The sequence below is a fragment of the Natronoarchaeum mannanilyticum genome (genome assembly GCF_039522665.1).
GTDB lineage: Archaea > Halobacteriota > Halobacteria > Halobacteriales > Natronoarchaeaceae > Natronoarchaeum > Natronoarchaeum mannanilyticum.
On sequence record NZ_BAAADV010000001.1, the window covers coordinates 1,381,232 to 1,491,243 of the forward strand.

General features: G+C 68.2%; 112 protein-coding genes and 1 pseudogene (1 of these 113 cut by a window edge). 45 read left to right on the plus strand and 68 right to left on the minus strand.

The genetic code is table 11. From position 1 onward, the window contains the following. Positions 1-249 precede the first annotated feature (249 nt). Positions 250-1,377 (minus strand): ORC1-type DNA replication protein, encoded by a 1,128-nt coding sequence (locus ABDZ81_RS07090; protein WP_343773215.1) that lies wholly within the window; start codon positions 1,375-1,377, stop codon positions 250-252. A 94-nt stretch (positions 1,378-1,471) separates the two neighbouring features. Next, positions 1,472-1,639: a hypothetical protein gene (locus ABDZ81_RS07095; protein WP_343773216.1), complete on the minus strand. Its 168-nt coding sequence runs from the start codon at positions 1,637-1,639 to the stop codon at positions 1,472-1,474. A gap of 153 nt (positions 1,640-1,792) precedes the next feature. Here ABDZ81_RS07095 and ABDZ81_RS07100 point away from each other — a divergent pair, with 153 nt between their 5' ends. Beyond that, positions 1,793-2,113, plus strand: coding sequence for a hypothetical protein (locus ABDZ81_RS07100; protein ID WP_343773217.1), 321 nt, complete (start codon positions 1,793-1,795; stop codon positions 2,111-2,113). Between the two features lie 14 nt (positions 2,114-2,127). Here the strand turns inward: ABDZ81_RS07100 and ABDZ81_RS07105 are convergent, their stop codons facing one another. Together ABDZ81_RS07105 and ABDZ81_RS07110 are read right to left on the minus strand one after the other, a co-directional pair. Then, on the minus strand, positions 2,128-2,289 hold the full coding sequence (locus ABDZ81_RS07105) for a hypothetical protein (protein WP_343773218.1): 162 nt from the start codon (positions 2,287-2,289) through the stop codon (positions 2,128-2,130). A 46-nt stretch (positions 2,290-2,335) separates the two neighbouring features. After that, a complete protein-coding gene (locus tag ABDZ81_RS07110) occupies positions 2,336-4,363 on the minus strand; it encodes a MutS-related protein (protein ID WP_343773219.1) in 2,028 nt (675 codons plus the stop codon). 224 nt (positions 4,364-4,587) lie between these two features. Here ABDZ81_RS07110 and ABDZ81_RS07115 point away from each other — a divergent pair, with 224 nt between their 5' ends. Beyond that, the gene (locus ABDZ81_RS07115; RefSeq protein ID WP_343773221.1) at positions 4,588-5,964 is read left to right on the plus strand and encodes an MEDS domain-containing protein; all 1,377 of its coding nucleotides are present in this window, start codon (positions 4,588-4,590) and stop codon (positions 5,962-5,964) included. 5 nt (positions 5,965-5,969) lie between these two features. Here the strand turns inward: ABDZ81_RS07115 and ABDZ81_RS07120 are convergent, their stop codons facing one another. Continuing rightward, the gene (locus ABDZ81_RS07120) at positions 5,970-6,179 is read right to left on the minus strand and encodes a pro-sigmaK processing inhibitor BofA family protein (RefSeq protein ID WP_343773222.1); all 210 of its coding nucleotides are present in this window, start codon (positions 6,177-6,179) and stop codon (positions 5,970-5,972) included. Between the two features lie 266 nt (positions 6,180-6,445). Here ABDZ81_RS07120 and ABDZ81_RS07125 point away from each other — a divergent pair, with 266 nt between their 5' ends. From ABDZ81_RS07125 to ABDZ81_RS07135, 3 genes are all read left to right on the plus strand, one after another. Next, a complete protein-coding gene (locus tag ABDZ81_RS07125) occupies positions 6,446-6,931 on the plus strand; it encodes a hypothetical protein (protein WP_343773223.1) in 486 nt (161 codons plus the stop codon). Positions 6,932-7,076: 145 nt separating this feature from the next. Next, positions 7,077-7,724 (plus strand): helix-turn-helix domain-containing protein, encoded by a 648-nt coding sequence (locus ABDZ81_RS07130; RefSeq protein ID WP_343773224.1) that lies wholly within the window; start codon positions 7,077-7,079, stop codon positions 7,722-7,724. Between the two features lie 168 nt (positions 7,725-7,892). Further along, positions 7,893-8,192 carry a HalOD1 output domain-containing protein gene (locus tag ABDZ81_RS07135; RefSeq protein ID WP_343773225.1) on the plus strand — a complete coding sequence of 100 codons (300 nt, stop codon included), beginning with the start codon at positions 7,893-7,895 and terminating at the stop codon, positions 8,190-8,192. Positions 8,193-8,207: 15 nt separating this feature from the next. On the opposite strand, the gene ABDZ81_RS07140 is transcribed toward ABDZ81_RS07135, so the two are convergent. From ABDZ81_RS07140 to ABDZ81_RS07160, 5 genes are all read right to left on the minus strand, one after another. Then, positions 8,208-8,567 carry a hypothetical protein gene (locus ABDZ81_RS07140; RefSeq protein ID WP_343773226.1) on the minus strand — a complete coding sequence of 120 codons (360 nt, stop codon included), beginning with the start codon at positions 8,565-8,567 and terminating at the stop codon, positions 8,208-8,210. 91 nt (positions 8,568-8,658) lie between these two features. Further along, on the minus strand, positions 8,659-9,030 hold the full coding sequence (locus ABDZ81_RS07145) for a hypothetical protein (RefSeq protein ID WP_343773227.1): 372 nt from the start codon (positions 9,028-9,030) through the stop codon (positions 8,659-8,661). Then, positions 9,031-9,930 carry a signal peptidase I gene (locus tag ABDZ81_RS07150; protein ID WP_343773228.1) on the minus strand — a complete coding sequence of 300 codons (900 nt, stop codon included), beginning with the start codon at positions 9,928-9,930 and terminating at the stop codon, positions 9,031-9,033. After that, entirely contained in the window at positions 9,923-10,978 is a 1,056-nt protein-coding gene (locus ABDZ81_RS07155) for a hypothetical protein (RefSeq protein ID WP_343773229.1), read from the minus strand. Before ABDZ81_RS07155 ends, ABDZ81_RS07150 begins: the two co-directional genes overlap by 8 nt. A 414-nt stretch (positions 10,979-11,392) precedes the next feature. Beyond that, entirely contained in the window at positions 11,393-12,550 is a 1,158-nt protein-coding gene (locus tag ABDZ81_RS07160; RefSeq protein WP_343773230.1) for a SipW-dependent-type signal peptide-containing protein, read from the minus strand. 385 nt (positions 12,551-12,935) lie between these two features. Between ABDZ81_RS07160 and ABDZ81_RS07165 the strand changes: the two genes are divergently transcribed. After that, entirely contained in the window at positions 12,936-13,466 is a 531-nt protein-coding gene (locus ABDZ81_RS07165; RefSeq protein WP_343773232.1) for a DUF7344 domain-containing protein, read from the plus strand. Between the two features lie 97 nt (positions 13,467-13,563). After that, positions 13,564-14,445, plus strand: a complete 882-nt coding sequence (larE, locus tag ABDZ81_RS07170; RefSeq protein WP_343773233.1) for an ATP-dependent sacrificial sulfur transferase LarE — start codon at positions 13,564-13,566, stop codon at positions 14,443-14,445. A 40-nt stretch (positions 14,446-14,485) separates the two neighbouring features. Here the strand turns inward: larE and ABDZ81_RS07175 are convergent, their stop codons facing one another. Continuing rightward, entirely contained in the window at positions 14,486-14,623 is a 138-nt protein-coding gene (locus ABDZ81_RS07175) for a hypothetical protein (RefSeq protein ID WP_343773234.1), read from the minus strand. Positions 14,624-14,798: 175 nt separating this feature from the next. Between ABDZ81_RS07175 and ABDZ81_RS07180 the strand changes: the two genes are divergently transcribed. Beyond that, entirely contained in the window at positions 14,799-15,056 is a 258-nt protein-coding gene (locus ABDZ81_RS07180) for a hypothetical protein (RefSeq protein ID WP_343773235.1), read from the plus strand. Here ABDZ81_RS07180 and ABDZ81_RS07185 read toward each other — a convergent pair. Then, entirely contained in the window at positions 15,053-15,739 is a 687-nt protein-coding gene (locus tag ABDZ81_RS07185) for a histidine phosphatase family protein (RefSeq protein WP_343773236.1), read from the minus strand. The genes ABDZ81_RS07180 and ABDZ81_RS07185 overlap by 4 nt on opposite strands. A 289-nt stretch (positions 15,740-16,028) precedes the next feature. Here ABDZ81_RS07185 and ABDZ81_RS07190 point away from each other — a divergent pair, with 289 nt between their 5' ends. Then, a complete protein-coding gene (locus tag ABDZ81_RS07190; RefSeq protein WP_343773237.1) occupies positions 16,029-16,418 on the plus strand; it encodes a hypothetical protein in 390 nt (129 codons plus the stop codon). Positions 16,419-16,422: 4 nt separating this feature from the next. On the opposite strand, the gene ABDZ81_RS07195 is transcribed toward ABDZ81_RS07190, so the two are convergent. Continuing rightward, positions 16,423-17,460, minus strand: a complete 1,038-nt coding sequence (locus tag ABDZ81_RS07195; protein WP_343773238.1) for a sodium:calcium antiporter — start codon at positions 17,458-17,460, stop codon at positions 16,423-16,425. A gap of 131 nt (positions 17,461-17,591) precedes the next feature. Next, positions 17,592-18,932 (minus strand): twin-arginine translocase subunit TatC, encoded by a 1,341-nt coding sequence (tatC, locus tag ABDZ81_RS07200; RefSeq protein ID WP_343773239.1) that lies wholly within the window; start codon positions 18,930-18,932, stop codon positions 17,592-17,594. A 107-nt stretch (positions 18,933-19,039) separates the two neighbouring features. Between tatC and ABDZ81_RS07205 the strand changes: the two genes are divergently transcribed. Continuing rightward, on the plus strand, positions 19,040-21,349 hold the full coding sequence (locus ABDZ81_RS07205) for a twin-arginine translocase subunit TatC (RefSeq protein ID WP_343773240.1): 2,310 nt from the start codon (positions 19,040-19,042) through the stop codon (positions 21,347-21,349). 220 nt (positions 21,350-21,569) lie between these two features. On the opposite strand, the gene dpsA is transcribed toward ABDZ81_RS07205, so the two are convergent. Then, entirely contained in the window at positions 21,570-22,103 is a 534-nt protein-coding gene (gene dpsA, locus ABDZ81_RS07210) for a DNA starvation/stationary phase protection protein DpsA (protein WP_343773241.1), read from the minus strand. Positions 22,104-22,363: 260 nt separating this feature from the next. Between dpsA and ABDZ81_RS07215 the strand changes: the two genes are divergently transcribed. The 3 genes from ABDZ81_RS07215 to ABDZ81_RS07225 all read left to right on the plus strand — a co-directional run bounded on the left by ABDZ81_RS07215 (position 22,364) and on the right by ABDZ81_RS07225 (position 24,732). Beyond that, positions 22,364-22,942 (plus strand): Rieske (2Fe-2S) protein, encoded by a 579-nt coding sequence (locus ABDZ81_RS07215; protein ID WP_343773242.1) that lies wholly within the window; start codon positions 22,364-22,366, stop codon positions 22,940-22,942. Between the two features lie 106 nt (positions 22,943-23,048). Further along, positions 23,049-24,281, plus strand: a complete 1,233-nt coding sequence (locus ABDZ81_RS07220) for an ABC transporter substrate-binding protein (protein ID WP_343773243.1) — start codon at positions 23,049-23,051, stop codon at positions 24,279-24,281. Positions 24,282-24,558: 277 nt separating this feature from the next. Beyond that, a complete protein-coding gene (locus ABDZ81_RS07225; protein WP_343773244.1) occupies positions 24,559-24,732 on the plus strand; it encodes a ribbon-helix-helix domain-containing protein in 174 nt (57 codons plus the stop codon). 36 nt (positions 24,733-24,768) lie between these two features. Here the strand turns inward: ABDZ81_RS07225 and ABDZ81_RS07230 are convergent, their stop codons facing one another. Together ABDZ81_RS07230 and ABDZ81_RS07235 are read right to left on the minus strand one after the other, a co-directional pair. Next, positions 24,769-25,536: an SAM-dependent methyltransferase gene (locus ABDZ81_RS07230; protein WP_343773245.1), complete on the minus strand. Its 768-nt coding sequence runs from the start codon at positions 25,534-25,536 to the stop codon at positions 24,769-24,771. A 76-nt stretch (positions 25,537-25,612) separates the two neighbouring features. Continuing rightward, complete coding sequence (locus tag ABDZ81_RS07235) at positions 25,613-25,816, minus strand: hypothetical protein (RefSeq protein WP_343773247.1); 204 nt, start codon at positions 25,814-25,816, stop codon at positions 25,613-25,615. Between the two features lie 125 nt (positions 25,817-25,941). On the opposite strand from ABDZ81_RS07235, the gene ABDZ81_RS07240 reads away from it, so the two are divergent. Together ABDZ81_RS07240 and ABDZ81_RS07245 are read left to right on the plus strand one after the other, a co-directional pair. Beyond that, on the plus strand, positions 25,942-26,685 hold the full coding sequence (locus tag ABDZ81_RS07240) for a DNA polymerase sliding clamp (RefSeq protein ID WP_343773249.1): 744 nt from the start codon (positions 25,942-25,944) through the stop codon (positions 26,683-26,685). Positions 26,686-26,850: 165 nt separating this feature from the next. Further along, entirely contained in the window at positions 26,851-27,810 is a 960-nt protein-coding gene (locus ABDZ81_RS07245) for a C-terminal binding protein (RefSeq protein ID WP_343773251.1), read from the plus strand. 54 nt (positions 27,811-27,864) lie between these two features. Here the strand turns inward: ABDZ81_RS07245 and ABDZ81_RS07250 are convergent, their stop codons facing one another. Next, on the minus strand, positions 27,865-28,452 hold the full coding sequence (locus ABDZ81_RS07250; RefSeq protein ID WP_343773252.1) for a DUF7474 family protein: 588 nt from the start codon (positions 28,450-28,452) through the stop codon (positions 27,865-27,867). Between the two features lie 136 nt (positions 28,453-28,588). Here ABDZ81_RS07250 and ABDZ81_RS07255 point away from each other — a divergent pair, with 136 nt between their 5' ends. After that, positions 28,589-29,641 (plus strand): DNA primase large subunit PriL, encoded by a 1,053-nt coding sequence (locus tag ABDZ81_RS07255; protein ID WP_343773253.1) that lies wholly within the window; start codon positions 28,589-28,591, stop codon positions 29,639-29,641. A gap of 2 nt (positions 29,642-29,643) precedes the next feature. Here the strand turns inward: ABDZ81_RS07255 and ABDZ81_RS07260 are convergent, their stop codons facing one another. Continuing rightward, a complete protein-coding gene (locus tag ABDZ81_RS07260; RefSeq protein WP_343773254.1) occupies positions 29,644-29,895 on the minus strand; it encodes a DUF7472 family protein in 252 nt (83 codons plus the stop codon). A gap of 193 nt (positions 29,896-30,088) precedes the next feature. Here ABDZ81_RS07260 and ABDZ81_RS07265 point away from each other — a divergent pair, with 193 nt between their 5' ends. Beyond that, complete coding sequence (locus tag ABDZ81_RS07265; RefSeq protein ID WP_343773255.1) at positions 30,089-30,844, plus strand: SWIM zinc finger family protein; 756 nt, start codon at positions 30,089-30,091, stop codon at positions 30,842-30,844. Between the two features lie 9 nt (positions 30,845-30,853). On the opposite strand, the gene ABDZ81_RS07270 is transcribed toward ABDZ81_RS07265, so the two are convergent. The 17 genes and pseudogenes from ABDZ81_RS07270 to ABDZ81_RS07350 all read right to left on the minus strand — a co-directional run bounded on the left by ABDZ81_RS07270 (position 30,854) and on the right by ABDZ81_RS07350 (position 49,673). Beyond that, positions 30,854-32,176 carry a cytochrome P450 gene (locus ABDZ81_RS07270; RefSeq protein WP_343773256.1) on the minus strand — a complete coding sequence of 441 codons (1,323 nt, stop codon included), beginning with the start codon at positions 32,174-32,176 and terminating at the stop codon, positions 30,854-30,856. Positions 32,177-32,265: 89 nt separating this feature from the next. Further along, positions 32,266-32,688 (minus strand): annotated as a pseudogene (hjc, locus tag ABDZ81_RS07275) (Holliday junction resolvase Hjc); the annotation flags it as partial. Between the two features lie 144 nt (positions 32,689-32,832). Then, on the minus strand, positions 32,833-32,979 hold the full coding sequence (locus ABDZ81_RS07280) for a hypothetical protein (protein ID WP_343773258.1): 147 nt from the start codon (positions 32,977-32,979) through the stop codon (positions 32,833-32,835). Positions 32,980-33,105: 126 nt separating this feature from the next. Continuing rightward, positions 33,106-34,068 (minus strand): ornithine carbamoyltransferase, encoded by a 963-nt coding sequence (gene argF / locus ABDZ81_RS07285; RefSeq protein ID WP_343773259.1) that lies wholly within the window; start codon positions 34,066-34,068, stop codon positions 33,106-33,108. Continuing rightward, entirely contained in the window at positions 34,065-35,153 is a 1,089-nt protein-coding gene (locus ABDZ81_RS07290) for a [LysW]-lysine hydrolase (protein ID WP_343773260.1), read from the minus strand. The genes argF and ABDZ81_RS07290 overlap by 4 nt, the downstream gene beginning before the upstream one ends. Next, the gene (locus ABDZ81_RS07295) at positions 35,150-36,286 is read right to left on the minus strand and encodes an aspartate aminotransferase family protein (RefSeq protein ID WP_343773261.1); all 1,137 of its coding nucleotides are present in this window, start codon (positions 36,284-36,286) and stop codon (positions 35,150-35,152) included. Before ABDZ81_RS07295 ends, ABDZ81_RS07290 begins: the two co-directional genes overlap by 4 nt. After that, positions 36,283-37,143: an acetylglutamate/acetylaminoadipate kinase gene (locus ABDZ81_RS07300; RefSeq protein WP_343773263.1), complete on the minus strand. Its 861-nt coding sequence runs from the start codon at positions 37,141-37,143 to the stop codon at positions 36,283-36,285. The genes ABDZ81_RS07295 and ABDZ81_RS07300 overlap by 4 nt, the downstream gene beginning before the upstream one ends. Positions 37,144-37,252: 109 nt before the next feature. Beyond that, a complete protein-coding gene (argC, locus tag ABDZ81_RS07305) occupies positions 37,253-38,323 on the minus strand; it encodes an N-acetyl-gamma-glutamyl-phosphate reductase (protein ID WP_343773264.1) in 1,071 nt (356 codons plus the stop codon). Further along, positions 38,324-39,217 carry a lysine biosynthesis protein LysX gene (gene lysX, locus ABDZ81_RS07310; protein WP_343773265.1) on the minus strand — a complete coding sequence of 298 codons (894 nt, stop codon included), beginning with the start codon at positions 39,215-39,217 and terminating at the stop codon, positions 38,324-38,326. A gap of 54 nt (positions 39,218-39,271) precedes the next feature. Next, on the minus strand, positions 39,272-39,436 hold the full coding sequence (gene lysW, locus ABDZ81_RS07315) for a lysine biosynthesis protein LysW (protein WP_097009450.1): 165 nt from the start codon (positions 39,434-39,436) through the stop codon (positions 39,272-39,274). Positions 39,437-39,661: 225 nt separating this feature from the next. Continuing rightward, a complete protein-coding gene (argH, locus tag ABDZ81_RS07320; protein WP_343773266.1) occupies positions 39,662-41,125 on the minus strand; it encodes an argininosuccinate lyase in 1,464 nt (487 codons plus the stop codon). Between the two features lie 4 nt (positions 41,126-41,129). Beyond that, entirely contained in the window at positions 41,130-42,335 is a 1,206-nt protein-coding gene (locus ABDZ81_RS07325; RefSeq protein WP_343773268.1) for an argininosuccinate synthase, read from the minus strand. Positions 42,336-42,833: 498 nt separating this feature from the next. Continuing rightward, positions 42,834-43,553: a DUF7345 domain-containing protein gene (locus tag ABDZ81_RS07330; protein ID WP_343773269.1), complete on the minus strand. Its 720-nt coding sequence runs from the start codon at positions 43,551-43,553 to the stop codon at positions 42,834-42,836. 27 nt (positions 43,554-43,580) lie between these two features. Beyond that, positions 43,581-44,441: a hypothetical protein gene (locus tag ABDZ81_RS07335; protein ID WP_343773270.1), complete on the minus strand. Its 861-nt coding sequence runs from the start codon at positions 44,439-44,441 to the stop codon at positions 43,581-43,583. 154 nt (positions 44,442-44,595) lie between these two features. Next, positions 44,596-45,918 (minus strand): DUF7345 domain-containing protein, encoded by a 1,323-nt coding sequence (locus ABDZ81_RS07340; protein WP_343773271.1) that lies wholly within the window; start codon positions 45,916-45,918, stop codon positions 44,596-44,598. A gap of 156 nt (positions 45,919-46,074) precedes the next feature. Next, entirely contained in the window at positions 46,075-47,151 is a 1,077-nt protein-coding gene (gene nirK, locus ABDZ81_RS07345) for a copper-containing nitrite reductase (protein WP_343773272.1), read from the minus strand. Between the two features lie 233 nt (positions 47,152-47,384). After that, complete coding sequence (locus tag ABDZ81_RS07350; protein ID WP_343773273.1) at positions 47,385-49,673, minus strand: nitric-oxide reductase large subunit; 2,289 nt, start codon at positions 49,671-49,673, stop codon at positions 47,385-47,387. Positions 49,674-49,855: 182 nt separating this feature from the next. On the opposite strand from ABDZ81_RS07350, the gene ABDZ81_RS07355 reads away from it, so the two are divergent. Together ABDZ81_RS07355 and ABDZ81_RS07360 are read left to right on the plus strand one after the other, a co-directional pair. Further along, a complete protein-coding gene (locus tag ABDZ81_RS07355) occupies positions 49,856-50,050 on the plus strand; it encodes a DUF7554 family protein (protein WP_343773275.1) in 195 nt (64 codons plus the stop codon). Between the two features lie 111 nt (positions 50,051-50,161). After that, the gene (locus tag ABDZ81_RS07360; RefSeq protein ID WP_343773276.1) at positions 50,162-50,671 is read left to right on the plus strand and encodes a 2'-5' RNA ligase family protein; all 510 of its coding nucleotides are present in this window, start codon (positions 50,162-50,164) and stop codon (positions 50,669-50,671) included. A gap of 54 nt (positions 50,672-50,725) precedes the next feature. On the opposite strand, the gene ABDZ81_RS07365 is transcribed toward ABDZ81_RS07360, so the two are convergent. Further along, positions 50,726-51,199, minus strand: coding sequence for a hypothetical protein (locus ABDZ81_RS07365; RefSeq protein ID WP_343773277.1), 474 nt, complete (start codon positions 51,197-51,199; stop codon positions 50,726-50,728). Positions 51,200-51,288: 89 nt separating this feature from the next. After that, positions 51,289-53,469, minus strand: coding sequence for an ATP-dependent DNA helicase (locus ABDZ81_RS07370; RefSeq protein ID WP_343773278.1), 2,181 nt, complete (start codon positions 53,467-53,469; stop codon positions 51,289-51,291). A 130-nt stretch (positions 53,470-53,599) separates the two neighbouring features. On the opposite strand from ABDZ81_RS07370, the gene ABDZ81_RS07375 reads away from it, so the two are divergent. The 3 genes from ABDZ81_RS07375 (at position 53,600) to ABDZ81_RS07385 (ending at position 56,046) form a co-directional block, all read left to right on the plus strand. Then, a complete protein-coding gene (locus ABDZ81_RS07375; protein ID WP_343773279.1) occupies positions 53,600-53,872 on the plus strand; it encodes a hypothetical protein in 273 nt (90 codons plus the stop codon). 30 nt (positions 53,873-53,902) lie between these two features. Further along, positions 53,903-55,456, plus strand: coding sequence for an HPP family protein (locus ABDZ81_RS07380; protein ID WP_343773280.1), 1,554 nt, complete (start codon positions 53,903-53,905; stop codon positions 55,454-55,456). A 113-nt stretch (positions 55,457-55,569) separates the two neighbouring features. Next, positions 55,570-56,046: a TspO/MBR family protein gene (locus ABDZ81_RS07385; protein WP_343773376.1), complete on the plus strand. Its 477-nt coding sequence runs from the start codon at positions 55,570-55,572 to the stop codon at positions 56,044-56,046. A gap of 50 nt (positions 56,047-56,096) precedes the next feature. Here the strand turns inward: ABDZ81_RS07385 and ABDZ81_RS07390 are convergent, their stop codons facing one another. The 3 genes from ABDZ81_RS07390 to ABDZ81_RS07400 form a co-directional block, all read right to left on the minus strand. Further along, positions 56,097-56,477, minus strand: coding sequence for a DUF7344 domain-containing protein (locus ABDZ81_RS07390; RefSeq protein ID WP_343773281.1), 381 nt, complete (start codon positions 56,475-56,477; stop codon positions 56,097-56,099). A 159-nt stretch (positions 56,478-56,636) separates the two neighbouring features. Next, positions 56,637-56,882, minus strand: coding sequence for a DUF7127 family protein (locus ABDZ81_RS07395; protein WP_343773282.1), 246 nt, complete (start codon positions 56,880-56,882; stop codon positions 56,637-56,639). Positions 56,883-57,008: 126 nt separating this feature from the next. Next, on the minus strand, positions 57,009-57,992 hold the full coding sequence (locus ABDZ81_RS07400; RefSeq protein ID WP_343773284.1) for a replication factor C small subunit: 984 nt from the start codon (positions 57,990-57,992) through the stop codon (positions 57,009-57,011). A gap of 141 nt (positions 57,993-58,133) precedes the next feature. Between ABDZ81_RS07400 and ABDZ81_RS07405 the strand changes: the two genes are divergently transcribed. The 3 genes from ABDZ81_RS07405 to ABDZ81_RS07415 all read left to right on the plus strand — a co-directional run bounded on the left by ABDZ81_RS07405 (position 58,134) and on the right by ABDZ81_RS07415 (position 60,602). Continuing rightward, positions 58,134-58,706 (plus strand): hypothetical protein, encoded by a 573-nt coding sequence (locus ABDZ81_RS07405; RefSeq protein WP_343773285.1) that lies wholly within the window; start codon positions 58,134-58,136, stop codon positions 58,704-58,706. A gap of 749 nt (positions 58,707-59,455) precedes the next feature. After that, complete coding sequence (gene samp2, locus ABDZ81_RS07410; RefSeq protein WP_343773286.1) at positions 59,456-59,653, plus strand: ubiquitin-like small modifier protein SAMP2; 198 nt, start codon at positions 59,456-59,458, stop codon at positions 59,651-59,653. 55 nt (positions 59,654-59,708) lie between these two features. Next, entirely contained in the window at positions 59,709-60,602 is an 894-nt protein-coding gene (locus ABDZ81_RS07415) for an alpha/beta fold hydrolase (RefSeq protein WP_343773287.1), read from the plus strand. Here the strand turns inward: ABDZ81_RS07415 and rio1 are convergent, their stop codons facing one another. From rio1 to eif1A, 3 genes are read right to left on the minus strand one after another with little or no spacing between them, the layout of a single operon-like run. Then, complete coding sequence (rio1, locus tag ABDZ81_RS07420) at positions 60,603-61,487, minus strand: serine/threonine-protein kinase Rio1 (RefSeq protein ID WP_343773288.1); 885 nt, start codon at positions 61,485-61,487, stop codon at positions 60,603-60,605. A gap of 55 nt (positions 61,488-61,542) precedes the next feature. Then, positions 61,543-61,740, minus strand: a complete 198-nt coding sequence (locus ABDZ81_RS07425) for a hypothetical protein (protein WP_343773289.1) — start codon at positions 61,738-61,740, stop codon at positions 61,543-61,545. Positions 61,741-61,742: 2 nt separating this feature from the next. Further along, the gene (eif1A, locus tag ABDZ81_RS07430; protein ID WP_343773290.1) at positions 61,743-62,021 is read right to left on the minus strand and encodes a translation initiation factor eIF-1A; all 279 of its coding nucleotides are present in this window, start codon (positions 62,019-62,021) and stop codon (positions 61,743-61,745) included. 110 nt (positions 62,022-62,131) lie between these two features. Here eif1A and ABDZ81_RS07435 point away from each other — a divergent pair, with 110 nt between their 5' ends. Next, a complete protein-coding gene (locus ABDZ81_RS07435; RefSeq protein WP_343773291.1) occupies positions 62,132-62,320 on the plus strand; it encodes a DUF7470 family protein in 189 nt (62 codons plus the stop codon). A 217-nt stretch (positions 62,321-62,537) separates the two neighbouring features. On the opposite strand, the gene ABDZ81_RS07440 is transcribed toward ABDZ81_RS07435, so the two are convergent. The 4 genes from ABDZ81_RS07440 to ABDZ81_RS07455 form a co-directional block, all read right to left on the minus strand. Continuing rightward, positions 62,538-66,482 carry a glucodextranase DOMON-like domain-containing protein gene (locus tag ABDZ81_RS07440; RefSeq protein ID WP_343773292.1) on the minus strand — a complete coding sequence of 1,315 codons (3,945 nt, stop codon included), beginning with the start codon at positions 66,480-66,482 and terminating at the stop codon, positions 62,538-62,540. Positions 66,483-66,874: 392 nt separating this feature from the next. Next, positions 66,875-67,408, minus strand: a complete 534-nt coding sequence (locus ABDZ81_RS07445) for a heme NO-binding domain-containing protein (protein ID WP_343773293.1) — start codon at positions 67,406-67,408, stop codon at positions 66,875-66,877. Between the two features lie 111 nt (positions 67,409-67,519). After that, a complete protein-coding gene (locus ABDZ81_RS07450) occupies positions 67,520-68,377 on the minus strand; it encodes a ribose-phosphate diphosphokinase (protein WP_343773294.1) in 858 nt (285 codons plus the stop codon). 98 nt (positions 68,378-68,475) lie between these two features. Continuing rightward, on the minus strand, positions 68,476-69,270 hold the full coding sequence (locus ABDZ81_RS07455; RefSeq protein ID WP_343773295.1) for an HVO_0234 family beta-propeller protein: 795 nt from the start codon (positions 69,268-69,270) through the stop codon (positions 68,476-68,478). 102 nt (positions 69,271-69,372) lie between these two features. On the opposite strand from ABDZ81_RS07455, the gene ABDZ81_RS07460 reads away from it, so the two are divergent. After that, entirely contained in the window at positions 69,373-69,654 is a 282-nt protein-coding gene (locus ABDZ81_RS07460) for a DUF8152 family protein (protein WP_343773296.1), read from the plus strand. Between the two features lie 183 nt (positions 69,655-69,837). Here ABDZ81_RS07460 and glmM read toward each other — a convergent pair whose 3' ends face one another. Then, positions 69,838-71,151, minus strand: a complete 1,314-nt coding sequence (gene glmM, locus ABDZ81_RS07465; protein ID WP_343773297.1) for a phosphoglucosamine mutase — start codon at positions 71,149-71,151, stop codon at positions 69,838-69,840. Between the two features lie 100 nt (positions 71,152-71,251). Here glmM and rpiA point away from each other — a divergent pair, with 100 nt between their 5' ends. Beyond that, entirely contained in the window at positions 71,252-71,938 is a 687-nt protein-coding gene (gene rpiA / locus ABDZ81_RS07470; RefSeq protein WP_343773298.1) for a ribose-5-phosphate isomerase RpiA, read from the plus strand. A gap of 146 nt (positions 71,939-72,084) precedes the next feature. Here rpiA and ABDZ81_RS07475 read toward each other — a convergent pair whose 3' ends face one another. Next, complete coding sequence (locus tag ABDZ81_RS07475) at positions 72,085-72,252, minus strand: DUF1931 family protein (RefSeq protein WP_004267503.1); 168 nt, start codon at positions 72,250-72,252, stop codon at positions 72,085-72,087. A gap of 216 nt (positions 72,253-72,468) precedes the next feature. On the opposite strand from ABDZ81_RS07475, the gene larB reads away from it, so the two are divergent. From larB to ABDZ81_RS07500, 5 genes are all read left to right on the plus strand, one after another. Beyond that, positions 72,469-73,230, plus strand: a complete 762-nt coding sequence (larB, locus tag ABDZ81_RS07480; RefSeq protein WP_343773299.1) for a nickel pincer cofactor biosynthesis protein LarB — start codon at positions 72,469-72,471, stop codon at positions 73,228-73,230. 224 nt (positions 73,231-73,454) lie between these two features. Then, positions 73,455-73,598, plus strand: coding sequence for a DUF7563 family protein (locus tag ABDZ81_RS07485; RefSeq protein WP_343773300.1), 144 nt, complete (start codon positions 73,455-73,457; stop codon positions 73,596-73,598). Positions 73,599-73,676: 78 nt separating this feature from the next. Beyond that, positions 73,677-73,925: a GIY-YIG nuclease family protein gene (locus ABDZ81_RS07490; RefSeq protein WP_343773301.1), complete on the plus strand. Its 249-nt coding sequence runs from the start codon at positions 73,677-73,679 to the stop codon at positions 73,923-73,925. Between the two features lie 88 nt (positions 73,926-74,013). Further along, the gene (locus ABDZ81_RS07495) at positions 74,014-74,559 is read left to right on the plus strand and encodes a universal stress protein (RefSeq protein ID WP_343773302.1); all 546 of its coding nucleotides are present in this window, start codon (positions 74,014-74,016) and stop codon (positions 74,557-74,559) included. Between the two features lie 51 nt (positions 74,560-74,610). Then, positions 74,611-75,990 carry a phosphoglucomutase/phosphomannomutase family protein gene (locus tag ABDZ81_RS07500; RefSeq protein ID WP_343773303.1) on the plus strand — a complete coding sequence of 460 codons (1,380 nt, stop codon included), beginning with the start codon at positions 74,611-74,613 and terminating at the stop codon, positions 75,988-75,990. A gap of 24 nt (positions 75,991-76,014) precedes the next feature. Here the strand turns inward: ABDZ81_RS07500 and ABDZ81_RS07505 are convergent, their stop codons facing one another. Further along, positions 76,015-76,416 (minus strand): GNAT family N-acetyltransferase, encoded by a 402-nt coding sequence (locus ABDZ81_RS07505; protein ID WP_343773304.1) that lies wholly within the window; start codon positions 76,414-76,416, stop codon positions 76,015-76,017. Between the two features lie 178 nt (positions 76,417-76,594). Between ABDZ81_RS07505 and ABDZ81_RS07510 the strand changes: the two genes are divergently transcribed. The 4 genes from ABDZ81_RS07510 to ABDZ81_RS07525 all read left to right on the plus strand — a co-directional run bounded on the left by ABDZ81_RS07510 (position 76,595) and on the right by ABDZ81_RS07525 (position 80,738). After that, complete coding sequence (locus ABDZ81_RS07510) at positions 76,595-77,143, plus strand: KH domain-containing protein (protein WP_343773305.1); 549 nt, start codon at positions 76,595-76,597, stop codon at positions 77,141-77,143. Positions 77,144-77,208: 65 nt separating this feature from the next. Then, positions 77,209-77,685: a hypothetical protein gene (locus ABDZ81_RS07515; protein WP_343773306.1), complete on the plus strand. Its 477-nt coding sequence runs from the start codon at positions 77,209-77,211 to the stop codon at positions 77,683-77,685. 187 nt (positions 77,686-77,872) lie between these two features. Next, complete coding sequence (gene thsA, locus ABDZ81_RS07520) at positions 77,873-79,552, plus strand: thermosome subunit alpha (RefSeq protein WP_343773377.1); 1,680 nt, start codon at positions 77,873-77,875, stop codon at positions 79,550-79,552. A 196-nt stretch (positions 79,553-79,748) separates the two neighbouring features. Next, entirely contained in the window at positions 79,749-80,738 is a 990-nt protein-coding gene (locus tag ABDZ81_RS07525; RefSeq protein WP_343773307.1) for an ornithine cyclodeaminase family protein, read from the plus strand. A gap of 20 nt (positions 80,739-80,758) precedes the next feature. On the opposite strand, the gene ABDZ81_RS07530 is transcribed toward ABDZ81_RS07525, so the two are convergent. Next, complete coding sequence (locus tag ABDZ81_RS07530; protein WP_343773308.1) at positions 80,759-80,962, minus strand: DUF7535 family protein; 204 nt, start codon at positions 80,960-80,962, stop codon at positions 80,759-80,761. A 55-nt stretch (positions 80,963-81,017) separates the two neighbouring features. After that, positions 81,018-82,526 (minus strand): sugar porter family MFS transporter, encoded by a 1,509-nt coding sequence (locus ABDZ81_RS07535; RefSeq protein WP_343773309.1) that lies wholly within the window; start codon positions 82,524-82,526, stop codon positions 81,018-81,020. A gap of 347 nt (positions 82,527-82,873) precedes the next feature. Here ABDZ81_RS07535 and leuS point away from each other — a divergent pair, with 347 nt between their 5' ends. Both leuS and ABDZ81_RS07545 read left to right on the plus strand, forming a co-directional pair. Further along, positions 82,874-85,543, plus strand: a complete 2,670-nt coding sequence (gene leuS, locus ABDZ81_RS07540) for a leucine--tRNA ligase (RefSeq protein WP_343773310.1) — start codon at positions 82,874-82,876, stop codon at positions 85,541-85,543. Between the two features lie 79 nt (positions 85,544-85,622). Next, the gene (locus tag ABDZ81_RS07545; RefSeq protein WP_343773311.1) at positions 85,623-86,210 is read left to right on the plus strand and encodes a hypothetical protein; all 588 of its coding nucleotides are present in this window, start codon (positions 85,623-85,625) and stop codon (positions 86,208-86,210) included. Positions 86,211-86,225: 15 nt separating this feature from the next. On the opposite strand, the gene ABDZ81_RS07550 is transcribed toward ABDZ81_RS07545, so the two are convergent. Continuing rightward, entirely contained in the window at positions 86,226-87,800 is a 1,575-nt protein-coding gene (locus ABDZ81_RS07550; RefSeq protein ID WP_343773312.1) for an FAD-dependent oxidoreductase, read from the minus strand. Positions 87,801-87,932: 132 nt separating this feature from the next. Between ABDZ81_RS07550 and ABDZ81_RS07555 the strand changes: the two genes are divergently transcribed. Then, positions 87,933-88,430 (plus strand): hypothetical protein, encoded by a 498-nt coding sequence (locus ABDZ81_RS07555; protein ID WP_343773313.1) that lies wholly within the window; start codon positions 87,933-87,935, stop codon positions 88,428-88,430. Positions 88,431-88,446: 16 nt separating this feature from the next. On the opposite strand, the gene ABDZ81_RS07560 is transcribed toward ABDZ81_RS07555, so the two are convergent. From ABDZ81_RS07560 to ABDZ81_RS07575, 4 genes are all read right to left on the minus strand, one after another. After that, a complete protein-coding gene (locus ABDZ81_RS07560; protein WP_343773314.1) occupies positions 88,447-88,869 on the minus strand; it encodes an Hsp20/alpha crystallin family protein in 423 nt (140 codons plus the stop codon). Positions 88,870-89,006: 137 nt separating this feature from the next. Beyond that, a complete protein-coding gene (gene pheA, locus ABDZ81_RS07565) occupies positions 89,007-89,810 on the minus strand; it encodes a prephenate dehydratase (RefSeq protein WP_343773315.1) in 804 nt (267 codons plus the stop codon). A gap of 97 nt (positions 89,811-89,907) precedes the next feature. Next, on the minus strand, positions 89,908-90,087 hold the full coding sequence (locus tag ABDZ81_RS07570) for a hypothetical protein (protein WP_343773316.1): 180 nt from the start codon (positions 90,085-90,087) through the stop codon (positions 89,908-89,910). Between the two features lie 57 nt (positions 90,088-90,144). Beyond that, on the minus strand, positions 90,145-90,357 hold the full coding sequence (locus tag ABDZ81_RS07575) for a hypothetical protein (RefSeq protein ID WP_343773317.1): 213 nt from the start codon (positions 90,355-90,357) through the stop codon (positions 90,145-90,147). 260 nt (positions 90,358-90,617) lie between these two features. Here ABDZ81_RS07575 and ABDZ81_RS07580 point away from each other — a divergent pair, with 260 nt between their 5' ends. Continuing rightward, positions 90,618-92,423 carry a double zinc ribbon domain-containing protein gene (locus ABDZ81_RS07580; protein ID WP_343773318.1) on the plus strand — a complete coding sequence of 602 codons (1,806 nt, stop codon included), beginning with the start codon at positions 90,618-90,620 and terminating at the stop codon, positions 92,421-92,423. Between the two features lie 44 nt (positions 92,424-92,467). Next, complete coding sequence (locus ABDZ81_RS07585) at positions 92,468-93,448, plus strand: zinc ribbon domain-containing protein (protein ID WP_343773319.1); 981 nt, start codon at positions 92,468-92,470, stop codon at positions 93,446-93,448. A gap of 47 nt (positions 93,449-93,495) precedes the next feature. Here the strand turns inward: ABDZ81_RS07585 and ABDZ81_RS07590 are convergent, their stop codons facing one another. After that, positions 93,496-96,180 carry a protein kinase domain-containing protein gene (locus ABDZ81_RS07590; RefSeq protein WP_343773320.1) on the minus strand — a complete coding sequence of 895 codons (2,685 nt, stop codon included), beginning with the start codon at positions 96,178-96,180 and terminating at the stop codon, positions 93,496-93,498. 159 nt (positions 96,181-96,339) lie between these two features. Next, positions 96,340-97,830, minus strand: coding sequence for a dihydrolipoyl dehydrogenase (gene lpdA / locus ABDZ81_RS07595; protein WP_343773321.1), 1,491 nt, complete (start codon positions 97,828-97,830; stop codon positions 96,340-96,342). Positions 97,831-98,023: 193 nt separating this feature from the next. Between lpdA and ABDZ81_RS07600 the strand changes: the two genes are divergently transcribed. Continuing rightward, positions 98,024-98,680 carry a lactate utilization protein gene (locus ABDZ81_RS07600; protein WP_343773378.1) on the plus strand — a complete coding sequence of 219 codons (657 nt, stop codon included), beginning with the start codon at positions 98,024-98,026 and terminating at the stop codon, positions 98,678-98,680. A gap of 15 nt (positions 98,681-98,695) precedes the next feature. Here ABDZ81_RS07600 and ABDZ81_RS07605 read toward each other — a convergent pair whose 3' ends face one another. From ABDZ81_RS07605 to ABDZ81_RS07635, 7 genes are all read right to left on the minus strand, one after another. After that, positions 98,696-100,399, minus strand: a complete 1,704-nt coding sequence (locus ABDZ81_RS07605; RefSeq protein ID WP_343773322.1) for a dihydrolipoamide acetyltransferase family protein — start codon at positions 100,397-100,399, stop codon at positions 98,696-98,698. Between the two features lie 3 nt (positions 100,400-100,402). Then, a complete protein-coding gene (locus tag ABDZ81_RS07610; RefSeq protein WP_343773323.1) occupies positions 100,403-101,428 on the minus strand; it encodes an alpha-ketoacid dehydrogenase subunit beta in 1,026 nt (341 codons plus the stop codon). A 2-nt stretch (positions 101,429-101,430) separates the two neighbouring features. After that, entirely contained in the window at positions 101,431-102,540 is a 1,110-nt protein-coding gene (gene pdhA, locus ABDZ81_RS07615) for a pyruvate dehydrogenase (acetyl-transferring) E1 component subunit alpha (RefSeq protein WP_343773324.1), read from the minus strand. A 251-nt stretch (positions 102,541-102,791) separates the two neighbouring features. Beyond that, entirely contained in the window at positions 102,792-103,739 is a 948-nt protein-coding gene (gene lipA, locus ABDZ81_RS07620; protein WP_343773325.1) for a lipoyl synthase, read from the minus strand. A gap of 79 nt (positions 103,740-103,818) precedes the next feature. Beyond that, positions 103,819-104,145 (minus strand): DUF7344 domain-containing protein, encoded by a 327-nt coding sequence (locus tag ABDZ81_RS07625; protein ID WP_343773326.1) that lies wholly within the window; start codon positions 104,143-104,145, stop codon positions 103,819-103,821. A gap of 115 nt (positions 104,146-104,260) precedes the next feature. Further along, complete coding sequence (locus ABDZ81_RS07630) at positions 104,261-104,926, minus strand: helix-turn-helix domain-containing protein (RefSeq protein WP_343773327.1); 666 nt, start codon at positions 104,924-104,926, stop codon at positions 104,261-104,263. A gap of 161 nt (positions 104,927-105,087) precedes the next feature. Next, positions 105,088-105,645 (minus strand): DoxX family protein, encoded by a 558-nt coding sequence (locus tag ABDZ81_RS07635; RefSeq protein ID WP_343773328.1) that lies wholly within the window; start codon positions 105,643-105,645, stop codon positions 105,088-105,090. 194 nt (positions 105,646-105,839) lie between these two features. Between ABDZ81_RS07635 and ABDZ81_RS07640 the strand changes: the two genes are divergently transcribed. Beyond that, a complete protein-coding gene (locus tag ABDZ81_RS07640; protein WP_343773329.1) occupies positions 105,840-108,212 on the plus strand; it encodes a DEAD/DEAH box helicase in 2,373 nt (790 codons plus the stop codon). Here ABDZ81_RS07640 and ABDZ81_RS07645 read toward each other — a convergent pair whose 3' ends face one another. Then, positions 108,213-108,869 carry an HAD family hydrolase gene (locus ABDZ81_RS07645; protein ID WP_343773330.1) on the minus strand — a complete coding sequence of 219 codons (657 nt, stop codon included), beginning with the start codon at positions 108,867-108,869 and terminating at the stop codon, positions 108,213-108,215. 756 nt (positions 108,870-109,625) lie between these two features. Here ABDZ81_RS07645 and ABDZ81_RS07650 point away from each other — a divergent pair. Beyond that, on the plus strand, positions 109,626-110,012 hold the 5' portion of the coding sequence (locus ABDZ81_RS07650) for a DUF91 domain-containing protein (protein WP_343773331.1). The gene runs 384 nt beyond the window's last position; only the first 387 of its 771 coding nucleotides appear in the window; the start codon lies at positions 109,626-109,628; the stop codon falls past the right edge of the window.

The following is a 110,012-nucleotide window of genomic DNA, read 5'->3' on the forward strand; positions in this document are numbered from 1 at the left end:
TGCGCTATCTCCCTTAATCCACTCATCCGATTACTCGGACGGAAATCCGGGGAAAGGTTTTTGTACGTGATCGGACCGCGGCGTCAGTGGATGATGGCTGCACAGCAATTTGGCGAACAGGCGGCATCGGCGGAGCCCGGAGCAGTGCGCCGCACAATCGCTATCCGCTCCGGGGCGGGTTCTCAGAGCACGTCGGCGCTGGTCGCTCGATCCGATAAAAATCTGTTCGGGCGTCGATCTCCCCCGGTCTTACTCCAGCCGATCCAGCACGGCTTCGGGGTCGTACTCCAGCGACAGCGCCCGCGAGCGTCCCCGGCCGTCGATCTCGGCGTACTCGGCGTCGATGATGCCGAGCTTCTCTAACTTGTTGACGATCTCGGAGTAGCGGGTGTAGCCCAGTTCGGTGCGCTCGTGGAACACCTCGTAGACGTCGCCGGCCTGATCGCCGTCGTGCTCGGCGATCACCTCGACGAGTTCCGTCTCGCTCTCCGAGAGGTTCTGGAGGTTCCGCGAGAGGTGGATGAACTTCGACTTCTCGAAGGCGTCCTCGACGTCCTGGACCGAGACGGTGCGGCTCGCGCGCATCTCGGCGTTCAGCCCCGCGCGGCGCAGCAGGTCGATGCCGACGCGGAGGTCGCCGCTCTCGGCGGTCAGTTTCGCGACTTCGTCCAGCACGTCGGTCGAGACGACGCCGTCGTGGAACCCGCGTTTCACGCGCTCGCCGAGGATGTCGGCGATCTCGCCCTCGCCGTAGCGGTTGAAGTACACCTCCTCGGGCCGGAACACGCTCTGGACGCGGCTGTCCAGCGAATCGATCACGTCGAGCTCGGGGTCCGAGGAGATGACGATCACGCCGATCTTCGCGCCGCTGTGTTCCTCGTGGGCGCGCAGCAGCGAATAGAGGGTGTCGCTGGCCTCGTTCTCGTAGAACAGGTAGTTCACGTCGTCGAGCGCCACGACGAGCACCTCGTCGTCCTCGACGAGCCGGTCGGTGATCTGGTTGAACAGCTTCTTGAACGAGATGCCGCTGGTCGGCGGCTCGTAGTCGAACACGCCCTCGAATAGTCGAGAGAACACCGAGTACCGCGTCGCGTTGACCTGGCAGTTCACCCGGATCGTCGCCACGTCCGTCTGGGCGGCCAGCTCGCCGAACAGTTTCTGGACCGAGGTGGTCTTGCCGGTGCCGGGCGGCCCGCGCACCATCGCGTTGAGCGGCCGCGACCCGCGCACCGCCGGGCGCAGCGCGTACTTGAGACTGCGCATCTGGCTCTCGCGGTGCTTGAACGTCTCGGGGACGTAGTCTATCTCGAAGACGTGCTCGTCCCGGAACACCGACTCGTCCCAGGACAGCATCCCCTCTTCGGGGTCGTCGGCCATTACTTTCACCACGCTCCCCAGACCACTTAGTCTTTCGGCAGCTAGACGTCTGACGACCGGGATGGTCGTCGGTAGGCACTCCCTATCTCCCGTATCACGTGCTCGACACGGACGCGACGTGCTCCTTGAGGTCCGACTCGTCGACGTCCTCGTCGTGTCGCTGTTCGAGGTGGCGCCGGGCCCGCGCGATCGCCTCGTCGTACTCGTCGGTTCGGGCGACGAATCCGCAGCCGTCCTCGGGACACTGGAACTGCTCGGGCATACAGTTGCAACTACCACGACGTCGAAGATAAGCGGCCGGGGCTACGGAGCGTGTCCCCTCGGCAGATTCAGGTTCTCCCCTCGTTCGCTTCAGTCCCGCTCGAAAACAATCGAATTCGTGATACTAAATACGAACGCTTGCGATCGCAGGCGTATGGCAACGGCGTCTATCGACGTGCTCCCGGCGTTCCTGCGGGAACGGTTCGACGAACTGGATCCGGCGGCGCTCCGCGCGGCCGCCGAGTACGCGGCCGGCGAGCGCGCGACCGTCCCCGACTCGGTCCCCGACGACGTCGCCGAATCGTTCGCGCTCCAGGACGACGAGACGCTCGCGACCGCTTCGGTGTACGCCCACGGTCTGGCGCGGGGGAAGGCGATCGCTGCGAGTACCGACGCGACGGGCGACGCGAGCGAGTCGGCCGCGGACGCCTCGGACGAGGAGAGCGACGACTGGTGGGAAGACAAGTTCTATTGAGCGACGACGCGCGCTCACTCGGTCCGGCTGATGTCCTCCTCGATGTCGTACTCGTCGGCGGGTACCTGATGTTCCGTTTCGACGTGCTCGCGGGCCCTCGTGGTGACCTGCTCCCGATCCTCGCCGCTGTGCAGGAACTCGCAGTCGCCCATGGCGCAGCTAAACTCGATCCCCATAGCGCTTCCTTCGTACGGTTTCCGGCGGGAAAAGCGTCAGTCTCGGCTACTCGAACTTTTCGAGCAACTCCTCGTAGAACTCGCTGTCGCGCTCTCCGGCGAGTTTCTCGACGATCAGCTCCGGCGTCGAGCGCGCGAGGTGATCCTTGACCGGCGAGCGGTTCACCTGCAGCTCGCCGTCGACCAGCCCCTCGGCCTCGATGCCGTCGACGGTCACCGCGAAGTCGGCGGTCTCGCGGATCTCGCCCGCGAGGTGGGAGACGAACACCGCCGTCGCGCCGTTCTCGTGGAGCGCTTCCAGAATACCTGCGATGATCTTCGCGCTCGCGCCGGGCTCGGTGATGCTCTCGAGTTCGTCCACGAGCACGAGGCTGCCAGCCCCGCCCGTCGCGAGGTCGGCGAACTCCCGGACCGTGCTCTCGAACGCGCCGGCATCTAAGGTTCCCTGGGTCTTGGCGTGGTAGTGCAGATCCTCGAACAGCGCGATTTCGGCGTCCTCGGCGGGCACGGGCAGCCCCATCTGCGCGAGGATCACCACGGTCGCGACCAGATCCAGCGTCGACGTCTTCCCGCCGCTGTTCACGCCCGACAGCAGCGCGACGCCGCCGACCTCGTAGTCGACGGGGTCGACCTCCTCGATCGGGACGTCGAGCAGCGGCGAGCGCCCGGCCTCGATGGCGACGCCGCCGGCGCGCTCGCGTGCTCGCTGAGTTGCGCTCGCACCACCATCGGTCGCTGCCGGCTCGACAATCTCGGGCATCGCGCAGTCGAAATCGGCGGCGAACCGCGCGACGGCGAGCTCGACGTCCAGTTCGAGCGCCGCCCGGACCAGTCGCTGGGCGGTCTCGCGCTCGTCGGCGAGATCGCGCGCGAGCTCCTTTTTGAGCCGGGTCGCGCGCCGGTCGCGGGCCGCCTGGAGCTCCTCGCGCAGCCGCGAGATGACGTCCTCGTCGCGCTCGACCGGAAACGTGGGGTCCTCGCCGAACGCGCGGCGGGCAATCTCGGCTTCGCCCGAGTCCAGGTCGAGCGCGTCGATCAGGTTCTCGCGGGCCGCTTCGACCGCGGCGGCGTACTCGTCGGCCAGCTCCCGCGAGAGCAGCGAGTCGACGCCGGCGCCCTGCTCGACGAGCGAGAGCAGGTCCGAGCCCTCGACGGTGACGTCCTGCTCGCGGATCGACTCGCGGAGCCGGTCGTTGGCGACCGACTCGGAGGTTCCCGCGGCGGCGTCGAGGTCGTCGACCGCCCGCTCCAGCCGTTCGAGCTCCTCGTCGCCGGCCGGCGTGCCGTCGGCGTCCAGCCGCTCCAGCGCACTCTCCAGCGCGTCGAGGTCGGCGTCGGGATCGAGATCCGACGCCCGGTGGACGTCGATCGCCGCCCGGATCCGGTCGCGATTCTCGGCGAAGAAGGCCAGCGCGCGCTCGGGGACGATCTCGGCGGGCTTCTCCAGGGCGTCCGGTTCGACGCGCACGTCGCCCTCGACGTCGACGCCGGCGAACGTCTCGTCGATCGCGATCACCGTCGCGTACCCCCGCGCCAGCTCCGCGAGCCCGCGGGCGTCCTCGACGACCTCGACGCTCAGCTCGGGCATCGCGTCGGTCGCCGCTCGATAGCGTTCGGCGTCGGTCGTCGCGAGACAGCGATCGCGCACCGTGACGTTACTGGGCTCGCTCAGCGGTTCGACGCCGTCCAGCGCGTCGATCGCGGCGTCGTCGGCCTCGCGCTCGATCGCCTCGCGGGCGAACTCGCGGACCTCCTCGATCCGCGAGCGGGCGCCGGAGGGGTAGAACGTCTCCAGGCGCGCCTCGGCGTAGCGCGTGACCGTCCGATCCTGCAGCAGCCCGAGCACTTCGCGGTACACCTCGCGCGCCCGGTCGGTCGCGAGGAAGTCGCCGTCGTCGTCGTGCTCGCGCCGGATCGCGCCGCGCGCGATGCGGGCGGCCCGCCCCTGCGTGACGCCCGGCGCCTCGGCCAGCGCGGCGACGTCGCCCGTCTCGAGGGCCCGCTCCGGGTCGTCGAGCTCGGCCAGCGCCGCGGCGGTCTTCGCTCCGACGCCCGGGATCGACTCGAACTCCATCTACTCGCCCCATTCGATCCGAGCGAGAAAAAGGTCCCGCCGTCGGGAAGCCCTGCTGCGCCGACGCTCCGAACGTCTCGTCCCGCTGCTTCGATAAATTGCTTCAGAGTTCGAAGCGAATCACTTTGAAATCCAAAGCATAGTAACTGCGCTCGCAAAAGTGGTACTGGAAACTGTTTCCTGCCGAAGCGTTAAGCCGCTCACGCACAACTACTCTACGAACCATGGATCAGTCCGTTCGAGACGGCGACTCGGAGTTCCCCGAGACGACTCGGACCGTCGCCGACTTCCGCGCCGATCTCGGGCGGACTGATCTCGCTCGTCACCTCGCGCTGTTCTACCGCTCGCAGGATACCCAGTTGCAGGTCGCCGCGGCGTTCGTCGACCACGGGCTCCAGACGGGCCACCGCTGTCTGTACCTGGCGGACGTCAACGACCTCGATCGGATCGAGACGGCGCTGCGGGCCGCCGGGGTCGATGTCGACGCCCGGGTCGCGGCGGGCGACCTCGTGCTCCGGGACGCCGCCGACGTGTACCTCGACACCGGGTTCGACCCGGAGGGGATGATCGAAACCCTGACCGAGGGCTGCGAGGGGTGCGTCGAGGACGGGTACGATGGTCTGTGGGTCGCGGGCGAGAACTCCTGGTGTTTCCACACGAACGTCTCGTTCGATCACATCCTCGACTTCGAGGCGACGTTCGACGCCGTCGCCCCCGAGCTCCCGGTGACGGCGCTGTGCCAGTACGACCTCTCGCAGTTCGGCGAGCGCTCGACCGCCAAGGCGCTGTGGACCCACCGTCAGATCGTCTATCGGAACGCGATCTGCGAGAACCCCTTCTACGTCCCGCCCGAGGAGTACCGGACGGAGGACGACCGGCACCGCAACGCCCGGCTCATGCTCGAGCAGGCGTACTCGCTGACCGAGGCGCGCCGAGAGGTCGATCGCCGCGAACAGCGTCTGAACGTCGTCAATCGCGTGCTGCGCCACAACATCCGCAACGACCTCAACGTCGTTCGGGGCGTCCTCGAAAATCTCCGCGGGAACGAGGCGATCGACGCCGCCGAGCGGGCGGAGCTCGACGCCGCGCTGGGGAGCGTCGACGCGGTCGTCGCGATGGCCGAGAAGGCCCGGTACGTCCAGCGGACGATCCGCGACACCGCGGTCGAGCGGACGCCGCTCGCGACGCTGATCGAGCGGGCGGTCGACGACGTCGCCGACGCGTACCCGGACGGCGAGGTGAGCGTGTCCGAGGTCCCCGACTGCTCGGTGCTGGCCGACCAGCGCCTCGACAGGGCGCTGTTCGAGGCGCTCGCGAACGCGATCGTCTATCAGCACGAGGAGCCGCCCGTCGTCGCGCTCGACGTCTCGACGCCTTCGGCCGATGTCGTCCGGATCGACGTTCGCGATCCGGGGCCGTCGATCCCGGTCGCCGAGCGCGAGGCGGTGCTCGGCGGCGAGGAGACGGCGCTCGAACACGGGAGCGGGCTGGGGCTCTGGCTCGTGAAGTGGTTCGTCGAAAACGCCCACGGGACGCTGTCGTTCCCCGACACGGGCCAGTCGGAGGGGCACCTCCGCATCGATCTCCAGCGGGTCGGATGAGGTTTTTACCCCGCCAGCACCGGGACGACGGTCGCGGCGAAGGCGACGTCGAACAGCGCGAGCAGCACCACGAGGATCGCCCCGGGAACGCCGACGATCGTACAGATCAGCAGCGTGGCGAGCGATATCTGAACGGCCAGTCCGGCGACGTTCGCCACGACCAGGATCACGAGGCCGACGATCGCGTTGATAAATAGCGGTTTCAGGGATGCCATGACTACCTTCTCGGGGGCGCCCCTCTTGTAAGGGGCCGCTTCGCTTCGCACGGACCGTGCTGGCCGTCGACGGTCTCCGGTCCGCGCGTGGCGGGCGGCGACCGCGCGAGGGCGCTCGACCGCCGCGGCGCGCAAGCCCGTGCCGGCGTCGCCCAGTTAATCCGAGTTAACTCGACGTAATCCGGGCTAAAACCCGCACCAAAACCGCGAATTCGGATTGACGGCTTCCCCCCTTCAAGTCCCTCGCCGGGCAACGAGCGACTGCGATGAACGCACGAACGATCGGCACGATCGCCCTCGCGGCGCTCGTGCTCGTCGGTGGCGTGGCCGCGGTCGGCGCCGCCACGCCAGCAGACGCACAGAGCACGAACGACGACGCCCCCGACAGCGCCGGACCGACCGGCGACGCCGGCCAGCCTGACGACGCCGGTCAGTCAGACGACGCCGCCGGCGACGCCGGACCGCCCGGCGAGCTCCCCGAACAGGTGCCCGACCACGTGAGCCAGATCCACGACAAGATCAACGCGTTCCTCGACGGCGAGATCGACAACCTCGGGGACGCCGTGAGCGACGTCACCCCGGACTCGGGTGACGACGCGGACGCCGACGAGTCGGACGCTGACGACGAGGCGGACGGCGACGCGGAAGACGCCGAGGACGACGAGACCGAGGCCGACGCTGACGCCGACGAAGATTCCGATGCGGGCGACGATGAGGAATCGGACGAGACCGACGGTGAGGACGCCGAATAGATCCCCGCCGCCTCGACGCTCCGTGAACGCGGCCCTCGACCCGACGCGATTTTCTCGACAGTGCGTACCCGCCGAGCGGTAGCTCTGCCCCGTCGGCGCGGCGTCGACCCCGGTCGTTCACTACCGTCGCCCGCCTACCGTCCGTATGGCGATCGAAGCGTCGTTTACGATCGACCAGTCCGAGTTTCCGTTGAGCGGCATTTTCGAGGAGTTGCCCGACGCGACCGTCGAACTGGACCGGGTCGTTCCGACTGACGAAGCCGTCATCCCCTACTTCTGGATCCACGCCGAGGGAATCGGCGGATTCGAGACCGATCTGGCCGACGACGCCGGGGTGCGCGACGTCGCGATCATCGACGAGGTCGAGGACCAGATCTTCCTCCGCATCGAGTGGGATCTCTCCCGCGAGAGCGTTCTGACCGCGATGGTCGACACGCCCGTCGCGCTCCTCTCGGGGATCGGCGACGAGCGCCGGTGGACGTTCGAGGTCCGGAGCGCCGACCAGGAGGGCGTCTCCGAGTTCCAGGCGTACTGCCGGAAGCGCGACATCTCGATCGAGCTCACCGAACTCCACGCCCTGTCGTCGCTCCGGTCGGACCGCGAGTACGACCTGACCGACGGCCAGCAGCGGGCGCTCGTGCTGGCGTACACTCGGGGCTACTTCGACTCGCCGCGCGAGGCCACGCAGCGCGACCTCGCGGACGAACTCGGAATCTCCCATCAGGCGGTCTCTTCGCGGTTACAGCGGGGCATCCGGCGGCTCGTGGCGAGCACGCTCGTCGCGAACGACTGAGGCGGTCGCGGTTGGTATAAAAGGGAGTTGCCCCGGCAAAAACCAGCGTCAACCGGTCGGCGCCCCTCCTTCGACCGTATGGCATCTACCGACGAGAACTGTCGGACCGTAAATGTCCGACTGCAGGCCGCCCGCGGCGTACGCCCTGCCGACGGACCGGGAGATTCGATGGGCGCCAGCCTGGTGGGGTCGATAGAGTCTATCGAGTTCTGCAATGACGAAGGTGTGTTCCGCGCGAGTTACGACGGCTCGCGCGATCGGGCCAGCATGGCCGTGCTCGCGGTGATCGCCGCCGCGGAGCGCTGCGATCCTCTCGACTTGCCGCCGCTGTACTCCGCGACGGACGTCGACGCTCTCGATCGGCTGTTCAGAGCCTCGGGCGGCGGCAGCGCGTCCTTCCACTACGACGAATTCGACGTGACTGTCTTCGACGATGGAACGATCGAGGTCGAACGGGACTACTCGTGACCGCGATGCGACGGCTCAGCCGCCGTCCTCGTCCGGGTCGGTGAAGTCCGCGTCCGGGAAATTTTCGTTGGCGAGGTCTGTGACGATCTCCTCGGCCTCTTCGGCGGTGTCGTCGTCGATGCCGTCGATCGCCGGGACGCCGTGGCCGCCGCTCTTTGCGGTCTGGAGCGCGTTACGATTCAGGTTCCCCTCGGGATCGACGACCGGAACGTCGAGGTCGGTGAAGTTCTCCGGCGGGAACCCCGACTCCGAGAGCACGAAGTTGTCGGCGATCTCGCCGAGGTCGTCGGTGTCGAAATCCTCCATCTGCGGGCGATTCCACTCCTCGTCGGTCGTGTCGTCGTACTCCGGTTCGTGGACGTCGTAGTCGGGCATGGTTCTCCCCCACGAGACCGTGCCACGGCGTCGCTGTTGAACGTTGGCGTCGAGCGGCGGTCGAAGCGCGTCTGCAGGCGATTTGCGCCCGCTACTGCGATCTTTCCGCGGCTTCGTTCCCGCTCTCGACGGTCCCATTCGGACTTACGCCGTCGTGGCTCGTCGCCGCATCCGAGTTTCCGACGCTCGCGTTCCCTGTGCTTGTGTTCCCTGCGCTCGCGTTTCCGTCCGCCGCGTCGACGCCGACGCTAGCGTTGCCCGCACTGACATTTCCGGTCGCGTTCTCCGATTCGTCGACCGCCTCGACCGTCGTCGTCCGATCGCCGTCCGCGTCGGCAGAGATGTTGCCCGTCGCGACGTGGGTGTCGCTAAGCAGTGCGACGGTCCCCGGCCCGCTCGCAACGACGGCGAGGATGATCGCCGAGCACGTAACGAGAATGGCGACCCGTCGCGTCGGCGCCATTCACTCCACCTCGCCGGCGCTGCCGCCGTCGGTTGCGGCGTCCGGCGGAGCGTCACCGACGGTGTCAGGAACTGCACCATCCCCTTCGACCGTGTCATCTCCGGCGTCCGCTTCGTCCCGCTCAGTTGGTTCCGAGGATTCCTCTGCCGGATAGCGCTCGACGAGTAGCAGTCCGCCCGCGGCGAGTCCCGTGAGCAATGATGCGAACGCCACGGCAAACGTCAGCGGCGTCTGCAGCCGAACGGCGACGTACGCCGCGTACGGCGCCACGAGCGCGAGCAGGATCGTCGTCGCTTTCAGGTCGGTCGGGTGTATCGTGAGCATCGTCGTATCGTCGGTCGAGTCGCCTTCGTTCGGTTCGGTCTCGGCGTCGGCGTGCGAGGCGTCGCTCCGCGCGGTCTCGTCCCGGCGTCGTTTGACGAGCAGCCACACCTCCGAGCCCGCGAGCGCGGCCAGCGGGAGTGCGACGAGCAGCACGAACCCCAGCGCGGTGTTCGCGAACTGGATCACGTACCCGATGTAGGGGATCGTGAACGCCACCGCCCCGATCACGTTCCCCGCGGGCACCTGCGTCGGATCCGGCTGTTCGTTCGCGTCGCCTTTCGTCTCGAAGGAGAGTTGCCCCCCGCTCTCGTCGACGCCGCTGACGCGGTGGGTCACCGGCGTTCCCTCGTCCGAGCGGACGAACGTGATAACGTCGCCCTCCTGGATCGACGCCGGATCGGTCTCCTCGACGATGATGGCGTCGCCGGACTCGATCTCCGGCGACATACTGTCCGACAGGACGACGAAGCTGTGATCGGCGCCGACCGCGCCCGGGACGGCGTACACCGCGAACGGGACGACGAGCGCCACCAGCACGAGCAGCGCCGCGATTTTCGCGACGCGACGCTTATCCATCGGCGCCCACCTCCTCGGAGCAGACGTAGACGGTCAGGTTGCTGATCGCCGGCCGTTTGCCGGAGGCGTTGTTGCCCTCGGGATCGGAACACACCTCGCCGCGCGTCCGCGTTGTCGGTGGATCGATGTCGTATGTCTCGGTCACGTCCCCGCCTTTGACGTCGACCTTACAGATCGGCGGCGCAGCCGACTCGCTCCCGTCTTTTAATACCCCGACGCTCGCACAGACCGTCTCCTGGTTGTTCCCTTCCTCCTCCTTGTTGGTCACCGTGAACACCTCGAGCTCGTACGCGTCGTCGCCCTCGAACTCGCCGTACTGCTCGTCGAAGTCGTAGGTTCTGATGCTGAGTTGATCGTCGCTCACCTCGAGTTTCCCTAGCTTGACGCAGTCGGGGCACTCGGCGGCCGGGCACTCCTCGTCGGGGAACGGGGACTCGACGTCGTTCTCGGAGACGTGTCGACACTGCTGAGCGTAGAAATCGAGGACCAGCCCCGTTTCGGCGCCGACGACGCCCGTCGCGTCCTCGGGAAGCCGATACTCGACGTCGAGACACAGCTGTTCGCCCGCGCCCAGGCAGGGGTCGTCCGGATCGTCGAGCCGGATTCCGCCGTGGAACTCCCGTCGCAGCTCCGAGAATGAAATCCACTCGTCGCCGAGCGGGTACCGCCGCTTCGCGTCGTCGCAGTTCGGACGGACGGCGACCCGCGCTTCGAGGGCTGCACCGAGGGGGTCCGGGACCGGCGGGCAGCCGGTTCGGAACCACAGCCGCACCGGGTTCGTCCCCTCGGGGACGGACAACTGGAGTGTCTTCGAGTTCGACTCCCCCGGCGAGATCGATCCGAGCCCCAGCTGCAGGCGACCGTCCTTGACATTGCAGCCGTCGCAGGTCACGTCGACGTTGACGCTCCCGGCCTGCAGGTCCCCGGAAACCCCCTCTTCGTCCGAGAGCGAGGCGAGCGTCTTCGCGCCGGCGGCGCCGAACGCGCCGACGCCTCCGATGCTCGCCAGGAGACTGCGTCGTGTCGGCAGGGAGGACTCGTCAGTCACGGCCGACCGCCTCCGAACTCCGCGGATCGACGCCATCGCTCCGGCGTCGCTCCGTCGATCGCTACCCCCGGTTCCGCTGTTTGTACAGTCATCTTCGATCGGGCATCTCCGATCGCCCCTGTCGGACGAGTCGATGCCATCGGTTCCGGACGAGAAACGTCTTGAAAGGAATTAATGTCATACTGAACAGTTTTGCCGACGTATAGGTCGGTAGTGACCGTATACCGGCTGTGAGTTGCGTCCCACCGAACTCCGTCTCGCTCACCCGAACGGGAGTCGATCGTCGCGGCGCTGGCGAGGTGCGTCCGTCGATCGAGTGCTGTGGTGGTTCTTAACATGGTCCCCTCTCCGGGAGACCCACCGGCGGAGTCGAACCGCCGTGCGCCGAGTGGGTCGATGCCGCTGAGTGCGGTGCTACTGTATACCCGTGCTCACGCACATACTGGTGACTTCGAGCCCGTCGATCACTTCACCGACGTTGACCTCGATGTTCTCAGTCACATCATTGACATCCAGCCCAAGGTACGAGACGTCCGCGTCATCGACATTCCCGAAGAGAATCTGTGCGGTTCCGTCGTCGTCGAAATCTAACTCGACGTATGCACCGTACCGGTTCTCTGGAGTCTCGTCGAACTCGCCGAGATGGTCTGTCACCCACACGAACTCATCGTTACCGTGGTCGGCAGCCGTGATCTCTCCCGTGAACGGATCGCCGTTCTCGTCCTCGACCTCGATCTCGAGCACGTACGGGTCCGGGAGAGTGATGTCTAGCAGCTGGTTGTACTGCTCCTCTAGGTCAAGCGAGAGCTCGGTACAGTAGGGGTTGTTCTCGCCGTCATTGTGCCGGCACTGCTCGGCGTAGAACTGGAGGTCGAACCCGACCGAGTCGGTCTGTATCTCATTGCCGACGTCCGTGGGAATCTCCCAGTCGATGCAGAGGCAGGTGTTGTCTCCCGAGGCGTCGAAACACGCTCGCTCGCCGCCTTCATCACCATCGCCGTCGAGCGGAAGTCCCATCTGGTTCTCGGTCAGGAAGTCGGCGAGCGACCCGGACCAGATTTCTGTCGAACTCTCGATGTCCTTGTTCGGCTTGAATTTATCACCGACCTCGTTGAGTTCGCAGTAACTGACGGTAACGTCGATACTCTGGGCAAGTTCGCCTTCGCCCGCGCCATCAGCATCGTCGACTTCCGCTTCGGGCTCGGTCAGACCGTTCCCGTGGTTTTCGGTGAGCTCACCACCGAGCCACAGGTACGCGGGATTGGAGTTGATTCGCGGGCAGAACGCCATGGTTCCGCTGTCGCCCGGCTTCACGTCCCCGAGTTCGAAACTGACGGCGTCTCCGTCGGCGGTTTCGGAAAGGCTTCCCTTGCCGGCCTTCCCCTGATCCCAGTAGGAGTAGTAGTCAACCATCAGGTTGAGCTTGCCCGCCGTGATGACGTTGTCGAACGATTCCTCGTCGTTGAAGTACGCGCTCGTGCCGAAGCCGGCGCCCGCGGAGGCGACGCCGATGGCGCCGAGACTCCCGAGCACCTTGCGGCGCGAGAGGTCGATGTGGTTGTCGTCGGTCATGGATTCTCCCGGACGGGCGCTCAGTGGCCCGACCGGCTGTTTCAGCCGAGAAGAGAGCTGTATATTGTTATTTGATGACAAGAACGATCGAACGAATCGATAGAGGGCTCGAACGAGTCGTTGCACCGCTTCGAACGGCTCGTTTGACGAGGGACGAACCCATCCAATCGGCGATTGGAACCCTTTCCACTCGGTGGCAATCCGAGTAAAGGGCCTCTGAACTAGTTCTATCGATTTCGAAACTCTCGGCGTTTCTAACTCCCATTTCCGTTAGCATCAGGCCGACGGAGACGGGACGTTCCACCTCGATGAAATCTAAGTATCCTTATACGGGATATACTAATATCTCCCCGGTATCTGATTCGGATTTGAAGATTCAATTGCGATGTTCAGAAAGAATTCGTTATCTGAGGGGGAGATCTACGAGGTGCTCGCCAATCGCCGTCGCCGCGAAACGATCAGAAATCTGTCCGTCGCGTCCGACGGCGGCTCGGTCTCGCTGCAGGAGCTTTCCGAACGGATCGCCGAGCGCGAGACCGGCGAAACGCCGCCGCCCCGAACCGTCAGGGAGAGCGTGTACAACTCGTTACACCAGTCCCACCTCCCGAAACTGGAAGCACTCGGCGTCGTCGTCTACGACCGCGACGAGCGCGAAGTCCGTCTCCACGACCGGGCTCGGGACGTCAACCGCTACATGGAGGTCCGAACCGACTACGGGTTCACGTGGAGCGAGATCTACCGGTCGATCGGGGTCGCCGGACTGACGGTCGTCGTCGCGGCGCTGGGCGGCGTCCCGCCGTTGGGCTGGGTTGATCCGATCCTGTGGGCTTCGGGATTCCTCCTCGCGTTCGTCGTCGCCACGTCCTACCAGCTGTGGACGAACCGGTGGTACGTCTGGCGGGCGCTCGGGCGGTGATCGCGGCGGGGCGGTTCTCCCGAACATCTTCGTCCGTCGCTCCCGCCCGCAGCGCCGTGTCAGTGTGCTTTTCCCGGTCGATCCCCAACGTGGGGCCATGGAAACCGTCGAGGAGAAGCTGGCGGCGATGCGCGAGGACCTGGCCGAGCGGTCGGGCGTGCTCGTCGCCTTCAGCGGCGGCGTCGACTCCGGCGTCGTCGCGGCGGTCGCGCAGGACGCGCTCGGCGAGGACGCCGTCGCCTGCACCGCCAAGAGCGAGACGCTGCCCGACGCGGAACTGGACGACGCCCGGCGCGTCGCCGAGGAGATCGGCGTCCGCCACGATATCGTGGAGTTCAGTGAACTGGACAGTCCGGAGTTCGTCGCGAACGACGGCGATCGCTGCTATCACTGCCGGACGATGCGCCTGGGCGAGATGTTCGGCCACGCGAAGGAGCTGGGCATCGAGACGGTCTGCGACGGGACGAATGCCAGCGACCCGGGCGAGGGCCACCGCCCCGGACTGCAGGCAGTCGAGGAACTGAACGCCTACTCGCCGCTGCTCGAACACGGCATCACCAAGGAGGAGGTCCGGGAGATCGCCGACCGCTACGATCTCTCGGTCGCCGACAAGCCCTCGATGGCCTGCCTGTCCTCGCGCATCCCGACGGGGCTGGAGGTCACCGAGGAGAAGCTCACGCGCGTCGAGAAGGCCGAGCGCATCCTGCGAGAGTGGGGGTTCTCGCAGTTCCGCGTCCGCGACCACGACGGGCTCGCACGGATCGAGGTCAGTCAGGACGAACTGGAGGTCGCGCTCGATCCGGACTTCGTCGAGACCGTCCGCGAGCACCTCTCGGATCTCGGCTTCGAGCACGTCACGCTCGACCTGCACGGCTACCAGACCGGGAGCGTCAGCCCTGCCGACGAGGCCGAGGAGGACGACGAACCGCTCGTCGAGAACGTCTTCGAGACCGACTACAGCGCGCTTCGCTCCGAGTGAAGCGGTCGTCGGCGTCCGTACCTCGGCGTCGACCCAGCTCTCAGCTCGCCCGCTCGACGAGGTAGTTCAGGCCGACCTCGTTGGTTCCTTCCTCGTCGGCCCACCGCTTGGCTTCCGCTCGGGAGTCGAACGGCCCGGCGACCCGGTCGCCGTTCAGGGTAACGTAGTACTCGCTCACGTCCCCCAGAGTACGTCCGGTCGGCATAGTTTTTCCGGCTCCCGCGGTCGCGTCGCGGCCTCGCCGCGGGCCGTCTCGGCGTCACCGCAGGCCGTCGCGGCGTCATCGCGGGGTGACGCCGCTCCTCGGCGCACGCGCCCCACGTTTTATTTCGATCGGCGTGCAACGAACGCACATGATCGGGTGGCTCCGCGACCGACTGCTCGGATCGAGCGAGCGCGGCGACGCCGAGTCCGGCGGACGCACAGGCGGTTCGGCGCCCGACGAGGGATCGTCGTCCGACGACGGCACGGTCTGGGATCTCACTCCAGACTGGCAGATCGGCGACTACCGTCTGCAGGGCGCCACCGTCCCGCGCGGCGAGCAACAGGACGCCGTTCGCGAGGTCCACGAGCGGGCCGCCGAGATGGAACGCGAGCTCGAGGACCGCTAAGATTCCGCGTCGGCGTCCAGAAACGACGCCGCGCACTCGCGCTGGAGCGTCGGCACGCCGTCCGCGTCGACGCCGACCTCCGTCAGCGCGCAGTTGCCGAGATCGATCTCGGCGATCGTCTCGACGACGTCGTACCCTTTGAGCAGCCCGATGACGACGTGGATCGGGCCGCCGTGGCTCACGACCAGCACCGTTTCATCACCCGCCCGACGAGGCGACGTCGAGTCGGGGTCCGAAGCGGTTCCCGCTTCGGCGACCTCGTCGACCAGCTCCGTCCACGCGTCGCGGACTCGCTCGTACACGTCCCGCCAGCTCTCGCCGCCCTCGGGACGGGCGACCGCGGCCGGATACCCGGACTTACGCACCGAGAACTCGGGGTACCCCTCGAACAGCTTCCGGTAGGACAGCCCCTGCAGGACGCCGAAGTCGCGCTCGCGCCAGGCCCGCGAGAACTCCACGTCGGCGTCGGACAGCGACCGCCGGAGCTCGCGGGTCGTCTCGGTCGTCCGCCGCAGGTCCGACGCGACGATCCGGTCGATGTCGTACCGCGCCGCGACGTGCTCGCCGAGCGCCCGGGCCTGCTCGCGGCCCGCGTCGTTCAGCGGCGCAGGCGCCCAGCCCTGGATCCGCCGGTCGGCGTTCCAGTCCGTCTCGCCGTGTCGCACCAGGACGACCGTTCCCATCGTCGATCTGTTGGGTTCCTGTGGCAAAGTAGCTTGGCGTGCGTCGGCACGTCCGGGTCGCTGTGATCGACGGCGACGTCGCGCTCGGCGCCGTAAGTTCGCCGAGTGACGCCGGAATCGCGCTCGTCTTGGCAAACGCTGCCGCGGCGCTCTCGACCACTGGACACTCGACCGGTTTTTGCGGGGTGAGTGGCATCGAATATCGGTGATCGTCGAGAACTGGTGCGATGGTGGGCGAATATTGGGCCATTCTATACGTTCGTTAGATAGGGAGATCATTCACAGCACGATGGACGACGACGAGCTACCGGCCGACTGGGAGCGCGACGAGCGGTACGACCGGCTGGCCCGCCGGTCCGATCGCGACCCGACCTACGAGGGGTACGTTCACGAGACGGGCGACGTGCGCCTCCACGTGGCGATGCCCGACGCCGAGTCCGGCGAGGACGGCGCCTACACGATCTTCCTCACGCTGTACCCCTACACGGAACTCTCCGAGCAGACCGAGGTCCGAACGGTCACGACGAAGGCGCGCGCCGACGAGGTGGTGTCGACGTTCGCCGGCCTGTTCGTCGGCGCCTGCGACGGCCCCGCCGACGTCGAGGACGCGGCCCAGTACGCCTTGGAGCGCACGCGGCCGGCGGACGTGACCGACACGTCGCTGCTCAACGACGAGTAGGCGCTCAGGCCGTCTTGAGGAGGTTCGTCACGTCGCCGGTCTCGGCGAGCACCCAGACGACGAACACCGCGTAGGCCGCCAGCAGGACGTACGACTCCGCGTCGGTGACTTCGAGGTCGGTCCGCAGGAACGAGAACAAAAGCACCGTCGCCAGCGTGAGCACGCCCAGCATCGGGACGGCCACCGCGAAGTCGACGGTGGCCGAGCCGACGATGAGCACGCCGATCGGGATCGCGACCAGGAGATCGAACGTGTTCGAGCCGAGCACGTTCCCGAGACTGGTGAGGCCGTTGCCCGCTCTGGCCGTCCGCACGCTCACCAGCGTGTCCGGGAGGCTCGTCGCCGCGGCGATGATCGTCACGCCGGCGAGGAACTCGGGGACGCCGAACGTCGTGCTGAGCGACTCGACGCTGCCGACCAGCAGATCCACTGCCAGCAGAATGATCAACAGGCTGAGGGCCAGCTTCCCCCACTCTCGGGCGGCCGAGATCCCGGGCGGGGCGTCCACGGCGTCGTGGTCGCCGACGTCCTGCCACTGGATGAACAGGTACAGCCCGTACAGAGCCAGCGGGATCATCGCCAGCGGTCGGGTGAGCTGCCCGGCCAGCTCGGGGCCGTTCGGATCGGGGACGTAGATGACCGCGAGCGCCAGAGTGACCACGAGCGCCGAGACGGCGATCATGTAGAACTGCGCCTCCTTGTACACGATGGCGCGGTTCGTCTCGAGCGTCCCGTCGCTCGCGAGCCCGGCCAGCGCCGGGATCACGAGGATGTTGAAGATCGCCGACCCGACGATCGCGCCGACGCCCATGTCGAACGTCCCGGCCAGCGCCGTGAACACCACGCTCGCCAGCTCCGGGAAGCTCGAGCCGACCGCGACGACGATCGATCCCTGCACGACCGCGGGTAGCCCGTAGTACGCGGAAAGGTTCTCCGCGGAGTCTTCGAGCAACCCGCTACCCACCCAGATGAACGCCGTGGTGACGAAGACGACGAGAACGTTGACGAGCGTCGTGTCGGGAAGAACGCCACCGAGGGCCATTGCTGATTCGTTCTGTGACGGACCGTTTTAACGGTCTCGTTCCCGCTCTCGGGCCTCTTTCCGCGCTCGGGGTCCGTCGGGTCGGCGCGCGACCGGGCGTTACCGCCCGACTCGGCGCGATCGCGGCGGCGTCACCGCCCGACCCAGCGCAACAGCAGTAGCGTCCCCTCGTAGAGGGTGACCATCGTCACCGCGACGATCAGCGGCGCCATCCCCGTCGGGTCCGGGCTGAAGAGGAACGCGAGCCCCAGGAACGCGCCCCAGAACAGCAGCCGGTTGTCCGCCAGCCACTGACGCGAGGTGATGCCCATCATCGTCGCCAGCATGATGAACAGCGGGATCTGGAACACCACGGCGAGCATCCCCATCATCGTCAAGATGAGGTTGAACGTCTCGCGCAGCCCGAACGCGACGTTGGCGGTCACGTCGGAGTAGTAGAGGAAGTACGTGAACAGCCCCGGGAGCACCAGGAAGTACGCGAAGGAGATGCCGACGACCGCGAGCACGAGGCTGGTCGGCACCGCCGCGAGGTAGTAGCGCCGCTCGTTGGGGTACAGCCCCGGCCGCATGAACAGGTAGGTCTCGTACACCGCGACGGGCAGGGCAATCGTCAGCCCTGCGAGGCTCGCGAGCTTCAGCTCGGTGAGCTTGAGCTCCAGCGGGCCGTACACGTGGGGCGACGCGACCTCCTGTGCGGGCAGGACGCCGAACCAGATCGTCGTGATCAGCCGCTCGGCGATCGGGAAGGCGACGACGGTGACGACCGACGCCGCGAACAGCACGATCGCCAGCCGGTTGATCATCTCCTCGACGTGGTCGGCCAGCGGCATCTCCTCGTCGTCGGGCGGCTGGCTGATCCCGATCTCGGAGGACTCGTCGTCGGGCGTCTCGTCGGCCACGCTGCCGGTGCCGGCGACGCCGACGTCCGAGCCGGCGTGGCTCCCGTCTGTCCGGGCGGTCGGCTCTGGCGGCTCGTCCGCGACGCCGTTCGTGTCGTCGTCGGGCGCGACGCCGTTCGCGGCGGGCGGCGCCTCGTCGACGCCGGTTTCGTTCGTGATGTCGTCCACGTCGGGTTTCGAGACGTCGTCGTCGCGCGTCTCCGGAGCGCCGGCGCCCGCGTCGTCGTCCTCGGGAAGCATCCGGTCGGTCGACGGTTCCACGGCGTCGTCGCTCGGCGCGGCGTCGGGATCAGCGTCGGCGGCGTCCCGACCGTCCGCGGTCGGGCTGTCGGCGTCGCCTCTCTCGTCGCCGCTGTGGTCGATCTCGGTGGGTTTGTGGTACGGTCGGTAGGAGTCGGGCGGCGACGCCGCCTCGTCGTCGTCGGATTCGGCGCCGGGATCGGCTTCGTCGTCGTCGGCGTTCAGCTCGGATTCGACCTCCCGCTCGACTTCCGACGATACCGACGGCTCCTCGTCTCGCTCGTCGTCGCGCTCGTCGGGGACCCGGTCCCCGTCGCCCGGCTCCTCGGCCATCTGATCGAATGTAGGCGCACGGCGCGTTATAGGCCTTTTTACTGCACCGCAGGACCGCGCGGGGAGAAGAAGATTGATAACGGGCAATCGATTACCCCTCGGTACCTATGAGTTCGGCCGTCGACGAGGACACCGTCCAGACCGTCCAGGCCGGCCGCGAGACGATCGCGGGCGTGCTCTCGTCGGCCCAGACGCACCTCCAGAAAGCCTTCGTCGCGTTCGTGATCGGGATGATGGGCACGATCTGGGCGATGCGAGCGGTCGTCTGGGACTTCCTGGAGGCCAACACCAAGTCCCGGATGAACGCGGCGACGGCCGAGGCGACCGACATCGTCGTCCGGACGCCGTTCGACGTCATCCTGCTGCAGGTGAAGATCGGGCTCGTCGTCGGCGTCCTCTTTGCCGTCCCCGTCTTGCTGTACTACGGGCGCGAGGCGATCCTCGAACGCGCGGACTCGACGATCCCGATCAACGCGCGGCGGGTCGCCGGCTTCGCGGTGGTGTCGGTCGCGCTGTTCGTCGGCGGCGTCATCTACGCCTACGGGGTCTTCTTCCCCTACATGTTCGAGTTCCTGGCGAGCAACGCGAACCAGGCCGGCGTGAAGCCGAGTTACGGCATCGTCGAGTACACCGAGTTCATCCTGCTGTTGACGCTGTCATTTGGATTGGCCGCCCAGCTCCCGATGGCGATGGCGGTCCTGACGTACACCGAGATCGTCCCCTACGAGACGTTCCGCGACAAGTGGAAGTACGCCGTGCTGGGCATCTTCGTCTTCGGCGCCGTGTTCTCACCCCCGGACCCGTTCACGCAGGTCATGTGGGCGCTCCCGCTGGTCGCGCTGTACGGCGCCAGCCTCGGCCTCTCGAAGCTCATCACGAACGTCAAGCGCGCCGGGCGAGCGGCCGACCCGGTCGAGGCCGAGAAGTTCCGCCGCCGCGGCAAGCATCTCGCGCTCGCGGTCGTGCTCGCGTTCGTCGGGACGATCCTCGTCCTCTCGACCGGCGGGCCGACGGTCGCCAACGAGTACCTCCTGCCGGCGCTGCCCGACCTGATCAGGCCGGACGGCGAGTTCGTCGCCGGCGATCCGCTGGCCCGCGTCTGGGTCGCGATCCAGGCCACCGCCGTCGTCGCGCTGCTCGGGATCGCCTACAACACCGCTCGGGTGCTCCGCTCGCCCGTCCAGCCGCGCAACACCGGCCGCTCCTCGACGGCGTCGGCCGCGGCGGACGCCGACGGCGAGCCGGCGCCCGCCAGCACCGGCGGTCCCGCCGACCTCGATCTCGACGAACTGGACGTCGCGGGCGTCCGCGCGGCGCCGCCCGAGGCGTTCCTCTCGCTGACCGAGGACGAGGCGCTGGCCCACGCCAAGCGCGCGATGGACGACGACCAGCCCGACAAGGCCCAGCTGATCCTCGACCGGTTCGACGAGTTGGAGGCCGAGCACGACGCCGACGACGGGGATGCTGCTGACGCGGCCGACGCCGCTGCCGCAGACGCCGCGGACGGCGAGGGTGCCACCGACGCGGACGACTCCGGGAACCCCGTCACCGGCACGGCGGCGGGCATGATGGACGCGTTCACGGAAGACGAGACGACCGAGGAGGAGATCGGCGGCTACTTCTACGATCTCCGGTTCATCGTCTCCAGCCTCACCTCGAAGATGTTCCGCATCGTCGGGCTGATGATCGCGGTGTTCGTCCTCACGTTCTTCTGGCTCTACTCCGGCGGGATCGGCCGCATCCGGAAGCAGTTCCTCGCGCAGGTGCCCGAGGACCTGCGCCCGGAGGACGGCGGTACGGAGGCGCTCGAAGCCACCGGGGAGATCATCGCGCTCCACCCCGTCGAGGTGCTGATCTTCGAGGTCCAGGTCAGTACGATCCTCGCGGTGGTGATCGCACTGCCGCTGATACTGTACTACGCCTGGCCGGCCCTCGAAGAGCGCGGGCTCGTCGCCCAGGGTCGAGTCTCCCGCTCGGTCTTTTTCGTCTGGGGCGGCTGCCTCGTCGCCGGCCTGATCGGCGGCAGCCTGCTGGGCTTTTTCGTCATCGCGCCGGAGCTGATATCCTACTTCGTCGCGGACGCGAAGGCCGCCGGGATGATCGTCTCCTACCGGCTGCGCAACTTCTTCTGGCTGATCTTCTCGCTGACGATCGGGATCGGCCTGCTGGCGAACATCCCCGTCACCATGCTGCTGTTCCACCGCAGCGGCGTCCTCTCGTTCCGGTCGATGATGGACCGCTGGCGCGTGGTCGTGCTCGCGATCTTCGCGCTCGCCGGCGTGGCGACGCCCAACGGCATCCTCACGATGTTGCTGTTCGCGGCGCCGGTCGCGCTGGCGTACCTGATCGGGCTGGGCATCCTCTGGGCGGTCACCCTGCCCGGGCGGCTGCGGGGTCGCGGCGGCTCGCCGGCCTGACGGCGGCGTCGGGACGCCGCTGCTGCCCTGATACTTAGAAAAACAGACGTTCTCAGCGGCAGATGCCACTCCATCGGTGTAGATACTACATGTAACGATCAGAGGGATCGGGATGAGATTATGAGCCTGTTACACACCGAATCGCGTACCGCTGGTTTCGAAAGCAAGTGAACGCTCGTACTCGCGCTCGAGAAGTACATTGACCGTCTTATCTAATGCACTACCATTTAGTCAGGGAGTCCTCGGCAAGGAAGTGCTCGATCTCGTGGGCGTACTCTTCGAGCTCCTCGAGTTGCTCGCGCAGCAGCTCGGAGGTCGCGTAGTCGCCGAGGTTCTCGGCGAGCTCGACGTGTTCGCGGACCCGCTCGATGATATCGCCGTACATCTCTTCGTCATTTTTCATCATCGTGCGGACCTCGAGGATGTCCTCCTGTTCGGGCTCGACGGGTGACCGGTCTTGGAAGTCCGCGGGCCGGTTGATGGGGACGCCGCCGAGCGCTTGGACGCGTTCACCGAGGTGGTCGGCGGCCTCGCTTGCGTCCTCGTAGGCCTCCTCGTAAAATAGGTGAAGGTCGCGATACTGGGCGCCGTTGACCGTCCAGTGGTGCTTGCGGAGCTGGTGGTACAGCACCTCGGTCGCCGCCAGATCGGTGTTGAGCGCATCGACGAGTTGTTCTGCCTTGTCCTGGTCGAGTCGCACGGCGTTCTCCTCGACCGTACCGAACTCCTGCGTCACGGGCTTCTGGGAACTCATCGTAATTCGAAGTGGGTGTACACTCCCTCTTATAGATTTCAGACGTATTAGATATAATACCGAGCTGAATTTTTAAAAAGAGGAGGTGGAGCGTCCTAATGCGGGGAATGTATTCCCGGACTGTCTATTATGCCTCTCGAAAGTCTACCCGGGCGCAAGCGGACTCAGCTCATCTTCTGTAGTAGTCGCCGAACGGGTTATATTGAGCCACTCACTCCGGACTCCGCAACAATTTTTAGGCCTGCCTAATACCCGTCCCTATGCGCGATGTCGTCCGGGCTACCGTCGAGGCGAACGGCGAAGAGAAAACGGTTCGCGTTCACGATACCGAAGGTGAAGTCGAACTGGACGACGCCACGTTCCGGTTCAGCGTCTCCTCGCCGGAAACAGAGGAGAGTGAGCACGAAGGCGGAACAACGTCTGCGGCTGAGAGTCGGGAGCGCGATGCTGCGGATAGCGAGGCCCCGCGACGAATCGCCGCGCTGGAAGACGTGCCGACTACCAGGACACTCCGCTGTGAAGCGATCGACGGCCAGTACGGGGTGGAGTTTATCCTTCGACGAGAGGGCGACACGGTGTTCGCGTGGCGCAACTCCTGCCCACACGAACCCGAGGTCCGCCTCGACACCGGAAACGGAGCGATCGTGACCGGCGAGCACGTAGTGTGTCACAAGCACGGCGCGCGGTTCAAGCGCGGCGATGGGACCTGTACGCACGGGCCGTGTCGCGGTTCGGCCCTGGATGAGATCGAGGTTGCTGTCCGCGACGGCGAGATCTACCTGGTGGACGACCGATTCGACGAAGGACACCAACTATCGGGCAGGCACGGTGATACGTAGTTCATCTGAACTCACCGACGAATGGATTTCTCGTTCGCCTTCGCTAGTCTTACCGAACAGTATCGAATTCCGAAATACATATGTATTTTTAGGCAAGCCTAAAAATATGGCGCGTGACACTGACGATGCGGACGCACCAACGCGACGTGACTACCTAGAGTACGGTGGAGCAGTCGTCGGTAGCGGAGTGTTGGCGGGATGTCTCAGCTCCAACGGCTCCGGCCCCACCGAGAGTACGACGGACACGACTTACACGGCGACGATGGAGCCGATCGGAACACTCGAACGCGACTCCGTCCCCCAGAACTTCGTCGGCGGTTGGGGAGCCGCGGCCGACGTCATGACCGCCCTCGGACAGGGGGAGAAGATCGTTGCGGCCGAAGGTCCACAGTTCTGGTTCACCGGGTTCTACGACAAGCTCCCCGGTGTGTCCGTCCCAGATCCGGACTCACTCGACCGCGTCCTGACCGAAGACTGGGCTGTCCGAAAGGAGCTTCTGTACCAACTCGACCCGGACCTGCTCGCTACAGACCCGAACCGCTACATCGCGTACTACGGCAGCGACGAGGACGAGGTCGAAGAAATCCACGACACTATCGCGCCGTTCTTCGGGAACGTGAGCCGCCGCAAGAGGGGCGACGGATGGCCGAACTGGCCCGACGGCGAGTCGTATCCCTACTACACGATTCCGGAGTTCGTCGAGCGCTACGGCGAACTGTTTCGGGCGTCTGAGCGCGCGACGGCGCTCAACGAGTTCTATCGAACGGCTCAGGAGGAGATGCGCTCACGGGTCCCGTCGGACTCGGACAAGCCGACCGTCACCGTCTTGAACGCACGGAACAACCCCGAGACTGCGGAAGGCTTCACCGTATACAACCCCTACACGGGGTTCGAGAAGACGTACGGGAAGAAGCAGTACCGTGACATGGAGATCGTCGACGCGTTCGACGGGAAGTACGACGGGCAGTCGGGCATAACCATTGGATACGAAGGGCTTCTGGAGGCCGACCCCGACATTATCATCCTCCACTTCGCCGTAAACTACCGTGACTGGGACGGGAAGGACGCCACGCAAGCGACTGTCGAGGAGCTACGAAGCAGTTCTCTGGGCCAGAAACTCACGGCCGTTCAAGAAGATAACGTCTTCGTCGGCGGAACGCCGTATCAGGGCCCGATTATCAACCTCTTCCAGACGGAGATGCTCGGCAAGCAACTCTATCCCGACGAATTCGGCGAGTGGCCGGGCGATGTGACCGACGATCGGCTCCCCGACGTACCAGAGGAAGAGCAGTTGTTCGACCGTGACACGCTCGCGGAGATCATCACGGGGGACAACTGATCGGCAGACCGGTACGCGCCGGGCACTCAGCTCGACTCCTAAACATCTCCGGGAGATGGCGGGAATCTCAGTGCTAAGTTCGCAGGTGTAACTGACGGCCGTTTCGGCCTTCTTTGAGTAGATCGAAGGTACTGACCCGATTCCATCCTCCCACTGTATTCAGCACGTAGTTCTTGACAATAGGCGGGTAGATTCCAACACCGTAGCGTTATTTCAGCTCCGTGTCTCAGTACACGGAATCGTTCCGTATATACAGGAAATACACATACTCGCCTATATGCCCAAGATAAGCGTCGAAATTCCGCAGGAGCTCCTCGCGGATCTCGACGATCACGTCGGCGACGACGGCAAGTACGTCAACCGCAGCGAGGCCGTGCGGGCCTCGATCCGGAAGAATCTCGATATTTTAGACGAGATCGACGAGCGGCACGGCCGACTGGACGAAGAGTAGCGACACTGCGGCGGCCCGGAAACGGACCGGTTCGACTCAGTCGATCCGCTCGGCGAAGCCGAACCGCTCTTTGATCTCGTCGACGCGGATCCGCACCGTCTCGCCGGTCTCGGCGCCGGGGACGAACAGCCGGAACCCCTCGACGCTGGCGATGCCGTCGCCCTCGCCGCCGACGTCCTCGATCTCGACTTCCAGTTCGTCGCCGGGACTGACCGGCGCAGTCAGGCGTCCCTTCGCGACGAGGTACACCTCGGAGGATTCCTCGCGGCTGGCGTCGGGCGCCATCGTCCGGACGTACTTGAACTCCTCGTCGATGTCCTCGCGCAGCGGGTCGACGTCTTGCCCCTGGAAGATCTTCGTCGCGAAGTCGCCGCCGCTGTCGAGCACTTCCAGCGCCGTCTCGAACGCTTGGCGGGCGAGGTGGGCCGAGCGCGCGGCGTCGAGGTTGTACTCGCCGGTCATGTTCGGCGCCATGTCCGAGACGACCGCGTCGACTTTGCCCGCAGCTTCGACGACTTCCTCGCGCGTGGACTCCTCGGTCATGTCGCCCCGGACGTACTCGACTTGCGCATCGGCCTCGACGTCGTCGATCCGCTGGCGGTCGACGCCGATAACGGTCCCCTCGGCGCCGACCTTCTCGGCGGCGACCTCCATCCACCCGCCGGGCGCCGCGCCGAGGTCGACGACGGTGTCGCCCTCCTCGATGAGATTCTCCGCGGCGTCGAGCTGCTTGAGCTTGTAGGCCGAGCGGGCGCGGTACCCCTCCTGCTTGGCCTTGTTGTAGTAGTGGTCTTTTCCAGCCATCTGATTGCCTGCAGTTGTCCGTCAGCGGGTTTACGCGCTTCGCTTGGCAGTTCGGCCGACGCGCCGCTCCCACCGGTTACAGCCACCGGCGAACGATCGACGCCGCCGCGGCGACCACAACCGCACCGACGCCGAGCAGCCACGCCGGCGAGCCGGTCGGCGCACCCAATGTGCCGCCCTGGCTCCCATAGTACACCGTGTACGCCGCGACGGCGACGCCAGCGAGCAGTACCGTGGCCGCGATCGGCGAGTCGCGCGCGTCCGAGAGCGTGACTCTCATGCCTATTAGTTGGGATTTTGACATTAAAAGCCTTTGACGGGCAGGCCGCCTCGGCTGCGGACGCCTCGCACGCGCGAGCGCGAACGCGGGGGTTTTTATGTCGGGGCGCTAAAAATCCGACCAATATGTTCAAGGCGATCGTCAGCGCCGAGACGCTGGGGACGGCGCTGGATTCGGTGAGCGTGCTGGTCGACGAGTGCAAGATCCACCTCGAAGAGGACGGCATCGCCATCCGCGCGGTCGACCCCGCGAACGTCGGCATGGTCGATCTCTCGCTCGACGCCGCGGCGTTCGAGTCCTACGAGGCCGACGGCGGCCTCATCGGCGTCAACCTCTCTCGACTCGAAGACATCGTGGGGATGGCCGACTCCGGCCAGCTCGTCGAGCTCGAACTCGACGAGGAGACGCGCAAGCTCCACATCCAGATCGACGGGCTAGAGTACACGCTGGCGCTGATCGATCCCGATTCGATCCGCCAGGAGCCCGACATCCCGGATCTCGACCTGCCCGCCGAGATCGTCATCGAGGGCGCCGACATCAACCGCGCGGTGACTGCCGCCGACATGGTGTCCGACCACATTGCGCTGGGCGTCGACGCCGACGCGGAGATGTTCTACGTCGAGGCCGAGGGCGACACCGACGACGTCCGCCTGGAGCTCGACCGCGAGGACCTGATCGACCTGCAGGCCGGCGCGGCCCGCTCGCTGTTCAGCCTCGACTACCTCAAGGACATGAACAAGGCGATCGCCAAGGACGGCGAGGTCACCACGGAGCTCGGCGAGGAGTTCCCCGTCAAGATGCACTTCGACATCGCCGAGGGGCAGGGCAACGTCACGTTCATGCTCGCGCCGCGGATCCAGAGCGACTGAGCTGCCGGGTTTCGCCCGTTTTCACTCGCTGAGTACGGAAGCGTTCTTTATGTCCGTCCCGTCGCAAGGTTCGGGTAGGTAGCCCGGTTCCCCGCCCGCCGCGGAACGACCGCACCGCATCCGCCGTAGAACCGGATCGCACCGCATCCACAACTTGACACATCCATGACCACGACCATCGCCGTCAGCGACACGCCGTTCGTCAAACAGGACGTCGTCAGCGAGGAGCTCGCCCCGATCGACCACGAACTCGTCCCGATTCCCACGGGGGACCGGGAGGCCATCGTCGACGCCGATCCCGAGGCGCTCGTCCTCGACGTCAACACCGGCGTCGACGCCGAGCTCGTCGAGCGACTCGACGACCTCAAAATCGTCGCCCGCGCCGGCACTGGCTTCGACAACGTCGACGTCGAAGCCTGCGAGGACGCCGGCGTCACCGTCGTCAACGTCCCCGGCTACTCCACGAACGAGGTGGCGACCCACGCGTTCTCTCTGCTGCTGGCCTGTCGCCGCACGCTCGTCGAGTACGACCGCGAGGTGAAGGCCGGCGAGTGGAACTGGATGCCCGACCGTCCGTTCCCCCGCTTCTACGGCTCCACGCTCGGCGTCGTCTCCTTCGGGACGATCGCCCGGCGGCTCGCCGATCTCACCGCGGGGTTCGACCTCGATCTGGTCGTCTACGACCCCTACGTCGACGAGGAAACGACCGACGAGTACGACGCCGACCTCGTCGATTTCGAGGAACTGCTCGATCGGGCCGACGCCGTGACGATCCACGCCCCGCTCACCGAGGAGACTCGCGGGATGTTCGACGCCGCGGCCTTCGAGCGCCTGGCCGATCACGCGATCGTCGTCAACGTCGGTCGGGGCGGCATCGTCGACGAGGACGCCCTTTACGAGGCGCTCGTCGACCGGGAGATCTTCGGCGCCGGGATCGACGTCATGGACGACGAGCCCCCGACCGGCTCCCCGCTGCTCGAACGGGACGACGTCGTCCTGACGCCCCACGCGGCGTGGTACTCCGCGGACTCCCACCAGGAGCTCAACGAGATCGTCGCGGGCGACGTCCGGCGCGTGTTACAGGGCAAAGAGCCCGAGAACCCCGTCGAGCCGAAAGGCTGGTGAGATCGGACTCCGTGCGCTCGGCCGACGAGTTCTGACGCCGACGCCGCGCGAGAATTACACGTTCCGGTCGATGATCGACTTCGCCGCGGTCGCCTTCTCCTTCCAGCCGTACCCCTGCTCGTACACGTGGCGTTTGCTGTCGACGAGCTCCTCGGGGCTGGACTCCTCGAAGCCGCCGCGCGCCCACGTCCCGGTCTCGTGGAGCCACTCGACGACGTTCTCCCGGGTTTCGTCCCACGAGAGGCCGACCATCTCGTACCACGCGATCAGCGCGAACACGCTGTTGTCGTGACAGCCCGGGACGCTGCCTTTCTCGTAGATAGTCTTGATCGGGTCGTGGGTCGGCGTGCTGACTCGCTCCTTGCGCTCTTCGGGCGTGAGCAGTTCGAGCACGTCGTCGTTCTCGCGCACCCGGTGCTCGCGGCGCAACTGGTCGAGCGCGGCGGCGTGGAGGCCGCTCCAGCGCCCGTCGACGGCCTCCCGGAGCGCCGGCTCCGGCCGGGGCTCGGCGGAGAGCACGGCGAGCACGTCGATGTAGGCTTTCTCGACGGACTCCCAGTCGGCTCCCGAGAACCGGCAACCCGGCTCGTGGAGGTCGTTAGTCGTCCGACAGCCTGGACAGGGGTACCCGAAGTACGGCACAACACGCGTTGCTACGCACGGTTCGCAAAAAGGATGCCGATTGTTTACTGCGGGCCCGAACGCGGCCATCAGCTAACTGGTACGTACTCCGAACCAACCGGGCGTTTTATCGGGGACCGACCGAAACGGCAGGGCGATGAAGCGGCTCCACGCGCGGTACCCCTTCCTCGATTCGGCCCGGGAGGCCGTCGAGACCGCCGAGGTCGACCTCGCCGAGCTGGTGCTCCGCGAGGATTCCGCGGCGGTCGACCGGGCGGTCGAGCGCGTCGACGCCGCGCTCGCCGAGGACTCGGTCGGCCAGCCCCACCGGCGAACGCGGGTCGAACTGCTGTCGTACCCGATCGCGCGGGTGCTGGTCTCGCTGGTCGACGAGCCGATGCTCCAGCGCAAGTACGCCCACGCCGAGGCGGCGACCGCCCGCGAGCGCTTCGAGGCCGACGTCGACGACGACGCCGAACTCAAGAGCGCGAGCGGCGGCCGGATGACGACCGAGCGGCTGCTCGCGGAGTTCGACCTCGCGGACGACGTCCGATCGATCGACGACGACCGCTATCTCGTGGCGGTGGGACCGTACCTCCGGCTTTCGGGCGGACTCGACGGCGAGGAGTGGCGCCTGGCGACGCGCGCGCTCCGGGACGGCGAGGTGCCGGTCGACGAGGCCGAACTCCGGGAGCTGCTGGAGGCGGCGATCCGCGAGCGGGTCGCCGACGGCCTCCCGCTGTCGGTGCCCGAGCCGATCGCCGAGGGGCTCGCCGACGCCGTCGAGCGCATCGAGGACTCGCTGGCCGACCGCGAGCTGCGCCACGACTTCGACGCCGTCGTTCCCTCGCTGTTCCCGCCCTGCGTGCGCGCGCTGCTCGAACGGATCGACGACGGCGAGTCGCTCGACGAACCGGGCCGGTTCGCGCTGACGGCGTTCCTGACCAGCCTCGGGATGGCGCCCGACGCCGCGGCGGACCTGGCGGCCGGCGCGGCCGACGCCGGCGAGTCGGTCCGCTATCAGGCCGCCCACCTCGGCGACGAGGAGGATCCCGGCTACGCGCCGCCCAGCTGCGCATCGATGGCGGAGTACGGACTCTGCGTCGACAAAGACGAACTCTGCGAGGAGATCGACCACCCGATCACGTACTACGACCGGCGGCTCGACGACGCCGACGGGGCCGACGCGGCCGCGGCGGCGAACGAGTAGTATCAGGCCAGTTCCGGCGTTTCTTCGTCGTCGTTCCCGCCGGCTCCCGTCACCTTCGTCGCGAGCACGTAGCCGACGACGGCCATCGAGAAGATGAATGCGATGATCGTGCCGACCAGCATCTGTCCGCCCTGCGTCGAGAGACCGTCGTTCGTCGAGTAGGTCGCGCCGATCGCCATCATCGCGCCGATCATCACCGCGAGCGCCCCGATGGAGACGACGATGTTGATTTTCTGCTCGCGATCTAGGTCCATAGTCGGAGGAACCGCCGGACCGGCAAAAAGCGCTTCGATGAGGGCGGCGATCTCGGTCGGAGAGCGGTCGCGACTGCACTCGAAACGAAGGGGGTGACGGAGCGGTGTATTTGGAGTTTCAGACGCTCTGTCTGCCGTTCACCCCATCGTTTCGACTGGAAGACTTACCCGTCCGGAGCCCCTACGAGTACGCATGACGCAAACCGAACACACAGGCGCGTCAGACCGGCGACGCGGGCGGACGGCGGGCGGCGCGAGCGGGGAGTTCGATCAGCGAACGCGGCGGGCGCTCTCCGAGCGGATGGCCGTGACGCCTCTCGGCGGGGGCACCTACGAGGTCGCCACGGAGAGCGACCACAGCTACGTGGTCGACCTCGAAGGCGGGCGGTGTACCTGTCCCGATCACACCTACCGCGGCGCGCGGTGCAAGCATCTCCGGCGCGTGGCGATCGACGTCTCGGAGGGGCTGCTCCCGCCGCCGGGACGGGCGGCCGCCGAGTGTGAGGTCTGCGGCGCCGAACTGTTCGTCGACGAGAACGCTCCGGGACCGCATCTCTGTGCAGATCACGAGTTCGACGTCGGCGACGAGGCGTACGACCGCAACACCGGCGACCGCGTGCTCATCGTAGCGCCGCCCGCGGGTCGGGCCGACGAGGTGGCGATCCGGCACGGGCGAACCGTCGCAGATCACTACTCGAACGCAGAGTATCCGGACGACGACGCCGTCGTCGCCGCGGTGTACGCCCAGTCGGTCCGGATCACCGAGGATGGCGCCGTCCCCTCGGAACTGACAGTCTACTCGTTCCCGCGCTCGCGGCTCTCGCAGGAGCCGGTCGAGCGGGCGTCGAACGCGGAGCGGCGTCCGGACGACGCCGACGGACGGCGCCGGAACGGCGCCGAGTCGCAGTCGCGCGACGCGGAGCAGCGCAGCCTCGGCGCGTCGCGCTAACGTTCTTCTCTAGTCGTTTTCCCGCTGCTCGATCTCCACGTCGACGCCGTCTGCGGGGTGCATCGTCAGCGAGCCGCGCAGCTCCAGCTCTCCGTCGTCGACCCGGTTCAGTCGGTACTCGCTCGCGATGGTCGCCAGCACGATCGTCGCCTCGGTCAGCGAGAACTGCTTGCCGATGCAGGAGCGAGGGCCGGCGCCGAACGGGAAGTACGCGTACGTGGGATGGTCAGAGTCGTCCCAGCGCTCCGGTTTGAACGTCTCGGGGTCCTCGAAGTACCGCGGATCGCGGTGGGTCGCCCACTGGGATAGCATCACGAGCGACTCCGCGGGCACCTCGTACCCCTCGATCTCGATGTCCTGGTCGGGCTGACGGAACATCGCGTACACCGGCGGGTACAGCCGCATCGCCTCGTCGAGCATCTTTCGGACGTAGGTGAGCTCCCGGACGTCCGCGAACGTCGGCCGGCCGTCGACGACGGCGTCGACCTCCTCGTGGACCTTCCGCTCGGCCTCGGGATGTTCCGAGAGCAGGTACCAGCCGTAGGTCAGCGCCAGCGCGGTCGTGTCGTGGCCCGCCAGCAGCATCGTCATCAGCTCGTCGCGGATCTGTCGGTCGCCGATCTCGCCGTCCCGTCGCGCCCGGAGCAGGATCGACAGCAGATCGTCGCGCTCCTCGATCGAGTCCCGGCGTTCGGCGACGATCTCGTCGATCACGTCCTCCAGATTCTCGATGGCGGCGTGGTACTCTCTGTTTTCCGGCGTGGGCAGCCAGTCGGGGACGACGGCGCGACGCGGATCCGGTTCGAAGCGCCGCCCCAGCGGCTCCAGGTTTTTCTGGACGACCCGGGTGCGCGCCGGCCCGAGGTCGGCGCCGAACATCGCGTCGACGATGATGCCGACGGTGAGCCGCGCCATCTCGGCCTCGACGTCGCGCACCTCGCCGGGCGCCCAGCGCTCGATCAACGATTCGGTGCGCTCGGCCATCATGTCCGCCAGATCGGCGACTCGGTCGGGCGCGAACGCGGGCTGGGCGAGCTGGCGCATCTCGCGCCAGAACGGCCCCTCGCTCAGGAGCAACCCCTGGCCCAGCAGCTCCTCCATCGCGTCGGTCTGGAAGTCGGGCTTGCGGAACCGGTCGGCGTCGTTCACCAGCACCTGCTCGACGGCGGTCGGCGTCGTGAACAGGTACGTCTGCTGGCGGCCCAGCCGGAACGTCGCGACGTCGCCGTAGGCGTCGCGCATGTCGGTCGCGAACCGGAACGGGTCGCGGGCGTAGTACGGCGTCGCGCCCACCAGCGGGAGGTCCTGGGGTCCGGGCGGCTGTGGGTGCATCTCACCGGAGCTTTGACTGGAGAGCAAAGAACCGCACGCAGGTTAGATCACTTACACGACCGGTCGTCCGGCCGCACCGCGACGCGCTACTCCCCGACGTCGTCCAGCCGCGCCTGGCTGGAGTGGCCGGTCAGCTCGTCGAAATCGGTCCCCTCCGAGAGCGCAGTCTCTTTCTTGACGCGGTAGTTGCCGCCGTCGGTCGTATAGAGGTCCGCCGGGTGGAAGAAGTACCAGTCCTCGCGGTCGAACCGGACGCCGATGCGGGGCTTGGCGCCGAAGTTCTGGGAGAAATAGACCAGCGCCTCGACCTCCTCGCCGGTGAGGTAGATCGGATCTCCCGAACTGGATTTGGCTTCGATCGCGTAGAAGTCCTCGCCGTTGCCCGCCAGCGCGTCGGGCAGCTCGCGCTCGGTCGCGCTCCCGCTGGCCGGCGCGCGCATCACCGCGAAGCCGGCCTCGTCGAGCCTGTTGACGAGCTCGCGCTCGCGCCGGTCGCCTTTCGCGTTCGACATTAGCGGTAGGTGGGTGCGGTCGCTCTTGAACCCAGTGGTCCGATCGGGCGACGGGGCGGCGGTCCCCGCGGATCGTCGGCGCGTTCCGACGCCGCGGTCGACTGCTCGACGCCGCCGATCGCCCGCCCGACGCCGACGTCCCGCTCAGTCGTCGTCCGGCCCCAGCGAGATGCCGCACCGTAACTCCGCGCGGTCCGAGACCTCCGCGTCGACGGCCGCCGATTCCGCGTCGGCGTCGTCCGCGGTCGTTTCCTCGCCCGATTCGGCGTCCTCGCCCTGCTCAACGGACATACGTTTCTCCTTCGAGTAGCTACCCATTGTTATACCGCAATTAACTGGGACGTAACTGGCACGTTTCTGGAGGTAGGCGGTAGGTACTCGGCTCGGAAAGAACGGGTCCGAAAGCGTCCGCGGTTCCTACACCTGATCCAGCAACCAGACCAGCAACCCTTTCTGGGCGTGCAGGCGGTTCTCGGCCTGGTCCCAGACGACCGCGCTGTCGGACTCGATGACGTCGTCGGTGATCTCCTCGCCGCGGTGGGCGGGCAGGCAGTGCATCACCGAGGCGTCGTCGGCGTGCTCTAAGAGCTCCTCGCAGACCTGGAACCCGTCGAAGGCGTCCATCCGCACGTCGCGCTCGTCCTCCTGACCCATGCTGATCCAGACGTCGGTGTAGATCACGTCGGCGTCGGTCGCGGCCTCGACGGGGTCGTCCGTGAGCGTCGGGTCGCCGCCCAGCTCGCGGGCGCGCTCGACGACCTCGTCGTCGATGCCGTACCCCTCCGGCGTCGCGACGGTGAGATCGACGTCGGTCAGCGCGCAGCCGAGCGCAAAGGACTGGGCGACGTTGTTGCCGTCGCCGATCCACGCCGCCGAGACGTCCTCGAACCCGTCCTCGTGCTCGCGGATCGTCAGCAGGTCAGCGAGCGTCTGGCAGGGGTGGGCGTCGTCGGTCAGCCCGTTGACGACCGGCACGTCGGCGTAGCGGGCCAGCTCGACGGCGTTGGCGTGCTTGAACACGCGACCCATCAGCACGTCGACGTACCGCGAGAGCGCTCGCGAGGTGTCTTTCAGGGGCTCCCCGCGGCCGAGCTGGATGTCGTCCTCGCCGAGGAAGATGGCGTGGCCGCCCAGCTGGGTCATCCCCGTCTCGAAGGAGACGCGGGTGCGGGTCGAGGGCTTCTGGAACAGCATTCCCAGGGTCTTGCGGTCGAAATCGTCGTGGGGGACGCCGGACTCGAACTCCGATTTGTACTCGGCGGCGACGCCGAGCACGGCTTCTAACTCCTCGGCGGTCAGGTCGTCGACGTCGAGGAAGTGCCGGGCCTCCGAGTCGCCGTACTTGCCCGGCGCGCGGCGGCTGTCGCGGTAGTCGCTCATTCGTCGTCACCTCGCAGGCGCTCGGCGACGTCGACGAGCACGTCGACTGACTTGTCGTACTCGGCGAGCGCGAGGTGCTCGTTGGGTGCGTGGTCAAGGTTCGAGTCGCCGGGGCCGTAGGTGACCATCGGACAGTCCCAGTGCTGACCGAACACGTTCATGTCGCTGGTGCCGGTCTTGCGCAGCAGGCGCGGGTCGCCGTCGGCCTGCCGGATCGCGACGCGGAACGCCCGGGCGACGTTCGTCCGGGGGCTCTCCATCGCGGGCTCGACCTTGTCCTTCCAGTGGACGCTGCCGACGCCCTCGAGGTAGCCGTCGGCGATCTCGCGGACCTCCTCGACCGAGAGTCGGGGCGGCACGCGCAGCTGGACGTCCATCGTCGCCTCGACGGAGAGGCCGTCGTCTGTCAGGCCGCCCTTCACGTCGATGGGCTTGGGCGTCACCTGCTCGAAGACCGGGCCCCAGTCGTCCTCGTCGAACTCGTCTTCGACCTTCGACCACCAGGCGATGGCGTCCTGGATCGCGTTGTTCTCCGGCCGGGAGCTGTGGCCGGACTCGCTGGTCGCGACGTACGTGCCCGCGAGCAGCCCGCGGTACCCCAGCGTGATGCCGTCCCAGCCGCTGGGCTCGCCGTTGACGACGGCGTCGGGTCCCGACTCGCGATCCTCGACGACGTGGCGGGCGCCCCGGGAGTCGACCTCCTCGCCGGTGACGCCGATGAAGCTCACGCCGGTGCGGACGGCGGCCACGGCCATCGCGGCCAGCGGCCCGGTGGCGTCGACGCTGCCGCGGCCCCACAGCGCCTCGCCGGCGCGGACGCCCTCGTCGTACTCGCTGTCGTCGATCCGGACGGGGATGTCGCCCGGGACGGTGTCGATGTGCGACGTCAGCAGGACGGCGTCGTCGGCCGGCGCGCGCACGTTGCCGATGTCGTCGATCCACGCCTCGCGGTCGTGGGCCTCGAAAAAGTCGACCAGCCGCTCGGCGACCTTCTCCTCCTCGCCGGTCGGCGAGGGGATCTCCACGAGATCGACCAGTAGATCGCGAGCCTCCTCGTCGGAGACTCCGGCGAGCGCGGCGCTCACGATCCATCACCCAGTTCCTCGGCGAGGGCGTCGACGACCCGATCGGCGTGCTCGCGCTCGATCGTCAGCGGCGGCAGCAGTCGGAGCACCGACCGGCCCGCCGGCAGCGCGAGGATGCCGTGGTTCAACGCGAGCTGCTTGAGCAGGCGGTTCGAGCCCCGCTTGACCTCGATGCCGACCATCAGCCCCTCGCCGCGGACGTCCCGCACCGAGTCGCCGAGTTCGGCCTCGATCTCCTCGCGCAGGTACGAGCCGACCTCGGCGGCGTGCTCGGGGACGTCCTCGTCGACGATCGTCGAGACGGTCGCCTTGGCGGCGGCGCTGATGACGGGCCCGCCCGAGAACGTCGAGGCGTGCGACCCGTAGTTCTCGGCGATCCAGTCGCGACACAGCGTCGCGCCGATCGGGAACCCGTTGCCCAGCCCCTTCGCGCTGGTGAGGATGTCCGGGACGACGCCGCTCTGCTCGGCGGCCCACAGCGTCCCCGTGCGGCCGAGGCCGGTCTGGACCTCGTCGAAGATCAGCGCCGCGCCGTTGGCCTCGGTCTCCTCGCGAGCGGCTTCGAGGAACCCTTTTTCGGCGGGGTTGATCCCGCCCTCGCCCTGGATCGGCTCGACGATCACCGCGGCGGTGTCGGCGTCGACGGCGTCGGCCAGCGCGTCGGGATCGTTGTAGGGGACGAACTCCACGTCGCCGATCAGCGGCTCGTAGGGCTTCTTGTACTTGTCCTTCCAGGTGGTCGCCAGCGCGCCCATCGTGCGCCCGTGGAACCCCTGCATCGTCGCGACGATCTTCGAGTCGCCCGTCGCCGACCGGGCGAACTTCAGCGCGGCCTCGTTGGCCTCGGTGCCGGAGTTACAGAGCCACGTCTTGTCGATCGGATCGGGCGCGGTCTCGGCCAGCAGCTCGTAGACCGCGGTTCGCGACTCGACGGGATACGACGCCTGCACGTACGTCAGGTCGTCCAGTTGGTCGCGCACCGCGGCGTCGACGGCGTCGTGGCCGTGGCCCAGCGGGACGCAGGCGTAACTGGCGCCCATGTCGAGGAACTCGTTGCCGCCGTCGTCGTACAGGTACGGTCCGTCGCCCGATTCAATCTGGATCGGCTTCTCGTTGAATACGAATCCGCTCATGCTTCTGCTTCCTCCTTTTCTTCATCGGGGAGAGCGCTCGCCGCGATGTGCGTGCCGCCGCCGTCGACGGCCGACAGCACCGGCTCGTCGGCGTTGGCGTCCGCGACGACGACTTCCTCCGCGCCGCCCGAGAGCGCTTCCTTGGCGGCCATGATCTTCTTGGTCATGAACCCTTCAGCGGCGTCCTCGATCAGTTCGAGGCCCACGGGGTCGTCGGCCGTCTCGATCAGCGTCGACTCGTCCTCGGGGTCTTCGAGCACGCCGGGCACGTCGGTCAGCACGACGAGCGTGGCGTCGAGCGCCCCTGCGACGGCCGCCGCGGCGCGGTCGGCGTCGGCGTTCACGGCAGTATAGCCGCCCGACTTCTCCTCGCCGAGCATCGGCACCGTGACGACGGGCGTGTACTCGCCGTCCAGCAGCGTCTCCAGCAGGTCGGCGTTGACGTCGGTGATCTTCCCCGAGTGGTCGCCGCGCTTGATCTTCTTCTTGCCGTCCTCGACGACGCGCACGGCCGACTTCCGGCGCCCCGAGAGCACCTGCCCGTCGACGCCCGAGAGGCCGACCGCGTTGACGCCCTGGTTCTGCAGGGCCTCGGTGAGGTCGGTGTTGAGCTTGCCGGGGAGAACCATCTCGAACACGTCCATCGTGCGCTCGTCGGTGAACCGCCCGACGACGCCGTCCGGCGTCTCGACGTACGTCGGCTCCTCGCCGAGTTCCTCGAGCGTGTCGTCGACGGCGGTCGACCCGCCGTGGACTACCACCACGTCTTCGCCCTGCGATACGAGTGCCGCGACGTCGGCCAGCGCTCCCGCGGGGTCGACCGCGCGCGCGCCGCCGATCTTGAGTACTGTCGTCATGAGAATCTCCTTGTTGAGTATGAAATTCGGGCCGTCGGATTCAAAACTGACGGTTCGCGCCCGCCGTCCGGCGTCGCGCCGGATCGGTCGGGCCCGCGATCGTCGCCTCCTACGGCGCGCCGACCGGATGGAGCCCCTGAAACTCCAGGCCAGCGGTCTCCTCCAGGCCGAGCGCGACGTTGGCGGCGTGGACGGCCTGACCGGCCGATCCCTTCATCATGTTGTCGATGGCCGAGAACACGACCACCCGCTTGTTCGAGGGATCGAGCTCGAAGCCGACCTCGCCGTAGTTCGTGCCCGCGACGGCCTTGGGCTCGGGGTAGCGGTAGACGCCGCTCCCGCCCGCGGCCATGCGCATGAACGGCTCGTCCTCGTAGGCGTCCCGGTAGGCGCCCCAGAGGTCGCCCTTCGAGACGGGACCGTTCGGGAACACGTGGGCCGTCGCCGAGGCGCCGCGGATCATGTCCACCGCGTGGCAGGTAAACGAGACGTCGAGACCGAGGAACTGCTCGATCTCGGCCTCGTGGCGGTGGCCCGTCGGCGCGTAGGGACGGACGACGCCCGAGCGCTCGGGGTGGCTGGAGGCGTCGCCGCCGCCGGCGCCGCCCTCCGAGGAGCCGACCTTCACGTCGACGACGATCTGCTCGTCGCCCGCGAGGACGCCGTCCTCGATGAGCGGGTGGAGTCCGAGGATCGTCGCGGTGGCGTTACAGCCGCCGGAGGCGATCAGCTCCGCGCCCCGCAGGTTCTCGCGGTTGATCTCGGGGAGCGCGTACTCCGATTTCTCCAGCAGTTCGGGCCGGTCGTGCCCGTCGTACCACTCTTCGTACTGCTCCTCGGCGTCGAGCCGGAAGTCCGCCGAGAGATCGACGACCGTGTCCGCGGCCTCCTGAAACCGGTCGATCTGCTCCATCGAGACGCCGTGGGGCGTCGCCGTGAACAGGACGTCGACGCTCTCCAGGTCCTCGGGGTCCGAGAAGCGCAGGTCCGAGTGGGTACCCCGCAGGTTCGGGTGGACCGAGCCGACGGACTTGCCGGTGTACGACCGGCTGGTCGCCTGCGCGATCTCGAAGTCGGGGTGGGCCGCCAGCAGGCGCAGCAGCTCGCCGCCGGTGAAGCCGCTGCCGCCGACGACGCCAGCGGCGAGTTCGGCGTCGCCGTCCTCGCCTCCCGCGCTCATCTACGCGGTCACCTCGGTTTCGCTCTCCTCGGCGGCTTTCGCTTCGAGCCAGTCGACGACCTCCGCGGCGACGTCGACGTCGGTGGCGTCGGCGAGCGCTTTGAACTCGACGGTGTGGTTGACCTCGTGGACCGTGTAGCCTGTCGGTTCTCCCTCTTCATCGACGCCGACCTCCATCAGGTCGACGCCGAGCAGGCCGTCGCCGACCGCGGCGCTGGCCTCCTCGACGAGGCGTTCGGCCTCCTCGTCGAGCTCGAAGGCTTCCGTCTCGGCGCCCTGCGCGGCGTTGGTGAGCCAGTGGTCCGACGAGCGGACCATCGCGGCGACCGGCTCGCCGTCGGTCGCGAGCACGCGGATGTCCCGTCCGGGCTTCTCGACGAACTCCTGGACGTAGAACACCTTGTGCTCGTAGTGCCCCAGCGTCGCCTTGTGTTCCAGCACCGCTTCGGCGGCGCTGCGGGAGTCGATCTTGGCCATCAGGCGGCCCCACGACCCGACCACGGGCTTGAGGACGCAGGGGTAGCCGAACTTCTCGATCGACTCCATCGCCGACTCCTTAGTAAAGGAGACCTCGGTGTCGGGCGTCGGGACGCCCGCCTCCTCGAGCGCGAGGCTGTTTTTCACCTTGTCGGCGCAGATCTCCGCGGTCTCGGGCGCGTTGACGACCGGAACGTCGTAGGCCTCGCAGAACCGCGTGGCGTAGAGGCTGCGACTGGTCGCCAGACAGCGGTCCAGCACCACGTCCAGGTCCGCGAACGACTCGGGCGCCTCGCTGATCGAGAACTGCTGGTCGCGGACGTCGATCTTCGTGACCTCGTGGCCGCGGTCGCGCAGCTCCGAGAGCAGCAGTTTCTCGTCCTTGCGGATCCGGGAGTACAGCAGTCCGACGTTCACGCGAACCACCCGGCGAGCGCGAGCTCGGAACTGCTTGCAGTTCCGGCGTTCACGTTACTCCCCCCAGTCCTCTTCCAGCTCGGGGGCCTTCTCGAGGACTGGTGGGTTGGTGTCGGTGACCTCCAGCTCGGCGCCGCAGGTCGTGCAGTCGACGATCTCTCCGACTTCCAGGTTGTCGTGCAGGGACACCTCGGCCCCGCATTCGACGCATTCCGCCATTGTACTCTCCCCTCGTACCCCTATCTACTTAAATCCTCCGAAAGTGTCGGCGAAAACAAAGAAACGGACTACCGTCTAAGGGGTCGAGAAAGCGCCAACGGCGAAGTTCGCGTATCCAGTATCAGTTCTGGAATATATTATCACTCCCCTCGCGGGGATCGCGGCAGCGGTCGCGGACGCCGGCCTCGTCGCGGCGGCGCTCCTCGCACAACGCCGGTCCGGCGCTCAGACATACTCGGCCACCTCGCCGTCGAGCGCTTCCGCGGCCGCCTCGATCGCGGCCCGGCGCTCGCCGACCGACTCCTCGTCTTCTGCCAGCCGAGCGTCGGCGTCGTCGAGGTACGACTCGACGGCGACCGCGGCGGGGCCGCCGACCGAGTCGCGCGACTCGGCGCTCGCGGCGGGGTCCAGCGCCGCCTCGACGTCCTCGGGGTCGACGTACGCGTCCAGCGACTCGCCGAGCACCTCCTCGGCGGCGTCCTCGACGGCCTGCAGGTCTGCACCCTTTTCGGAGGCCACCGCGACGACCTCGTGGGCCGTCCGGAACGGCAGCCCGTGGGCCGCGAGCAGGTCCGCGACGCCGGTCGCCGTCGAGAACCCCTCGCCGGCGGCCTCAGCGAGCGTCTCCTCGGGCCAGTCGGCCGTCGCGATCGCCCCGCCGACCACGTCCGTCGCCTCGACGACGGCGTCGACCGTCTCCCAGGCGTGGGGCGTCGCGTTCTGCAGGTCGCGGTTGTACGCGCGGGGCAGCCCCTTGAGGGTGGTCAGCAGTCCCTGGAGCCCCGCCGCGGCGTCGCCCGCGGTCGAGCGCACCAGTTCGAGGGTGTCGGGATTTTTCTTCTGGGGCATGATCGAGGACGTCGACGCGTAGTCGTCCGATAGCTCGACGAACCCGCGGTTCGCGAACACGATCACGTCCTCGGCGATCCCCGACAGCGTGGTGGCGTGGATCGCCAGCGCCGACACCGACTCCAGCAGGAAGTCGCGGGCCGACGAGGCGTCCATCGAGTTCTCGACGATCGAGTCGAATCCGAGCAGCTCGGCCGTGCGATCGCGGTCGATATCGAACGTCGTGCCCGCGAACGCGGCGGCGCCCAGCGGCGAGCGGTTCGTCCGGTCGTAGGCGTCCAGCAGGCGCTCGGTGTCGCGGGCGATCGCTTGCTCGTAGGAACAGAGCCAGTGGGCGACCGTCGTCGGCTGGGCGGGCTGGAGGTGCGTGTAGCCGGGCATCACCGTGTCGGTGTGCTCCGACGCGACCTCCAGCAGCGCCTCGCGCAGCGCGACGGTCGTCGCGGCGGCGTCGAGCAGGTCCCCGCGGAGCCGGTGGCGGATGCAGGTCGCCACCTCGTCGTTGCGCGAGCGCGCGGTGTGCATCTTCCCGCCCTCCTCGCCGACGCGCTCGATCACCGCGGTCTCGATGGCCGCGTGGACGTCCTCGCCCTCCGGCAGGTTCTCGTGGCCCGCCGATTCGACGTCGTCGAGCGCCGCCAGAACGTCGGCGGCCACGTCGTCTTCGACGATGCCCTGTTCGGCGAGCATTACCACGTGCGCGCGATCGACCGCGAGGTCGGCCGCGAAGATCCGCCGGTCGGCGTCCATCGAGGAGAGGAACTCCCGCGCGGGGCCGCCGCTGAAGCGGTCGCGGCGGACTACGTCGCCTGCGTTGTCGTCCGAGTTCCCCTCTGGCATGGTCTTATTTGCCCTCGTTCACCGAATCGATCACGGAGTTGGCCAGGCGACCCTGGAACCCGTGGTACTTCGCGACGCCGGTGGCGTCCTTCTGGGTGATACCCTGGCCTTCGACGGTCTCGGTGTTGAAGGAGGCGGCGTCCTCGGAGTACGCGGCGTACTCGCTCTCGCGGCCGACCGCGCGGGCGCTGCCGCCTTCGAGCTTGATCGTCACCGTGCCGGTGACGCGCTCCTGGGTCTCCTCGATGAAGCCTTCGAGCGCGCCGACGAGCGGTGCGTCGATCAGGCCCTGATAGGCCTTCTTCGACCACTGCTGGTCGACCTGGGCCTTGAACTCGCGCTCCTCCTGGGTGAGCACGAGCCCTTCGAGCGCCTCGTGGGCGTTGAGCAGGACGGTCGCGGCGGGGTGCTCGTAGTTCTCGCGGACCTTGAGCCCGAGCATGCGGTCTTCCATCATGTCCGTGCGGCCGACGCCGTAGGCGCCCGCGCGCTCGTTGAGATGTTCGATCAGCTCGACCGCGCCGTACTCCTCGCCGTCGACCGCGACTGGCTCGCCGTCCTCGAACTCGATCTCGACGAGCTCGGTGCCGTCGGCCTCGCCGGGGGCGGAGGTCCACTCGTAGATCTCCTCCGGCGGAACGTAGTCGGGCTTCTCCAGGTCGGCGCCTTCGACCGAGCGGCTCCAGAGGTTCGTGTCGATCGACCAGTCGCCCTCGTTGCCGCTCTGGACGGGAAGACCGCGGTCCTCGGCGTACTCCATCTCCCACTCGCGGGTGAGTTCGAGCTCGCGCACGGGCGCGATGACGTCGAGGTCGGAGTCGCGCCAGACGGCCTCGAACCGGAGCTGGTCGTTGCCCTTGCCCGTACAGCCGTGGGCGACGGCGTCGCAGTCGTTCTCGATCGCGGTCTCGAGGATCGCGTTGGCGATCACGGGGCGGGCCATCGCGGTGCCCAGCGGGTAGCCCTGGTAGGTCGCGTTCGCTTTCAGCGAGTCGAGACACAGCGTGGCGAACTCCTCTCGGGCGTCGACGACGTGGGTCTCCACGCCGAGCGCCTCGGCGGTCTCCTCTGCCTCTTCGAATTCTTCCTCGGGCTGGCCGACGTCGACCGTGACGCCGATCACTTCGTCGTATCCGTACTCCTCTTCGAGCAGCCCGACGCAGACCGTCGTGTCGAGACCGCCCGAAAATGCGAGTGCCACGCGTTCCATTTGTACTCGAAGCCAGCGTTCGGACGGTATTAAATTCTTCCTTTTAGATCATGCAAGAATTGCGCAGAGACGCCTATAGGCAAAGAAAAGCGTTCTTAGTTGTTCGCTGAGACAACCGGGTCGTGGTGTTGAGTAATAGTGGGCCTAAAAGAGGCCCCGTCGCGGTCGTCGTCGGGAGAAAGCGGCGGCGGACCCGCGGCTCTCGACGGGGGCGGGTGTCGAGACGCAGGGAGTCGTCGCCATGTTGAACGGATCTACTCTCTTTGAGCTATTAAAGGCTTCCGAGTTCGACGCGGAATACGCCGCCGAGAGCGGCTCTCAGGTGTGTACGGTATGTGAACATGCCGTTCGAACGTCGAAAATCAGCCACGTTCGATCGGCGGAGGGCCGAACGTCAGGGGACCGCAATCGTTTCGGAGGGTCGAACGTCAGCGGGGCGTCGATCGTCGAGACGAATCGCGCGGAAGGCGGGACGAGTCGCGTGAAGGCGGGACGGCGTCACGCCGATCGGCGCCGTCGGAGGGCGAACGCGGCCGCTCCCGCGACGGACGCGACGGCGGCACCGACGCCGAAGCCGGGCAGGCTATCGGCCGGGCCGCCGGCGCCGGCATCGCCGTCACTGCGTTCCATCGTCGCCTCGAACCCGTCGAGCGACGTTCCGGCGTCCCAGGTGGCGCTCGCCTCGCCGTCGGCGTCGACCGACGGCGTCGCGCCCGCGAGCTCGTACCCGTCCGGGGCGACCAGCACGAACGGCCGGTCGGTGCCGTAGTTGCTCGCGAACGGCTCGGTCACGACCAGCCGGTCACCCTCGACGGCGGCGAGGTTCTCCCAGGTCGCGCTGTACCGGACGACGCCGACGTCGCCGCGCTCTTCGAGTGAGACGTCGGCCTCGTCGACCGGGACGCGCATCTCACGGTCGACCCGGTCGCTCGCGTTCCGTGCGACCGAGTCGAGCCGCGCGGCGTACCGGCGCGTCGCGTTCTCCCGGGCCGATTCGTCGTTCCGCAGGGACGCGAACGCGTCCCGCTCGGCCTCGCTCGTCAGGTCGTACGTCGCGGTCAGGGTGACGACGGCGTCGCCGTCCGCCTGAACCTCGACCACGAGCGAGGGTTCGTCGTTCTCGTTCTGTTCGGGCTGTGCGACCGCGGGGCCGGCGACCGCACCGATCGCCAGCGCCGTCGCGAGCGCGAGTGCTACGGCTCTGTGTGTTGATGGCATCGTTCTCGTCTGAAGTGGAGGGTAGTGTTACAGCTCGGTCGACGCGTTCGTCTCCGAGTCGGCGTCGACGCTGGTGACGTCGTCGTCGCTCTCGGCGCTGACGGTCGTCTCCGAGTCGGCCTCGGCGGTCGAGCCGTCGTCGGACTCGTTGTCGCCGCTCGTTTCGTTGTCCGTGCCCGCGTCGGCGTCGCCGCTCGCGTCGGCGTCCGCGCCGATGTTGATGCCGGGCACGTCGACGCTCACGTCGCCCTCGGCGTCGACGTCGACCTGCGCGGTCGGGCCGATCCCGACGCCGGCCTCGGCGCCGACGATCGAGCGGGCGTACGCGGAGACGTTCTCGCCGCCGACGGCGGCGGCGCGCTGGCGCAGCGTCGCGATGGCGTCGAGGTCGACGCCGCTACGGTCGAGCGCGGTCTGGGGGAGCCCGCGGGCGACCGTCTCGCTGCTGGCGGCCAGCCGCGTCGCGGTCTTCTTCTCGGCCGCGACGACGGCCATCTCCGCGCGGAACTCGCCTTCGGTCATCGAGCCGTTCTCGTGGGCCTGCTCGAGCCGTTCCTCGCGCTGTTCGAGCTCCTCGATCCGCTGCTCGACGTCGGCGAGCTGGCCGGCGACCACGTCGCTCCGGGCGTTCGCGCTCGCGTTCTGGGCGATGCGCACGCCGAACGCGCGCTCTTCGATCTCGCCCTCGAACTCGGCCTCGGTGACGCCGACGACGCCGGCCATCTGCTCGCCGGGAGCCACACTACTGTTCGCGCTCGCGTTCGCGTTTGCCTGTGCGCCTGCGGTCGCGTCTGCCTGAGCGGGGGCCTGCCCTGCCGCGCCCACGGGAACCGCGACCGTGGCCGTGATCAGGGCGACCAGCACCATCAGGGTCGTTGTGCGTCTCATCGCATCCCCTCCTTGTTGCCGGTTGATAATATAAAGGGCAGTCGCTGGCCCCGAATCAACGTCCGTCTCGCCGAATTAACGCGGATTAAAAACCGCTCACGTCGTGCGATTCGGTCGAATCTACTCGGATGTCTTCGCTGAACCGTCGAAGGATTCATATATGGTCTTCCTCCTCGTCGTCGTCCGGGAGCTTCAGCACGTTCTCGCGACCGAGGCGGAACGTCTCGAGCGCGCCCGACTCGCGCATCTCGCCGACGACCTGGCTGGTCTTGGCCTCCGTCCAGCCCGTCTCCTCGACGAGTTCCTGCTGGCGCATCCGGCCGCCGTTGTCCGCCAGCACCTGCTGGACGCGCTCCTCGTTGCTCAGCAGTTCCGACGGCGGCCCGTCGCCCGCGGCGTCTTCGGCGTCGTCGTCCGTATCGTCCTCCTCGTCGTCCGCGCCGGCGGCGTCATCGACGTCCGAACCGGCGTCATCGTCGACCGTCCTGTCGTCCTCGACGTTGGCGGAGTTCGGATCGCGCGACGCCGCTACACCGCCCGCCCCAGCGGCTTCGTCGGCGTCGTCCCCGTTTCGCCGCAGGAACGCCAGGCCGCCGCCGGCCAGCGCGAGGAGCGCGAGCGCGGCGCCGATCCACAGCAGCGGCGATCCGCCGTCGTCGGTCCCGCCGGATGGGCCGTCGCCGCCGTCGTCGCTACCGCCGTCGTTGTCGCCACCACTGCCACTGGTTCCGTCGCCCGCCTCGACGACGACGCGGGGCTCGCCGGTGACGAAGTCGGTCTGGCTGCCGCGCCAGAGCACCGCGTCGTCCCGCTGCTCGTCGGCGTCGGGGGTCGCCGAGACGAGCCGGTACTCGCCGGGCCATCCGACGACGAGGCGCGTCTGGTCGTTCAGGTAGAATCCTTCGATCGCGTCGCCGATCCGCAGCCGATCGCCGTCGACGGCCGCGAAGCCGCGCCACTCGAACGTGTACGTCAGGACGCCGTACTCCTGGGGAATCGTCTCCTTGGTCGCGCTGACGCCGAACTCGCCGGCGCTCATCTCGCGGCCGGTGGCGTTCTCGGCGCTCGCGACGGTTCGGTTCGTCCGGTTGGCGAATCTGGCGGTGTACTCGTCGGGGTTGGCCGCGACGTCGGCCTGGAGCTGTTCGAACGCCTCGGTCTCGTTGTCGTCGTTCAGCTCCGTCCAGTACTCGATCCGCCAGCGCGCCGATCCGTCGGCGTCGACCGAGATGGTCAGGCGCACGCTGTCGGGATCGATCTCCTGCTGGTACGCCGCTCCGATCGGCGGTCCGTCGGCCTGCGCCGCCGCGGACGCGGCGTCGAGTTCCGTCGTCGCCGCTCCGCCGTCCGCGACGCCGTCGGCCGTCGCGATCCCCACTCCGGCGACCGCGAGCAGGAGCGCCAGCGCGACGGTGGTCCCGGTCGCGACGCCGCGCAGACGCTCGGCCGTGCGGTCGCCCTCCGCTGTCGACTCCATGTTCGACGGTCACTGCTCACCGGGCCCCATAAAACGTTCCGAGACGGGACCGGACACTACGGAAGCCGACAGGTTCGCTGGCGAAGGTGTTGCGGCGTGATCCGCTGCTGGACGTCTGTCGTCGCGAAAACGAGGTCAGAGGGAGGCGTTTGTCGACTACTGGGGTTCGGGGTCGAACAGCTCGGGTCGCTCTTCGCCCGTGGCGTTGACCGTCGCCATGCAGCCCTTCCGGGCGACCCGGCTGAGCGCGTGGTCGACCAGCTTCACCGCGCCGGGGACCGGGAAGTCCATCGTCGCGACCGCACAGCTACCGGGCGCGACCGGCTTGGTCTGGACGTTGCGCTCCGGATCGGAGCTGAGCGCGCCCTCCGCCCAGATGTCGCTCCACACGTTCCCGATCGGGTGGAAGCTGCTGGTGAGGTTCGGCCCGCCGGTGACCATGAACACCCTGGCGGTCTGGCCCGTCTCGACCTCGGCGGCGTGGCCGTACCCGTCGGGGGTCATCGCGTACGCCTCGCCGTTCATCACGACGTAGGTCGGCTCCTCGGCCGCCATGGACTCCATGTCGAACTTGTGGTGGCCCTCGGCGCCCGTTTCTTTGTTGGTGTACAGCTCGTGCTGGCCGATGTACAGCTCCTGGTCGACCTCGGGGAGCCCCTCCTTCGGTTCGACGAGGATCATGCCGAACATACCCGCGCTGATGTGCATGTCCATGTTCGGCACGGCGCAGTGGTAGATGAACGCGCCGGGGTACTGGGCCTCGAACTTCAGGTGGGCCGTCTCGCCCGGGGAGGTCATCGTCGCCTCGGCGCCGCCGCCCGGCCCGTAGCACGCGTGGAAGTCGACGTTGTGGGGCAGGTCGTTCCCCTCGGGGTTCTCGAAGGTCACGTTGAGCGTATCGCCCTGGCGGACCCGGATGAACGGCCCCGGAACCTGCCCGTTGTAGGTCATGTACGTGAACGTGACGCCGTCCTCGACCTCGGCGGTCACCTCCTCGGGACGGAGCGTCACGTCGACCTCGGCGGGCTCGTCCCGGTCGATCGGATCCGGGATGTCGGTCGGCTCCGCCGCGACGCGGTCGACGTCCAGCGTCGGCTCGGTCTGCTGGGGCTGGGGCTCCGTTTCGTTGGTCGGTTCCTCTGCGCTCGGCGCCTCGCCCGTACAGCCCGCCAGCGCGAGACCGGACATCGCGCCGGCGCCCTGGAGCACGCGTCGTCGGTTGGTGTCGAACATTGGTGGGTCCTCCTACATGCACAGATTGGCGGTAGACCACCTTCAAGCGGGCAAATGATTCCCATTCGGCTGGCACGCCCGCGAATATGTTCACACCCGTTTCCAGATCGTGAGAACGGGCTGACGGCCGTCAAAATAGTCCCGTCGAATGGTGGGTCGGAGACCAAAGTGGCGGCAAAATCGGATGAAAACAGGACGACGGCGACCGACGGCGTCCGGCGGCGACCGACCGGTCAGTCGTCGCTCTCGACCATCACGCGGTCGGAGACCGCCTGCTCGCTGGGATCGGTGCTACTGCCCCGCACCGCCCGGAGCTTCCCGACGACGTCCCAGCAGAAGATCGCCGTCCCGACGATGATCAGGGTGTCGCCGGGCATCCGCGCCCAGAACAGCGCCTGGACGAGCGGGCGCTCGTAGAACGCCAGGCTGCGGGCGACGGCGTAGCTCTCGGTGAACGCGGCCTCCAGCTGGAGGAAACCGACCGGCAGCACCGAGACGAACACCATCAGCGCCAGCCCGACGTTCCAGCACCAGAACGCCGCCCGGAGCTTGCGCTCGGACCACGTCGCGCTCTCGGTGGTGATCCGGAGCATGTACGTCGCCATGCCCAGCGCCAGGAAGCCGAAGGCGCCGAACATCGCGGCGTGGGCGTGGCCCACCGTGAGGTAGGTGCCGTGCTCGTAGTAGTTGATCAGCGGGAGATTGATGAAAAAGCCGAGCACGCCGGCGCCCACGAAGTTCCAGAACCCGCTGGCGATGATGAACATGAACGGCAGCTTGTAGGGGAACGTCTCGCCGGAGTCCGCCAGCGCGCGGTACTCGCCGATCGCCTCGAACAGGATGAAGATCAGCGGGATCAGCTCCAGCGTGGAGAACACCGACCCGAGCGGGATCCACACGTCGGGCTGGCCGATCCACCAGTAGTGGTGCGAGACGCCGATGACGCCGCTACCCATCACCAAAAGCGCCTCGAGGCCGACGGCCTTCTCCGCGGAGGCCTTCGAGAGCAGGTTCATCGACACCAGCGTCAGCCCGACGATGGCGACGATGAAGAACTCGAAGGCGCCCTCGACCCACATGTGGACGACCCACCAGCGCCAGAACTCGGTGGTGACGATGTTGGTGTCGGGGGTGTAGAACATCCCCGCCATGAACAGCAGGCCGATCGAGCCGCCCGCGTACAGGATCATGTGCGCGAGGCCGAAGCGGGGCTCGCGGTCCAGCAGCGGCTTGAACGCGCGGGCGACCAGCACCGCCCAGAGGGCGAAGCCGACCAGCAGGCCGATCTGCCAGACGCGGCCGACTTCGAGGTACTCCAGCCCCTCGTTGCCGAGCAGCCACCACAGCTCGCCCGGCAGGTAGCCGTTGGCGCCCAGCCAGATGCCGCTCATGCCGCCGACGGTGACGACGACGACCGCGGTGAGCAGCCCGTACACGTACTTCTTCTGGTTCTTGGGCTCGCGGCCGGTCAGCAGCGGTCCGAGGAACAGCCCGGCCCCGAGCCACAGCGCCGCGATCCACAGCACGCCCAGGTCGATGTGCCAGGTCTTCGCGATGGCGAACGGCAGCCACTGCAGGATGTCGAACCCGAGCAGCTCGCCGAGCCCGAAGAAGGCGTCGCGCTCGATGTAGAAGTGCGCCAGCAGCCCGCCCAGCAGCACCTGCGCTAAGAATAGCAGGGCCGAGACCGCGACGAACCCGAGCGCCGCGATCTGGCTCGGCGTCAGGTCGATCTCGTCGGGGTGGGGAACGTCGATCCCCTCGGTGCTGGGTTCCGGCAGCTCGACCGCACGGTAGAGGTACACGCCCGCGCCCGCGCCCGCCACGAGCAACACCATGCTGATGACGCTCCAGGTCATCGCCGCGCCGCCCGGCGTGTTACCGGCGCCGGGTACGTAGGGCCACTCGTTGGTGTAGCTGTGGTCGGTGCCCGGCCGGTCGGCGTGAGAGATCCAGGCCGTCCACATCGCGAAGTCCGCGAACTCGCTGGCCTCCTCCTCGGACTCGATCATGCCCTCGGGGATCCCGCGCTCGGCCTCGCCGTCGTGGTAGCGTTCGACGTACTCCTCGCGGACCTGCTCGTGGGCGTACAGCTCGGCCTCGGAGTACTGGATCGGCCCTTCTGATCCCTCGACGTCGAGTTCTTCCTTCACAGTGGCGTCGATCGACGCCCGCTCGCCCGTGTCGAGCGCCTCGTACTCGGCGCCGTGGCGCTCCTGGGCGTAGTACTCCTTCATGTACTGGGTCTTGAGCTCCAGGGCGTCGGCGGTGTAGTCCTCGCCGTAGTACGCGCCGTTGCCCAGGATCGACCCGTGGTTCATCAGCCCGTTCGACTGGAACGATTTCTTGCCGTCCTGTACTTGCTGGTCCGTGACGATCGTCTGGCCGTCCGGTCCCACGACGGTGTCGGGGATCGGCGGCTCCTGCTGGTAGGCCAGCGCCGCGCCGGCCCCCATCACGACCAGGTTGAACACGAAGACGACGACCAGCGCCTTCGCGAGAGTCTGTCTGGTGACTCGCATCACCAGATGGTTCGCCCCCCTCGTTTTTTTACGGCGCTCCGGTTCCCGACCGCCGACAACCCCGCCGAACGTGTTCGGCGCAGTTCAGGGGCCACAAAATGAGGGGTGGCGCTTCCGGCGCCGTCGAGCGAGCGATTCGGTCACCGGTGTCTTTTTGTCGTCAGCGCGGAAACGAAACGAGTATGATAGATTCGCGCGGCGACATGGACGTCGAGGGGCTGCTCCGGATCGTCCTCGTGCTCGTGATCCTGCTGCTCGTCCTGGAAGTCCTCGGGGAAGTGTTCGGCCTGCTGTTCGGTATCCTCGAGTTCCTGCAGCCGCTGATACTGCTGGCGGTCGCCGCCTTGCTGGTGCTGTGGCTCGCCGACCGGCTGTAGCCATCTGGCCGTCGGCGTCGAACGCCGCCGATCACCAACCGTCCCGCCACCGACCGAACGCCGCCCGCCGTCGATCGCTACGCTCTTTTCCTCCCGTCCGTTACCTCGACCGTGTTCAGCCTGAACGCGCCCGTTCCCGGACGAGTGTCCGCCCTGGCCTCGCGGCTCCACCCGGAGCTGACGGGCTTCGACTCGATCCGGGAGCGCCACTCGATCCTCGTCAAGCGCCTGGGCGACGGCGCCGGCGTCGGCGGGTTCCACCGTCTCGCCGAGCAGGCCCGCACCGCGCTCGCCGGCGCACCCGCCGCGGAGGCCCGCATCTCGGAGGTCGACGTCTTCGAGAACCCGCCCAACGGCGCCGCGCCGGTCGTCTACCTCGCCGTCGAGAGCCCCGGCCTCGATCGCATCCACCGCACGCTCGTCGACGAGCTCGGCGCGATCAAGGGGCTGGAGGGCCCCGACTACACGATGCACGTCACGCTGGCCCGCGGCGGCGATCCGGAGGCGGCGCGGCGACTCGCCGAGCGGGAGATCGAGCCGATCGAGTGGACAGTGTCCGAGTTAGAGTTCTGGGATGCGAGCCGGGCGGAAGTGGTGCGGAGCGTTTCGCTGCCGGCGTGATGCTCGCCGAGACTGGCATCCCGGACAACGGGTCGCAGTGCTCGTCCCAGACGATTAGTTGACGGTGTTGTCGTCCGCTGCGCTGAGCCGCTCGACTCTGCGTATCTCCCTTCGAAGCTGCTGCATCACGCCCCGAGTTCGGAGGTCGGGATTCATCTCAAGGATCGTCCCGTGAAACTCGCGAGCCGTATCGACGACTTCCTCGATCCAGGCCCGTTTCGTAACGGAGCGATACGTATCGACTTCGAGCCGCTCGTCCGGATTTCGCGCTCCCTTCAGCGTCGAAGCCTTGGACACGGTGACCGACGCGTCGTTCCGCGGTTCGACTACCATCCAGGACGGTCCCCACTCGAACTCGACGACGTAGCGTTCGTTCAAGAGGGCGGCATCGACCGTCTCGAGCAAGTTCAGCACGATGCCACACGCGAATCCGGTCACTCCGCTGTTCGGTCCGCCCCAGATGTACGTATCGCCGATTGCGATAGCGACGGCAATCCAGCTGTCTGGATCTCCGTCTTCGACGCTCACTCGATAGCTCCGCTCGTACTGGAAGTCGATTGTCGCGGTTTGTGCCGGTGGACCGTCCGTCATCGTTCTACTTTCTCTGTCGAGCGTTGCTACGGCCGCGGCGGCTCGCCGTCGTACTTTTGATGGTCGTTGTAGAAGTTCAGCATCGCGAACTTCAGCTTCTCGGGGTCGACGTCGATCATCTCCTCGCGCTCCTCGGCCGGGAACGCGTCGCGGACGCTGTACTTCCCGAGTTCCTGCTCTTTCTCCTCGGTGTAGCGCGCGTCCAGCAGCGCGCGGACGCCGACGTCCTCGGGCGAGCGCAGCACCCGTCCGAGCGCCTGTCGCGTCTTGCGGATCGTCGGGATCTCGACGGCGTAGCGCCACCCGGCGTCCCGGACGCCCGCGCGGTCGCCGAACGAGGCGTCGTAGGCGTCCTGCACGGCGTCGGCCCGGTCGTCCAGATGCGGATAGGGGACGCCGACGACCAGTACGGTTGTCGCGTCGTCGCCGTCGAAACTGACGCCCTCGGCGAGGGTTCCCCACAGCGAGGTCAGCAGGACGCCGTCGTCGCCCTGTGTGAACGTTTCGCGCATCTCTTCGGCGCTCTCGCCCGGCTTGTCAAGGTACAGCGTCGCGTCCGATCCCTGGAGGTGGCCGTGGTACCGCTCGGCCTCGCTGTAGCTCGGGAAGAACGCGAGCACGTTCCCCGGTGTGAATCTGACGGCGTCTTTGAGCACGTCGGCGACCGCGGCCTGCACCTCGGGATCGCCCCGGTCGCTCGCAAAGAGAGGCGGCGTCCCGACGGCGTACGTCCGGCGGTTCTCCGGGGGGAACTGCAGCCCGTAGGCCAGCGTCACCGGGTTCGAGAGCCCGAGCACGTCCGCGAACACGTCGAACGGCCGGAGCGTCGCGCTCATCAGGACGCTGGCGCCGACCTGCCCGAACAGCTCCTCGGTCACCTCGCGCGGGATGCAGTTGTACAGCTCGGCGCGGCCGTACACCTCGCCGGTGCCGGCGTCCCGGCGCACCGAGACGACCGGATACTGGCCGAGCTTCGTGCCGTCGGCCATCCACGAGTCGAGGAAGCGCGCGGCCTGGAGCGTCCGGCACTCCTGGCGCGTGCTCGCCTCGCCGTTCTTGTACGCCTCCTCGTACTCCTCGTCGAGCGCGCGGCCCAGCTTCTGGGCGGCGTCGACGTCGCCGTCGATCCCCTGCCCGCTGTAGTTCTGCAGGAACTTCCTGGTGAGGTCGTCCCGGCCCTCCTCGTTGGCGATCGAGACGTCGTCCCAGTTCTCGTCGACCTGCTCGCGCCCGCCGAACTCGAAGGAATCCTCGTAGGTCTTCACGAGCGCGTCGCGGAACGCGCCGATCACGTTCTGGGCTCGCTCGGCGCGCGGTTCGTCCGAGTCGCGCAGCTCGTCTAACGCGGCGTCGAGCGTGTTCTCGGTGAGCGTGCGCGTCGCGTGATCGCGGGCCGCCCCCTCGACGTTGTGGGCCTCGTCGAAGACGGTGATCACGTCCTCCGGCTCGCAGCCGAGCCAGCGGAAGAACTGCTCGCGGATCATCGGATCGAGCAGGTGGTGGTAGTTACAGACGACCAGATCGACGCCCTCGATGCCGTCCTTGAGCAGCTCGTACCCGCAAAAGCCCTGTTCGTGGGCGTGCTCGTAGATCTCGTCGGGCGTCCGGACGTCTTCGAACAGCCAGTCGTAGAACGCGTCGGTCTCGCCGGTGAGATTCTGGTAGTAGTAGTCGCAGGTGTTGTTCTCCTCTAAGGTCTCGACCTGCTCCTCGACGGCGTCGAGTTCGTCCATCACCGCGCTGCGGGCTTCGGTCGCCTGCTCGTCGCCCTCCTGACTGGCTTCCAGCAGTTCCTGCTGGCGCCGTTCGAGCTGTTGCTGGTCGCGCTCGGCGTCGACCAGATCGTAGGTGTTGTCTCGCAGTACCTGGCACTCCTCGTAGTCGACGTCGATGTGGCACATCGACCCCTTCCCCTTGAACACGACCGCCCGGATCGGCTCCTGGCGGGTGATCGCGCGGGCTTCCCGGACGAACTGGCGCATCTGCTGGTGGACGTTGGTCGTGATGACGACCGTCTTGTCCTCCTCGCGGGCGTACTCCAGGGCCGGCACCAGCGCCGACAGCGTCTTGCCCGTCCCGCAGGCGCCCTCGAACAGGACGTCCTGATCGCGGGTCAGGGCGTTGTAGATGCGGTCCATCGCCTCCCGCTGGTTCTCGTAGGGCTCGTCGTACGGGAAGAACCGCATGTACCCGTTGGTTTCGGCCACGACAGGTTCGTGGGTCCCGATCTACCAAAAGGGTTCGGCTGGACGCCGTCGCGGAGCCGGCGTGACTCGGCACGACAGCCGCCTCTGGCCAGCCCGCGCCTATTAGACCGCCGCGAACGTACGACGTCCTGTGTCCGAACGCATCCGGCTGGACGACTGGAACGCGGTACGCGATGCGTTGCGCCGGTTCGGCGAGTCCGGCGACGTGACCGTCGACGACGATAGACTCCGGATCGATTTCGGATCCGCACGCGTCGAGGTATCGCGGGATGGCGGCGTGAAGACGGGGATGCCGCTCCACGACTTCGAGCGCGAGGGCGCGGCGGAACTCGTCGTAGACCACGGCGCCGGAACGCTCACGATCGACGCCGACGACGTGAGCTACACGTTCAGGCGCCCGTAGCTTTACCCTGCCCCTCGCGCTACAGAACGTATGCGCGACAGGCTGGTCGCACGATCCGGGGCGGCCGTTCGATGGCTTCGTCGGCGCCTTCGGCGCGCGGTTCGCGAGGGGCGCCACCGCCTGGAGGAGACGACCACCCTCGTGCACGTCTCGATCCTGCTGTTCGTCCCGGTGCTGGTCGGACTGCTCACCTACCTCTCCGGCGTGCTCGAGTACCTCTCGTTTTTCCTGTTTCCGCCGCTCGCCGCAGGGACGTACGCGCTGTTCGCACATCCCGAGCACGAGGCCGCGTCGCCGATTCGATTCGTCGCGGGACTGACCGCGGGGGCGGTCTGCGCGTGGGTCGCGGTCCTCGTGGCCGTGTGGTTCGTCTACCCGGATCGGCCGCCGTCGGCGATCGAGGCCGACGCTCCGGGCGCCGCCTTCGCGGTGTTTCTCACGGGCGTCGTGACGTGGGCATTTGATATCGAGGAGGCCGCGGCGTTCTCGACGGCCCTGCTCGGATTGTTAGTCGACCCCGCCAGACAGGCTTCCTTCGTCGCGAGCGTCGTCGTGAGTTCCAGTCTCGTCGCCGGCGTCTTCGCCGTCTGGCGCGACCGGTTCTACGAACGGCGCGCCCGGTACCTCTACCAGTCCACCCGCGGCGCCGATCAGGTGCTCGTGCCGTTCCGCGACGACCCCGCGGAGGCGACGACCATGCTCGCGGGGCGGCTCGCCGCCGCCCACGACGCCGGAAACGTCGTCCTGCTGGATGTCGTCGAGGAGGACCGGGTCGCGACTGCCGAGCGGACGCTCCTCGAAAACGGCGCCGACCGCCTCGATCCGGGCGACGCGTCCCGCAACGCGACGACCGGCGATCCGTCGGCCGGTGGGGCGGTCGCCAGTACTGACGCCGAAGTCGACGCTACCGAAGCCGACACCGTCGACGCCGATCGGTCCGCGTCGGAGGCGGCGTCGGCGCTCGAAGCGACGGTCGCGGACCTCGAACGGTTGGCCGATCGGCTCGAGACCGTCCTCGACGTCCCCTGCGAGGTGATCGTCGCCGCGAGCGACGGCGCCCCCGCGACGACGGTGCGGCAGGTCGCCCGCGACACCAACTGCGACCTGATCGCCGCCCCCTACGAGACCGAGGACGGCGAGGTGACGCCGTTCGTCAAGCGTCTGCTCGCGGCCCGGATGGACGTGCTCGTCCACCGTTCCTGCGACGGACGCACGAACTGGCGGCGGATCACGGTCCCCGTCAGGCGGGCGGGCGACACTGCCCACGCCATGATCGACTTCGCCTGCCGACTCGCCGGGGAGGCCGGTACCGTGAGCGTCGCCCACTGCATCGACTCCGAGGCCCGTCGTCGCAAGGCCGACGAGATGCTGGCGAACCTCGCCGAGACGCCCGACTACGACATCGAGACGCGCGTCCCGCGGGCGTCGATCGAGCGCTTCCTCCGCCAGATCGCGCCGGCGACCGATCTCGTCGTCGTCGGCGCGAGCCGCGATCGCAGCACCGCCTCCCGACTGGTGTCGCCGCCGACCTTCGAGCGGATCGACGACCTCGACACCGACCTCGCGATCGTGGCCCACCGGTGAGCGCGTCTATCGTTCGTCGCGGGGCGCACGACAGTCACCGGACCCAAACGGCTACGACCGCGGCGACCGATACCGTATCCGTGAGCCACACCGAACGGACTGAACGCTCGGGCATCGCAGGCCTCGACGCCCGCGACCTGCTCGTCCTCGCGGGGTTCGTCGTCGGCGTCAACGCGGTCGGCGCGGCGCCGTCGCTCGTCGCCGGCGCCGACACCTCGTGGATCGAGGAGCCGTGGTTCTTCCCGCCGACGATCGCGTTCCCGGTCGTCTGGACGCTGCTGTTCACCCTCATGGGCGTCGCGCTCTTTCTGATCTGGCGTCGCGGAGCGGGTCGACGCGACGTCAAGATCGCGCTGGGCGCCTTCGCCGTCCAGATGGCGCTGAACGTCGCCTGGACGCCGGTGTTCTTCGGATTGCAGGCGCCGGGGCCGGGGCTGGCGATCATCCTCGCGCTCTGGGTCGCGATCGTCGCGACGATCGCCGCGTTCGATCGGGTTGATCGACGCGCGGCGGCGCTGCTGGCGCCCTATCTCGCGTGGGTGACGTTCGCGGCGGTGTTGAACTACGCTATCTGGCGGTTGAGCGGCTGAGAAGGATTGCTCCGACGGATCGGCCTCGGCGTCAGCGCCGCCGCCGCGGTTCACCGGCGGATCGGGACCGGGGCACCGCTCAGACGCCGCTCGCCCGGCCGTCCGTCGACGACCTCGAGCAGGGGGCGCAGGTCGTCGAACGCCGGGCCTCTCGTCACGAGGTGGGCGTCGCGATCCCACTCGACGTAGCCGTACTCGACCAGCATCGGGAGGTGAACGTGGTAGGTGCGGACGTCGGTCTTGTCGGCCCCGTCGACCTCCCGCGGGCCGGCCAGATACTCCCCGAGCAGCGATTCGTGGGCCGCCAGTAGGTCCCTCGACGCTCCCGACAGCTGTGGAACGAGCAGCGAGTCGTCGTGGAGTAAGTCGACCAGCAACTGGCGACGTCGTCGGTCCGCCAGCGCCTCGAACGCCTCGTCGTTGCCGATCATTCCCTCTGCTCCGTATAAGGATAAGCTAGATGTTAAATCGGCCAGAATTTCACCGCCGCCCGTTGTTTGACGAAGTGAGTGACAGCGTCTCGGTCGCGCCAGGCCGGGGTTCGGGCGTCCGCCGAACAGCTGTTGGCGGCGGTTCTCCCGGCCGCCGCGCTACCCCTGGATCGTTAGCACGCCGCCGTTGACTGTGACGTCTCGCGCCCCCTCGGGGACGTGGAACTCGAACTGCCGATCGCCCGCGACGACGATCGCCGTGTCGCCGACGATATCGACCGCCGGCGTCGCAGCGGTCGGCCCGAAGTCGACGACGATCTCGCTCGCGCCGTCGTACTCGCGCTCGGTAACGACGATCGCCTCGTCGTCGCCCGCGGCGTCTCGTAGTTCGGATGGCATTTCCATGTCCGAAGGAAGGGGATCGACGCGGATGAACCCCGCGCCAAAAGACGTTGTGCTCGCACAACCGATCGCGCTGGCCCTACTGCTCGCCCGCTTCCTCGCGAGCGCAGCGAGTGAGCTCGGAGGGTTCTACTCTCCGGCTTCCAGCGCCAGCGCCGCCAGCATCGCCTCCAGCTGGACGCGCTCGTTGGCGCCCTCGGTGATGCGGTAGTCGGCCTCGCCGACCCGATCCATCAGGTGGACCGCGGCGTCGTCGTCGATGTCCAGATCCCACACTGACCGGTGGAGCTGGTCGATCACGTCGCCGCCGGCGATCCCCTTGTCGACGAGCAGTTCCTGGAGCTTCGAACGGGCCGCGACGAAGTCGCCGTCGATGGCGGTCTGGATCATCTCCTCGACCTCCTCGGGGCGGGCGGTCGAGGTGATCTTGAACACCGTCTCCTCGTCGACGGTCTCGCCCATCACCGCGGCGGCCTGCAGGGCGTTGATCGCCTTGCGCATGTCGCCGTCGGCGGCGTAGGCCAGCGCGTCGACGCCGTCCTGGGTCAGATCGATCCCCTCCTCGGCGGCGATCTTGCGGACTTGCTCCTCGACGGCGTCGTCGCCCAGCGGCGCGAATCGGAACACGGCGCAGCGGGACTGGATCGGGTCGATGATCTGGCTGGAGTAGTTACACGAGAGGATGAAGCGGGTGTTCGAGGAGAACTGCTCCATCGTCCGGCGCAGCGCCGACTGGGCGTCGCTGGTCAGCGCGTCGGCCTCGTCCAGAAAGATGATCCGATAGTCGTACTCGCCGAAGCTCGAGCGGGCGAACTCCTTGATCCGGCCGCGGACGACGTCGATCCCGCGCTGGTCGGAGGCGTTGAGTTCGAGGAAGTTCTGCTCCCAGTCGTCGCCGTAGATCTCGCGGGCGATCGCCGTGGCTGCCGTGGTTTTTCCGATGCCGGCCTCGCCCGCAAACAGGAGGTTCGGCAGGTCGTTGCGCGCGATGTAGCTCTGCAGGCGCTCGGTGATCCCCTCCTGGCCGACGATCTCTTCTAAAGTTTGGGGCCGGTACTTCTCGGTCCAGACGTCCTGTCTGCCCCCCGCCGGCTGGCCCTCTGCGTCGCTCATACGTTGCCCCAGTCCCCTCACGGTGATAAAATCCCCGAGTGCGATCCTCCCTCTGCGAGGCGGTCGCGGGACGTCAACCCGGAATCGGCTCGCGCGGGGCCGTCTCGTACGCTTTTGGCGGCGTCCGTCGTAGCACGACCCATGGGGGGTCCGGGTGTGGGCGAAGCGGTGATCGGCGCGCTGGCGACCGCCGCGAGACCGGCGGTGCCGCTCGACGCCGCCGTCGGGCTCGCGAGCTGGCTGCCCGCGCCGGTCGCGGGCGCCGCGGGCGCCGCGGCGGCGTACTACCTCGTCGGCGCGCTCGCGCTGACGCTCTGGCCCGAGTTCTCGCGGACGGCCGCTCGGACCGTCGTCCGCCGACCGGGTCGCGCGCTCGTCTCGGGCGTCCTCCTGATGCTCGCGGTGTCGGCCATCTCGGTCGCCGCGTTCGCCCTGCTGTGGATCGCCGGCCCGTTCGCCGTGTTCGCGCTGGTGTGGCTTCCGCTGGCGCTGCTCGCGCTGGTGTACGTCACGGTCGGGGTGATCGGCGGCGCGCTCTCGCTGGTCGGCGTCGACAGCCCCTACGCCGCGCTGGCGATCGGCGGCGTCGTCCCCGCGACGCTGTCGTGGCTCCCGCGCGACGCCGTGATCGACCTGCTATTCTTGGGCGTGCTGACGCTGGGCAGCGGCGCGATGCTGTGGTCGCTGTGGCATCGACGGAGAACTGCTGCGTGAGGCGATGCGTGCGATCGTTTCTCGTTCGTTTCGGTCGGTCCTGATCGCGACTCCTCGAAAGCCTTCCTAGCAACAGCGGCGACAGCCCTCAACGATCCTACCACGAAAGCCCTCGGCCCGCGACCGTGCCTCGCCCTTTCAGTCCACCGGAAGACTCGCTCCGCTCGTCTTCCGAGCCCTGCCTCGCTTCGCTCGGCAGGACACCAGGACAGCACCGCACGTCCCGGCCCTCCCCCGTCGTCCGCACGAGCGTAGCGAGTGCGGGCTCGGAAGAGCTTCGCTCTTCCGGCGGCGCGCCATGAAGGCGCGCCGGGCCGCGCGGTTGCCGTGGCGCGCGCTGTCGAGCCTTCCATGGCGAGACAGCGTCGCGCGAGGGACGAGCGAAGGAGCAGCGCGACTGAGCGAGTCGGTTGGGGAGGACGAGGTTGTAGTCGGGCGGGACTGAAAGGGGCCGTCGCGCTCGGCCCGGTGAGGCGACGTAAGCACCGTGGTTCGAAAGACGCCGTAGGCGTCTTTCGTCATCACGAAAGAGCGCTTCGCGCTCTTTCGAACGACAGCCAAAGGCGAGGAGCGCAGCGAGCCGCAACCGGTCGAGCGCGGCGGGGGCTTTCAGTGAGTTGGAGGAAACGGCAGTTCCAGAGAGCGCGGCGGGAGCTTTCAGGGAATCGTAGGCAGTAACTGCCGTTCGAAAGACTACTCCCGATCCTAGACGCGACACGCTCAAGCACCTCCCGCGACAACCCGAACCCATGCAGGTCACGGTGGACGTCAAGGGCGAGGACACCCACGAGATCGAGGCCGAGGAGCCCACCTACGCCGACCTCCTCGCGGCCGTCGATCTCAGCCCCCACGAGGCGTCGGTGCTGGTCGACGGTCGTCCCGTCCCCGAGGACCAGCCCGTCGAAACCGACCGCGTCACCGTCCTCCGGCTGATCAAGGGCGGGTAGTCCCGCCCCGGATCGTATAGAAGATTTGAAACCATTGGCGACGGAATCGCCGCCGATGGACCTCGACGACCTGACCGTCGGTAGCGAGGCCGCGGCGACGGCGGCGGACGGGCGAACGATCGCCTACCGCGAGTACGGTGACCCCGACGGCGCGCCCGTCCTCTTCCACCACGGGACGCCGGGGTCGCGCATCCTCCCCGCGGCGTTCCACGAGATCGCTCGCGAGGCGTCGATCCAATTGCTCGCCCCCGACCGTCCCGGACAGGGCCGATCCGACCCCGCGCCCGACGCCGACGTGCTCGACTGGGCGGACGACGCCGCCGCGGTGGCCGACGACGCCGGCGCCGACCGCTTCGCCGCGCTCGGATTCTCCGGGGGCGGCCGGTTCGCGCTCGCCTGCGCCCACGAGTACCCGGACCGAGTCACCCGCGTCGCGACCGTCGCCGCCGACGGCCCGCCCGGCGCGCCGACCGACGGCGTCGGCGTGCAGAACCGATTTCTCGACGTCCTCGCCCGCCGGGCGCCGCCGCTGCTTCGGCTGCTGTTCGCAGTTCAGGCGCGGACCGCCGACCGGACCGACCCAGAGGACGCGCTCGCCCTGCTCACCGACGCCGAGCGCGACGCGCTCGACGATCGACTCGACGCACCGCCGATCGCCCGGCTCGTCGCGCTCGATCTGCGCGAGGCGTTCCGGCAGGGCCACGGCGGCGTCTCCCGCGAGTTCCGCGCCAGCGTCCGCGAGTGGCCGTTCGACCTCGCCGACGTCGAGGCGCCGGTCCGGCTCCGGCACGGCGCCGACGACCGGAACGTCTCGCCGGCGACCGCCGAGTACCTCGCGGCGCGGCTGCCCGACGCCGACGCCGCAGTGCTACCGGACGAAGATCACCTCTCGGCGCTGGTGGCCTGTCACGACGCGACGCTCTCGTGGCTGGCGGAGCCGCTTCGATGACTACTTGTCCGGCTCGGCGTTCTCGCGGACCCACTCGTACAGTTCGCCGCCGTCGACCTCGATCCCCTGGCGGCGGAAGAATGAGGCGACGTTCTCGCAGTCGCGCTCGAGGAACTCCTCGGCGTTGGGGTGGTGGACGGTCACGGCCTGCCCGACGTCGATGATCACCAGCTGGCCCTCGTAGAACAGCACGTTGTACTCGCTCAGGTCGCCGTGGACCAGCCCGGCGGCGTACAGCCGGCGGACGTACTCCCGGACGACCTCGTAGGCGGTCTCGGGGTTTTCGATCGACACCTCGTCGAGGCGGCGGGCCCGCTCGCCGTCGGTGGCGACGAACTCCATCAAGAGCACGTTGCGCTCGGCGGCCACCGGGTTGGGGACGCGGACGCCGGCCTTGCGCGCGCGTTCGAGGTTCGACAGCTCCTTGCGGGTCCACGCGAGCACGATGTCTTTCTTGTCGCCCAGCTCCTCGAAGCGCGGGTCGCCCACCAGGTACTCGCGCATGTCCTGGAAGTTCGTCGCTCGCGTGCGGTACACCTTGATGGCGACCTGCTCGGCGTCCTCGCCCAGCGTCTCCCGGGCGCGTTCCCCGGAGAGCGCCTCGTAAACGTTGGCCTCCTTGCCCGTCGAGACGGGGCCGCCCATCGCGTCGACGTAGCCGTCCTGGACGAGCTTGTACAGCGCGGCGAACGTGGCGTCGTCGAACGCCGAGTCCTGGACGATGAAGCGCTCGGAGTCCTTGATGCGCTTGCGCCACTGGTCGAACTCGCGGTCCCGCTCGCGCGCGATCCGGTCGGCCTCCGTGTCCGAAACGTCGATCTCCTCGAACTCGTCGCCGGGGGCGTCGGCTTCGTCGGGATCGAGGAGGCCGTACTCGCCGTTCATCTACCACGGGCTAGGCGAGCCAGCCCTAAAAGGATGCGTTCACGGCGCTCCCGTCTCACTCGTCGACGTCGGCGTAGACCCGCACCAGTCCGCACTCGGGACAGACGACGGCGTCGACGTCGAACTGCTCTTTGACGCCGACGCGGCCCAGCAGTCCGTCCCGCGACTCGTCCAGCACGAACCGCTCCGCGCCGGCGAGTCGTCCGGCCTCCATCCGGACGCCGCAGTCGGGGCAGCGCCGCTCGGTCGGCATCGCTACTGAATGTGGCCTTCTTCGCGGAGCTGGTCGGCGTCCTGCTTCTCGTAGCGCCAGGTGATGTCGGCCTTCTCGTCCTGCCAGTCCCACGGCTCGACGAGCACGACGTCGTCCTCCCGGATCCAGATGCGCTTTTGCATCTTGCCCGGGATCCGGGCGGTTCGTTCCTTGCCGTCGGCGCAGCGCACTTCCACGCGGTTCGCCCCGAGCATGTTCGTGACCTCCGCGAACACCTCGTCGTCCTCGGGCATCCGGAGGTCCTTCCGTCCGTCGCTCATACCCGTCCGTTGGTGACGGACGGTTTTAAATACGCTGCTCTCGCCCGCCGTCGGGCCGCTCGTCGGCCAAACGAAAAGGATTAACTGTCGCTCGGGACCACTCCGAGCGTATGCTCAAACGTCTCGGCGCGACCGGAATCGTCGGCCTGCTGGCGATCCTCGGCGGCATCGCGCTCATCGCCTACGAAAGTCTCGTCATCGCCGGCGGCATCGCCCTGGTACTGGCCGGCATCGGTCTGGTCGTCCGCGCGCTCGTCTCCAGCCTCATCAACTCGATGGGGATGGGCGGGATGTTCTAGCACGGGCGATACCCGATTCGTCTGTCAGATCGTCCCGAGCAGCGGCGTCGCCGTGTACGGCCGAATAGCGGCGTCGCCGAACACGACCGAATAGCGGCGTCGTCGAGCCGCGATCGCGTCGTACCGTTTCTCTCGAATCGCCGCAGCGCCGCCGCTGGTGCGTAGCAATCAAAAAATCCGCGACGCGTCGGTTAGCGAGCGGTGCGCGAGGAGTCCGTTACTCCTCGTCGTCCTCGTCGTCGTCGGACAGCCGGCTGGCGGCCGCGGCGGCGCCGGCCACGCCGGCCGCGCCCGCCCCGACGCCGAAGCCGGGCAGCCCGTCGCTGCTCGAGCCTTCCTCCTGCGACTCGTTGCCGGAGCCTTCGTCACCGCTGTCGTCGCCGTTGTCGCCGCCGTCGTCGCTACTGCCGCCACCACTGCCGCCGCCGTAGTCGCCGATCGTGACGAACGGCAGGCTCACGGTGCTGTCGGCGGAGTAGTCGGTCAGGATCGACTCCTGATCGGCGCCCTCGGGCGTGAGGATGTCCATCGCGGCCGGGTCGTTGGTGCCCGTGCCGCCGCCGATGGCGTGCTGACCGTTGGACTCGGAGATGCCGCGGACGCCCTTCGTGCCGTAGCCGTCGTACGGCACGGTGACCGGCTGGAGCGCCATGCCGCCGTCCTCGTGGCTCCAGTCGACGGCGCCGCGTGGCACGTCGATCGAGACGGTCTTGCCGTCGGTGACGGTGTTCACGTCGGTCGAGACGGCCTCGCCGGCCGCGTTCTCGACCGCCATGGTGCCCTCGCCGTGGACGACCACGCGGTAGTGGTACGGCTGATCGAAGCCGAGGTTCGTGCCGCCGCGGCCCTCGGTGCCGCTCGGGCCGCTGGCGCTCGAGGAGGCGATGTAGACCTGGAACATCTGGTGGCTGAACCCGGGACTGAAGCTCCACGGGTTCTGGATCTCCTCGGCCATCGTGTAGTTGAACCGGACGCGGCTCCGCGACGCCTCGACGCTGAAGGACTCGATGTCCCAGGCGTTCTCGTAGTAGGCGTCGGCGGTCGGCAGCGTGTACTGCCCCGAGGCCATCCCGTCGCCGGTCGGATCGTCGAAGCTGGCGACCTCCTGGAACTCGGTGGTGACCAGAACGTAGGGGATCTGGGCGAGCTCGCCGTCGGAGTAGGCCAGCGCGTCGGCCTGCGTGGTGTTATCGTTCGACACCATGTCGATGACGTTCGGCGCGCTGCCGTTCTCGGCGCCGCCGAACGCGTCGGCCGAGGCCTCGGACTCGACGGGCATGACGCCGCCCTCGGCCGAGCCGTCGTAGCCCAACATCAGGGGCGCCAGCTGCATGGTCTCGGGCGAGACGTCGAGCTCCCGCTTGGGGATCTCCGCGATGATCTCGTACACCGCGTTGTTGAGCTTGATGTCTCCCGTCGCGACTTCGTTGCCGTCGGCGTCCTCGAGACGGACGCCGTTCTCGCCGTCCGCGACCACGCGGTAGTGGTACGGCTCGGCGAACTCGGCGTTGACGCCCGTCCTCGCGCTCGTCGAACCGCCGTCGCCGCTCGAGTCGCGGACGTACACCTGCAGGTGCTGGTTGGAGAAGCCGTGCTCCAGGTCGTCGGGGTTGGCTACCTCGGTGTCGACGCCGTAGATGAACTGATAGTTGTCCTCGGTCTCGTGGACGCGGAACGTGTCGATGTCGAACGTTCCGTCGGCGTAGCCGTCTCCGGTCGGGTACGTGTACGACGTGGTGCTGTCCTCGGCGTCGGGCTGACCCGGGCCGATGTCGTCGCCCGTCGGGTCGCTCGTCTCGAAGACGGTTTCGCCGGTCGGCAGCAGCGAGGGCGCCTCGAAGATCGCGATTGTGTCGACCTCGGCGACGGCCGCCGCGGCACCGCTGGACATCGAGAGGTCCTCGCCGCTGAGCAGGTCCGTGGTGCTGACTTCCGGTCGGAGGTTGACCTGCGAGGGTTCTTCCTCGAAGTTGATGACGACGACGACTTTCTCGGGGCCGTCGACGTCCTCGAGGTGGCTCGCGTCGCGGCCGAACACGAGGAGGTTAGGTTCCTCCTTGTAGGCCGTGTTGAACCACTCGCCCGACATGTCGGCGTCGGGCTTGAGCACGTCCATATCGTGGTACGCGCCGATCAGGTCCTTGTAGAACTGGAGGTGTTCCTCGTCGTACTCGTCCCAGTTCATGAACGCGCGCTTCTTGCCGCCGGGGAAGATGTCCCCGCTACGCGGGTCGTCCTCGCCCATGTGGCGGCCCTCGCCGTACTCGCTGATGGCCCGTTCCTGGCCGTAGTAGACGAAGGGGACGCCGGGCAGTGTGACGCCGGCCGCCCAGCACGCCCGCTGGGCCTTCTTCGGTTGGTCGCGGGTGCCCCCCTCCATGATCTGGTTGAGAAGGCGCTCCTCGTCGTGGTTCTCGGTCGTGTTGAGGATCAGGGTGTGCTCCGGGAACCCTTCGGCCTTGCGGCTGTTGATCGAGCTGAGGATCTCGTTGGCGGGCGCGTTGTCCCGTCCGATCCCCCGCATCGTGTTCATGAACTCCGAGGTGTCGAAGTGCATGTCGAACTCGTTCTCGGCGAAGTGGGGATCCTTCGGGATCGACTCGTCGAGCATCAGGAACTCGCTGTCGTTCGAGCGCACGAGGTCCCGCACTTCCTTCCAGAAGCTGTGGGGCGTCCCCCACGCGATGTCGCAGCGGAACCCGTCGACGCCGACCTCGCCGGACCAGAAGTCAGCGACCGCGAGCATGTGCTCGCGCAGCGCCATGTTGTCGAAGTTCCAGTTGGGCTGTAGGCGCAGGCCCCAGAACCCGGTGTTACCCGGCGCGGGGTCGACGACGCCGCCGTCGGGACCGGTGATCGGGGCGTCCATCCGGTCGAACCAGTCGAAGTACTTCGAGTCCTGGTTCCACTCCTCGACCGGCAGGAACTCCCAGCTCTCCGCGGGCACCTCGTCGCCCTTGCTCGCGATCGTATCCTGGAAGTAGGGGTGGTTACGACCGGCGTGGTTGATCACCATGTCGAACACGACCTTGATGTCGTGGTTGTGACACTCTTCGATGAACGCCTGGTAGTCCTCGACCGATCCGAGGTCGGAGGCGACGGACATGTAGTCCGTGGCGTCGTAGCCGTGGGGGCCGCCGCCGGCCATCTCCTTGCTCGAGCTCACCGAGGGGTAGATCGGCGTCAGCCAGACGGCGTCGATACCGAGCTCGTCGAGATAGCTCACCTTCTCGGTGAGATACTGCATGTCGGTTTCGCCGCGCTCGCCGGCAAAGGAGCGGGTGAAAATCTCGTACATCACGCCGTCTTTCATCCACTCGGGCGGGCGGTTCGGCAGGTGGACCTCGCCGTCGGGGTCCAGCATGACCGTGTCGGCCATCCCGTGGATGTCGCCGTCGTAGGGCGCGGCGTGGACGCGCGCGGCGTCGCCGCTGATCGCGCTCGCGGGGACGCGCGCCGTCGTTCCCTCGTCGACGATGTCGCTCGTCGAGAGCGCGTCGCGGTCGTCCGCGAGGAACTCGACCGTCAGGTCCTCGGGATTCGCGTTGCTGTTGGGCGACAGCTTGGCGTTGGACTCGATGACGAACTCGCCGGCCTCGCTGTCGAACTCGGCGTCCAGCGAGAGGCGCGGCGGGCCGCCCGCTCCGTCGGGCGTCGCGGGGAACGCGTGAAGCGTCATCTGGTGGGTGCCGTCCGGGGCGTCGACCTCGACGACGTACGTGCCCGGCGCGTCGGCGGTGAACTCCGCGACGTTCTTTTTACCGTTGTCCCAGCGCGGCTCGCCGTCCTCGTCGTCGGTCTCGAAGGCGAGCACGTCGCCGCTGCTACCGTCGGGCGACTCGGCGAGCGACCACTGGAAGTCGTCGGCGCTGTAGTTGGCCGGGTCGGCGCCGATGTCCGTCACTCGCGGCGCGAGATTGTCGCGGTCGAAAACGTGGCTCCCGTCGACGTAGATGGAGTTGCGCAGCGATTCGCCGACCTCGACGAACCGCGGTTCGCCGGGGTGATGGGAGTCCGCACCGTTCGATGCTGCCTGCTGAAGCGCCGGCTGGGTCTCCGCGCTGCCGTAGCCGGAGGACAGCGAGAGTGCGCCGAGCCCGGCGATGCCGCCGAGCACGCTTCGTCGACTCGTTGTGGGGGTGAGATTGTCGTTGTTGCTCATGAGTTACTTCGGAATCCGAAGTGGTCGTCTGTGGTTCTGGAACGCCGAAAGCGAACCCGCCGGGACGCGGATCCGGTTCGGGACGGCACCGTCGCTGACGATCGTTCGCCGTGACGTGAGTACGGCGTCGAACCGGGCGGGCCGCTCGCCCCACCGCGGTTCGACGGACCGATCGCCGGTCCGGGTCGTCGCAACCGTTGCCAGCACCTCATCGACACGCCACGATGTAATCTTTCTTCATGCTTAATGGTACGTCTGTGATTAACATTTGCCTGTAGTAATTCCGGTACGTAAATGAATCTATTATTTACATTACTTGTAACGGGTGTACACAATCGATGAAAAAATGGATCAAACGGCGCCGAGCGGCGTCCCGGCGATGTCCGGGTCGATCAGGCGAACGCGACCCGGAGCCGACAGCGGTCGGCGCCCTTCCGTGCGCACTCGGACTCGGTGATCGTGACGTCGTCGCCGTAGTGGTCCGCGACGCCGAGCACGATCCCCCGCGCCAGCGAACAGAGCTTCCGCTCCGAATCGTAGGTCACCACGACGTCGCCGCCGTCGGCTTCGGTCGCGACGTCGGGCAGCTCCGAGTCCTCGTCCTGCGCCGCGACGCGTTCGTAGACGATCTCCAGCGCGAGCAGCAGCTCGCGCGTCGCCCAGTCGTCCCGGACGTGCGCCTTGAACGTATTCAGAAGCTCCGGGGCGAGACGCCGGCCGAACGCGCGCTGGACCTCGGCCTCGGTCTCGCCGGTCGCGGCCGTCAGCGCGTCGAACACGGCGGTAACTTCCTCGTCCGGGTAGTGCGACACCGGCAGGTACAGCTTCGGCTCCAGACCCGCGCGGTCGACGATCTCGTCCCAGTCGGCCGCGTCGACGTCCTCCTCGACGTACTCTTTGAGCGTCTTGTGGACGATCCCGTGCATGGTTTCAGTCCCTTCCTCGCGATCGCGTGCGTCCGTACATACGTCAACCAAGCGTAATCATCGCGTAAGTATTCCGGCGTTCCGGCGATTCGGGCTCCGAGTCGGTGCGGCTCAGTTCCGGTCCAGCGCGTCGGCGATCGCCGGCGCGGCGCTGACCTCGCTCTGGGGGCGCTCGATCGTGTCGGTGCCGTAGATCGCCGCGACGCCGGCCCGCGAGAGCTTCGTGACCGCGTTGCTCGCCAGCAGCGGATGGACGCAGGTGACGTACACGTCCGCGGCGCCGCGCTCGTCGAGCACGCCGACGGCCTCGCTCATCGTCGAGCCGGTCGCGATGATGTCGTCGACGACCACGACGTCCCGGCCCTCGACGGCGGCGTCGCTCGGCGTCACCTCGACGTCGCTGCCTGAGTGGCGCGTCTTCTCGAAGTAGTCGACCTCGCCGCCGCCCGCGGCGTTCCTGACCGTTTCGGCGAGCTCGATCGCGCCCGCGTCCGGCGAGAGATACAGCGGGTCGGTCAGGTCCTCGGGGAGCGGCTCGGCCAGCCGGTCGGCCGCCGTGACGGCGGTCGCCGACGGCTCGAAAAAGTCACAAACCGCCTCCTCGTGGGGGTCGACGGTGATCACGCGGTCGGCGCCCGTGCTGATCGCCCGCGCGACGGCGCGGGCCGACACCGGCTCGCCGGCCTCGAACGCCCGATCCTGGCGGGCGTAGCCCATGTACGGCAGCACCGTGACGACCTCCTCGAAGCCGGCCTCGCGGGCGGCGTCCTGCAGCTGCAGGAGTTCGAGGTGGGCGTCGCTCGTCGGCGTCGACGCGACGACGACCGCGCGCTCGCCGCTTGCCTGTCCGATGCTCGCCATCAGTTCGCCGTCCGGGAACCGATCGAACGCGACGGGCGCGAGCGGCTCGTCGAGCTCGCGGGCCAGCGCGGCGGCGATCGACTGGGAGTGGCGTCCGCTGAGGATCATACCCGACCGAACTCCGGCGAGCGGTAAACCCGTTTTCGTTCGTCACGAGGCCGGTCGCCGGCCCGCCGCTCCGCCGCCCTGCCCCGGCGTCGGCGCGCTCACTCGGCGACGGCGCAACCGACGACGCCCCGCAGCCCCAGCGGCTGGTGGCGCCAGCCGTCGCCGGCGTCGACCAGGAACGCCCCGTCGGCGGTCGCGACGTACGTCGCCGGGCCGTAGGCGACGCCGGCGGGTTCGGCGTCGACGGGCAGATCGACGCGGCTCCACTCCCCGTCGCTCGCGCGCGTGTAGAATACGCTATCGACCACGGCGTGAGCCCGCCCGTCGGCGTCGGCCGCGACGAGCGTCGCCTCGCCCTCGATCTCCCGCCGCCACCCATCGTCCCACCGGTAGACGCCGTCCGCCGTCGCGGCCAGGTCGACGTCGCCCGACGCCACGTCCGCCGCGGCGTCGAGTTCGCGATCCGAGCCGTCGAGCGTTTCTCCGAGCCGGTGGACGCCGTCGCTCGCCGCGACGAGGTCGCCGTCGAGCGCCCGGATCGTCCCGTCCGCCGTCCCGACGTCGGTCCACTCGTCGGGGTCGGTCGCGGTCGCCACCCGGCCGTCCTCGTCGCCGGCGACGACCGCGCCGTCGCGGAAGCCGACCGCGGACGCCGCTCCGAACCCGAGTTCGAGCGGCTCCTCGCCCAGCAGAACGACGTCCTCGGCCGTCGCGACCGCGATCTGGCCCGCTCGCCCGGCGACGTCCGCCGCCGGGGTCCGGTACTCGACGCCGAACTCGCCGACGAGGTCGGCCGACACCGACACCGCGGCGACGCCGACGCCCGAGCCGACGAACGCCCGCGTCCGGCCGGACTTCTCCGCGAAGATCCGCTTTTCCTCGATCGTCGTCATGTGGGTCCGGTGGACCGCGGGCGCCGAAAGCGTTCCGACGCGCGGGTCGGCGCTGACGCGCGGGACCCAACGTTCACGCCGCCGGACGGCGAACCAGCTTCTGTGACAGACGTCTCCGAACTGGTCGCCGAACTCCACGACGAGTTGCGCGCAACGGAGGAACTGCCGGTCGATCGCACCGCCGGCCGCTGGATCGGCGAGGCCCAGGCCGTCGCCGCCGACGTGGCGGAGGGCGATCCGCCCGAGTCAGTCGTCCGCGAGCGCGTCGGCCACGTCCGACGACTCCTCTCGGAAGTCGACGACGCCGGGGACGAGGAAGCGACCGAGCGCGTCGAGCGAGCGCGCGACCTGGCCGAGCAGATCCTCGATCGGATCGAGAACTGAGCTACCTGATCGTCGCCGTCCTCACCGTCGTCCCGACGTTTATATGCGATCGGGCGGCGACCGCCGACGTGACCTGACCGCAGCTCCGGCGCGGTCCAGGCGGGTGCGCGGCGTCCCGCGTCGGGGTGTGACTGCAACTGGTAGAAAACGCCGCCTGTCAGCTCCGAAGCCTCCCGCGACGGCTCAGGCGTCGGCGTCCGCCACCACGCTCATCGCCTCCTCCAGTATCGCGTCGGCGTCGTCGGGCTCCCGCGCCTCGGCGGTGACCCGGATCAGCGGCTGGGTCCCGCTCGCGCGCACGAGGAACCAGCCGTCCTCCCGGTCGACCCGGACGCCGTCGAGCGTCGCGACGTCGTCGTACCGACCGGCGACGAGCTCGCGGACGCGGTCCATCGTCTCTGCCTTCGCGTCGGTCTCGACGTTCTCGCGCCGGATCGGGTACGTATCGATCTCACCGGCGAGCTCAGCGAGCGGACCGCGGCGCGCGACCAGCGCGGCGAGCCGGCAGGCCGCCAGCGGGCCGTCGGGACACAGCGTCTCGTCCGGCCAGATCCACGCGCCGCTTGGCTCGCCGCCGAAGACGACGTCCGAGTCGCTGGCCCGCTCCGCGACGTACACGTCGCCGACCGGCGTCCGGGTCGTCTCGGCGCCGACCTCGGCGAGCGCGTCGGCCACCGCGAGGCTGGTGTCGACCGGCACCGCGACCCTGTCGCCCGCCGCCGCGGCCTCGCGGCCGAACAGCGCGAGCAGCACGTCGCCCGAGAGGAACGAGCCGTCGCCGGCCACCGCTCGCATCCGGTCGGCGTCGCCGTCGTGGGCGATCCCCAGATCGGCGTCCGTGCCGGCGACGGTCGCCGCGAGCGTCCCGCAGTTCTCCTCGGTGGGCTCGCTCGGACGCGCCGGAAAACTGCCGTCCGGCTGGGCGTTGAGCGTCTCGACCGCACAGCCCAGGTCCGCCAGCGCGTCGGCGGTGACGCCGCCGGCGCCGTTGCCGACGTCGACGACGACCGACAGCGGCTCGTCGATCGAGACGGCGTCGACAAGCGTCTCGACGTGGCGCCGGTGGGCGCCGTCCCACGACGAGCGCTCGCCCTGGCCGGTCCAGTCGGCCAGCGCCCACTCCTCGTCGCGGATCCGGCGCTCGATCGTCGTCCGGCGCTCCTCGTCGAACGCCTGTCCGCTGGGCGTCCAGAGCTTGATGCCGTTGTCCGGCGCCGGGTTGTGCGAGGCGGTGATCGCGACGCCGGCGTCGGCGTCCCGCCACCCCACGGAGCGGGCGATCGTCGGCGTCGCCGCCAGCCCGAGGTCGATCACGTCCGCGCTGCACTCCCGGGCGCCCGCCGCGAGCGCGTCGGTCAGCAGTCGCCCGCTCCCCCGCGGGTCCCGCCCGACCACGATCCGGTCGGCGTCGACGCCGACCGCTCGGCCCACCGACAGCGCGAGGTCCGCAGTGACCGTCTCGCCGACGGGTCCGCGGATGCCGCTCGTTCCGAACATACCCAAAACGGGAGCGGGCACCGACAAAAAGAGCGGGTATCCGTCCGGCCGCTCGCCCCCGCTCGCCAACTTTTTGCACCCGCCCCGGCGAGAGAGACCCATGAAGACGAGCGGCGGATCGGCGGCGGCGAAGCGCCGGGCGGGCGAAAGCACAGCCGACGCGGTCGAGGACGGGCAGGTCGTCGGGCTGGGCACCGGCAGCACGGCGGCCCACGCCATCCGGGCGATCGGCGACGCGGTCGCCGACGGGCTCGACGTCCGGGGCGTCCCGACCTCCTTCCAGTCCCGGCAGCTCGCGATCGAGGCGGAGATTCCGCTGGTCGAGCTGGACGAGGTCGACGGGGTCGACCTGGCGATCGACGGTGCCGATCAGGTCGCGGGCGGTCAGCTGATCAAGGGCGGCGGCGCGGCTCACGCCCGCGAGAAGATCGTCGACGCCGCGGCCGACCGGCTGCTGGTCGTCGTCGATCCCGGGAAGCTCGCCGACCGGCTCGATCGATCGGTGCCCGTCGAGGTGCTGCCGGCAGCGCGGCCGGTCGTCGAGGATCGGCTCGCGACGCTGGGCGGCGAGCCGACGCTCCGCTCGGCCGAACGCAAGGACGGCCCGGTCGTCACCGACAACGGAAACGTCGTGCTCGACTGCGAGTTCGGCGCGATCGACGCGCCCGCCGATCTTGCAGCCGAGCTATCGAGCGTGCCGGGCGTCGTCGAGCACGGACTGTTCGTCAACCTGGCCGACGAGATCCACGTCGGCCGCGAGGACGGCGTCGACGTCCGGACGCCGTAGCGCAGGCGTCGGTCGGACGCCGAAGCGCGGTTGACGGCCGGACGCCGAAGCGCGGCGTCGTCACTCCCGATTCGTCCGGCGGCTACGTTACGCGGCGCCGTGGCTGGTCGGTCGGCGTCGATAAAAAATCGGAGCAGGAAACCTGCTTACAGGTCGCGCGGCTGGACCGTCTTCCGGTCGTTTGCCTCGGCACGGCGGGCGGCGTCCTCGAGCAGCTCGTCGACTTCCTCGTCGAGGGCGTCGTAGAAATCCGATGCGACGTTCTTGTCGTCGAGCGCTTCCTTCACGGCTGCTTTGACAATGAGGTCTGCCATACGACCTGACATTGAAAACGGCTGTTTATAAACGTTCCCAAATCGCCCGGAGAGCGGGTCTGTAGACGGTATCCTGACCCCCGCTGTCGGACGGATGACAGTGATCGGCACGATAGATCGGCGACGGTATTTAATTCTTCCCCCGGAACGTTCTCGTTTCCGGCCGCGCCCGGCGGGAAACGACATATAGGAGTGCCTCGGCGCGGGAGTGGCGGTATGCGCGAGTTACTGGACGCCGTCGCGAGCGGCGAGGTCAGTCCCGCCGAGGCCGAGGCGCGCCTCGCCGGCTACGCGACGACGGATGCGGGCCGGTTCGACGCCGCCCGCGAGCAGCGACGCGGCGTGCCCGAAGCGGTGTACGCGGAGGGCAAGACCGCCGAGGAAGTCGTCGATATGCTGCTTGCGGCCCTGGAGACGACGGGCAGAGGTATCGCGACGCGCGTGAGCGACGAGCAGGTCGCGGCCGTGCGCGAGGCGCTTGACGACGCCGGGCTCGACGCCGACGTTCGGTGGCACGAGCGATCCGACGTGCTGGTCATTCACGGGCCCGAGTACGAACCGCCGGACGTGGACGCGACGGTCCGCGTCGTCACCGGCGGGACCGTCGACCGCGGGCCGGCCGGCGAGGCGCGCGCGATCGCCGTCGAGATGGGCGCGACGGTCGAGATGGTCGAAGACGTCGGCGTCGCCGGCATCGTTCGCCTGCTCGATCGGCTCGACGAGCTGCGCGAGGCTGACGTGCTCGTCGTCGCGGCGGGTCGCGAAGGCGCGCTGCCGACCGTCGTCGCCGGCCTCGTCGACACGCCCGTGATCGGGCTGCCGACCGCGAGCGGCTACGGCCACGGCGGCGACGGCGAGGCGGCGCTGGCCGGGATGCTCCAGTCCTGTACCGTTCTTTCGACCGTGAACGTCGACGCCGGCTTCGTCGCGGGCGCGCAGGCGGGCCTGATCGCACGCGCGATCGATGACAATACCTGATCACCGAGCGGACACGACTCCTGAACACTGATCGAACACGACTACACGATGAACGGGTGAGGGCGTCGTGCTCGCGAACGGCCGTGCGCCGGTTGGCGAATATTTCTTCACGAACGGCGAACCACGTTTCGGTTTTGCGGAAATAGAAGGGGTGTTTCGGAAGGATATTTACCGATGGACCGCATAGTGAAGGGTGCCGGCGCGTACCGTGCCGGTTGTACCCAATGCCCACGTGTGACCACTGCGACGCGCACGTCTCCGACCGGTTCGAGCGAGTGTTCGCCGACGAGCACGGACGCATCTTCGCGTGTCCGAGCTGCTCGGCCAACGCGGGTATCGCCGAGGCGGCGAGACAGCGAGCCCGCTGAACGTCGGATCGATCGGACAGTGCAGCCGCGTGATCACCACGCGAAGCCTTTCTGTGGCCTCGGCGTAACCGACCAGTCGTGAGCGACCACTACGTCTACGTGCTGGAATGCGCCGACGGGACGTTCTACACCGGCTACACGACCGACGTCGAGCGCCGCGTCGCGGAACACGACGCCGGCGAGGGCGCCAAGTACACTCGCGGGCGGACGCCGGTCGAACTGGTCTACCGGGAGCAGTTCGACTCGCAGTCGGCGGCGATGTCGCGCGAACACGAACTGAAGCAGCTCTCTCGGGACCAGAAAGAGCAACTCGTCGACGACGAGTGATCGATCGCGGCGTTCGATCGGCGGCGGCGTTCGCGATCGACGCCGCGACCACGCCAGCGCTTTTCTTCGCGTCCGTGGATCTCCCGATATGGCGATCGATACTCTCCTGGTTGCGGTCGGCACCGACGACGGCGTCGACACCGACACGCTCGCGGACGCCGTCGTCCCGCTGGCCGAGTCGACCGGCGCGACGGTCCTCCTTGCGCACGCGCTCTCGCGCGACGAAGTCGAAACCGCGGCAGAGCAACTCGACGTCGACGTCTCCACGGGAAGCCACGAACGGCCGACCGAGGAGATTCCCAGCGGCGGGCAGACGTCGCTCTACCAGAAAATCTGGCCCGGCGACCCGACGTCGACCGACCGGTACGGCGACGCCGGCGACGAGGTCGTCGGGCAGTTCGCCGCGGTGGACGAACTGGACGCGGCGCTCGACGACGCCGCCGTCGAGCGCGAACTCGTCGGGACGATCGGCGAACCGGCTCCCGAGGTCGTCCGACTGGCCGACGAGCGCGACGCCGACATGATCGTCGTCGGTCGGCGGGACCGCTCGGGAGCGTCCCAGGCGCTGTTCGGCAGCACGTCCGAGGAGATCGTCGAGCGGTCGCCGGTTCCGGTCGTCGTCGCGAGCGAGTAGTCACCGTTCCGTCACCACCGTCTTTTTCGCCCCCGCCCCCGAAGCTGACGTATGGAGACGGCGATTTCGTTCGGGACCGACGGCTGGCGAGCGACGCTCGACGAGTTCACGGCACCCCGCGTGCGGATGGTCGGACAGGCGGTCGTCGACTACCTCGACGGGGCGGGGCTGGGCGACGACCCCGTCGTCGTCGGGTACGACGCCCGCGAGACCTCAGAAGGGTTCGCCAAGGAGCTGGCCCGCGTGCTCGCGGCCGGCGGTCACGACGTGATCGTGCCCGAGCGCGACCGGCCGACGCCGCTGGTCGCGTGGGCGATCGTCGACCGCGACCTGGCGGGCGGGCTGATGATCACCGCCTCGCACAACCCGCCGGAGTACAACGGCGTCAAGTTCATCCCGGAAGACGGCGCCCCGGCGCTGCCGGAGGTCACCGACCGGATCATGGAGAACCTTCGGGAGCCCGATCCGCTGCCGGAGGAGCGACACGGGAACGTCCGGCGGGTCGATCTGGTCGAGTCCCACGCCGAGCAGGCGATGGATCTGGTGGGCGCGGACCTCTCGGAACTCTCGGTCGCCTACGACGCGATGCACGGCAGCGGCCGCGGGACGACCGACGCCCTGCTCGAACGGGCCGGTGCGACCGTCGAGCGGCGTCGCTGCGAGCGCGACCCCGAGTTCGGCGGCGTCTCGCCCGAACCGAGCGCGGAGAACCTGGAGGGGCTCGTCGACGCCGTCGAGTCGGGCGACGCCGATCTGGGGATCGCCAACGACGGCGACTCGGATCGGATCGCGGTCGTCACGCCCGAGCGGGGCTTTCTCGACGAGAACCTGCTCTTCGCGGCGCTGTACGACTATCTCCTCGAAGAGCAGTCCGGCCCGGCCGTCCGGTCGGTGTCGACGACGTTCCTGATCGACGAGATCGCCGAAGCCAACGGCGAGGAGGTCGTCGAGACGCCGGTCGGCTTCAAGTGGGTCGCGCAAGCGATGGCCGAGCGCGACGCGCTGATCGGCGGGGAGGAGAGCGGCGGGTTCACCATCCGCGGGCACGTGCGCGAGAAGGACGGCGTGCTGACAGCGCTGCTGGCCGCCGCCGCCGAGTCCGAGGAGTCGATCGACGAGCGTGTCGACCGCCTGCTCGACGCCCACGGCGACATCGTGCCGGGGAAGATCAGCGTCGACTGTCCGGACGATCAGAAGGCCGCGGCGATGGCGGCGATCGAGGACGCCTTGCCGGACGAACTGGCGGGGCGAGCGGTCGCCGAGACCAGCACCGTCGACGGCGTCAAGCTGCTTCTCGACGACGGATCGTGGGTGCTCGTGCGACCGAGCGGCACCGAGCCGAAGCTCAGGGTGTACGCCGAAGCCGAGAGTACCGAGGCCGTCGACGCGCTGCTGGCAGACGGACGCGAACTGGTCGAAGCGAACGTCTGAGCGCACCTCGATTTTTGTTCTCGACTACTTAAGGACGCCCCGATAGCGGTCATCGTCGGCGTCGGTCGGCTCGATGGCGAACTCCAGCGACTCGTAGAACGGCCGAACGCCGGCGTCGAACTCCGCGGCGAGCGGCCCGTAGTCCTCTCGCGCGCGGTGGATCAGCGTCCGCCCGACGCCGCGGCCGCGGCGGCGCCGCCGGACGGCGATCGCATCGACGTGCGCGCCTTCGCTGTTCTCGCGAGGAGAGAGTACGATCGTTCCGACGACGCGTCCGTCGGCTTCGGCCACGAGCACGTCGCCCGCCGCGAGCCGCTCGTCGAGGTCGTCGACCGCCAGCACGGCGGCGTCCAGCTGTCGGCGGACCGCGAGCCGGTCGTCGGCTTCCGCTCGCCGTACCTCGACGTCGAGCGCGTCGCGTTCCACGTGCGGGTGAGCGTCCGCCGTCGCCTTGGACGTTTCGTCCGGCGAGCCGATCGCGCATTCGTCTCGCGAGCCGGTCGCTCGCCAGTTTCGGCCGAACGGCGGCGTTCGCGACCGTCCTTCGGGGGAACGATCTCCGCGCTCGGGAAAGCTTTTACAGCCCGAGCCACTACCGCGACGTATGCAGCACGTGAAGATTCCGCAGGACAGGATTGGGGTGCTGATCGGCGAGGGCGGTGCGACGCTGCGCGAGATCGAGCGGCGGGCCGAAGTGCGACTCGACGTCGACTCCGAGAACGGCTCGGTCGCGATCGAGAAGACGGGCGATCCCGTCAAGGCGCTCAAGGGACCCGACATCGTCCGCGCGATCGGCCGCGGGTTCGCGCCGGACGACGCCATGGGCCTGCTCGACGACGACATGATGATGTTCGATCTGGTCGACATCGACGCCGCGGCGCGCAACACGAACGACCTCAAGCGCAAGAAGGGCCGGCTCATCGGGGAGAACGGCCGCACGCGCGAGCTGATGGAGGAGCTGACCGGCGCGTCGGTCGTCATCTACGGCACGACGCTGGGCACCATCGGCGGCCCCCAGCAGGTCGAGGCCGTCCGCGAGGCCGCCGAGATGATCATCGACGGCGCGCCCCACGGCGCGGTGTACTCGTTCCTCGAGCGCAAGCACAACGAGCTGAAACGTCAGGGGCTGGAGTACCACCAGTTCACCGGCTGAGTCCGGCCGTCCACCTTCGGCTCGACACGGCGCACTTTTCCGTAGGCGGCGCGAACCACCGGTAGATGACAGACGATTTCTCCGCGAGGCGCCGTAAACTCCTCCAGAGCGCCGGTGCCGGAGGCACTGCACTACTGGCGGGCTGTACGGAACAGCTCGGTCTCGCACAGAACTCGGACGAGGGCGGTGACGGGCAGCGCGAGGCCGGCGTCGTAGCGATGGTCGACCAGCAGGCGCTCCAGCAGGCTCAACTCGAGGCCCAGCAGGCGGCCCAACAGGACAACGTGAGCCAGCAGGAGGCCCAGCAGGACTACCGGGAAACCCAGCAGGAGCTCATATCTGAGGCCATCTCGTCGCTCGTCGACGAGCTGGAGTCGAACACTTCGGCCACCGTCGAGCAGGAGTACTCCCAGTTCGGCGCCGTCCGCATCTCCGGCTCGGCGAGCGCGCTGATCGACGCGCTGGAGATCGAGAGCTCCCAGTCGCTGGTTGCCGCCGCGCGGCTCGAGGAAGCGACGTCCGGATCCACGAACTCCTCGTAGCGTACGCTCGGGACCGGGGAGTCCGGTCGACGCGGCTTCTCTGTGGTCGCCGCACCTTCCTTATGAATGGATTCCCGGTAGCCGTCCGCACGCCGTCACGTCCGGCGTGTTACTCCTCACCACACTGCTCGGAACAAAGGATTTATATAGAACGACAATCAATCCTCTACCGATTATGGCGCAGCAGATGGGCAACCAGCCGATGATTGTACTTTCGGAGGACAGCCAGCGCACCTCCGGGGACGACGCACAGTCGATGAACATCACAGCCGGGAAGGCCGTCGCGGAGGCCGTCCGCACCACGCTCGGCCCCAAGGGGATGGACAAGATGCTCGTCGACTCGACGGGCAACGTCGTCGTCACGAACGACGGCGTCACGATCCTCAAGGAGATGGAGATCGAGCACCCCGCGGCCAACATGATCGTCGAGGTCGCCGAGACCCAGGAGGACGAAGTCGGCGACGGTACGACCTCCGCCGTCGTCGTCTCCGGCGAACTCCTCAGCGAGGCCGAGGACCTTCTCGACCAGGACATCCACGCGACTACCCTCGCGCAGGGGTACCGCCAGGCCGCCGAGGAAGCCAAAGACATCCTCGAGGACGTCTCGATCGACGTCGACGCCGACGACACCGAGATCCTCGAGCAGATCGCCGCCACCGCGATGACGGGCAAGGGCGCCGAGAACGCCAAGGACCTGCTCGCGGACCTCGTCGTCCGCGCCGTCAGCAGCGTCGCCGACGGCAACGAGGTCGACACTGACAACATCAAGGTCGAGAAGATCGTCGGCTCGGCCGTCGAGAACTCCGAGCTCGTCGAGGGCGTCCTCGTCGACAAGGAGCGCGTCCACGAGAACATGCCCTACCTCGTCGAGGACGCCGACGTCGCCGTGCTCGACGACGCTCTCGAGGTCCAGGAGACCGAGATCGACGCCGAGGTCAACGTCACCGACCCCGACCAGCTTCAGGACTTCCTCGACCAGGAAGAGGAGCAGCTCAAGGAGATGGTCGACCAGATCGTCGAGTCCGGCGCGGACGTCGTGTTCGCCCAGGACGGCATCGACGACATGGCCCAGCACTACCTCGCCGAAGAGGGCGTGCTCGCGACCCGGCGCGTCAAGTCCGACGACGCCACGAAGCTCGCCCGCGCGACGGGCGCCACCGTCGTGAGCAACGTCAACGACATCGAGGCCGACGACCTCGGCTTCGCCGGCTCCGTCTCCCAGCAGGAGGTCGGCGGCAGCCAGCAGCTCCTCGTCGAGGACGTCGAGAACGCCAAGTCCGTCACGCTGCTGCTGCGCGGCGGCACCGAGCACGTCGTCGACGAGATCGAGCGCGCCATCGAGGACTCGCTCGGCGTCGTCAGCGTCACGCTCGAGGACGGCAAGGTGCTGCCCGGTGGCGGCGCCCCCGAGACCGAGCTCGCTCTGCAGCTGCGCCAGTTCGCCGACTCGGTCGGCGGCCGCGAGCAGCTCGCCGTCGAGGCGTTCGCCGACGCGCTGGAAGTCGGTCCCCGCACGCTCGCCGAGAACGCCGGTCTGGACTCGATCGACTCGCTCGTCGAGCTCCGTCGCGAGCACGACGCCGGCAACGACGCCGCCGGTCTCGACGCCTACACGGGCGACGTGATCGACATGGAGGAGGAGGGCGTCGTCGAGCCGCTCCGCGTCAAGACCCAGGCCATCGAGTCCGCCACCGAGGCGGCCGTGATGATCCTGCGCATCGACGACGTGATCGCGGCGGGCGACCTGAAGGGCGGTCAGGTCGACGCCGGCGGCGACGACGACGGCGGCCCGCCCGCGGGCGGCCCCGGCGGCGCGCCCGGCGGCATGGGCGGCGGTATGGGCGGCGGCATGGGCGGCATGATGTAAGCTCGGCCCATCTGCCAGCAGCTACGTCACCGTCACCGCGTCGACCCCGCACTGCTCGCCGAACGAACGCGCGTTTTTCTTTCGTGCTCGCTCGATAGCGGCGGCGCTCTCGATCGGTAGTCTACTCTCTCGACGGCGCGGCGACGCCGTTCCTCGGCGCCACGTATTAAGTGCGGCCCCGCAAAATTTGCCACCCATGGAGACGCTGTTGCTCAACGGGGGAGACGTCGAGGCCAACGCCGACACCGGCGCCGTGATCGACGCCGTCGAGGCGGCGTTCGCGGCCTACGAGCGCGGGGACGTGCAGATGCCCGCCAAGTCCTACGTCGACCTGCCGCGGTACAACGGGGACTTCCGGTCGATGCCAGCGTACGTCGAGGCCGACGAGTGGGACGCCGCCGCCGTGAAGTGGGTGAACGTCCACCCCGACAACCCCGCCGACCACGACCTGCCCACCGTGATGGGGACGCTGATCTACTCCGACCCCGAGACGGCCTTCCCGCTCTCGATCATGGACGGGACGGCGCTGACGATGCTGCGCACGGGCGCCGCGGCGGCCGTCGCGACAGACCACCTCGCCGTCGAGTCGGCGTCGAGTCTGGGCCTGGTCGGCGCGGGCGTCCAGTCCTACAGTCAGCTCGAGGCGATCGCCGAGGCGCGCCCGATCGAGGAAGTGGTCGTGGCAGATCAGGACGAGGAGCGCGTCGCCGACTTCGTCGGCGCCTTCGACGATCGGTTCGATGTCCGCGGCGGCTCGATCTCGGAGGCCGGTCACTGCGACGTGCTCTCGACGGTGACGCCGGTGCGCGAGCCGATCGTCGGCGCCGACGATCTGGGCGAGCGCACGCACGTCAACGCCATCGGCGCCGACGCCGCCGGAAAACACGAGATAGCGGACGCGGTGCTGCTGGACTCGAAGCTCGTCATCGACGACTACGAGCAGTGCACCCACTCCGGCGAGATCAACGTCCCCTGGAGCGAAGGAGTGCTGGGCGACGACGACCTCCACGCCGAGCTCGGCGAGATCGTCGCCGGGGGGAAAGACGGTCGGACGAGCGAGGACGGTATCACCGTCTTCGACTCGACCGGACTTGCGATCCAGGACGTCGCGGCCGCTCGCGTGGTCTACGAGAACGCCCGCGAGAACGGCGACGGGTACGAGTTCGAGATGATCGATCTCGGCTGACGAGCCGTCCGTCCTGCTTCCTATTCGCCGCTGAACCGGTCGAGCACCTTCGTTATCAGCCAGACGATCACGATGAAGGGGAGCAGCGGCACCAGCAGCACCAGCATCCCGACGAGCATGCTCCAGCCGATCACGTCCATCCCGGGGTCCTTGTGGCCGCGGGTTCCGGGCGTCACCGTGCGCAGCACCTTCTTCGGCAGCGAGGGGTCCTCGGCGTCGCTCATGTCCGTCAATTGGAGCGAGCGAGGGATAAAGGCGCGGTCGCGGCGCCGCCCCGGCTCAGTCGTCGTCCGAGTCGGCGCGGCGTCTCCCCGCCGAATCGGCGCCGGCGGCGTCGACACGCGCGTCGCCGCCCAGCGCCGTCTCGCGCAGGTCGGACTCGATCTCCTCGAGCGTGCGTCCGGTCGTCTCGGGGACGAACGCGTAGGCGAACGCGAACGCGGCGACGCTCAGCGCCGCGAACGTCCAGAACGTGCCGGCCTCGCCGACGGTGTCGACGAGGTAGGGGAACGACTGGGCGACCGCGAGGTTCGCCGCCCAGTTGACGACCGTGGTGACGCCGACGGCCGTCCCGCGGACCTTCAGCGGGTAGATCTCGGAGTTGAGCAGCCAGAACACGGGCCCGAGGCCGATCGCGAAGAAGGCGACGTACAGCATCAGGCTGGCCACGGCGATCAGGCCGACCGCGCCCGAGAGCCCGGGCAGGAAGTACGCCGCGCCCAGCCCGGTCAGCGTCACGGTCATCCCGACCAGTCCGACGAGCAACAGCGGTCGCCGACCGACCCGGTCGATCAACAGCAGCGCGACCAGCGTCATCGTCACGTTGACGACGCCGATGACCACCGTCGCGAGCAGGGAGCCGCTGGCGCCGAAGCCGGTCGACTCGAGGATCGAAGGACCGTAGTACATCACCGTGTTGATGCCGGTCAGCTGCTGGAACGCCGCCAGCCCGACGCCGACGACCAGCATCGGGCGGACCCACGGCGCCAGCAGGTCCCGCAGGCTCGCGTCCTCCATCTGGGCTTTCTCCTCGATCTCTCGTAGTTCGGGCTCGACCTGCTCGCTCGTCCGAACGGACGCGAGCACGTCCCTCGCCTCGTCCTCGCGGTGCTGCTCGAACAGCCAGCGCGGGCTCTCGGGCATGAACAGCATCCCGACGAACAGCGCGGCGGCCGGGACCGTCCCGGCGCCGAGCATCCAGCGCCAGACGGCCGCGCCCTCGAACGCGAGGTTCGTCACCGCGGTCACGAGCAGCTCCTCCGCGAACGCGTAGTTCACCAGGTAGGAGGTCAGCAGGCCGAACGTCACCGCGAACTGGAACAGCGTCACCATGCCGCCGCGGATGTCGGCCGGCGAGATCTCCGAGATGTACAGCGGGCCGATCATCGACGCCAGGCCGACGGCGACGCCGTCGACCACGCGGCCGACGAACAGCCACTCGATCGTCGGCGCGACGGCCATGATCGCCGAGCCGACGAAGAACACGACCGCGGCGCCGAGGATCACTCGCCGGCGGCCGATCAGATCGGAGAGCCGACCGCCGACCGCGGCGCCGACGATCGCGCCGACCAGCGCGCCGCTGACGACGAAGCCTTCGACGAGCGATTCGTCCATCGCGATCCCGAACAGCGACGTCATCTCGAAGGTGTCGGGGATAAAGAGCAGAGCCCCGGAGATGACGCCCGTGTCGAAGCCGAAGAGCAGCCCGGTCAGCGCGGCCAGCGCGCCGATGACGTAGACGAAGCGGTTGCGCCCGCCGGCCGCCGTCCCTGTGTGTGTCGTTGCCATAAGTATCGGTTTCATCCCGACCGTTCCGAACGCTCATTAACAAATACGTCGATTTTTCTGAAAGAAAAGACCGTTAACACGGTAGATCGTCGTATTATTTGTTTTTGAACGGTTCCCGTTAATGTTCTCGGTGAGCGTTCACCGCCTGGGATCGCGACACGCGGCGCGCGGCGTGCCGCGTCGACCTTCGTCGCGTCGCCCGGGTGTCTCGACGTCCGCGCGTCGATGCCGCTGGGGCGCCGTCGTCGCGCCGCGTCGGTCGACGGGCCGGCACTCGTCGACCCGACAGATCCGGAAGTCGGATGGAAAGGTATAGGGCGCCGACCCGCCGAATCACGTACAAGCTGATGAGTATGGAGAGCTACGACCACGCCGCCGTCGAGGCCCGCTGGCAGGAGGCGTGGGACGACGCGGACGTGCATCGGACGCCCGACGACGTCGAGGACCCGACGTACGTCCTCGGGATGTACCCCTACCCCTCCGGAAAGCTCCACATGGGCCACGTCCGGAACTACACGATCACGGACGCCTACGCCCGCTATCGGCGGCTGCGCGGCGACGACGTGCTCCACCCGATGGGGTGGGACTCCTTCGGACTGCCCGCCGAGAACGCCGCCAAGGAGCGCGACACGAACCCGCGGGACTGGACGTTCGACTGCATCGACACCATGAAAGGCCAGATGGAGTCGATGGGCTTCGGGTACGACTGGGACCGCGAGATCACCACCTGCACGCCCGAGTACTACCGATGGAACCAGTGGCTGTTCCGACGGTTCGTCGAGGAGGACCTCGCCGAGCGCCGGGACGCCGAGGTCAACTGGTGTCCCCACTGCGAGACCGTCCTCGCGGACGAGCAGGTCGAAGGCGAAGAGGAGCTGTGCTGGCGCTGCGACAACCCGGTCGAGCAGCGCGAACTCGAACAGTGGTTCCTGCAAATCACCGACTACGCCGACGAGCTGCTGGAGGACATCGACGAGCTGGAGGGCTGGCCCGACTCGGTCCGCCAGATGCAGCGCAACTGGATCGGCCGCCAGCACGGCACGCATCTCCCCTTCGACGTCGACGCCGCCGACGGGAGCGCCGAGTACGGCACGGTCACCGCCTTCACGACGCGCGCCGACACGATCCACGGCGCGACGTTCTTCGCGCTGGCGCCGGACCACCCGATTGCCGAGGAGCTGGCCGAGACTGACGACGCGGTTCGCGAGTTCGTCGAACACGAGGCCGACCCCGACGGCGACGAGCCCAACGGCGTCGAGACCGATCTGGTCGCCACCAACCCCGTCAACGGCGACGAACTGCCCGTCTACGTCGCCGACTTCGTGCTCTCCGACGTCGGCACCGGCGCGCTGATGGCCGTGCCCGCCCACGACGAGCGCGACCACGCGTTCGCAGAGAAGAAGGGCATCGACGTCCGGCCCGTGATCGCACCCGAACCCGAGGAGGGCGAGGATCCCGAGGCACCCGACGTCTCGGAGGAAGCGTTCACCGAGGACGGCGTGCTGGTCAACTCCGGCGAGTACTCCGGGCTGGACAGCGAGGAAGCTCGCGAGCGCATTACCCAAGACACCGAGGGCGCCGAGGAGGCCACCCAGTACCGCCTGCGCGACTGGGGCATCTCCCGGCAACGCTACTGGGGGACGCCGATCCCGGTCGTCCACTGCGACGACTGCGGCCCGGTGCTGGTGCCCGAGGAGGACCTGCCGGTCGAGCTGCCCGAGTTCGTCAACACCACCGGGAATCCGCTGGACGCCGCCGACGAGTGGAAGCAGACCACGTGTCCCGACTGCGGCGGCGACGCCACGCGCGAGACCGACACGATGGACACGTTCTTCGACTCCTCGTGGTACTTCCTGCGGTACGTCTCTCCGGACCTGTCGGACGCTCCCTTCGACCTGGAGCGGGCCAACGACTGGATGCCCGTCGACCAGTACGTCGGCGGCATCGAGCACGCCGTGATGCACCTGCTGTACTCCCGGTTCTTCACGAAGGTGCTGGCCGACGAGGAGAGCCTGGAGCACCGCGAGCCCTTCACGAATCTGCTCGCCCAGGGGATGGTCCAGCTGGAGGGCGAGAAGATGTCCAAGTCCAAGGGCAACGTCGTCTCGCCCCAGCGCATCGTCGAGGAGTACGGCGCCGACACCGCGCGCCTGTTCATGATGCAGGCCGCCCGCCCCGAGCGGGACTTCGACTGGAAGGAGGAGGGCGTCCGCTCGACCCACCAGTTCCTGAACCGGCTGAAGGACGTGGTCGAAAGCTTCGACGCCGACGACGCGGCGTCGGGCGACCGCGACCCGATCGACCGCTACGTCGCCGACGAGATCGACGCCGCCGTCGCCGTGGCGACCGACGAGTACGACTCGCTGACGTTCAACGAGGCGCTCCGCGAGGCCCAGTCGCTGGTTCGGACGCTCCGGCAGTACGATGAGCACGCCGACGTCCACGCCGAGACGTTCGAGCGCGGGCTGGACGTCGCGGTCCGCCTGCTGGCGCCGGTGACGCCCCACCTCGGCGAGGAGCTGTGGCAGGAGCTGGGCAACGACGGCTTCGTCGCCGAGGCCGAGTGGCCCGACGCCGACGTCGACCGCGAGACCGTTGAGCAGCGTCGCAACCTCGTCGAGAACACCCGCGAGGACGTCCGCCAGATCGTCGACGTCGCCGGGATCGAGGACCCCGAGCGGATCGACGTCGTCGTGACGCCCGAGTGGAAGTACGACGCCCTGGAAATCGCCGTCGAATCGGACGCCGACAACCTGATCTCCGAGCTGATGCAGAACGGCGAGATCCGCGAACAGGGCGACGCCGCCGCGAGCTACGGGCAGGACCTGCAGGAAGAACGAGAGGCGCTCTCGAAGACGCTCGCGCCCGACGCCGAGTACGAGGCGCTGGAAGCCGCCGCGTGGCTGATCGAGCGCGAGTTCGACGCGCCGGTCCGCGTGGTTCGCGCCGCGGACGCCGACGACGACGTGGTCAGCAAAGCCGAACCCGGCCGGCCTGCGATCGACATCGTGGAGTAGGGATTTCTGCGTCGAGCGTTTGTGGGCGAGCAAACTCCTCTCCACAAAGTATATTATCGGGAGTACAGACGCGAATAATATGCCCTCCCGCTTCTCCCGCCGTTCGATCGTCGGCAGCCTCGGCGCCGTCGCGGCCGCGGGGTGTCTCGGATCCGCCCCCGGCGAACCCAGTTCCGGCCCGGACGGGAACCGGACCGAAGCCGACCCCCGAGAGTCCGACGACGTTCCCGCAAGATGCGACGTCGCACCCCGGTCAGAGCAGGGACGCGGCGATCCGATCGAAACGACAGTCGAGACCGTCCGTCCCGACGATGTCGAAGCGGAGTGTGGCTACTGGGCGTCCGACGCCGCGTTCCGGAAAACTGACGACCGCCTCGATCTCGAATTCGTCCCGGCGCCGAGCGCTATCGCCCCGTGGATCCGGTCCTCGTTCGTAGAACGCGCCGACGGCGACAGGGTCGAGATCGGGATCGTAGCCGAGAAAAGCAGCGAAGCGACCGGTGACGGGTCGTACAACTACTGTCCGCCCCCCGAGTACGATTTCGACGAGTTCGTTCAGGCGGTCCCGAGTGAAGTAACTGTTACAGTACGATTCGACACCGACGACGGCGAGTACGAGTGCACGCACGATGTCTGGGTAGAACAGAGACAATCGCAGGTCGACTGAACTTCGTTCCGTCGTTCAGTCCCCTTTCTCGCCGCCGTCCGGCGTCGGATACTCCCGGTGCTCCAACCCCTCGACCGCCGGCCCCGAGAGGATCTCGCCGTCGTAGTCGAACCGCGAGCCGTGACACGGGCAGTCCCAGGAGCGCTCGGCGTCGTTCCAGGTGACGAGACAGCCCATGTGCGGGCAGGTCGCGTCGACCGCGTGGACCGCACCGTCCTCGTCGCGGTAGACGCCGGTCGGCCGACCCTCTTTCCGGAGCACCTCGGCCTCGCCCGGGCGGGGCAGGTCGTCGCGGTCGTGCAGCAGCGTTCGGACGCGGTCGCCGACGAACCGGGCGCCGACGACGGCGTTCTCCGAGAAGAAGTTCTTCGCGGACGCTTTCGGCGTCACGCGCTTCGGGTCGAACAGGTCGGCGTAGTGGCTTTGCCCCATCTCGATCAGGTCTGCGATGAGCATCCCCGCGACGGTGCTGCCAGTCATCCCCCAGCCGTCGAACCCCGTCGCGACGTACACGTCGCCCGCGCCGGGGCCGATCTCGCCGATATAGGGCATCCCGTCGACCGTCGAGTAGTCGTGGGTCGACCAGCGGTACGCGACCGACTCGACGTCGAACCGGCTGCGGGCGTACGCCTCGCAGCGCCGGTAGCGCTCGGACGTCGGCGGCCCGCCGAGGCTCGGCTCGTGGCTCTGGCCGCCGACGATCAGGTACTCCTCGCCGTCCGAGCGGTACGGTCGCATGGTGGCCGGCGGCGACGCCGCGCTGTAGTACATCCCCTCCGGCACTTCTCCGGCGATCTCGACGGCGAGCAGGTACGCCCGGTGCGGGTGGGTGCGCGCGAAGTAGCCCCCGCGGTCGTAGATCGGGAACTGCGTCGCGACGACGACGTCGTCGGCGACGACCGCGCCCCGCTCGGTCTCGACGCGGCTGGGCGCGCCGGCGTCCACGTCGGTCGCGCGCGTCTCCTCGAACACGTAGCTCCCGTCGCCGTGGATCGCCTCGACGACGCCCAGCAGGTACTTCCGCGGGTGGAACTCGGCCTGCTCGGAGAACTCGACCGCCGCCTCGACGTCGAACGGCAGGTCGGTCTCCTGGACGAACGACGAGGGCAGGCCGGCCTGCGTGGCCGCCCGGTCCTCCTCGCGGATCTTGTCGACGTTCTCCTCGGACTCGGCGTAGACGTACGACGGCGTCCGCCGGAACTGGGCGTCGACGTCGTACGCCTCGACGATCCGCTCGACCTCGTCGATCGCCGCCTCGTTCGCCCGGCCGTACTGCTCGGCGGTGCGCCGGTCGAACGTCTCGGTCAGCTTGCTGTAGCGAAGCCCGTGCTGGGACGTCACCTTCGCCGTCGTGTGGCCGGTGGCGCCGGTGACGACCCGGTCGGCCTCGACGACCGCGACCGTCGAACCGCGCTCTTTCAACTCCAGGGCCGTCGTCAGCCCGGCGATCCCCCCGCCGACGACCGCGACGTCGACGTGCAGGCCGCCGTCGAGCGGCTCGTAGTCGGTCGTCGGCGTCGTCGCGAGCCACAGCGACTCGGGGTCGTCGGCTCGCCGCGTCGTGCCGGTCGGCGTTGTGTCCTCGGACATTGCTCCCCGTGTCCCAGCACCACGAACGCCGACGTAAAACCCGGCCGCGCGATGCCATCGAGCGGTCGGCGCTACCGAGAGTTGTTGCCGATTCCCTCTCCTTGAGTAGGTCGAGCTGCCCACGTCGAGCTCGTGGGCGAGTTCGCCGACGCCATTCAGGAGCGCCTCCGCGAGCGCCTCGCCGAGCGGCAGCTCTCGCTCGACTGGCGGACCGAGTACCGCGTCGGCCCGACGCCGGTCGACATCGCGGGCGTCGCCAGCGGCGCCGCTGCGGACTCGGCGACCCCGAAAACGCTTGCGCTGGTCGAACTGGAGTGGCGCCGCGCCGATCCGGCCGACAACTCCGCGAAACTGTTCCGACACCTCGCGGACGGCGCGCTCGACGAGCACGACCGGATCGTCGTCTGTCAGGTCTTCACCGGGTACTACGACCTCGCGCGCGGCGGCGTCTCCTCGAAGCGAGAGAACGCCGAGTTCGTCGGCCGGGTCGCCGCCGAGGCGTTCGACCGGGTCGCGTACCACCCCGTAGACTTCGACCTCGACCCGCCCAAGCGCGGCGCCGAGTGGCCCGACGACTGGCGAGGCCGGGCGGACGACTGCGCCCGGCGGATCGATGACCTGCTCGATTGACGACGGCGCCCGCCGATCACTCGATGTCGATGTGGTGGCCGTCGTCGACGCCGTGGCGCTTGGGCAGCGTCACCGTCAGGACGCCGTTGTTGTACGACGCCGAGACCGAGTCCTCGTCGACGGCTTCCGGCAGCGGCACCGACCGGCTGACCCGCTGGTGGCGCCGCTCGCGCCGGATGTACTGTTCGTCTTCGTCTTCCATCTCCTCCTCGCGCTCGGCCTCGATCCGCACGGTGTCGTCGGCCAGCGTCAGGTCGATGTCCTCGGTGTCGTAGCCCGGCAGGTCGGCGGTCACGACGAACTCGTCGCCCTGGTCGGCGACGTCGACCGACGCCGACGATCCGCCGACTTGGACGTTTGCGCCGCCTTCGAACTGGCCGAGTTGCTGGTTCATCCGCTCTAGCATCCGTTCGAACTCGTCGAAGGGGTTCCCTGGCATCGTGGATCCGGGATCGGTTTCCCGCTAGAAAGTTCGACGCTATCGCTCATAAGTTCTGTCCTCGGAGCGGGGTCAGGAGATGGGTCGGCGCGGTCGCCGCGGCGTCCTCGGCGACTCGCAGAACAACTGGCGGCGTCCTACACGACGTGCTCCGAATCGTACGAGCCGAGCCGTCGGACCCAGCCGTCCTCGGCGATGTGCTCGATCTCCGCGAGCGCCTGGGCCGTGCGGTCCTCGTACAGCCCCGCCGCGACGTCGATGTGGAACACGTAGTCGCCGAGTCGCTCGCCGCTCGGGCGGGACTCGACGCGCGTGAGGTTGATGTCGCGATCCGCAAAGGGTTCCAGCAGGTCAAGCAGGAGGCCGGGGTAGTCGGCGTTCGGGTAGACGACGAACGTCGACTTGCCGCCCGCCGGCGAGCGGTCCTCCAGTGGTGCGAGCACGAAGAAGCGCGTCGCGTTCGAGTTCTGGTCCTGGATATCCTCGGCGAGCACCTCCAGCCCATCTCCCCCGTTATCGGGGTGGCCGATCCCGGCGACCGAGGCGTCGTCGCGGGCCATCTGGACGCCGCGGGCCGTGCTGGCGACCGCCTCCAGGTCGGCGTCGGGGTACTCCGAGTCGAGGTAGCCCCGGCACTGCGCGAGCGCCTGCGAGTGGCTGGCGATCCGGTCGAACTCCTCGCCCTGGGCGAGCAGTGCGTGGCGGATCGGCGTCACGACCTCCTTGACGACCGCGACTTCATACTCCGCGAGAGCGTCGAGACTCTCGGTGACGCTGCCCTCGATGCTGTTCTCGATGGCGACGACGCCCCGGTCGTACTCGCCGTCGGCGACGGCGTCGACGATCGCCGTCACGGACTCGCGGAAGTCGACCGTATCGGAGATCGACCGGGCCGCGCGGTGGGAGTAAGTTCCCTCGGGGCCCAGCGTTACTACGTTCATTACCCGTCGCTACGCCGTTCCGGGTGAAAAGCGACGCGATTACGACAGGTTCGGTCGGCGGACGAGAGCGCGGGCACGGCGTCGACCGGAGACGCCGTCACTCCCGCCCCTCGATCCACCACGTGCACCTGCAGTCGGGATCGAGGCACTCGTAGAACTCCGCCAGCACGCGACCGTCGAGGTCCGTCTTCTCGCCGCCGTAAAGCGCCACCGTGCCGCACTCCGGACATCTCTCCTGCTGTTCCACCTCCCCCGCAGAAAGTTCGACGGTCTCCATGCAGGATTGTACGGCGCTCCGGCGTAAAACCGTACGTCCCAGATACTAGCACTGGATCTACGTTCGCCGCCACTGGACGCCGACGCCGATCGCCGCGACGAACGCGCCCACCGCCAGCAGTTCGACGACCGCCTCGACGCCGCCGCTCGTTCCCTTCGCGATCTGAAAGAAACTCCACGCGAGCCACATCAGCGCCATCGCCGACTGCGCGAAGAACCCGGACCGAGAGATGCGCTCCTGACGATGCTGGTAGCCGACCCAGCCAAGCACGCCGACGACGCCAGCGCGAAGACGGTCCCGAGCGTGGCGTCCGGGACGCCGAACACGGCCACTACGAACATGGTACTATTCGTCTACCGTAATTTGATAAATACTCACATCCGCGACCGAACGCATCGGTTCGTTGCGGCGTGCGTGCCAAATGTTTATTGTCGAACGGCGGTGATTGTCCCACAACCTATGTCTTTCAAGATGACACGATATCCCCTGAAGCGGGTGCGGCGTCGGCATCCGGTACGAGGTGGTGAGCGATGAACTGTCCGGACTGCGCGACGGACGTCGGCGAGAGCGCGCAGTACTGTCCGAACTGCGGGGCCCGGCTCGCCGAGCACTGTCCCGACTGCGGAGCCGACAATCCGGCCGCGGCGAACTTCTGTGCGGAGTGCGGTACCGACCTCTCGGCGAGCGCGTCCGACGACGCCTCGGACGCCGACGCCGCGGCGGACGACGCGCCCGAGGACGTGTTCCGGCTGACGGGCGGGACGTTCGCGCGGCGCGTCTCCGGCGACGCGCTGGAAGCCGACGGGCTGTTGAGCCGTCTCAAGAACGAACAGCGGATCAAGATCGAAGCCGGCACCGAGGCGCTGGTGATCCGGGACGGCGAACTCGCCGAGACGCTGTCGGCCGGGGAGCACACTCTCGACGACATCACGCGCCAGGTCGCGGAGGCGCGGACGTCCCAGTCGCTGTCGGTCGTCCTCGTCCGGCGCGGCGACACGCCGCTGACGTTCGCGGTCTCGGACCTGCTCACCGCCGACGGCGTGCAGGTGTCGGCCGAACTGGAGCTGGTCGCGACCGTCGACGACGAGGAATCGTTCTTCCGGAACCTCATGTCCGGCCGGGACGCCGTCACCCGCGAGACGTTCCGGTCGCTGCTGGGGCCGGCGATCCGGGACGAGCTGGAGGCCCGCGTCAGCGAGTACGAGCGCTCCGAACTGTACGGTAACGACGGCCTCAAGCGGGATCTGGAAGCCGTCGTCACGGATCGCCTCTCGGACGTGCTCGGGCGCAACGGACTGGAGCTGCTGAGCGTCCGTTCGTTCGAGTACGACGACGGTCGCGAGGAGCTCCGCGAGGAACGCACCGAGCTCGCGAACCGCGAGGAGCGCGAGTCGCTGCGCGACGAGGCGGCCGACCTCGACAAGCAGGCTCGCGAACGCGAGACCGGCGACGAGATCCACGCCGCACGCCAGGAGGCCCGCCAGGAGCTCACCGAGAACGCGGCGTCCCACGAGGTCGAGAAACAGGAGGTCGAACACGACCACGAGATCGACGACGCCGAGCGCGAACACCGCCACGAGGCCGAGCGCGAGGACGTCGAGCACACCCAGGAGATCGAGACCCGGCGCACCGAGGGCGAGGTCGACCGGCGCGAGCTCGAACACGAGCAGGACGTCTCCGAGATGGAGGACATGATCGAGCTCAAAGACGAGAAGGAGCGCCTCGACGTCGAGCGGGAGAAAGAGCGCCTCGACGCCCGCGACGACGTCGACGCCCAGACGCTCGCATCGCTGGAGGACGCCGACGACAGCGTGGCCGACATCGCCCGGATGGAGGCCGCCGAGGATCTCTCGGCCGAACAGCTCGACTCGCTGGGCGCCCGCGAGAGCGACGAGCTCGCGAAGGCCCGTCAGGAGGCAAACAGCGCCGAGGTCGAGCGCAAGCGCGTCGAGGACCAGAAGGAGTTCCGCGACGACCTCAAGGACGTCGCCGGGGACGCGATGGACCGCACCCAGGAGACGACCGAATCCGCGATGGACAACATGGGCGAGACGGCGACCGAGGCCGCGCGCGACGGCCCGGTGCCCGACGACGAGGACGACGAAGACGACGAGCGCTCGCGGGGTCGCGGCGGCGGGGACGCCGAACCGCAGGACGCTGACCGATCCGGGGCGTCGGACGGTGGCGGCGCGGACGCAGGCACGAGCGACGCGACCGAAACGGCCGACGCATCCGGCGCGACCGGCGCGGGGTCTCGCGAGTGTCCCGACTGTGGCGCGTCCGTCGCGGCGGACGACGGCTTCTGCACCGACTGCGGCGCGACCCTCGGTGAGTGACCGATGCACCGCCAGCGAGACGCCGATCGATCGGGAACCGACCGATGAAGGCGTACGTTTCGACCGAGCGCGACGACGGGAAAGTCGAGATCGACGGGACGGCGGCGATCTACCGCGACCCCGAGCGGGGCCACGCGATCGTCGTCGAGAGCGGCGGCCGCGACGTCGCGCTCGACGTGGCCGACGCGACCGTCTCCCGGCGCTCCGACGGCGACGCGCCGATCGTCGTCGAACTTGCCGACTCCCGTGTAGAGGTCCGGAACAACGGGAACGCGAACGGACTCACCGTCACCAGCGGCGGGCAGACCGAGTCGGTGCCCGAGGATCGGGTCGCGACCGTCGACCGCGACGCGACGCTGTCGATCGGCGCGCGCGCGTCGATCGAACTCGTCGTCGAGCGGACCGCCGGCGTCACCAACGTCTACCACGAGGGGAGCGGCGACGTGGTCGCCGGCGACGTGACCACGGTCGACCGGTCGACGACGATCACCGACAGCGTGGTGAACCGATCCGACGTCGGAAGTTCGGGCGCGGACGGAGCCGACGGCGGATCGACGGCCGACGCAGCCGGCGGGGAGACGACCGTCGAGGACAGCGTGGTGAACCGCTCGGACGTCGGCGGATCGAACGCCGACGCGGCAGACGGACGGGCGTCCGACCTGACGGACGAGCGGATGGCCGACCCGACGGACGAACGGCCGCAGAACCCGGAGAACGACGACGGCGCGCGGACGCAGCGCATCTGCGACGAGCACGGCCCCTACGCGCCGCCGGAGTGTCCCGAGTGCGAGCGGTCGGCGGCGTCCGACGCCGGTGGGCGATCGGACGGCTCGACGTCCGGTCGGAGCGCCGACTCGTCGTCCGGCGATGCTGACGCGGCGTCCGGGGGAGAGGACGCGGCGTCCGGCGGTACTGACGAGGCGTCCGACGGTGACGACGAGGCGACGCAGTTTTGCATCTTCTGCGGCGAGGGGATTCCGGCCGGCGCGGCGTTCTGCCCGGAGTGTGGAGAAGAGCTGCCCTGACGCCGCTGCCGCCTCAGAATCTGTTCTGGACCGGTCCGTTCGTCCGCTTACGCCTGCGTCTCGTCCGCGAGGTCGGCGAGCGCGTCCCGCAGGTACAGCACCGACTCGTAGCGGTCCGCCTTCTCGCGTTCGAGCGCCGGCATCAGCACGTCGTCGAGTTCGGCGGGCAGCGACGGGTCGGCCTCGCTGGGGGGCTGGATTTCGTCTTCGACGACCCGCGTGAGCACCTCGCCGCCCTCGCCCTCGAACGGCGGGCGGCCGACGAACAGGTCGTAGAAGACCGCCCCCAGCTGGTACACGTCGGTCGACTGGTCGGGATCGCCGAACCGATCGGCGTCGACCTGCTCCGGCGCGGCGTAGCGCGGCGACAGCCCCTCGACGCCGCCGTCGTCGTGGAGCAGCGCCCGCGCGAGCCCCCAGTCGGCGACCTTCGGCACCGGCCAGCCGCCGTCGTTCGTCCGGAACAGCACGTTCTCGGGCTTGAGATCGAGGTGGGCGACGCCCCGCGAGTGGGCGTGCTGGACGCCGTCGCTCACGCAGCGGGCCGTCCAGACGGCCTGGTCGAAGGGGAGTTCGCCCGCGTAGTTCGAGAGGTCCCCTCCGTCCATGTACTCCAGAAGCATCCACGGGAGCGGCTCGGCGTCCCAGTCGATCACGCCGACGATGAAGTCGTGATCGTCCAGCCCCGCCCAGGTCTCGGCCTCCTCGACGAACGACTCCATCGTGTCGGCGTGGAGCGTCCCCTGCATCCGCGGCTCTTTCAGTGCGGCGTCTATTTCCCCGTCACCGGCGGGGATCGTCGCCCGGAACACCTCGGCGCTGCCGCCTTCGCCGAGCCGGTCGCCCCGCTCGATATCGGCGTACTCGACGTCGGCGTCCGGCGCGACCGGGATGACGTCGGGAGCACCGTCGGCCGCACTCTCTCCCGACGTCGATTCGGCACTGGCGGCGTCGGCTCCGGCGGCACCAGCGTCTCCCGCGGCGTCAGCGGCGCGCACGGCCTCTGTCGCGTCGCCCTCGTCCGGCTCGACGACTGTCGGCGTCCCGTCGCCGATCCCGAGGACGGCCCGGCGGGCCGCGTCGGCGTTCTCCTCGGCGACCGAGCGGAGGTGCGCCAGCCGGTCCCGTAGCTCTCCGTCGTCGACGGCATCGGTCGCGTCGTCGGCGTCCTCGGCAGCCGCGGTGAACGCGTCGCGGGCCGACTCGTATCGGCCGTCCCGGAACGTCGCGATGCCGTCGTCGAGCTGGCGTTCGATCCCGGCGACGTACGTCTCGCCGCGCCTGCGCTCGGCGGTCTCGCGGACGCGTTCGAGTTCGTCGGTCGCCTCGACGCCGCGCTCGTTCGCGCGTTCGAGCGCGACGGTCGCGTGGTCGACCGCCTCGGAGAACGCCGAGCGGGCGTCGTCGAAGTCCCCGTCGTTCGCTCGCGCGTCCGCCTCCTCGAGACGCGCCTGAGCCGCGTCGGTGAGGACAGTCGCGTACGCCTCCTGTGCCTCCTCGCGGACGAGTTCGAGGTTTCGGCCCGACAGCGCCTCGGTGTCGTCGAGCGCGGCCAGCACCTCCTCGATCTCGTCGATCGCCCGCTCCCGGTTCTCGGCGTCGGTCGATCGGGCGTCGTTCACGCGCGCGACGAACCACTTACGCTCGCTCTCCGCGCTTAGATCCCTGGCCTCGTCGCGCAGCGCCATCGCCTCGTCCGTCTCGACGCCGGCCGTTCCGGCGTGGTCGATCGCGGTCTCGGCTTCGCCGGCGGCCTCGGCGGCCAGTTCGGCGGCGTCGCCGTACGCCTCGTCCGCGGCGGCGCTCTCGGCCGCCTCGAACTTCGAGCGGGCCGTCTCGATCGCCGACTCGTAGTCGGCCTCGTGCCGGCGCTTTCGCGCGGTCTCGCGTTTCCCGGAGAGGCGCTCTCTGACCGTCGAGAGCCGCTCGGCCAGCGCCGGGTTTTCCTCGGGATCGACGTCGCCGACCTCCTTCAGCGCGGCCCTGACGTCGCCGAAGGCGTCGTGGGCGGCCGCGAACTCGCCGGCCTCCATGCGAGCGTTTCCGGTCGCGAGTTTCTCCTCGGCCCGGTCGAGCGCTTCGCCGACGTCCGTCGCGTTCCGCGCGTGTCGGAACCGAACGAGCGAGTACAGCGGGACCGTCAGAACGTTGAATCCCCAGACGGCCGTCAGAAGCGTCCACAGCCGGGTCGAGAGCGACTCCTGGGTCGTTCGGTTGAGCGTCTTCGCGTCGGCGTACACCGCGAGCGGGGTCAGCAGGTACGTCAGAATGAACGTCGAATATAGGGCGTTGGTCGTCATGCCGGAACTGCTTGACCCCGCTAGCAGGCTGCCGAACTGGACGACGAAGGTCGCCCAGACGACCGCGTGCCAAGGCACCGATCGACCGTGACGTCCGTACCGGGCGAGCGCGTAGGCCGCGACCACGCCGGACGACAGTATCGGGACGATGGTACCTGCCGGCCACAGCCACGAGGGAGGATCGTCCGCCGACCGTCGCTGCTTGACGTCGTACGCGACGGCTCCGATACCACCGAGCCAGCTCACGAGATAGAGAACCGCGAGCGAGCCGCTGCCGTTGGCGTCGCCGCCGAAAGCGAGCGGGCCGACACACTGGACCAGCGCGATGCCGGCCAGCGCGTACGTCCAGACTGCGTCCGGGCGATCGTTCGATACGTCCTTCGCCGACTCGGCGTCCGCCTTCCGCACGTCATCTTCCCTGGTGACACTCATGACAGACCGGTTATCCGATTGGGGAAGTAACTCTGCCGGAGCGAGTAAAGTGCTTTGGACGCCGGCTCCGCGTCGTTCCGCTCCCGTCGCGGGAGCGTCCGGTCGGGTTGCCAGCGTCTTCCCGATCCGGTCGTCGTAGCGATTCTCGTTTCCGGACGCCTATCGATTCAGCGTGTGGATCGCGTGGCCCAGCGCGTTCTCGGCGGCCTCCATCACGGCTTCCGAGAGCGTCGGGTGGGTGTGGACCGTCGCGGCGACGTCCTCGACGGTGGCGCCCAGTTCGACGGCCAGCCCGATCTCGGCGATCAGCTCGGAGGCCTCAGGGCCGACGACCTGCCCGCCGAGCACGAAGCCCGATTCCTCGTCGGCGACCAGCCTGACGAACCCGTCGGACTCGCCGGTCGTGAGCGCCCGGCCGCTCGCGCGGAACGGGAACTCGCCGACCATCGGCTCGAACCCTTCCGCCTCGGCCTCTTCGGCTGTGAGCCCGACGGTGCCGATCTCGGGGTCGGTGAACACCGCGGCGGGGATCGCCTGGTAGTCCAGCGCCGCGGGCTCGCCGGCGATCACTTCCGCGGCGACCTGCCCCTCCTTGCTGCCCTTGTGAGCCAGCATCGGCTCGCCCGCCACGTCGCCGACGGCGAAGACGTGCTCGACGTCGGTCCGGGCCTCCTCGTCGGTCTGCAGGAAGCCCCGGTCGTCCGGTTCGAGGCCGATCGCCTCGGGGTTCACCGTGTCGGTGACCGGCTCGCGCCCGACCGCGACGAGCACCTTCTCCGCCTGCAAGCTGAGCCCCTCGTCCTCGGCATCCTCGCTTTCGGCGTCCTCCACCTCCGCCTGTTCGCCCCCGTCCGCGGCGGCGCCGCCCGCCGGCTCCGTCTCGACCGTCACCGTCCCGTCGCCGGTGTGGTGCCACTCGCTGGCGGTCTGGCCGAAGTGGAACTCGACGCCGAGCTCCTCGGCGCGCTTTTTCACTGGTCGCGCGAGGTCGTCCTCGTAGCCCGGCAGCGCCTGGTCTAACATCTCGATCACGGTGACGTCGGTGCCGAGCTTGGCGAACACGCCCGCCAGCTCCATCCCGATGTAGCCCGCGCCGACGACCACCAGCGAATCGGGCACCGTATCGAGCGCCAGCGCCTGCCGCGAGTCTAGAACGGGCTCGTCGTCGTAGGCGAACCCGGGGATCTCGATCGGTCGCGAGCCCGTCGCGACGACCGCGTGCTCGAACTCGATCGTCTCCGACCCCTGCCCCTCGCCGCCGTGCACGACGCGGGCCTCGTGCTCGCCGGCGAACTCCGCGCGGCCCTCCACGATGTTGACCTGGTTGGCCTTGCAGAGCTTCTCGACGCCGCCGGTGAGCTGGTCGACGACGCCGCCTTTCCACTCCTGCATCCCGCTCAGATCCACGGCGGGGTCGGCGTGGATCCCCATCTCCTCGGCGTTGGCGGCGTCGTGGGCGACGTCCGTCGCCGAGAGCAGCGCCTTCGAGGGGATGCAGCCGTGGTTGAGGCAGGTGCCACCCACGGCGTCGTCCTCGACGAGCGTCACGTCCAGATCGAGCTGTCCGGCCCGGATCGCGGCGACGTAGCCCGCCGGTCCGCCGCCGATCACCAGTACGTCCGTCCCTGTCGCGATGTCTCCGACGACCATTGAATGGCCCTTCGGTCCGGAGCAAGTAGTAGGTGGGGTCGGCGAACGGTCAGTAGGCGGAGTCGGCGAACGGTCGCCCCCCGGCCCGGGTGCGGCGTCACACTGTGTGACGCTCTGACGATAACACCGGTGTAACCACCTGACACCGGTGTCCGCGAGAGGTTAAGGATGTGCCGCCGCAACTAACAGTACGATCATGTCGCAGAAATCTGACTACGCAGACGACGCCGACGTCGACGCGACGCTCGACCAGCTTCCCGACGACGAGACGATCGAGGAGACGGTCGCCAATCTCGAAGCCAACGGGTTCGAGGTCGTCGTGGTCGACTCGCGCGAGGAGGCGCTCGACGCCGTGCAGTCCCAGATCCCCGCGGGGGCGTCCGTGATGAACGGTCACTCGACGACGCTCGAGGAGATCGGCTTCGTCGAGCACCTGAGCGAGGGCGACCACGAGTGGGAGAGCCTGCCCGACCAGATCTGGAGCATCGACGACGACGAGGAGCGCCAGGCCGCCCGCCGCGAGTCCCAGACCGCCGACTACTTCCTCGGCGGCATCAACGCCATCTCTCAGACCGGCGAGCTCGTCGCCGCCGACCGCTCGGGCAGCCGCGTCGGCGCCTACCCCTTCGCCGCCGGCAACGTCGTGATCGTCAGCGGCGTCAACAAGATCGTCCCGACGCTCGACGACGCGCTCGACCGGCTCGAAGACGTCGCGTACCCGCTCGAAAACGAGCGCGCGCAGGACGCCTACGGCGTCGACTCCGCGATCGCCAAGCAGCTCATCTTCCGCCAGGAGCTCGAAGAGGGCCGCACGACGGTCGTGCTCGTCCGCGAGCAGCTGGGCTACTGAGCGCCGCTCCCCTCGCTACTCTAACAGCAGCAGCGACGGCTCTTCGAGGTACTCTTTCAGCGTGTTAGTAAAGCGGGCGGCGTCGGCGCCGTCGACGACCCGGTGGTCGATCGACAGGCTGAGCGGCAGCGTCTCGCGCGCCACCACCTCGCCGTCTTCGGCGACGGGTCGCTCGTCGATCGCGCCGAGCCCGAGGATCGCCACTTCGGGGTGGTTGATGATCGGCGTCGCGAAGTCGCCGCCGATGCCGCCGAAGTTGGTGATCGTGAACGTGCCGCCCTGCATCTCGGCGCGCTCGATCGACCGTTCGCGGGCCTTCTGGACGAGTTCGTTCGTCTCGGAGGCGACCTGCAACAGTCCCTTCTCGTCCACGTCGTCGACGACCGGCACCATCAGCCCCGCCTCGGTGTCGGCGGCGACGCCGACGTTGTAGTAGCGCTTCTCGACGATCTCCTCGGCCTCCTCGTCGAGTTGGGCGTTGACGATCGGATGCTCCTTCAGCGCCGCGACGCAGGCCTTCATCACGAACGGCATGTAGGTTAGGCGGATGCCCCGCTCCTCGGCCTCGGGCTTGAGGCGCTCGCGAATCTCGACCAGCCGGGTCGCGTCCGCGGTGTCGTGGTGGGTGACGTGGGGCGCGGTGAACTTCGACTGGCTCATCCGCTCGCCGATCGTCCGCCGGACGCCGCGGTAGGGTCGACGTCGCTCGCGCTCGCCCTCGACCGCAGTTGCCTCCGCAGCGTCACCGGTCGACGCCGCGGCGTCGTCCGCCGACTCCGCCGCGGGAACGTCGGCGTCCTGCACCTGCAGCGCCTGCACGTCGGCCTCCTGGGCCTCGCGCTGAGCCTGCGCGTACTCGCGGACAGCATCCTCGCTGACGAACGCCTCGCCGTCGCGCTGTTCGGTCGCCGGCACCGCGTTCAGATCGACGCCCTTCTCGCGGGCGACGCGGCGGGTCGCCGGCGCGGCGAGCGTCCGGTCGCGGTCGGCGGCGTCGGTTCGGGTGGCCTGTCCGCTCGCCTCGCCGGTCGGCGCCGATCCCTGCGACGCGGCGTCGGTCGGGGCATCCGTCGCTTCGGCGTCCGTCGTCGCTTCGGCGTCGGTCGACCCCGTTGTCGCCGCGTCGCCTCCCGCAGCCGCTTGCTCGGCGCCGCCGCTCGCGGCCGCCCGGACGTCGCCGGCGGTGACGCGCCCGCCCGGTCCGGAGCCCTCGACCGACCCGAGGTCGACGCCTTCCTCCCGGGCCAATCGTCGGACGCTCGGCGGTGCGAACACCCGGCCGCTCGACGCCGTCTCGGCGTCCGGCTCGACCGCGGTCTCGGTTTCGGGATCGCCGGTTTCGGCTGGTTCGGCGTCGGCGCCGCCGGTCGCCTGGGCGTCGTCTGCGGCTCGCGCTTCGACCTCGGCCTTCTCGGTGTCGGCTTCCTCAGCTTCGGGTTCGGCCTCCGCTTGGGCGTCCGCCTCGGCCGCCGATTCCTCGCCCGCAACGTCGAAGGTGATGATCACCTCGCCGACGGGGACGACCTCGCCCTCCTCGGCCAGGATCTCTCTGACCGTCCCGTCGACCGGCGCGGGCACGTCGACGACCGCCTTGTCGGTCTCGACCTCCGCGACGGGCTGGTCCTCCTCGACCGCGTCGCCCGGTTCGACGAGCCAGCGGACGATCTCGCCCTCCGCGACCCCCTCGCCGACGTCGGGGAGTTTGAACTCTCGTACCATGCGTTAGAACTCCACGGCCTCCCGGATTCCCTCTTCGATGCGGGCGGGTTCGGGCAGGTAGAAGTCCTCCAAGGCGTACAGCGGGAACGGCGTGTCGAAGCCGGTGACCCGCTCGACGGGCGCTTCCTGGTAGAGCAGCGCCTCCTCCTGGAGGATCGCCGTGATCTCGCCGGCCAGCCCGCCGGTGCGGGGCGCCTCGTGGACGACGACCGCGCGGCCGGTCTTCTCGAAGGAGTCGACGATCGTCTCGCGGTCGAGCGGCGACAGCGAGCGCAGATCGACGACCTCGACGTCGATGTCGCCGTCGAGGTTCTCCGCGGCCTCCTCGGTCCGGTGGGCCATCGCGCCCCAGGCGTAGGCGGTGACGTCCGATCCCTCCCGGCGCACGGTCGCCTCGCCCAGCGGCACCTCGTAGGGTTCTCGGGGGACGTCGCCGCGGAACGCCCGGTAGATCAGCTTCGGTTCGAGGAAGAGGACGGGATCGGGGTCGCGGATCGCGCTGATGAGCATCCCCTTGGCGTCGTACGGCGTCGAGGGGACCGCCACCTTGAGGCCGGGCTGGTGGACGAAAAACGCCTCCGTCGACTCGGAGTGGTGCTCGGGCGCGCGGATGCCGCCGCCGTACGGCGCCCGGACGACCATCGGGCAGGTGTAGCGCCCGCGCGAGCGCGTCCGCAGGCGGGCGGCGTGGGAGACGAGCTGGTCGAACGCGGGGTAGATAAAGCCCATGAACTGCACCTCGGCGACCGGTTTGAGACCGTAGGCGGCCATCCCGATCGCGCTGCCGACGATGCCCGACTCCGCGAGGGGAGTGTCGATCACCCGGTCCTCGCCGAACTCCTCGTACAGCCCGTCGGTGGCGCGGAACACGCCGCCGTTCTTGCCGACGTCCTCGCCCATCACCAGCACGTCGTCGTCGCGGGCGAGTTCGGTCGCCATCGCCTCTCTTACTGCTTCGACCAGCGTCAGCGAGTCGGTGTCGACGGTACCCGGATCCGGCGTCTCGGTGGATTGCTGTTTGCTCGCCATGGTCAGTCCTCCAGGAAGGTCTCGTCGCCGTGCGTTTCGCGGAGCCGTCGGAAGTACTCCAGTTGCTGTTCGAGTCGCTTCGGCATATCCTGATACACGTGGCGGAACATCGCCTCGGGGTCGGGGCGCTCGGCCGATTCGGCCGTGTCGATGGCGTCGGCGACGCGCTCTTCGATCCCGTCTTCGATCGCGGCGACGCGCTCGTCGTCGAGCCGCCCCGTCGAGCGCAGGAACGTCTCTAGGCGCGGGATCGGGTCTTTCTGCTTCCAGCGCTCGACCTCCGCTTCCTCGCGGTAGACGCTAGGGTCGTCGGCGGTGGTGTGGGCGCCGAATCGGTACTGCACCGCCTCGATCAGCGTCGGGCGCAGCTCGCCGTCGTCGGGGTCCTTGGCTTTCTCGATCGCCTCGCGGGTCACCTTGTACACCGCCAGCGGGTCCATCCCGTCGACCTGTACGCCCTCGAACCCGTACGCCTCGGCCTTCTGGGCCAGCGTTGCGCTGGCGGTCTGGCGCCCGCGGGGCACCGAGATCGCCCACTGGTTGTTGTTACAGAAGAAGATCGCCGGCACGTCGAACACGCCGGCGAAGTTCAACCCCTCGTGGAAGTCGCCCTCGCTGGTCGCGCCGTCGCCGAAGTAACAGAGGAAGGCGCGATTTTCCCCTTTGAGCTTCGAGGCCCAGGCCGCCCCGGTCGCGTGGGGGATCTGGGTGGCGATGGGGACGGCGGGCGTGAACATATTGACGTCCTCGGGCACTCTGGTTCCCTCCTCGCTGCCCATCCAGTACAGCAGTGTCCGCTCTAGAGGCATCCCCCGGATCATCACCGCGGCGTGCTCGCGGTAGCTCGGGAAGATCCAGTCCTCCTCGGCCAGCGCGCGGGCGCTGCCGACCTGCGAGCCCTCCTGGCCGGACATCGGGGGATACGTCCCCATCCGGCCCTGCCGCTGGAGGCTCACCGCCCGCTCGTCGAACCGCCGCGCCAGGCGCATGTCCCGGTACATCTCGATCATCGCCTCGTCGTCGAGATCGGGAACCTCGGCGCCCTCGCGCACCCGACCCGCGTCGTCGAGCACCTGTACTCGCTCGTCGGGGTCGCGCTGTATCGTACTCATGGAAGAATCCTCCGGCGCATAGTATCATGATCGTTCGCTCGGGTTATAGGATTTTCGTACATAGTTTACTAACGACTCAATACTTGCCACCGAGTCGCAAACTCGTCCAGTTTAGAGGAAGGTATCGAAACGAACAGCGCATTCGACACCGATTAACTGACTGGGGAGTCACCGAAGCAGCGGCTGGCGTCACCCTTCTGGACGAACGGCCAGTTTCCGGAAGTCGCGATAGTCTCTCAGCCGCTCCGCGCTCAGTCGCCCGCCCGCGCTTCGGCCCTGGCGTCCTCGACGCTCTTGCCCTCTCGGAGGACGGCGTCGACGAACAGCTCCCCCGCCTTGTACGACGATCGCACCATCGGACCCGACGCGCAGTACAGGAAGTCGAGTTCCTCCTCGGCGACGCGGCGCCACGTCTCGTACGTGTCGGGGTGGACGTACGATTCGACGGGGAGGTGCTCGCGCGAGGGCCGGAGATACTGGCCCAGCGTCACGACGTCGACCTCGGCTTCGCGAAGGTCCGCGAGCGTCCGGTAGACCTCGTGGTCGTACTCGCCGTGGCCCAGCATGATCGAGGTCTTCGTGTAGACGTCGGACTCGCGACCGGCCTGTTCGAGCACCGAGAGGCTCTGCTCGTAGCCCGCTCGCGGGTCCCTGACTTTCCCCTGGAGGCGCTCGACCGTCTCGACGTTGTGGGCGATCACGTCCGGGCCGGCGTCGATGATCTTCCGGACGAGTTCGGGCTCGCCCTGGAAGTCGGGGATCAGCACCTCGACCAGGATGCCGGGGTGGCGCCGTTTGATCTCCCGGATCGTCTCGGCGAAGTGGGCGGCGCCCTGGTCGGGCAGATCGTCCCGGTCCACGGAGGTCAGAACGACGTAGTCCAGCCCGATCTCGGCGACGGCGCTGGCGACGTTTTCCGGTTCGTCGGGATCGAGCGGCTCGCCGCCGCCGGTCTCGACGTCGCAGAAGCCACACGAGCGCGTGCACTTGTGACCCATCAGCATGAACGTCGCCGTCCCGCCGGCGTCGCCCTCTCCCGGTCCCCCGCGCCCGCTCCAGCACTCCCCCAGATTCGGGCAGTTTGCCTCCTCGCAGACGGTGTTGAGGTCGTGCTCGCGAAGCGTCCGCTTGATATCGGTGAACTCGTTTCCGGAGGGCGGCTGGACCGCCAGCCAGTCGGGCTTCCGCGAGCGGCTCATGGTATTCGTTCGGGGCTACCCGGACAAAAGGATGCAGGATCGGTCCGGCGTCGCAGCGGGTCGGGGCGAACGGATACCGCTACTCGGCGTCGGTGAGAGCGCGGGCGGCCTCGAGGGGCTCGGCGCCGTCGGCGATCGACTCCACCACGGGATCGCTCTCGTAGCGGACGGTGTTGAGCTCGTGGTCGTACTCGAGCAGTCCGGCGTCGTCGAGCTTCGGGAGGTGAACGTGGTGAAGTTCGACTCTCACCGTTTGCGGGTCCGCCCCGTCGTGGTCGCGCGACGCGACGCGCTCGCTCACCTCCTCCAGCGGCAGGAACTCCCGCTCGGCCGCGGCGACCACTTCGCAGACGTTCCGTCGCCGTCCGTGGGCCAGTGCGTCGAGAATATCGTGGGCGGGAATCATTGGTGAACTCGGGGTCCGGGTCGACGTGGTACAGTACTGTTCGACACAGCTCCGGATAACCGTTGACCATGGACTGTCATGCAAGCCGCGACGATCCCGACGCCTCGCCCCGATCTCAGTCGGCCGCCGCGGCGTCGGCACGCGCGAAGATCGTGTTCGCCGCGAGCGTCGAGATCCCCCGCCGCAGGCGCTCGGTCAGCGCCTGATCGGAGATGCCGAGCTCTGCGGCCACCTCTACCGTGTTGCAGCGTCGCGGCACGTCGTAGTACCCCATTTCGACGGCCAGCGTCAGCGCCTCGTGCTGGTGATCGGTCAGCCCGAACCGCGGCCCGGCGTCGGGCTGTCCGGGATGGTACACCCGCTCGACCGACAGGGACACGTCGGCGTCCGTACAGTAAGCTCGGAACGCCGACAGAGCGTCGTGGTCCGGAAATCGGAGCTCGAAGCGCCACTCGTCGCCGCCGCCGGTGGCTCGGAGGATCTGGCCGCACTGGTCTCTGACTGCCGAGAGAAACGGATCGTCTTCGACGTTCCAGTCCAGCCCGTACAGCGTCTGGTCGTCGAACTCCTCGACGATCTCGACGCCCTCGACGACGGGCCGACTCTCGAGCCGAACCGCGAACGCCTCGGTGTCGACGCCGTGCACCCAGAAGAACGGCACCGCGCGGTCGGCGACGGGCACCAGCGTTTCGAGCTCGACGCTGACGTAACCTGATACATCTAGAATGCGTCCTAACTCGAAGTCAGCAGCAGGAATACGAAGTTCTGCGATGACGCTCATATATGGCGTTTTATACTAGTGTCTGATAGGACGTTTATCTGAACGGCTTGGCATATCAGGGGGAATAAACCCGCCGGCGATTGGTGGCGACGATGGTGAGATCTACACGCAAGCTAGAGCGCGGCGATACGACCGCTTCGCGACGCCGAAGAAAAAACCGATCAGCCGAGGACGTACCGCAGCGCGGGGTAGCGCTCGATCAGCGCCTCGCCGCCGACGTCGATCCGTTCGATGTAGCGGTCCAGCCCGAGGATCCGCCCCGCGCCGAACGCCGCGACGGCCAGGAACACGACGCCGTAGATCAGCGTCGAGTCGAACAGAGCGAGCCAGTCGCCGGTCCAGCCGCCGAGGTAGAACAGCGCCATCTGCATGGCGCCGCCCAGCGCGGCCAGTCGGACGAAGGCGCCGGCGATCAGCGCGACGCCGATGAGCAGTTGGGTGACCGGGACGACCACGTTGACGACCTCCATCAGCGCGGCGTTGCCGGCCATCGCGGCGAAGAGCCCGCTCGCGGGGCTGGCGGGGTCGACGCCGTGCGCGAGGTAGCCGGCGGCGTCGAACGGCCACTCGGCGACTTTGCCGAGCCCGGCGAAGAGGATCATCCCGCCGATGACGACTCGCAGGGCGACGACGAACCACGCCGACAGGGCGTGGGGCCGTCCTTCGAGGTTGATTCCGGCGTAGCGGCTTTCGAGTCTGTTTTGAGTTTTGGTGGACATTAGTTTTCTCCTCTTACAGATATCACTACGCCCGTTCGCATATTAACTGGAGAAGGTGGTTTCCAAAACCCGAGAACCGTGGTAGTGTGACGCACGTCGATTCGCGAATCGGCCGCGAGGCCCGTCGTCGGCGTCGCCGCCCGCTTCCGGTCCAAAGGAAACGCATATGGCCCCCGACCCCACGCCTAGGGACGATGGAGGTCGCCGAGGTTCTCCCCGACTTCGCGGACGCTTTCGCCTTCGAGGAGTTCAACGAGATGCAGCGCGAGGCGTACCGCCCGATCCTCGAGTCCGACGAGAACGTCGTCGCCAGCGCGCCGACCGGCAGCGGCAAGACCGCCCTCGCCGAGCTGGCGATCTGCAAAGCCCTCGAAGAGGGCGGGACGGCGCTGTTCATCGCGCCGCTCCGGGCCCTGACCAACGAGAAGGAGTCGGACTGGGAGCGCTTCGAGGCGCTCGATTTCTCGGTGTACGTCGTCACCGGCGAGCGGGACCTGAACCCGCGGCGCGCCGAGCGCGCCGACATCCTCGTGATGACGCCCGAGAAGGCCGACTCGGCGACCCGCAAACACGACACGCGCAGGTACTCCTTTATCACGGACGTCGACGTCTGCGTGATCGACGAGGTCCACCTGCTGGACTCCGAGAAGCGCGGCAGCGTGCTGGAGGTGACGATCTCGCGGCTCCGTCGGCTCTGCGATCCCCGGATCGTCGCGCTCTCCGCGACGATGCCCAACGTCGACGACGTGGCGGCGTGGCTCGACGCCCCCGACGAAACGACGTTCCAGTTCGGCGACGAGTACCGTCCCGTGGACCTGCACGCCGACGTGCGCACGTACACCCACGGCGAGAACTCCTTCGCCGACAAGTACCGACGCCTCTACCGGGCGCTGGATCTCGCGGAGCCCCACATCGAGGAGGACGGCCAGGCGCTGGTGTTCGTCTCCTCGCGTCAGGACACCGTCCAGGCCGCAAAGAAGGCTCGCGACGAGATCGCCGAACGCGACCTGTCGATGGGCGCTCGCGGCGACTACGATTTTCACACCGAGACGCAGAAGCTGGAAAACGACACCCTCCGGCAGTCGGCGCTCGACGGCGTCGCCTTCCACCACGCCGGGCTCTCGAAGAACGACAAGGATCTGATCGAGGAGTGGTTCAAGCAGGGCCACATCCAGCTGCTGTTCTCGACGTCGACGCTCGCGTGGGGCGTCAACCTCCCCGCGCGCTGCGTCGTTATTCGGGACACGAAGTACCACGACCCCCTGGAGGGCGAGGTCGACATGAGCCCGCTGGACGTGCTCCAGATGCTCGGACGCGCGGGCCGGCCGGGCTACGACGACGTGGGGTACGGCTGGATCGTCTGCGACCGCTCGGACGCCGACAAGTACCGCAAACTGCTCCGGGACGGCAAGGAGATCGAGTCCCGCCTCGCGGAGGACCTGGAGGCCCACCTCAACGCCGAGATCGCGATGGGGACGATCGACGACGTCGACGACGTGGTCGAGTGGGTCGAGACGACCTTCTACTACCGGCGCGCCCAGACCGTCCCCGAGCAGTACGGCTTCGGCGACGTGGACGCCGACGGCGAGAAGTTCGAGGAGGCGCTCCGCGAGCAGGTCAGCGACGCGCTCGCGGGGCTGGAGGAACGGGGCTTCGTCGAGACCCAGGGACTGCGCGTCGACTCGACGGCGCTGGGGACGCTGGCCTCGAAGTACTACCTCCGGCTCGACACCGCAAAGCGGTTCCACGAGGTGGCGACCGGCGGCGAGATCGACGTCGACGCCGTGCTCGAAGCGGTCGCGACGGCCAGCGAGTTCGACTCGGTCAACGCCCGCTCGGCCGAGCGCGACGCCATCTCCGCGGTGCTCTCTGGCAAGACGGTCGGCGACGTCGACGCCGGCCAGCGCAAGGTGCTCGCGATCTTGCACTCCTCGATGACCGGCTCGACGCCCGCCGATCTCTCCAGCGACGCGTGGGTGATCCGCCAGAACGCGGTGCGGCTGCTGTCGTCGTTGCAGGCCTTCTTCGGGCGGTTTGCGGATCCCCGAGCTGCCAACCTCGCGCGGCGCGTCGAGGCGCGCCTGGAGAACGGCGTCAGCTCGGACGCGGTGGGGCTGACGGCGGTCGACGGCATCGGCTCGGGGCGCGCGAGCAAGCTGGCCTCGGAGGGCATGACGACGCCCGCCGACGTCCAGTCGGCCGGCGTCGACGGTCTGGTGGCCGCGGGGCTCTCCGAGGGCGTCGCCGAGCGCGTCGTCGAGTCCGCCGGCGAGTTGCCGGTAGTGGGGATCGAGTGGGGGTCGTTCCCGGATTCGATCGCGCAGGGCGACAACGAAATGTGCGAAGTGACGGTGACGAACTCGGGCGGCGGCGCGCAGGCCGGCGTGCGCGTGACGGTCAACGGCGTCGAAATGACCGCGACGGAGGCGTATCTCTCGCAGCCCGTGGAGGTGCCGGTGGGGGTGTTCGGCGGGTCGGAAAGCCCGATGGAGTTCACCGTCGAGGTGTGTTTCCCCGAACTTCCCTTACTGCCCGTTCGGGACTCCCGGACCGTTCGGGTGGAGTGATCAGCTCGTCAGTTCCAGCAACAGGCCGCGCAGTTCTTCGGGTCCCTCGGCGACGTGATCCGCCTTCGAGAGATCCATCCCCTGGTTGATCTCGGTTCGGTAGCCGACGCTGGTCATCCCTGCCCTATTGGCCGCCTCGACGCCGTTCTCGGAATCTTCGACGGCGACGCAGTCGGCGGGGTCGACGCCGACCTCGGCGGCGGCGATCTCGTACACCTCCGGTTCGGGCTTGCTCGGCCCCTCGATCTCGTCGCCGCTGACCAGCGCGTCGAAGTGCTCGCCGATCTCGAAGCGGTCGACGACGATGCCGATCCAGTCCAGCGGCGAGGATGAGACGACCGCCGTGCGGACGCCGCGGTCGCGCAGGTCGTCGGCAAGTTTCTCGAATCCCTCGATCAACTCGACGCGCTCGCTGTAGAGATCATCGGCGGCGTCCTCGTAGTAGGTCTCGAACTGCTCGCGGCCGATGTCGAGGTGCTCGCCGTAGTGGTCGTCGAGGTAGCCGTGGATCTCCCGGTAGTTCATGCCCGTGATCTCCTCGTCGTCGACGACGCCCTCGCCGACGGCCTCGGGGAGGACCTCCTCCTCTTCGAGCGCGACCCAGTACTCCTCGGAGTCGACGAGGACGCCGTCCATGTCGAACAGGACTGCTTTCATTGCGTGGGCGTAGAGCGGGCGGCGGGTTATAGGGTGGAGTTGCGGCGGTTCGTGCTGGGTTCGGGTTAGGAGTTGGAGATTGCACCTGCACTTGTGTCGCACTCCCTGGAACTGGGGCGACGACTTCGAACACGCCGAAAGCCCCCGCCGCGCTCGACCGGTTGCGGCTCGCTGCGCGCTTCCTTCGCTCCCCTCGGTCGCTCCGTCCAGTGCTTACTTCGCCTCACCGGATCGACCGCGGCGGCCCCTTTCATTCCACCCGGACCGCAACCTCGTCCTCCCCAACCGACTCGTTCGCCTGACGGCTCACTCGCCCCTCGCGCGCTGCTGTCTCGCCATGAAGGCTCGACAGCGCGCGCCATCGCAACCGCACGGCCGGGCGCGGCTTCATGGCGCGCCGCCGGAAGAGCGAAGCTCTTCCGAGCCCGCACTCGCTACGCTCGTGCGGACGACGGGGGAGGGCCGGGGCGCGCGTGGTCGGCCGCTAGCCGACCCGCGCACTGCGGTTGCGGTGCTGGCCTGGCGGACTGAAAGGGCGAGGCACGCTCCGGGAAGCACGACCCGTCAAGCACCGGAGCGACCGAAGGGAGCGAGGAGCGCAGGCGGGGCGCGCGACTGGAGCGGGCCGAGGGCTTTCGTGGTGTTGTTCGCTGCAGTTGCAATTGATAGATGCGATTTGAAGTCGTTCGAGATGTTTCCGTTCCAGGTTGCCCCGCTCTCCACACCTTTAACACCGGAAACGAATCCAGACGCCCCATGTCCCAGACAACGGACGCCCATCCCCGCGATCCGACCCGCTCGATCCGCGTGCTGGCCGGCGAGTGTACCACCATCTACGACGGCGACCAGCGCGAGGAGCACCGCGGCCACGTCGCGGTCGTCGTCAAACCCGACAACACCGTGCTGGTCCACGACGCCGACGGCTACCAGCCCGTGGCGTGGCTCACCCGCGCGGACGCCGTCTCCTGCGCGCGTGACGGCGGGTTCTCTCTCACGGCGCAGTCCGGCGACGAGCACCTGCGCGTCGTCGGCCACACCGAGGACGGCTACGGGAGCTACCCCGCGACCGAGGCCGGCCGTCCCGTCGGCGAGTGCCCCGACTGCGAGCGCACGCTCGTCCGCGCTGGCGGCGCGGTCAACTGC

Excerpts from the sequence above, each read along its gene's own strand:
- ABDZ81_RS07090 (WP_343773215.1), bottom strand. The coding sequence starts at position 1,377 with ATGGCCGACGACCCCGAAGAGGGGATGCTGTCCTGGGACGAGTCGGTG.
- ABDZ81_RS07095 (WP_343773216.1), bottom strand. The coding sequence starts at position 1,639 with ATGCCCGAGCAGTTCCAGTGTCCCGAGGACGGCTGCGGATTCGTCGCC.
- ABDZ81_RS07100 (WP_343773217.1), top strand. The coding sequence starts at position 1,793 with ATGGCAACGGCGTCTATCGACGTGCTCCCGGCGTTCCTGCGGGAACGG.
- ABDZ81_RS07105 (WP_343773218.1), bottom strand. The coding sequence starts at position 2,289 with ATGGGGATCGAGTTTAGCTGCGCCATGGGCGACTGCGAGTTCCTGCAC.
- ABDZ81_RS07110 (WP_343773219.1), bottom strand. The coding sequence starts at position 4,363 with ATGGAGTTCGAGTCGATCCCGGGCGTCGGAGCGAAGACCGCCGCGGCG.
- ABDZ81_RS07115 (WP_343773221.1), top strand. The coding sequence starts at position 4,588 with ATGGATCAGTCCGTTCGAGACGGCGACTCGGAGTTCCCCGAGACGACT.
- ABDZ81_RS07120 (WP_343773222.1), bottom strand. The coding sequence starts at position 6,179 with ATGGCATCCCTGAAACCGCTATTTATCAACGCGATCGTCGGCCTCGTG.
- ABDZ81_RS07125 (WP_343773223.1), top strand. The coding sequence starts at position 6,446 with ATGAACGCACGAACGATCGGCACGATCGCCCTCGCGGCGCTCGTGCTC.
- ABDZ81_RS07130 (WP_343773224.1), top strand. The coding sequence starts at position 7,077 with ATGGCGATCGAAGCGTCGTTTACGATCGACCAGTCCGAGTTTCCGTTG.
- ABDZ81_RS07135 (WP_343773225.1), top strand. The coding sequence starts at position 7,893 with ATGGGCGCCAGCCTGGTGGGGTCGATAGAGTCTATCGAGTTCTGCAAT.
- ABDZ81_RS07140 (WP_343773226.1), bottom strand. The coding sequence starts at position 8,567 with ATGCCCGACTACGACGTCCACGAACCGGAGTACGACGACACGACCGAC.
- ABDZ81_RS07145 (WP_343773227.1), bottom strand. The coding sequence starts at position 9,030 with ATGGCGCCGACGCGACGGGTCGCCATTCTCGTTACGTGCTCGGCGATC.
- ABDZ81_RS07150 (WP_343773228.1), bottom strand. The coding sequence starts at position 9,930 with ATGGATAAGCGTCGCGTCGCGAAAATCGCGGCGCTGCTCGTGCTGGTG.
- ABDZ81_RS07160 (WP_343773230.1), bottom strand. The coding sequence starts at position 12,550 with ATGACCGACGACAACCACATCGACCTCTCGCGCCGCAAGGTGCTCGGG.
- ABDZ81_RS07165 (WP_343773232.1), top strand. The coding sequence starts at position 12,936 with ATGTTCAGAAAGAATTCGTTATCTGAGGGGGAGATCTACGAGGTGCTC.
- larE (WP_343773233.1), top strand. The coding sequence starts at position 13,564 with ATGGAAACCGTCGAGGAGAAGCTGGCGGCGATGCGCGAGGACCTGGCC.
- ABDZ81_RS07180 (WP_343773235.1), top strand. The coding sequence starts at position 14,799 with ATGATCGGGTGGCTCCGCGACCGACTGCTCGGATCGAGCGAGCGCGGC.
- ABDZ81_RS07185 (WP_343773236.1), bottom strand. The coding sequence starts at position 15,739 with ATGGGAACGGTCGTCCTGGTGCGACACGGCGAGACGGACTGGAACGCC.
- ABDZ81_RS07190 (WP_343773237.1), top strand. The coding sequence starts at position 16,029 with ATGGACGACGACGAGCTACCGGCCGACTGGGAGCGCGACGAGCGGTAC.
- ABDZ81_RS07195 (WP_343773238.1), bottom strand. The coding sequence starts at position 17,460 with ATGGCCCTCGGTGGCGTTCTTCCCGACACGACGCTCGTCAACGTTCTC.
- tatC (WP_343773239.1), bottom strand. The coding sequence starts at position 18,932 with ATGGCCGAGGAGCCGGGCGACGGGGACCGGGTCCCCGACGAGCGCGAC.
- ABDZ81_RS07205 (WP_343773240.1), top strand. The coding sequence starts at position 19,040 with ATGAGTTCGGCCGTCGACGAGGACACCGTCCAGACCGTCCAGGCCGGC.
- dpsA (WP_343773241.1), bottom strand. The coding sequence starts at position 22,103 with ATGAGTTCCCAGAAGCCCGTGACGCAGGAGTTCGGTACGGTCGAGGAG.
- ABDZ81_RS07215 (WP_343773242.1), top strand. The coding sequence starts at position 22,364 with ATGCGCGATGTCGTCCGGGCTACCGTCGAGGCGAACGGCGAAGAGAAA.
- ABDZ81_RS07220 (WP_343773243.1), top strand. The coding sequence starts at position 23,049 with ATGGCGCGTGACACTGACGATGCGGACGCACCAACGCGACGTGACTAC.
- ABDZ81_RS07225 (WP_343773244.1), top strand. The coding sequence starts at position 24,559 with ATGCCCAAGATAAGCGTCGAAATTCCGCAGGAGCTCCTCGCGGATCTC.
- ABDZ81_RS07230 (WP_343773245.1), bottom strand. The coding sequence starts at position 25,536 with ATGGCTGGAAAAGACCACTACTACAACAAGGCCAAGCAGGAGGGGTAC.
- ABDZ81_RS07235 (WP_343773247.1), bottom strand. The coding sequence starts at position 25,816 with ATGAGAGTCACGCTCTCGGACGCGCGCGACTCGCCGATCGCGGCCACG.
- ABDZ81_RS07240 (WP_343773249.1), top strand. The coding sequence starts at position 25,942 with ATGTTCAAGGCGATCGTCAGCGCCGAGACGCTGGGGACGGCGCTGGAT.
- ABDZ81_RS07245 (WP_343773251.1), top strand. The coding sequence starts at position 26,851 with ATGACCACGACCATCGCCGTCAGCGACACGCCGTTCGTCAAACAGGAC.
- ABDZ81_RS07255 (WP_343773253.1), top strand. The coding sequence starts at position 28,589 with ATGAAGCGGCTCCACGCGCGGTACCCCTTCCTCGATTCGGCCCGGGAG.
- ABDZ81_RS07260 (WP_343773254.1), bottom strand. The coding sequence starts at position 29,895 with ATGGACCTAGATCGCGAGCAGAAAATCAACATCGTCGTCTCCATCGGG.
- ABDZ81_RS07265 (WP_343773255.1), top strand. The coding sequence starts at position 30,089 with ATGACGCAAACCGAACACACAGGCGCGTCAGACCGGCGACGCGGGCGG.
- ABDZ81_RS07270 (WP_343773256.1), bottom strand. The coding sequence starts at position 32,176 with ATGCACCCACAGCCGCCCGGACCCCAGGACCTCCCGCTGGTGGGCGCG.
- ABDZ81_RS07280 (WP_343773258.1), bottom strand. The coding sequence starts at position 32,979 with ATGTCCGTTGAGCAGGGCGAGGACGCCGAATCGGGCGAGGAAACGACC.
- argF (WP_343773259.1), bottom strand. The coding sequence starts at position 34,068 with ATGAGCGACTACCGCGACAGCCGCCGCGCGCCGGGCAAGTACGGCGAC.
- ABDZ81_RS07295 (WP_343773261.1), bottom strand. The coding sequence starts at position 36,286 with ATGAGCGGATTCGTATTCAACGAGAAGCCGATCCAGATTGAATCGGGC.
- ABDZ81_RS07300 (WP_343773263.1), bottom strand. The coding sequence starts at position 37,143 with ATGACGACAGTACTCAAGATCGGCGGCGCGCGCGCGGTCGACCCCGCG.
- argC (WP_343773264.1), bottom strand. The coding sequence starts at position 38,323 with ATGAGCGCGGGAGGCGAGGACGGCGACGCCGAACTCGCCGCTGGCGTC.
- lysW (WP_097009450.1), bottom strand. The coding sequence starts at position 39,436 with ATGGCGGAATGCGTCGAATGCGGGGCCGAGGTGTCCCTGCACGACAAC.
- argH (WP_343773266.1), bottom strand. The coding sequence starts at position 41,125 with ATGCCAGAGGGGAACTCGGACGACAACGCAGGCGACGTAGTCCGCCGC.
- ABDZ81_RS07325 (WP_343773268.1), bottom strand. The coding sequence starts at position 42,335 with ATGGAACGCGTGGCACTCGCATTTTCGGGCGGTCTCGACACGACGGTC.
- ABDZ81_RS07330 (WP_343773269.1), bottom strand. The coding sequence starts at position 43,553 with ATGCCATCAACACACAGAGCCGTAGCACTCGCGCTCGCGACGGCGCTG.
- ABDZ81_RS07335 (WP_343773270.1), bottom strand. The coding sequence starts at position 44,441 with ATGAGACGCACAACGACCCTGATGGTGCTGGTCGCCCTGATCACGGCC.
- ABDZ81_RS07340 (WP_343773271.1), bottom strand. The coding sequence starts at position 45,918 with ATGGAGTCGACAGCGGAGGGCGACCGCACGGCCGAGCGTCTGCGCGGC.
- nirK (WP_343773272.1), bottom strand. The coding sequence starts at position 47,151 with ATGTTCGACACCAACCGACGACGCGTGCTCCAGGGCGCCGGCGCGATG.
- ABDZ81_RS07350 (WP_343773273.1), bottom strand. The coding sequence starts at position 49,673 with ATGCGAGTCACCAGACAGACTCTCGCGAAGGCGCTGGTCGTCGTCTTC.
- ABDZ81_RS07355 (WP_343773275.1), top strand. The coding sequence starts at position 49,856 with ATGATAGATTCGCGCGGCGACATGGACGTCGAGGGGCTGCTCCGGATC.
- ABDZ81_RS07380 (WP_343773280.1), top strand. The coding sequence starts at position 53,903 with ATGCGCGACAGGCTGGTCGCACGATCCGGGGCGGCCGTTCGATGGCTT.
- ABDZ81_RS07390 (WP_343773281.1), bottom strand. The coding sequence starts at position 56,477 with ATGATCGGCAACGACGAGGCGTTCGAGGCGCTGGCGGACCGACGACGT.
- ABDZ81_RS07395 (WP_343773282.1), bottom strand. The coding sequence starts at position 56,882 with ATGGAAATGCCATCCGAACTACGAGACGCCGCGGGCGACGACGAGGCG.
- ABDZ81_RS07400 (WP_343773284.1), bottom strand. The coding sequence starts at position 57,992 with ATGAGCGACGCAGAGGGCCAGCCGGCGGGGGGCAGACAGGACGTCTGG.
- ABDZ81_RS07405 (WP_343773285.1), top strand. The coding sequence starts at position 58,134 with ATGGGGGGTCCGGGTGTGGGCGAAGCGGTGATCGGCGCGCTGGCGACC.
- samp2 (WP_343773286.1), top strand. The coding sequence starts at position 59,456 with ATGCAGGTCACGGTGGACGTCAAGGGCGAGGACACCCACGAGATCGAG.
- ABDZ81_RS07415 (WP_343773287.1), top strand. The coding sequence starts at position 59,709 with ATGGACCTCGACGACCTGACCGTCGGTAGCGAGGCCGCGGCGACGGCG.
- rio1 (WP_343773288.1), bottom strand. The coding sequence starts at position 61,487 with ATGAACGGCGAGTACGGCCTCCTCGATCCCGACGAAGCCGACGCCCCC.
- ABDZ81_RS07425 (WP_343773289.1), bottom strand. The coding sequence starts at position 61,740 with ATGCCGACCGAGCGGCGCTGCCCCGACTGCGGCGTCCGGATGGAGGCC.
- eif1A (WP_343773290.1), bottom strand. The coding sequence starts at position 62,021 with ATGAGCGACGGACGGAAGGACCTCCGGATGCCCGAGGACGACGAGGTG.
- ABDZ81_RS07435 (WP_343773291.1), top strand. The coding sequence starts at position 62,132 with ATGCTCAAACGTCTCGGCGCGACCGGAATCGTCGGCCTGCTGGCGATC.
- ABDZ81_RS07440 (WP_343773292.1), bottom strand. The coding sequence starts at position 66,482 with ATGAGCAACAACGACAATCTCACCCCCACAACGAGTCGACGAAGCGTG.
- ABDZ81_RS07445 (WP_343773293.1), bottom strand. The coding sequence starts at position 67,408 with ATGCACGGGATCGTCCACAAGACGCTCAAAGAGTACGTCGAGGAGGAC.
- ABDZ81_RS07450 (WP_343773294.1), bottom strand. The coding sequence starts at position 68,377 with ATGATCCTCAGCGGACGCCACTCCCAGTCGATCGCCGCCGCGCTGGCC.
- ABDZ81_RS07455 (WP_343773295.1), bottom strand. The coding sequence starts at position 69,270 with ATGACGACGATCGAGGAAAAGCGGATCTTCGCGGAGAAGTCCGGCCGG.
- glmM (WP_343773297.1), bottom strand. The coding sequence starts at position 71,151 with ATGTTCGGAACGAGCGGCATCCGCGGACCCGTCGGCGAGACGGTCACT.
- rpiA (WP_343773298.1), top strand. The coding sequence starts at position 71,252 with ATGAAGACGAGCGGCGGATCGGCGGCGGCGAAGCGCCGGGCGGGCGAA.
- ABDZ81_RS07475 (WP_004267503.1), bottom strand. The coding sequence starts at position 72,252 with ATGGCAGACCTCATTGTCAAAGCAGCCGTGAAGGAAGCGCTCGACGAC.
- larB (WP_343773299.1), top strand. The coding sequence starts at position 72,469 with ATGCGCGAGTTACTGGACGCCGTCGCGAGCGGCGAGGTCAGTCCCGCC.
- ABDZ81_RS07485 (WP_343773300.1), top strand. The coding sequence starts at position 73,455 with ATGCCCACGTGTGACCACTGCGACGCGCACGTCTCCGACCGGTTCGAG.
- ABDZ81_RS07495 (WP_343773302.1), top strand. The coding sequence starts at position 74,014 with ATGGCGATCGATACTCTCCTGGTTGCGGTCGGCACCGACGACGGCGTC.
- ABDZ81_RS07500 (WP_343773303.1), top strand. The coding sequence starts at position 74,611 with ATGGAGACGGCGATTTCGTTCGGGACCGACGGCTGGCGAGCGACGCTC.
- ABDZ81_RS07510 (WP_343773305.1), top strand. The coding sequence starts at position 76,595 with ATGCAGCACGTGAAGATTCCGCAGGACAGGATTGGGGTGCTGATCGGC.
- ABDZ81_RS07515 (WP_343773306.1), top strand. The coding sequence starts at position 77,209 with ATGACAGACGATTTCTCCGCGAGGCGCCGTAAACTCCTCCAGAGCGCC.
- thsA (WP_343773377.1), top strand. The coding sequence starts at position 77,873 with ATGGGCAACCAGCCGATGATTGTACTTTCGGAGGACAGCCAGCGCACC.
- ABDZ81_RS07525 (WP_343773307.1), top strand. The coding sequence starts at position 79,749 with ATGGAGACGCTGTTGCTCAACGGGGGAGACGTCGAGGCCAACGCCGAC.
- ABDZ81_RS07530 (WP_343773308.1), bottom strand. The coding sequence starts at position 80,962 with ATGAGCGACGCCGAGGACCCCTCGCTGCCGAAGAAGGTGCTGCGCACG.
- ABDZ81_RS07535 (WP_343773309.1), bottom strand. The coding sequence starts at position 82,526 with ATGGCAACGACACACACAGGGACGGCGGCCGGCGGGCGCAACCGCTTC.
- leuS (WP_343773310.1), top strand. The coding sequence starts at position 82,874 with ATGAGTATGGAGAGCTACGACCACGCCGCCGTCGAGGCCCGCTGGCAG.
- ABDZ81_RS07545 (WP_343773311.1), top strand. The coding sequence starts at position 85,623 with ATGCCCTCCCGCTTCTCCCGCCGTTCGATCGTCGGCAGCCTCGGCGCC.
- ABDZ81_RS07550 (WP_343773312.1), bottom strand. The coding sequence starts at position 87,800 with ATGTCCGAGGACACAACGCCGACCGGCACGACGCGGCGAGCCGACGAC.
- ABDZ81_RS07560 (WP_343773314.1), bottom strand. The coding sequence starts at position 88,869 with ATGCCAGGGAACCCCTTCGACGAGTTCGAACGGATGCTAGAGCGGATG.
- pheA (WP_343773315.1), bottom strand. The coding sequence starts at position 89,810 with ATGAACGTAGTAACGCTGGGCCCCGAGGGAACTTACTCCCACCGCGCG.
- ABDZ81_RS07570 (WP_343773316.1), bottom strand. The coding sequence starts at position 90,087 with ATGGAGACCGTCGAACTTTCTGCGGGGGAGGTGGAACAGCAGGAGAGA.
- ABDZ81_RS07580 (WP_343773318.1), top strand. The coding sequence starts at position 90,618 with ATGAACTGTCCGGACTGCGCGACGGACGTCGGCGAGAGCGCGCAGTAC.
- ABDZ81_RS07585 (WP_343773319.1), top strand. The coding sequence starts at position 92,468 with ATGAAGGCGTACGTTTCGACCGAGCGCGACGACGGGAAAGTCGAGATC.
- ABDZ81_RS07590 (WP_343773320.1), bottom strand. The coding sequence starts at position 96,180 with ATGAGTGTCACCAGGGAAGATGACGTGCGGAAGGCGGACGCCGAGTCG.
- lpdA (WP_343773321.1), bottom strand. The coding sequence starts at position 97,830 with ATGGTCGTCGGAGACATCGCGACAGGGACGGACGTACTGGTGATCGGC.
- ABDZ81_RS07605 (WP_343773322.1), bottom strand. The coding sequence starts at position 100,399 with ATGGTACGAGAGTTCAAACTCCCCGACGTCGGCGAGGGGGTCGCGGAG.
- ABDZ81_RS07610 (WP_343773323.1), bottom strand. The coding sequence starts at position 101,428 with ATGGCGAGCAAACAGCAATCCACCGAGACGCCGGATCCGGGTACCGTC.
- pdhA (WP_343773324.1), bottom strand. The coding sequence starts at position 102,540 with ATGAGTACGATACAGCGCGACCCCGACGAGCGAGTACAGGTGCTCGAC.
- lipA (WP_343773325.1), bottom strand. The coding sequence starts at position 103,739 with ATGAGCCGCTCGCGGAAGCCCGACTGGCTGGCGGTCCAGCCGCCCTCC.
- ABDZ81_RS07625 (WP_343773326.1), bottom strand. The coding sequence starts at position 104,145 with ATGATTCCCGCCCACGATATTCTCGACGCACTGGCCCACGGACGGCGA.
- ABDZ81_RS07630 (WP_343773327.1), bottom strand. The coding sequence starts at position 104,926 with ATGAGCGTCATCGCAGAACTTCGTATTCCTGCTGCTGACTTCGAGTTA.
- ABDZ81_RS07635 (WP_343773328.1), bottom strand. The coding sequence starts at position 105,645 with ATGTCCACCAAAACTCAAAACAGACTCGAAAGCCGCTACGCCGGAATC.
- ABDZ81_RS07640 (WP_343773329.1), top strand. The coding sequence starts at position 105,840 with ATGGAGGTCGCCGAGGTTCTCCCCGACTTCGCGGACGCTTTCGCCTTC.
- ABDZ81_RS07645 (WP_343773330.1), bottom strand. The coding sequence starts at position 108,869 with ATGAAAGCAGTCCTGTTCGACATGGACGGCGTCCTCGTCGACTCCGAG.